Genomic DNA, 115343 nt, shown 5'->3' with positions numbered 1-115343 from the left:
TGCCGATGATGCTCGGCATGGGCGCCATGTCGTTCGTCTACATCGGTCGGTCCGGTGGGGCGATGACCTGGGTCTTCGGCGCGCTCTACCTCAGCGCCATGGTCGGCATGCTGGTGATGAGCCTGTCCCGGGGCGGCGCGTCGAAGAAGGCGCAGATCAACGACGAGCGGCGCGACTACCTGCGCTACCTCGGTGGCCTTCGCGGGCAGGTCCGCGAGGTGGCGGTCCGGCAGCGGGAGGCGGCCCTGGCGGCGCTGCCCGACCCGGCCGACCTGTGGTCGTTCGCCGGCACCGACCGGCTCTGGGAACGCGGCCGCAACGACCCGGACTTCGCTCGGGTCCGGGTCGGCACCGGGCCGCAGCGGCTGGCCACGGCGCTGCGGGCGCCGCAGACCGCACCGCTGGAGGATCTCGACCCGGTCTCGTCCACCTCACTGCGGCACTTCATCCGCACGTACGCGACGGTGGAGGGGCTGCCGGTCGCGGTGTCGCTGCGCTCGTTCCGGCGGGTCACCCTGGCCGGTGACCGCCCCGAGGTCCTGGACCTCGCCCGGGCCCTGCTGGCCCACCTGGTCACCTTCCACTCCCCGGACAATCTGCGCGTCGCCGCCTGCCTCGCACCGGACCGGCACGACGGCTGGGACTGGCTGAAGTGGCTGCCCCACGCGGTGCACCCGGGCCGGGCCGACGCCAGCGGGCCGACCCGGCTGGTCGCGCCCACCCTCACCGACCTGGCCGCGCTGCTCGCGGACGACCCGGCCGCGCCGGCGGCCCGGGGGCCGTTCAAGCCCGGGGCCCGGCCCGAGGCGCCGCACCTGCTCATCCTGCTCGACGGGGCCGGCACCCTGCCCGACGCGGGCCTGGACCCACCCGACGGCCTGTCCGGCACCACCATCCTGGAGATCGGCGGCGGCGCCGGTGCAGGCGCCGGCACCCTTGACCTGGTGATCGCCGACGGGCACCTCGGCATGCGCACCCCGGACGGGCTCGCGCTGGTCGGCGTACCCGACCGGCTCGGCGTGGCCGGTGCCGAGGTGGTCGCCCGGCAGCTCACCGCGCTGCACACCGGTACGCCGGTGGCCAGCGAGCAGCCGCTGGCGGGCACGGTCGGCCTGGCCGACCTGCTCGGCATCGGGGACCCCCGCCGGCTGGACCCGGCGGTCACCTGGCAGCCCCGGTCGGCCCGGGACCGGCTGCGGATCCCGATCGGGGTGGACACCGACGGACGCCCCGTCGACCTGGACCTCAAGGAGTCCGCGGAGGGCGGGATGGGCCCGCACGGGCTGGTCATCGGTGCCACCGGTTCCGGCAAGAGCGAGCTGCTGCGGACCCTGGTCACCGGGCTCGCCGCCACGCACTCCTCGGAGACGCTGAACCTCGCGCTGATCGACTTCAAGGGTGGCGCCACCTTCGCGGGCATGACCGACCTGCCCCACACCTGCGCGGTCATCACCAACCTCGCGGCCGACCTGACCCTGGTCGACCGGATGGCCGACGCGCTGCGCGGCGAGCTGGTGCGCCGGCAGGAGCTGCTGCGCGCCGCCGGCAACCACGCCTCGGTACGCGACTACGAGCGGGCCCGCGCCGGCGGTGCCCAGCTGCAACCGATGCCCTCGCTGCTGGTGATCATCGACGAGTTCAGCGAGCTGCTGTCGAGCCGACCCGACTTCATCGACCTGTTCGTGATGATCGGCCGGCTCGGGCGCAGCCTCGGCGTGCACCTGATGCTCGCCTCGCAACGGCTGGAGGAGGGACGGCTGCGCGGCCTGGACAGCCACCTCAGCTACCGGATCGGGCTGCGCACCTTCTCCGCGGCGGAGAGCCGGGCGGTGCTCGGGGTGTCCGACGCGTACGAGCTGCCGTCCGTGCCCGGCTCGGCGTACCTGCGGTTGGACACCAGCACGTTGCAACGCTTCAAGGCCGCGTACGTCTCGGGGGAGCTGCCGCCCGAGCAGCCGGCCGCCGCGGTCGAGGAGGTGCCGTACGGGCGGCGGATCCTGCCGTTCGGGCTCGCCCCGCTGGCGCCGGCCGACCCGGTGACCACCCCGGCGCCGGCGAGCGGTCCCGCCGTTCAGCAGTCCGGCGGCGAGACGGTGCTGAGCGCGATGGTCGGCCGGCTGCTCGGCCGCGGGCCGGCGGCACACCAGATCTGGCTTCCCCCGCTGGCCGACCCGCCCACCCTCGACCAGTTGCTGCCGCCCCTGGACGTCGACCCGGAGCGCGGCCTGTGCCCGGTCGGCTGGGCCGGCAACGGGCAGCTCACCGTGCCGCTGGGCATCGTGGACAAGCCTTTCGAGCAGCGCCGGGACCTGCTGTGGGCGCAACTGTCCGGGGCCGCCGGGCACGCGCTGGTGCTCGGCGCTCCGCAGAGCGGCAAGAGCACCCTGCTGCGTACCCTCGTGACCGCGCTGGCCCTCACCCACACCCCGGCCGAGGTGCAGTTCTTCCTGCTCGACCTCGGCGGCGGTCTGGCCACGCTGTCCGGCCTGCCGCACGTCAGCGGCTACGCCAACCGGATGGACGCCGAACGGGTCCGCCGGATGATCGCCGAGTTGACCGGCCTGCTGGCCGAGCGGGAGCAGTCGTTCGCCGCGCACGGCATCGACTCGGTCGCGGACTTCCGTCGGCGGCCCCCGCCCAGCCCGGACGGGCGGGCGTTCGGCGACGTGTTCCTGATCGTCGACGGTTGGCTGACCCTGCGCCAGGAGTTCGAGCCGCTGGATGAGGCGGTCACCACGCTGGCCGCCCGTGGTCTCGGCTTCGGCGTGCATGTCGTGCTGTCCGCCAACCGGTCGATGGAGATCCGGCCGGCGCTGCGTGACCTGATCGGCACCCACGTCGAGCTGCGGCTCGGCGACCCGGCCGACTCGGCGTACGACCGGCGGGCCGCGGCCGGCGTGCCGAAGGACGCACCGGGCCGCGGCCTCACCGCCGACAAGCTGCACTTCCTCGGCGGACTGCCGCGGATCGACGGCCGCACCTCGGTCGCCGATCTGCCGGACGGCGCGGCCGACCTGGTCCGGCAGGTGGCCGCGAGCTGGCGCGGCCCGCGAGCCCCCCAGGTGCGGCTGCTGCCCCGGTTGGTTCCGGCCACCGACCTGCCCGGCCCGACCGGCGACGACCGGCGGATCCCCATCGGGCTGGCGGAGGCGGACCTGGGACCGGCCTGTCTGGATTTCGACGCCGACCCGCACTTCATCGCCTTCGGCGACGTGGAGTCCGGCAAGACGGGGCTGCTGCGGGTGATCGCCGAGCAGATCGTGGCCCGCTATCCGGTCGCCGACGCCGCCGTCGTCGTCGCCGACTACCGGCGCGGGCTGCTCGACGCGGTCACCGGGCCCCACCTGCTCGGCTACGCCGGGAGCGAGCCGGTGCTCACCCAGCTCGTCGCCGAGGTGGCGGAGGGCCTGCGGCGGCGGCTTCCCGGCCCGGACCTGACCACCGCGCAGCTGCGGGACCGCAGCTGGTGGACCGGCCCCGAGTTGTTCGTCCTCGTCGACGACTACGACCTGGTGGTCTCGCCGAGCCACAACCCCCTCGCGCCGCTGCTGGAATTCCTGCCCCAGGCCAGGGAGGTCGGCCTGCACCTGGTGCTCACCCGCCGCTCCGGCGGCGCCAGCCGCAGCCTGTTCGAACCGGTCGTGCAGCGGCTGCGGGACCTGGGCACGCCCGGTCTGCTGCTGTCCGGCTCCCGCGACGAGGGTGCGCTGCTGGGCGACGTCAAGCCGAGCAAGCAGCCGCCCGGACGCGGGCAGCTGGTGGACCGGCGGACCGGGGTGTCGCTGGTACAGGTCGCCTGGGTCGGCGCCGACCCGGGCTGACCGCCGGCCGCCCGGCCACCGGGACTGCCGGCGCCTCCGCCCGGTGCCGGTGCCGTGTGGGTAATAGTGCCGATACGTGCCGGGTAGTTGTGCCGTACTGACACCGGGTCACGGCTGCATAGCATCCCCACCGTGTAGGGCGCCGCGAGTCGGCGCGCAACTCCGCCAAGAGGAGGTGACCCGACGTGGCCAGTCCCGGATACCAGAGTGATGCCGCCGCGATGACGCGAGCGGTCCGTGGGTTCGACGAAGCCGCGACCAACACGGCCCGGACCATGTCCGAGCTGGAGAGCGAACTTGTATCGGTGCTGAGCCGGTACGCCGGCAACCAGGCCACCGCGTTCTGGCAGCTGCAGAACCGGCTGCAGGAGAGCATGAAGGCCGCGTCGCGGGAGCTGCAGACCATGTCCGGCCTGGTCAACGAGAGCTTCCGCAACTACGACAGCGGCGACGCGGCCGCCGCCGATTCGCTGCGGGGCCTCACCGGCGCTGTCAGCGAGGGCAGCGGTGTCCTGCGCCGGATGGCCGGCGCCTAACCAGCCCAGAAAGGGGTGATGTGAGATGACCGCCGACGTGATCAACGTCGAGTTCGCCGCGCTGCGGGCCGCCGCCGACTCGCTGCAGGTCAAGGCGCAGGCGCTGAACAGCCACATGGACCAGTTGCACAGCAGCCTGGCCCCGATCAAGGAGACCTGGTACGCCTCCGGCAGCACCGCCGGTCAGTCCGCGGAGCAGTCCGAGACGCGGCTGCGGGCGGCGCTGGCCGACATCATCGCGGTGATCGGTCAGTTCTCCGGCAAGGTGCACGAGGCGCATGACACCCAGCTGGCGCTGGAGAACAGGAACACCAGCTTCTTCGCCTGAACCGGGCGGCGACGGCGGCGTGGGGTGGGGCGAGGTCGTCCCACCCCACGCCGCCCCGCTGGTCGGCGCGGCTCTCAGCCGAGCTCCGAGACAGGAGAGCGTGACGATGTCCTACGAGGAGTCGTTCCGGGTCCACCTCGAATCGCTGCTGGCGTTCGCCCGCGAGCTGGAGGACCAACTGGAGGCGATGCGCAGACCCACGGACAGCATGGGTCAGTTGCGCGTCCGGCCCGTACTGCTCGGCGAGTTCGGTGAGGCGTCCTCGCTGGCTGACCGGCATCGCGCGGCGGCCGAGCAGATGCACGACCTGCTGCACACCGTGCGGGCGGCGATCGCCTTCGCCAACGACGTCACCCGCATGATCGCGGACGGGTACGCCGACTACGACGTCGGCGTCGCCACGTCCTTCCGCGTACACGGAAAGGACTGACACGATGCCGGGTCACGGTCGGGCGCGGACCGACTTCAGCCAGTACAACCACCACCAGTTGGTCCAGATGCTGCACGCCGGCAAGCCGGAGTCGGTGGCCGCGGCAGCGGAGGACTGGGGGGCCGCCGGCACCGCACTGCACGAACGCGCGGGCGATATCGAACGCCAGCTCCGCGAGTTTCAGCAGTGGTGGGACGGCAGCGCGGCCCGGCAGTACCAGACGATGATCAACGACTTGACCTCGGGCATCCGGCGGGTGGCCGACACGGCGTTCGCGGTACGGGACCTGGCCCACTCGTCGGCCGAGGCGCTCACCGCCGCCATCGCGGCGATGCCCGCACCGGTCGACGTACCCGATCTCGCCCCCTCGGTCATCGCCGCCGCCACGACGCCGCTCATCGTGCCGGCGGACACTCCGCCCGCCACGGTCGACGCGCTGCGCCAGCAGCAGGCCGAGGCGGCCGTCGAGGTCCGCGCCCAGCAGCAGGCACAGGCCGCGTCGAACGCGGCGCACCAGCAGGCGGTGCAGGTGATGAACGTCCTCGCCGCCGAATACGTCATCGCCGAGGATTCGATGCCGGCCACCCCGCACGCGGTGTCGCCCCCGGCCGCCGGCACCCCGGTCGAGGAGGTGTCGCCGCCCACGCCGGCCGTGCCGGTGGCGCCGCAGCCCGGCGGCGACCCGTCGGCCCCACCGGCCGCCCCGGCGCCGCTCGCCCCGGGCGGGCAACTCCCGGCGGCCTCGCCTCCGCTGTTCGGCACGATGTTCACCGCCGGACTGGCCGCGGCGTCCGCCGCGCTCGGCGGCCGATTCGCCACCGTGCCACCCCGGCTCGGCGCCAAGCCGAGAGACGACAACAAGAAGGACGACAAGAAGAAGGACACCGCCCCGAAGCCGCCGACGACCGAGACTGCGGCCGGCGGTGCCCGGATCCCCACCGGCGGGGGCGGCGGCGGGGGCGGTGGTGTCGGGGGCGGCGGCGGCGACCTCTCGCCGGTGGCCAACCAGACGCTCGCCGGGCACGCCGGCGGGCCCGCGGTGAGCGGCCTCGCCGGAGCGGCGGGAACGGCCGCCGGGGCGGCCGCGGCGAAGGGCATGGCGGGCGGCTTCATGCCGGCCATGCCGTACGCCCCGATGGGCGGCGCCGACGGAGCCGGCGGCCGGCGGATCCCGCCCTGGCTGGTCGAGACCGAGGACGTCTGGGGCGAGCGGTCCGTGGTGGCACCGGCCGTGATCGGCGAGGAGCCCGAGCAGCCGGGAACCCCGTCATGGACCTGACCACTGCCGGATTCCGGGTCGTCCCGACCGCGCTGGACGACGCGGCGGCCGAGTTCACCAGCGGCGCCGACCGATTGACCGCCATCCGCGGCCAACTCTCCGCGCCAGCCGTCGACGGCAACGCGTTCGGGCTGGTGCCGCAGTCCCAACAGCTCATGCACGCACACGGCAGCAGCCTCCAGCTCAGCACCACCGAGCTGGAGGCCGCAGTCGTGGGCACCCGGCGGCTGGCCACCGGGATGACCGCGACGGTGGCCAACTACCGGCAGGGCGACGCCCAGGCGAGCCAGGGATTCCGGCAGCTGCTGGGACTGACCGGCGGCACCGCCCCGGCCGACGCCGGAGCCGGCGCACCGGGCGGCACGATCCCGTTCGCCACCCGGATCACGACCAACCGCGAGGCGGTCGCCACCGAGTTGGCCGCCGAGCGGCAACGCCTCGCCGGCTACCAGGCCCAACTGACCGGCGACCCGGCCACCGACCGCGAGCTGCGCGAGACCATCACCCGCTCACAGGCCCGCATCGACCTGTACGAGAACGTCCTCGCCGAACACCGCAAGATCCTCTCGTTCGACCCGTCCGGCGACGGCTCGATGGTCGAACTCGTCGGCGACCTCGGCGCCGGTACCCGCAACGTCGCCGTGTTCGTGCCGGGCACCTACTCCGAGCTGGCCACCTTCGAGCGGTACCGGGACGCCGCGGCCGGTTTCGTCGACGCCGCCCCCCGGCGGGACCTGTCCATGGTCGTCTGGATGGACGGCGACCTGCCGTCCAACCTGTTCCCGCAGGCGCCCTCGGCGAGCTACGCCGACGCGCTCGGGCCCCGGCTCGCCGACTTCTCCCGGGAGCTGCGTGCCGAGATCGCCGGCTCCGCGGCGGCCGGCAACGACGTGCAGGTCACCTTCGCCGGCCACTCCTACGGCGGCGCCATCGTCGGCACCGCCGAGCAGTACGGCCTGGACGCCAACCGGGTCCTGCACATCGAGTCGGCGGGCATGGGCCACGACGTGGACGGCCCGGAGGACCTGCATCCGGCCCGGCCCGACGTGCAGCGCTACTCGATGACCGCGCCGGGCGACCCGATCGCCTGGGTCCGGGACATCAACATCGGCAACTGGGGGCACGGCGCCGACCCGGACGAGTTCCCCGGCGTGGTCCGCTTGGAGACCGGCAACTATCCCGACGGACGGCCGTTGCGGGGTGTCGCCGCGCACTCCGACGTGCTGACCTACCACAGTGACGCGTGGTGGAACATCTATCAGGTGTTCACGGGTGGCGCGGTGGTGACGGTACCGTCGGCGCCATGACCAGACCGATCGACTTCGAGCCGCTGGCCGCGGTGGCGGGGCCGCTGCGGGACGTGCTGGACGGGATCGCCGCGCGGTTCGGCGCCGACGTCCGGATCAGCCGCGACGAGCAGCTCGACTGCGATCCGTTCCGGCCGGCCGGCGCGCCGAGTGAATCGGTGCGCTGGGAATACAACCTGCGGGTGCCCACACCGCCGGACGCCGCCGAGATCCTGCTCGCCGAGGTGGTGCCGGCGTTGACCGCGGACGGCTGGCGGGCCACCGACCGCAGCAGCGTGACCGAGCTGGCGTACCAGTTCCAGCGAGACGGGACGAACCTCGGCGTGCACGTCTCCCGGGACGGCACCGGCGACGTGGTGGTCGGCGGCTCCAGCCGCTGCGTCCCGACCGGCGCTTGACATCCTCCCCTGCCTAATGGCGGGAGATTCCCGCTTCCAGCGCTGGTTGTCTGCGCCGCTGGGCGGGTGGTCGACAGGGCGCCGGTCGACCCCTGTCCCGGGCTGCCCGCCCGGTGAGCTGGGGCGCCGCCTCGGCGGCGTCCCTGACGTTGATCGCCGCGTTCACGTCAGCGTTCGCCTGGTATCCGCAGGACCCGCACCGGAACACCGCTTGGCTTTCGCGATTGTTCCGGTTGGTGTTCCCGCAGCGGCTGCACTGCTGGGAGGTGAACGCGGCTGGCACCTTCACGATTCGCGTGCCGGTGATACGTGCACGGTTGGCCAAGGCCACCTGGAACAGACCCCAGCCCTTGTCGAGGATCGCCCGGTTCAGTCCGGCCTTCTGGCGCACGTTCGTGCCAGGCTCCTCGACGGTACCCTTTGCGGTGGCGGTCATGGCCTTGATGTTGAGGCCTTCGATGCTGATTGCCGCGTGCTGGGCACAGAGCCGGTTCGCCGCCCACATCACGAAGTCGCGACGTCGGTTGCGGGTCTTCGCCTCGGCCCGGGCAATCTCCGCACGAACCTTACGGGCACGGTTCGAGGTCTTCGCGCCGCGCTTGCGACGGGTGGTATCCTGCCGGCCGGCCTTCGACTTGAGTCTGGCCAGGTCGCGTTCCTGACCAGGTGAGGTGAAGGTACGGTTCCACATGCGGCCGTCGGACATCGCCAAGGCGACCTTCACGCCACGGTCGACGCCCACGACGGTGTCGGGCCGGGCGTGCATCTCGGGTGTGGTGACATCAATGTGGACGCCGAATCCGACGTACCAGGCAACGCCGTCGAAGGACACCACCGCGTTGCGGACCGCGCCGCCCAACGGACGAGACCAGCGGAACTTGACCACGCCAACCTTCGGGAGGCTGACGGCACCCCACCGGCGGTTGAGACGCCAGACTTGGATCGCCTGACCCGGGAACGGAACCGACAACCGCGCCGACCTGCGCCTGTGTGTCGGCGCCCCGGCAGGGTGCTGCGGATTCCACCAGTTGCGGTACGCCTGATCCAGTTGACGCAACACCTGCTGGCCGGACTGCGCCGGCAGATCCGCCACCCAGTCCAGTTCCTCACGCGCCTCAGTCAGGTAGGCGCACTGGGCGGTGACCCCGAGTGTTGTCTTGCGCTGCCGCCACGCGAACTGGCGCTGCTCCAACGCGGTGTTGTACAGCCAGCGGCACGTGTGCCCCCACGACGTCAGACGCTCAGCCTGCCCCTCGGTAGGGTACAGCCGGTATCGCCGGCCGGCGTGGACTTTCACACCCCTCATCCTACATTCGATTTCATCACCGCTGACCACCCGGTTCGCCCCGGCTGGCACTGCACTTTTCCTGGTTCACGCCGATTTGGTTTTCGCAGCGAAGTATTTGGCTCTTCAACGACGGAACACCTGCATCACCTCGAACGTGTGACGCGCCAGGTGTGCGAGCAGTTCGAGTGCGAATTGCTCGAGTTCGACGGCGACGTCAACCACGTCCACCTCCTGGTCGGCTTCCCACCCAATCTGGCACTGTCGAAAGTGGCCAACTCCCTCAAAGGCGTGTCCTCGCGCTATCTACGCCGCAGCTTCCCCGAGATTCGCCGCTACTACTGGCGGGCGCCCGACTGTGGTCCGGACCCTACTTCGCCGGCTCTGTCGGAGGCGCACCATTGACAGCGCCGCGCCAATACAATGAGCAACAGAACCACCCCGACCGGTAAAAACCCTCGCAGCCGTTCGTCGCTCAGAACTGGAAGCCGCTTCATCACCGCCCTGAGGGCGGCGCACTGCGGCTTGAAGGTGGTAGGCGGCCATCGCCGCACCGGTCGACCGGCCCGGCCGGGAATCCTGGCCCGCCCGCAGACTGGGCGGGCCAGGGTGATCCCGTACGGATCAGGCGTCAGGTATGGAACGGCCCGGTCACGCAGTAGGTGATGCCGCCGGACGAGGAGCCCGTCGTGCCGCGCTGGGACGAGAAGTAGAGCCGGTCACCGGCGGGGGTGAAGGCGGGGCCGGTGATTTCCGACGAGCTCTGTCCAGTGATCCGCAGGAACACCGAAATCGTGTCGTCCGGGGTGATCATGCAGATCTCCATGTTGCCGCCGTCCTCGGCGACGTAGAGGTCTCCGAACGTCGAGCCCGTGACGTTGTCCACCCCGGTGAGCGGCGCCGGGCCCGGGTTGACCAGGCTGTCGTCGTAGGCCAGCTCGTAGGTGTTGTTGGCGAGTTGACCTGCCAGACCCGGTTGTCGCCCTTGGTGGTGAACCAGACGGTGTCGTTGGCGTAGTGGCAACCTTCCCCGCCGTTGAAAACCTTCGCGCCAGGGACCTGCCTGCGGGTCACCGTGGGCGACCCGTCCGGGTCAGGAACGGTGGCCCAGGTGAACGTACCCGAGGTTGCGGTACCGGCCACCAGGACCTGCACGGTGCCGGCGGAGAGGTCACCCCAGGTGGTCGGGACGAACCGGTAGAACGGACCGTCGGTTTCGTCCTCGATCAGGTAGATGACCTTGCGGACCGGGTCGGCGGCGGCTTCGTGCTTGAACCGGGCCATGGCCGGTCGTGCGACGGCCGTACCGCCCAGGGGGTAGGTCTCCCAAACCCGACCGAGGCTGATCTCCTCGCAGGACAGCCAGGTGTGCCATGGGGTCTTGCCGCCGGCGCAGTTGTTGTTGGTGCCGGACAGGATGCGGGAGGCGCCGGTGATCTGACCGGTGGAGTTGAACAAAAAACATCGATGCGCCGCCGCCGGACGTGCGCTGGTCTCGGCGTTGGACACGTAGATCCAGCCGGTGCCGTTCGGAATCACGGCACCACCGTCCGGCGCGTTGTGCCAGACGTACGACGTGCCGGGCACCCTCCTCGAATTCGGGTACAGAGAACATAGTGGTGCTTTGCCGTACAGCGGCGAAGCGTGAGGTGAACGGCGCACGGCGACCACTTATCAATCGATAGACAGCGATCTGATAGCCAGCCGGGTCAAACCCGGAGACGTGCAGCCACGCCAATGTCGCCGAAAATTCCCAGCTCACTGCCAGCGAAGGCACCGAATCCAGCAACTACGGCTGGCGTACTACCCGGGGCGCCAGCCGCGGGCGCGGCCCCGACGCGCCACGGCCGTCCCGATCCCGATCAGCAGGGCCGCCGTGAGTCCCCCCAGTGCCAGCGGCGCCACCCGGCGGTCCGCTCCGGTGCCGGTGTCCGGCCGAGCCGCGGCGACCGGCTGCACGCTCGGTTGCCCGGCGCCCGGTGTGGTCTCGACGCCCTCGGCGGTCACCGCCCGGTACGGGTCGACCATCCCCCAGCCGAGCTGCGGGTGATGCCCCTCGACCGCGGTCCGGTTGGCGGTCGACTCGATCCGGCGCACCACCTCGGCGGCACTGAGCCCCGGCCGGTACGACCGCACCAGCGCCGCCGTGCCGGCCACGAACGCCGCCGCGTAGATCGGGTCGTCGACCACCGGGGTGTGCCCCAGTCGACCGCCCGCTCCGGCGGAGAGGCTCAGCAGCCCCTTTCCCGGTGCGGCCACCCCCAGGTAGGCGCCGGACTCGGTCGACGCGACCGCCCCGTCCCGTCCGAACGCGCCGACCGCCAGCACCTCAGGCAGCGCGGTCGGGTAGCTGGTCGCGCCGCGGGCCTGCGTACCGGGCGCGGCCGGCGACACCACCACGATGTCGGCGGCGACCGCCCGGGCGGTGGCGGCCCGCAGTTCGGCGGTGTTCGTGGTCACCGGTACCGCCACGAGAATCACCTGGGCGCGGGCGGAGACCGCGGCGTCGATGGCGGCGGCGAGCCGGCGCGGGTCGGCGGCGTCGCCCTGCCGGGTGCTCTGGGTGTAGCGCACCGGGAACACGGACACGCCGGGAGCCAGACCGGCGAAGGTCGTCCTCTCGTCGGGCTGGGCGGCGATCAGGCCGGCAGCGAACGTACCCCGGCCGTCGCAGTCGTCGATGGCCCCGCCCCGGTTGGCCAGCACATCCCGGCCAGCCTCGACCTGGCCCCGGCGGAACTGTGCGTTGCGGCGGTCGACACCGGTGCCGAGCACGGCGACCCGTACCCCGGTGCCGGTGGTCAGTGGCCAGACCCGGCCCGGGTCGAGCAGTTCCGTCGCCCACGGGGTGCCGGCGGTGTGCACGCCTGCCGGTCTGGCACAGCCGATCGGCGCCGCGAGGCCCGGGACCGCGAGGCGTGCCGGCGCCGGATGCCCCACGGCCGGGGCGGCACCGGCCGGCGGCGCACAGAGCAGCACGCCGGCGAGGCCAGCCAGGATGCCGAGGCCGGGCCGGACGCCGACCCGATCCGACCGGGTCGGGCCGAACGCACGCGGGTGCCGGGCCGGTCGGTTCACGCCGGCATCCGCAGGGTCACCCGGGTGCCCCGGCCCGGCCAGGATTCGACGCTCACGGTCCCGCCGACCTCGCGCGTCCGCGCCACGATCGACTCCCTGATGCCGAAGCCGGGCCGGCCCGCCAGATCGAAGCCGCAGCCGTGGTCGCGGACCACCACGACCAGAGTGTCGCCCGCCTCGTCAACGCGGACCACCGCGTCGCCGACCCCCGCGTGCTTGGCCACGTTGCTCAACGCCTCCCGGACCACGCCGAGCAGCGCGTCCCGCCACCGCCCAGGCAACTGGCTGCCAGCACCGGCGGCCACCGCCAACTCCACCCGCAGCCCGCGGACCGCGAACTCCCCGACCAGCTCGGCCAGCGCACCGGCGAGCGGGGTGTCCGGCGCGCCGCCGAACTCGTCGAGGACCCGGCGTAGTCGACCAGCCTGAGCCCGGGCGACGCCCCGCAACTCGGCGAGCTTGGCCGCCGGCGACGTCTCGTCGGCCGCGCTGTGCAGCGCGATGGCCTCCAGGGTCTGCAGCACCGTGTCATGCATCGACCGCAGCGACCGGGCCCGCTCGGCCTCCCGGCCGGCCCGGATCCCGTACAGCATCGCCATGTGGACGCTCAACCCGCAGATCACCAGCGCCACCATCGTGACGGCCACGGCCGATCCGAGCCAGCCGAAGCGGCCGGCCACCACCCCGGCGTCCGCGGCCGCGCCGAAGGCGGCCATCGACACCTGCACCGGCACCGACAACAGCACCGCCACCACACCGCCGAGCAGGCCGTACGCCCCGGTGGTCAGGACCACCGCCCCGGCCAGGTAGGACCAGAAGACCTCGACGTCCGGTGCCGCCGCACTGGCCACCACGTTCACGCCGTACGCCACAGCCAGGTCGACCAGCGCCGCTCCGCGCAGCCGCGCGAGGTCCGCCGTGGGCCGGCGCCAGGACGCGACGAACGCGACGACGTTGCCGGCCAGCAGCAGCATCCCGACCGGCAGCAGCGAGGCCAGCGCCACCGTCCCACCGCGTACCGCGAGCAGGGTCAGGGCGACGGGCAGGACGAACACCCGGTACGCCAGGGCACCGAGTAACACGCAGCGGGAGGCCTGGCGGTGAAGAGCGGCGCACGCGGCGGCTCCGGCCGGGCCACGGGCGTGCGAGCACAGCCGTGCCGTCCGCACCGGTTGGTGGGGAGACGGCGCGAATCCCGCCAACGCGCCCCGGGTCAGCAGCATGAGCATCGGGCCCGTCGCACCGGCACTATCGGCTGTCACGGATCCCACCGCGCCGCGCCGAGCCAGTGCCCACGGTCAATCCCTTCATTCACATCGCGAACCGCTCGTCACAGTCGGTCGAAGGATGGATCGCGGTCAGTTTTCCCGACAGATGACCTTCAAAGCAAGGCCCTGACTGTCCTCATTCGACAAGTCGCGCCCGATGGATCTGTTAGGAAGCTGAGGCAACTAATAACCTTCTGGCGCTGCCGTGGCTCCTACCACCGCTCCACGAGATGTTCTCGTCCTGGAGGCGGGTCGTACGGCTCGGGCCAGTAGTCGGTGATCCGGTTTATGCGGCCCTGCTCGTCCACCTCAATCCAGATGCAAGCATCCTGCCCGTCGGCGCCTACCCGAACGTCAAGCCACAACGCGGCAAGGCGGCCATCAGCGACCAGGCGGCGCACCCGCAGATGCCAGTCACCCGGATACTCCATATTGAACTGGAGGAACGCGGACCTGCCGAGGAGGCGCTCGCGGGTCTGTGGCATCTCGTAGACCACGTCCTCGGCGAGCAAGGTGGTGAGCCGGGGCCAGTCACGTTGTTCGAGGTGCTCGACGTACGCATTCGCGATCTGCCGGGTCTCGGCTGTGTCGTACACGTAGCGGACGCTATCTTCCGGCACCGACAACAACCGGGTCGCTGGGATTCCGCCACCTCGGCAAAGGGCGAGCCCCAGTGGAGGTGGGTGCGGCGGACTCCCCCGGCCGGGGCCAGGAGCCGGGAACGGGGCCGGGAACACCGCTCCAGGCGCTGTACCGTCTCGGCCATGGTCGACGTCGGGCCCCAGCGGCCTCTGCCGGCAACGTCGCCCGCGCCGGAGGAACCGCGCCCGAGGCTGTTCACTGTGGCGCTGGCGCTGGTCTGGATCGGCGTCGTGGTCGGCGCGCTCGACCTGGCCGCCAACACCGTGGGCCTGTTCACCGCGATCTGGGTGTGGCGCGGGCACATCGACAATTACCCGGTGGTGCTGCTCGTGCTCGCGGCACCGGCCGTCGTTGTCCTCGCCGCGATTGTCGGCACTCTCCGGCTGCTCCGGCGTGCCCGTGCCCGGAGTAGGCGGGGGCGGGTCGGGCTGGCGAGCCTGATGTTCTGCTTCGTGCCCGGCGCGGCCGTGAACTACAGCATCACCGAGCTGTTCTTCCTCTTCTGGGCAGTCAGTGACTGGGCCACCGGCGGCAACAGCCAGGTGCCGAACTGGGCAGCCGCACTGCTGGCCGGTTCGATGATCGCGGACGGCGTGCTGCTGCTGCTCGCGCTGGCCGCCGGGATCCTCCTGGTGCTGCCCATCTCTGCCCGGCACGCCAACCTGCCATGACGGCACCCGGCGACTCACGACCTCGGTAGCTCACCAAACTTGACCGGGAGTTGGCGCCCGGGCCACCACCACGCGAACCCGCCGGGCGGCCATCGTGGGGGGGGCGGCGCCCGCCCGGGAGTTCGGGCGGGCGCCGGGGCGCAGGTGGTCCGGGCCACGTTTTGCGCCCTGGCCTGCTACCCACCGACCCGGAGCTCAGTCGCCGCCGGTTCCGGCAGGTCTGGGGCGGTCCAGGAGGATCGGATCAGCTCCCGCTCGGTGGCGGCGAGGTGGGCGGTCGCGGCGAGCCAGGCCCAGGCGTACCGGTCCGGGCCGGGATCGGTGAGCCGGCCGAACGCGTCCCGGCCCCGCCGGTCGGCCTCGTCGGCGAGTGCGGCGGTCACCGCGGCGGCGGTGGTGAACCCGGCGCGACGCAGCGGACCAGCCAGCCCGGCGCCCTCGCCGCGGGCCGCCTCACCGACGGCGCGGCGACCGCCGGAGACGGCCAGCTCCACCAGCCGGCGGACCCGCCACAGTGGGGACTCCGCCACCGCGTCGGCGCTGACGGCGAGCACCGGTTCGGTCATCGTGGCCGAATCGCGCGGCGGTAGGTGGCTGCCCTGGATCTGGTCGTAGCCGAGGTCCGCTCGGCCGTGCCAGTCTGCCGGCAGCCGCAGGGTCTCGGCGGCACCGGGCACCGCGCCGACCGCGAGCGGGTGCAGCGTGCTGGCCCGGTCCGGGTCCAGCCGGCCGACTACCCGGATCCGCAGGCCCGGCCAGGAGGCGAGCCGCCGCAGGTTGGCCACGTGGGCCAGCGCTGGGTGGGAGTTGGCCGGCACCAGCCGGATCATCGGGCCATCCGGCACCGGCGGGGGGTCCGCTCCGGCGTCGGCGGCGGGGGCCAGTTCGCGGGCCAGCACCTGGTCGCCGGCGGCGCCGATCACCATCAGGTCACAGCCGACCAGCGCGGTGCCGGCCCGGGCCGGGTCCTCCGGGTCGTCGGCGGCGAGTTGGGCGGTGACCACCTCGGCGAGCGGGCGGGCGAACAGTTCTGCCCGCGGTCCGGTGGACCAGTCGGTCGTGGTGAGCGGGGTGGCCCGGACCCCCTTGCCGGCACCGAGCCGGCCGTCGGGGGAGACGGTGGTGCCGGTGATCCGCAGGCCGCCGCGGGCCAGCACCGCGTGGTTGACCGCGACCGCGCCCATCTCGGTGACCGCCCGGGCGCAGTCCCGTGCCCGGTCGGGGCCGCCCGGTTTCACGTCGCCGAAGGAGAGTTGGCGTCCGTCGGCGGCGATCAGGTGGGTGACGACCCCGGCGTACCCGGTCGCGCTGATCACCGGTTCCCGGCAGACGCCGTACACCTCCAGGGCGCCGTCCGGCTGGTAGGTCCGCCGGAGGGTGCCGACCAGCGCCGGGTCGGGATCGCCGGCGGCCAGCCGGCCGGCCACGTACAGCAGGTCGTGCAGCACCTCGACCAGCTCGGCCAGCCGGTGGCCGGTCTGTCGTTCGCGGTGGGCGCGCAGGCCACGTACCGTGCGCAGCGCGGCGCTTTCGGCCCTCGGCAGGCCGGCCAGTCGGGCGCTGTGTGCGGCGCGCAGCAGTTCGGCCTGGGGGACCGCGCCGGCGGCCGGCACGCCGGCCGCGAGGACCGCGGCGGCTGCCCGCCACAGCGCGCTGGCGGCGGCGCGTTGTGCCTTCGTCGGTGCCGTGTTCTGGCCGGTACGACCGGCGGCCGCGCCAGCCGGGGTCCGCCCGGTCCTTCCGGTACGCCCGGTGGCCGCGCCGGTGCCGTCCGAAGTGGGCGGTACGGCGGTGGTGGACGCCGGGTCGGGGTGGGTGGCCGGGTCGGCGATCGGGCAGGCGACGAGGACGGCGGTCCGGTGCAGGCAGCGGGGCGCCAGCAGGCAGCTGCACCGTGCCTGGTGCGGGTCGGTGACCGCGCCGGTCGGTCCGGGTGTCAGGGTGACCAGGGCCTCGGGGCCGCAGTCGATTGACACGCCGCCGTCGACCCGGCCGACGGGTGTCCCGGCCAGTCGTTCGACGGTGGCGTCCAGCCGCTTGTGCAGGCGGGGTGGCAGGGCCGCCACTGCCGCGGCGGTGACGCCCGGCAGTACCGGCGGCAGCCGGTCGGTGTCTGCGGCGGTGGGTGTGCGGTCCGTCAACGTGATCCTCCGCGTACGCGGTCGCCCACCCAGCGGGCGAGTTCGAGCGGGCTGAGAGCGGCGACCGGCATCCCGGCCGCGACGAGCTGCTCGGCGACCGGTACCGAGTAGCAGGGCACTCCCTTGTCGTTCAGCGCGGCGCAGCCGAGCAGATGCACGCCGGAGCTGGCCAGTGTGCGGACCTCGCCGAGCAGCCCGGCCAGCGGGTAGCCCTCCTCGAAGTCGCTGACCACGGCGACGATGGTGCGGCTCGGCACGGTCACCAGCGAGCGGGCGTGGGCCAGTCCGGCGGCGATGTGCGTGCCGCCGCCGACGCGGACTTCCAGCAGCAGCGACAGCGGGTCGTCGACCCGGTCGGTCAGGTCGACCACTTCGGTGGAGAAGGCGAGGAAGTGGGTGGACAGGGTGGGCACCCCGGCCAGTACGGCGGCGGTCAACGCCGACCACACCACTGACGCCTCCATCGAGCCGGACACGTCGACCACCAGTACCAGCCGCCAGTCGGCCTCCTGGCGGGTCCGGGTGTTGAAGACGGGGCGTTGCGGCACTACCACCGTCCGGCCGTCGCTGAGTCGCTGGGTGTGCGCCAGGTTCGCCCGCAGGGTACGGGCGAGGTTGATCCGGCCGCCGGGACGGCGGGACGGACGCGGGTTGGTCAGCCCGGTCAGCGCCGGGCGCACCTGGTTGGCCAGCTGTTTGGTCAGCTCCTCGACCAGCCGCCGGACCAGGGGCCGTAGTTTGGCCAGCTGTCCCTCGGGCAGGCCACCGGCCAGCGACAGCACCGAGGTCAGCAGTTCCATTGAGGGGCGTACCGCGGCCGGGTCGAGCTCGGTGAGCACGTCGGCGCGGCCGCTCTCGGCGGCCCGGGCGATGACCTCCTCGCGTACCGCGGTGCCGAACAGCGCTTCGAGTTCGTCGGCCCACTCGCGGGCGGTCGGGAAGGAGGCTTCCTGGCCGCCGCCGGCCGCCTGGCCGAAGTCGGTGACGCCCTCGCCCTGGCCCGCCCCGTACAGCTCGTCGAGGGCGCGGGCGTAGCGGCGGGCGTCGGTCGGCAACCGGTCGGGTTGGCGGCCGAGCAGCAGCCGCCACCGGTCCGTGGGAGTGAGCCGGGCGTCCGGCGTGTCCGGCCCGGGTGCGGTGCCGGCGGGGGGGTCGACGGAGCCGGTGGGCGTGCCCGGGATCGGGATGCCGCGGGCGAGCAGGGCGGCCCGGCCGGCCGCGTCGGCGGCGGCCCAGCGGGCCAGCAGCTCGGGCGGGGCGGACAGGGCCAGATCGAGCCGGTCGCCCAGCCGTTCGGCGACGGTGTGCAGCAGCCGCTCCCGGGCCGCCGGGGTGAGCACGTCGAACCCGCCGCGCAGCGCCGGCAGCCGGTCCAGGAACTCGGTGTCGGTGAGCCGCTCGATCCGCTCCAGCAGCGGGTCCAGTGCGGCCGGGGCGGACTGCAGCAGCGGGTGGGCCGCGGTGAGCAGACCACCGAGCAGCCGGTGCAGGTGCCGCCGGGTGTCCGGTCCGGTCGCCGCGTCGATCCAGCCGGCCACCCGGGTGCCCAGGGTCTGCAGATCGGTCAGGTCGAGCAACACCCGGGCGGCCAAGGCGGCGCCCTGGATCAGCGGCGAACCGGCCCGGGCCAGGTAGCCGAGGGCCTCGTCCAGGCGCAGGCCGATCCGGTCCTCGCCGGCCCGGACCGCGAGGTCGACCAGCGCGGCGCCGTCGGCGGCGGAGTCGCTGCCGGCCAGGCCGGGCAGCCCGCGGATCGCGGCGTCCAGTAGCACGACGGCCAGCTCGGCTGCCCGGGCCCGGCCGTCGGCGGTGGTGCCGGGCAGGTGTTCCCGGCGCAGTGCCTCCAGCAGGTCCAGTGCGGCCAGCAGTTCGGGCAGTGTGCCGGTGCCCGGCAGCACCGCGGCGGCCAGTTCGAGCCGGTCGGTGACCAGCTCGGGCAGGTCGCAGCGGGCGGCGTCGCGTAGCCCGGTGAGCAGCTGCGCGGCGGTGGGGCCGCCGTCGGCGGCCTCCCGGCGGAACCGCTCCCGCAGGGTGCCGGCGGCGGCCAGCGCCGCGGTCACCCCGCGTACGCCGACCAGGTCCAGCCGGGCCGCCACGGACGGCGTCCAGGCCAGTTGCCAGCGGGTGGTCAGGGCGGCACCGTCGCCGGTGCCGGACACCGCGATCGGCTCGCCGTAGCCGACGCCGCAGACCTGCAGGCGTTGCAGGAGGATCTCCCGCCGCCCGTCCAGTTCGGTGCGCAGCGGGTCCAGCCGGACCTCGCGGGGCTTCGGGTTGTCCGGGTTGGGCAGCCGCAGCGCGGTCAGTTCCGCCTCGACGGCGGGGCCGAGCCCGGACCGCGGCGTACCGGGGGCGACGCGGCCCCGCTCGGCGCCGACCAGTACGGTCTCCAGCGCCTTGGCCAGTGCACGGCCGCGGCCGAGCAGTTCACCCTGGCCGAGCACGGTGGTCACCGCCTCCAGCACCTCGCCTCGGCCGGGGGCGGGCAGGTCCCGCAGCCGGGCCAGGTCGCCGGCCAGCCGTACCGCCTCGGCGGCCTCGCCGGTGCCGGCGGTGTGACCGGCCGAGCGGAGTTCCCGGCACAGGTCGGTGACCGCCCGGGCGGCGGCGGCCCGGATCCGTTCCGGGTCGCCGGCGGCGGTGAAGACGGACTGCTGCCAGCGCGGGTCGCGGATCCCGGCCGGGTAGCCGGACCGGGAGTCGAGCAGGTCGAACGCGTACGGCACCAGCGAGGTGACCGCCGTGCCGCCCCCGTTGGTGGCCGGCCCGGGCCGGGTCGTCACGGACCGGACCGGAGCGTTCGATGCGGCGCCGGAACGGGTGGACGCGGCAGCGACGTCGGCGGTCGACGCCCGAGCGTCGCCGACCGGGGCGGGCGTCGGAGCCCTGCCGTTGTCCGTAGTGGACTCCGGGGTGGCACCGCCGGCCGTCCGGGCCGGGTCGTCGCCGGTGCCGGCCGGCGGGGCGGCGAGCAGGGCCGGGGCATGGAAGGCGCCGACGACGGCGGCGACCCGCCGGCCGTCCGCGCCGGCCTCGGCCAGCACCCGGCGCATGTGTCGCTCGCGGGCCAGGTCCCGGGCCGGTACGCCGTGCTCGCTGGCGCTGTCGGTGCGCATCGCCCAGCCGACGCCGAGGGCGGCCCGGCGGACCGCCTCGGGTGGGCAGCCCGGGGCGCGTACCTCGACGACCCGGTCCCACAGGTCGTCGCCGTCCCGGCCGGTGCCGCTGGCGCTGAGCGCGGCGGCGTAGCCGGAGCGGCGCAGGCCGGGCACCGGCGCACCGGCGTCCGGGTCGGGATCGGCGGTCGGGTCGGAGTCGGTGGTGCCGGCGGTCCAGCCGGGGTCGGCCAGCGGCAGGTCGCAGCAGACCACCTCGACGCCGCGCTGCCGGGCCCAGCGGATCGCGGCCAGTTCCGGGGAGAAGTCGGCGAACGGGTAGAAGCCCATCGGCCCGTCCGTGCCGTGGCTGCCGACCAGGGCCAGCGGGGCCCGGGCGGCCGGGTCGGACAGGTACGGCAGCCAGCTCTGGAAGTCGGCCGGCAGCTCGATGCAGACCACCTCGGCCCCGGCGGCGTCCAGCAGTGCCGGGATCACCGCCGCGAGGGCCGGGCTGTGATGCCGTACCCCGATCAGGTACGGCCGGACCGAACCGGCGAGCGCGTCGACCACGGCTCGGGGGTCGGCCATCGCCGAATCGGCCGTCGACGGGCCGGCCGGGTCGACGGTCGGCGGGGCCGCACCGGTCGACGTGCTGGAGAGGGTCGTCACCTCAGGTTCTCCCGCAGGTCCCACAGCCGGCGCCACATCGCCGAGCCGTCCTCAGCGCGGCGGCGGACCGGGCCGTCCCAGTAGCCGAGCAGCCGGGCGTGGTCGTTCGGGTCGTCCTTGCGGACCACGCCGAGCAGGTGCCCGGGCACCAGGTCGAGCGCGTCCCCGCCGGGCAGGTACGCGGCGGCCAGGCCGAGCGACACCGCCACCTGCACCGCCTCGGCCGTGGACATGACCGTGCCCGGCCGTTCCACGTCCCAGCCCTCGCCCGACCGGCCGGAACGCAGGTCGCGGAACACCGTGACCAGGGCGTCCAGCACCGCGTCGTCCACCCGGTAGGCCGCGCCGGCGCGCTGCACGGCGGCAGTGGCCTGCCGGCGGACCAGGTCGGTCTCGGTGTCCGCGTCCGAGATCGGGTGGATGGTCTCGAAGTTGAACCGACGCTTGAGCGCTGAGGACATCTCCGACACGCCGCGGTCCCGCAGGTTGGCGGTGGCGATCACGGTGAACCCGGGCACCGCGCGGATCAGGCCGTCCTCGGTGCCGCTCAGCTCCGGCACGTTCATCCGCCGGTCGGACAGGATGGACACCAGCGCGTCCTGCACCTCGGGCAGGCAGCGGGTGACCTCCTCGATCCGGGCCACCCGGCCGGTACGCATCGCGGTCAGCACCGGCGAGTCGACCAGCGCCTGCGGGGTCGGGCCCTGGGCGAGCAGCAGGGCGTAGTTCCAGCCGTACCGGAAGGCGTCCTCGGTGGTGCCGGCGGTGCCCTGCACGGTCAGCGCGCTGGTACCGCAGACCGCGGCGGCCAGCAGCTCGGACAGCATGGACTTGGCGGTACCGGGCTCGCCGACCAGCAGCAGGCCCCGCTCACCGGCGAGGGTGACCACGCACCGTTCGACCAGGCTCCGCTCACCGACGAACTTCGGCGGGATGGTCATGCTGGCCGGCAGTTCGGTGCCGTCCGGGCCGGTGCGCCGGTCGGCGGGCAGCTGCAACGCCTCGCCGTTGCTGCCCTGGATGAAGGTGACCACGGCGCGCGGGGTCAGCGCCCAGCCCGGCGGCCGGGCCCCGTCGTCGTACGCGGCCAGGAAGGCCAGTTCGTCGGCGTACCGCTGTTCGGCGGAGAGGACCTGGGCGGCGGTCTCCGGCGCCGCGGTGGGGCGGACGTGTTCCGTCACGGTCACTGATGTTCCTCGATTTCTGTCTGGTTCGGGTGGGTGTTCGGCACCGGGTTCGGCGACGGCCGGTGCCGCGACGACCGGGGCGGTCGCCGCGGACACCACAGTCGGGGTCAGCGGTGGGCGCCGCGGGTGGGCAGGTTGTCGAGCCGGGGCCGGTCGCCGTCGCGGAGGCGTTGCCAGGCCCGCCGGTAGAGGTCGGCGGCCGGTTCGAAGGGCACAGTCACGCCGAGCCCGGCCGTGCCGTCGGGTGCGAGGTCGAACAGGGCGACCTTCCAGCCCTCGATCGGCGCCTGCCCACTGCCGCGCTCCAGCCACGGGCCGGGCAGGAACAGCGACCGGCCGGCCCGGGACCGGCTGGCCTCGATGACCAGGTCGGTGCCGGCCAGTTCGGCGCGGGCCGCCTTCAGCCGGGCCGGTTTCCAGCCGGTCCACTTCGCCGTGTTGCGGTCGGTGGGGTCCGGCATGGCCAGCAGCATCAGGTACACCGCCGCCGCGTCGGCGCCCAAGCCATGTTCTTCGGCCGCCTCGGCGACCAGGTCGGGCACCGACCGGGTCGGATCCTGCGGCCACCAGGTGCCGTCCGCCGCCCGCGCGCCGCCGTCCGGCTCCCCCGGGTCGCCGAGCAGCGCCGCGAACCGCGGGTCGCGGACCAGGCGCAGCGCCACCTCCATCGGGTACGGCTTGGCCGCGTCCGCCCGCAGCGCCGGCAGGTACGGGTCCGTCCCGTCGGCGTCGAGCAGGTCCGGCCGCAGCGCGGGCGACGGTTGGCTGTCGTAGGTGGCCAGCACGATGGCGCCGTACCGTTCCCAGCCCGGGCCGGTCTCCGACGGGGTGCCCGCCACCTGCTGAAACGCGGGCAGGGAGACCCACCGGTCGAGGTCGAGCAGCAGGTCGGGGTTGGCCAGCCGGTCCCGGAGCACGGCCAGCGCGGCCGGCAACGCGGCCCGGCACGGATCGCCGGCCGGCGTGTGGTGGGCGACCCAGGCCGCCAGGGCCACCGTAGAGCGCAGCACCTCACCGGTGAAGCCCGTTGCCCGGCCGTCGACCTGCCGGGCCCGGTCACCGCTGATGTGGAAGGCCAGGTCGGTGCTCAGCTCGACCGAACGGGCCGGGTCGAGCAGCGCCGGCAACGCCTTCGCGGGGCCCCAGCCGGTTCGGATCGCCCGCACCGCTTCGGCGAGCAGTTGTTCGGGCACGACCACCCGGCGGCCCAGGGCGGCGTTCCAGACCGCCGCGGCGGCGGCCACGTCCGGACCGTCGGTCCACAGCCGGGCCGGGTCGTCGGGCAGCAGCGCCGAGACCACGGCCCGCCGGAGGGCAGGGCTGGCCTCGTTCAGTATCCCGAAGGCCAGCTTGACCTCGCCGACCTGCTTGACCCCGAGCGCCTGGCGCAGCTCGGTCGGCACGGTGTTCGCCGAGTCCGCGTACGGCAGGCCGGCCAGCACCAGCTTCGCGGCGGTGGGGGTGACGCCGGTCAGCTCGGCGAACTGCTCGGCCGCCTCCGGCCGCCAGGGCAGCGGACCGCGCGCGGCCCACTCGGTGAGGAAGCCGGCCAGCCAGCCGGCCGGCCGTTCGTCACCGACCGGCGCCGAGGACTGCACCGTGTACGGCTCGGGCACGGCGAACACGCCGGCCGGGTCGTGGTAGAGCGCGTCGAAGGAGTAGCCGGTGGCCGTGCCGCCGGAGTCCAGCACGGCGATGAACGCCCCGTCGGGCAGCGGCAGGATGCCCGGCCTGGCGTACCGGCGCGTGCCGTCGGGGTTGTCCAGGTCGCCGTCGAGCAGGTGCAGCGTGAACCGGCGCCACCGGGCCGGCTCGGCCGCCGCGCTCAGGTCGAGCCGGTCCAGCTCGGTGAGCAGGGCCCGCAGCGTCTCCCGGTGTTCGTCCGGCGTGACCGCCGCGACGGCGCGGTAGGCGACGGCCGCGACACCGCCGAGCACGCGCGACCAGTCCAGGGCGTTCGGCAGCGCCGGCCCGTCGAGGTGCAGCCGTACTGCGGGTTCGCTCCCGGTGGCGGCGGACCGCTGGGCGGCGAACGCCTGGAACTGGGTGAAGGCGTGGGTCGAGGTGCTCACCCGGTAGGCCGAGCCACGCAAACCGTCCAGCGCCAGGTTGAGCTGCTCGTCGGTGGGTCCGGTCGCGGTGGCCGCCGGCGCCGCCGCCTTCGGGGCGGCCAACGACCTGGTCAGCCGCTCGGTCACCGCGTCCAGGTCGGTGCGCACCCGGGCGGCCAGGCGCAGCACCCCGGCCACCCCGGCCAGCACCGCTTCGTGGCTGACCGCCGGCAACGTCGAGCGGACCAGCTCGACCAGCGCGTCCCCGTCGCCTTCATCGACCGCGGCGGCTGGTGCGGAGCCGGAGGCGCCGGCCGGTGCGCCGACCAGGGACGCCGGGACCGCGACGGGAAGGCCGGTGATGGCCTGCGTGGCCGCGACCAACCCCGATCGGGTCGCCGCCCGGGCGGCGGCCCGCGCGGCCTTCTCGGCCAGCGCGACGCGGCGTTCGTCGAGGGCCACCTTGAACAGCGCGGCGGCGGTGTCCCGGTCCATCCCGCGCAGGGCGGTGGAGCCGGCCGGGTCCCGGGGCAGCAGGTGGCCGAGGAACTGCTGTCCCGGCAGCGGGACCGCGCCGGTGGTGTAGTCCCGGCTAGACGGCGGTCCGGCGGCGGCCGACACCACCCCGTCCGGGTCGACCAGGACGAAACCCTTGAGGACGGCCCGCGGCCGGTCGTCGCCGGGCAGCACCAGCGCCGCGATCGGCTCCTGCCCCGCGGCCACGGTGACGGTACGGCCGGCCAGGTCCTCGCCGCGTACCGAGCCGTCCGGCAGGGTGACCACCCGCCAGCCGAGCAGGCCGTCCACCGCAACGGCGGCCGGGGTGGCCCGGTCGGACAGGGCTGGCCGCAGCCAGCTCGCCGACTCCTGGAGGTGGCTTCCGCCGACCGGGAGGTCGGCCAGGAACCGGGGCAGGCTGCGCCGGCCGTGGGTGTTGCTGGCCGGGTCGTACTCGCGCCAGCCGTAGTCGCGGTCATCCTCGCTGTAGCGGTAGGTCCAGTAGGAGGTGCCGTCGGTGATGACCGGCAGCTCGGAGGGGACAGCGGTGTCACCGACGTGCAGCACGCCGCCGCCGGTGGTCCGCCCGCCGCCGGCCAGCGGCAGGGTGATCTCGTTGCTGCGCCGCTGGAGGCCGCGGGTGTCGCCGAGGATGGGCTGCGGCTCGCCAGGCGACGAGTGCCAGTAACCGCGCAGGTTGTAGCCGAGCGCCCGGGACTCCCAGTAGACCAGCAGCTGACCGTCGACGTAGTGGTAGCCCGGCTCGCCCCACAGGTCACCGGCCGGGATGCGCAGGTCGTGGCGGAGCACGATGCCCGCGGCGCCGAGCACGCGCACCGTGGTCGGCGCGCCCAGGATCACGTACGGCCAGGCCTCCTGCCGGGTCACCTCGACCCGGTGGTCGCCGCCAGTCACCTCCTGCCAGGCCAGCTCCCAGTCCGGCCAGCCCAGCTCCTCGATGATCCCGCCGCGCAGGCTGCGGGTGACGTGCTCGGTGAGGTTAACGCCGAGGGCCTGCCCGAGGTCGCCGTCTTGACCGGGGTCACCGGAGCGGTCGAGGTCGTCGGACACCAGGCGCAGCGCCTCGACCGGGAGCCTGCCCAGCCAGTCCACCGACTCCGGCAGGTACGGAAGTCCGACGGCGAACCGGTCGCGAATCCGGGCCCGCAGCCAGTCGGTCAGCAACGGCCGGATGCCCGGCGTCCCGACCATCCGGCGCAGGGCGTGCTGCTGGTCGTCGAGTTGGTCGAGGCCCCGGCGCAGGGCAACGGTGAACCGGTCGTCGCCGGCCACGGCGAGCAGATCCCGCTCACCCCCGACGTTGACCCACTGCGCCAGGTCCAGGGTGTCGCGCTCGGTCGGCGGGGCCACCGGCAGGTTGAGGGCGAGCAGCAGATCGAGCAGGTCCAGGTCGCCGTCGGCGGTGAGCGTCTCGCCGCTGTCGGTCAGTTCGGCGCGTAGCCGGTCGGCCATCCGCTCGACGAGCGGGTACAGCTGCGGCAGCTGGCTGCGGCGGTAGCCGGAGTTGGCCCGGCTCACGAAGCGGCGCAGCCAGCCGACGGAGCCGTCCTGCGGGCGGGCCGGGTCCGGCACGTCCGGGTCGGACAGTCCGGCGAGCGCACCGGTGTCGGTCAACAGGGCCAGCCACGGGACCAGGTTGTCCCGGTCGGTGGGCATCAGGTCGAGCAGGCTGCCGCGGACCGCCGGGTCGCGGCCGGCCAGCGCCGTCACCGCCGGCAGGTGCGCCTGCCACCAGCCGGCCGGCGCTTCGGCGGCGACCGGCAGCCGGAGCAGCTCGGTCAGGTAGGCCGCCGCACGGTCAGCGACGGCGGCGGCGCCGGCCTTACCGGCGGCCTTGGTGGCGGCCCGGACCAGCCGGTTCACCGCGTTGGCCGACTGGGTGGACGGAACCACGCCGGCGGCCGCGGCCCGCAGCGCCAGCCGGCAGAACCGGTCCAGCGCCTCGTCGGCCGGCAACTGGGCGGACAGCTCTTTCGCGTAGCCGGCCAACGCGGTCGCGGACACCACCTTGGCCGACGCGAACTCCAGGTAGACCTCGTCCAGCCGGGTCAGGTCGACCGGCAGGCCGTGCTGCGCCTCCGCCTTGCGCGCCTTGTTGAACAGCTGCGTCGCGTAGGTGTCCTGCCCGGCGGCCAGGAACACCCGCGCCGCCTGCTCGAAGAACGTCGGCAGGAAGTATGGCAGCGTACGGGCGAACCGGTCGGCAATGGCCTGGTGCCCGTCCAGGGCTGCCTTCGGCCGCGACCGCACCTGCTTGGCCAGCTTCTGCAACTCCGGCACCACGGCCAACGCGTGCCGACCGTCCGCCGGGTGGTGTACCAGCACCCACTCCGGGAAGGCCAACGGGCGGCGCGGGCCCAGCCCGACGACGGCCGGCTCGGCACCCGGTGCCAGGCCGAGGAACCCGACGGCGATGTCCTCGCCCTCGCCGAGGGCGGCGTCGACCAGGCGGACCACCGGCCGGTCGTCGAGGACCGGGTGCCGGTAGGTGCGGGCGGTGAGGGGCACGGCCTTGTCGCCGGCCCCTGCTGCGTCGGCCGGCAGCACCGCGCCGGCGGCCAGCAGGCTCGCGGCCGAATCCCCGCCCGACATCGTCATCCCGGTCACGCCTTCTTCCCCGTTCCGGTCACAGCGCCGGACAGGGCCGTCGCCATCCGCATTCCTTCCGACCAGGCCACCGGCCCGACCTCGGTCAACCGCAGCGCCGGTCCGTCCGCTACGGACCAGGAGAGGGTGCCCAGGGTCGCCTCGGAGTCCCAGTAGTCCTCGTCGAACCACATGGCCGCCTCGATCGTGCGGCCGGCCTCCCAGACCCGGCACGTGACCTGCGAGCCGGAGACCCGGAAGCCGAGCGTGGCGGCCCGGGCGGCCAGCCGGTTGGGGACCGTGGCGCCGCGGAAGTCGGTGATCGTGGTGTCCCGGTCCTTCAGGTCGGCGGGTTTGCCCCAGGTGCCCCGGCGCAGTTGCTCGACCCGCTGGGTGAGGTCCAGTTCGTCAGCAAACTCGCGCAGGTCGGCCAGGTCGGGCAGACGCACCGGGTGGGGCAGCGTGGCGCTGGCCGGCGAGAGCCGGACGGTCTCCCCGTCGAGGTTGACCACGCGCAGGTCTCCGGTGTCGGTGACGTCCCGCAGGAAACCGGGCTCGGCCGGGTCGTCGCCGAGCACCACGAGGTCGCGCAGCGCGTCCTGCCAGGCCGGGTCCGGCCAGACCCGGGCCAGCAGCCCGGTGGGCACCGGCAGCGAGGAAACCACCCAGGCGTCGACCCGGGCCAGACATTCCGCGGCGTGCCGGTCCAGCCACTGGGCAAGCTGGCGCAACCGGTCCACCTCGGGGTCGTCCCGCAACACCTTCGGCAGCGTCTTCAGTGGACGGCCGGTGGCCCGCGGGCCGATGGACCGCGCCGCCACCTTCCCGTCCACAAGGGAGACCTCGTACGAGTCTCCCACCGGTAGCCAGCCCATGAGGAACACCCTCCGCAGTGGCAAATTAGCCAGATTTCATGAGGAATCGGCCGCGATCGACGACGCAGGGCACGCTAACAGTAGTGACCGACACGACAGGGACCCGCTGGCGGGCGTACCAGGAACCGGCCGGCGGGACGAGAAAGGCCGGACCTGCGGGAGTCGCAGGTCCGGCCGGTCGGGCTGCAGGTAAACGGGCCGGGCGGTGGTTCGATGCGAGCGCCGCAGTGACCCGGGTCACACCAACCGACGGCTCTGCGGCCCGGAGGCGATGATCACGATCACCGACGACGGTGCGGCCGTGCTGGGGCTGAGCCTCGACGCGGCTTCTATGCCGCGCCTCGGTGGCGTCCCGGTGACGCTTTCCTCCGCTGGACACAGCCACCGCTGTTATCGTCTGCAGCGTGATGTCCGGGTGGATCCCGGCGCTGCGCCAGTCGCACGAGACCAGGGAGAACCGCGACCCGCACCGCCGCCGCCCCGAATCACCCCGATGATCGAGAGGGGGTGAGGCTCATGACCACCCCGATGCGAGCCGGCGATGTCATCGCCGCAACCGTGACCAAGGTCCTGCCGTTCGGCGTGCTCGTCGAGACTCCGGCAGGCGTGCCCGGGCTCGTACGCGGCACCAAGGCCGAGGTCGGCACGGTCGTGACCGTTCGCGTTCGCGAGTTCGACGGCCAGCGGTTCGCCGCAAGCCAGGTGTGAGTGATGCGGCCGGGTGCCGCCTGGTAAGGCGCGCACCCGGCCGCGGCACTCGCCGCTGCACTGCTCCGGTCCACCGCGGTCCGGTCCCGGAACCGCCCCGGGACCGAACTGCACGAACGGCGGCCTATCGTCCTCGGCTACCGGCCTTGGCGGGGACGGTCAGCAGGACCAGGCCCAGGGCGAGGACAACCATCCCGCACCACGACGCGGCCGGCAGGCGTTCGTCGAGGACGGCGACACCCAGGACCGCCGCCACGGCGGGCTCGGCCAGGGTCAGCGACGTGGCCACGGAGGCAGGGGTGCGGCGCAGTCCGTGCCCGAAGAGCCGGTAGGCCAGATAGACGGTGAACAGGGCAAGGTACAGCGCCACCGCCGCGCCACGGGTGGTGGCGAGCCAGGCCGTGTTGGTGAACATGACGAGCGGCAGGACGAGCAGCCCGGCCGCGCCGAACAGCACGCCCATCACCGCGTCGGAGGCGTGTTCGCGGGTGATGAGCCTCCCGCCGATCAGCGAGTAGGCGGCGTACGACAGTCCGGCGCAACCGGCGAGCGCGACGCCCGTCAGGTCTGTGGGCGCGTTGTGTCCGGTGAGCCCGGGGCCGAGCACGAGAAGGGTGCAGCCGAGCACGGCGGCCGCGGTGGCGCCGCTCCAGCGTACGGTCGGCCGGGCCTGCGAGGTGATCCAGGACAGCAGGCCGGCGAAGACCGGCGCGCTGCCCAAGGCAACCACGGTGGCTACCGCCACGCCGGTCCGGGCCACGGCGGGGTAGAAGGTGATCGGATACCCGGCCACGGCCAGCGCACCCAGGACGAGCAGCCACCGCTCGAGGCGCGTGCAGCTGGCGGGCAACAAGCGGGCGCGGCGTGAGGTGAGGAACAGCAGGGTGCCGCCGAGGGTGAGGCCAGCGGCCCCGATCGCCGCCGCCGGTGCACCGGCGGGTGCCAGGGAGCTGGCGGTCCCGGTCGTACCCCAGAGAACGGCTGAGGTGAGGATGGGCGCGGGACCGCCCAGGAAACCGGTACGGGAGGGGCGCTGGCTGGCGGCCGGACAGGTGAGAGCTTCAGGTGCAGTGCGGTTTGGCACAGTTCGTGGTCTTCCGTCGTCGAATGCGTCTGGGGCTCGATCCGAAAACGGGCGCACCACGAGAACCTGACCCACCCGCGGTCGACGGGGGTCAGGGATTCAAACGATCAGCGGCTGCGCCCGATCAGGCGCAGAGCGGCGGCAGAACGACGTGCCAGTAGGAGTTCACCCCGCGATCGTAGCTGCCTGGGACGGGATGGCGGCGTTCGCGGCTGCTGGCCGGGCACCGCGTTCCGGCTACCCGGCCAGCAGCTCCTCTCGATTACAGGGATGGGCGGGTGATCAGCTCGATGGCGTGGCCCGCCGGGTCCTTGAAGTAGACCCCTCGGCCGCCGTGCTCGTTGTTGATCTCGCCGGGGCGTCGCATCTGTGGATCGGCCCAGTGCTCGATGCCCTGATCACAGAGCCTCTGATACGCCCGATCGAACAGATCATCGTCGATCAGGAACGCGTAGTGCTGCATCTGAATGTCCACCGGCGGCTCAGCGAACTGGAGCAGCACGCCATCGGTGAGCTGAATGTTGGTGAACACGCCCCAGGACGGTGCCTCCGGGAGTTCCAACAACTCTCGAAAGAACCGAGCCGACTCGTTGCGATCCTTGGCGGCGATGATGGTGTGGTTGAACGTGACTGTCATTCGACTGACCTCGCTGTGTTCGACACGAAATGGGGACCCGCGGTGCGCAAGCCGCTGGGAGGTCCACGTGCCGAACCGGGAGGGTGCCATCTCCGCACCCGCCGGGCGATCAGCTATCCACCGGGTCGCCAATCCGTGCGTGGCGTAGTGCCGGTCCGGTGTTCACGATCGGTGACGCTACTTGATCTGATTGGCTACCCGCAAACGTCGGCCTGGGCGGACTGCGCCTGATGTCGATGACGGCAGCATTACATCGGCCTCGCCTCGGCGGGGAACTGCTCATGCCCCAGCACGCCGAGCAGTTGCAGCTTCTCGTGGCCATCGCTGCGCGGTGGCGCGGTGAGCACCAGCAGCGCCTGGGACTGGTCCTCGGTGAACAGCACCTGGCAGTCGAGTTCGATCGCACCGAGCTGGGGGTGGACGAGCGTCTTGTGGTCCGCGAAGCGCTTGGCCACCTCATGCCGTTCCCACAGCTCGGCGAACTCGGCGCTCGCCTTCTGCAGCGCCCGCACCAGCGCGCCGGCCCGCGACTGCGGGCCCATCGACCCGTACGCGGCGCGCAGGTTGGCGACCTGGGCGCGGCTCTGCCGGTCGCGGTCCTCCTCGGGGTAGCGCAGCCGCTCCGCGGGATCGGTGAACCACCGGTAGATCTCGCTGCGGGCGAGGCCCGTGTAGCCCGATCTGTCCCCGAACAGGGCTTCGGCCATCCGATTCTGCACGAGGGTCTCGCCGAGGTTGGACAGGATGAGCGCCGGGGTGTCGTCGAGCCGGTCCAGCACGCGCAGCAGCGCCGGGGCGACGTGCGTCGCCGCGGACACGGCCGTCGGAGCGTTCTGCCCGGCCACCCGGAAGAGGTAGTCGCGTTCGTCGCCGGTCAGCCGCAGCGCCCGGGCGAGCGACGCGAGCATCTGCGGGCTCGGCTGCGGGCCGCGCTGCTGTTCGAGCCGGGTGTAGTAGTCGGTCGACATGGCGGCGAGGGCGGCGACCTCCTCCCGCCGCAGGCCGGGTGCGCGCCGGCGCGCGCCGGCAGCCAGCCCGACATCCCCGGGCTGCAGCGCCTCCCGGCGGCGGCGCAGGAAATCGGCCAGGGCTGCACGGTCCATGATCCCAGTATCCGCGCGCCGCACGGGCGAACCAGGGATTGCCGATCCCCCGACAACCGGTCTCTTCATCCGCCCCTGAGGACCCGCGAGGCTCAGCACATGAACATCTCCGGCAACACCATCTTCATCCCCGGCGCCACGAGCGGTATCGGCCTCGCCCTCGCGCTCGCGCTGCAGGCCAGGGGCAACACGCTCATCGTCGGCGGCCGGCGGACCGACCTGCTCGACAAGATCGCTGCCGAGCATCCCGGGATCGACACCGTGCAGATCGACACGACGGATCCGGCGAGCATCGACGCCGCCGCGAAGCAGGTGCTGGCGAAGCACCCGGAGCTCAACGTCCTGGTCACGATGGCCGGCATCATGCGGGTCGAGGACTGGCGCCAGCCCGAATCGTTCCTCGCCTCGGCCGAGGCGGTGGTGACGACCAACGTGCTCGGCCCGATCCGGCTCATCGCCGCGTTCATCGAGCATCTGCGGGCGCAGCCGGACGCCACCCTCGTCACCGTCTCCTCCGGCCTCGCGTTCGCGCCGTTGAGGCCACCCCGAGCTACAACGCGTCGAAGGCCGCGATCCACATGCTCAGCGAGTCGATCCGGTTGCAGCTCGCCGACACGACCGTGAAGGTCGTGGAGCTTGAACCGCCTGCGGTTCGTACCTCGTTGCTGCCCGGGCAGGAGGAGAGCGAGTTCGCGATGCCGCTGGAGGAGTTCGTGGCGGAGGTCGTCGCGCTGCTGGAGTCGCAGCCCGACGCCAGGGAGATCCAGGTCGAGCGGGTGAAGTTCCTCCGCTACGGCGAGGCGCGCGGCGATTACGACCAGGTCGTCGAGACGCTCAACGCGTCCGACCCGCACGGAAAGTAGGGTCCAGGCTCCCCGGGCGGCGCGGCGTCGACGCCGCGCCGCCGGCGCAGGCGAAAGGCCGGCCGGTCGGACGCCGATCAGGGTGGCCATCGACACGCCATCGGCTGGTCATGCCGGCTTCGGCAAGAGATCATCGACGGCGTCACCGGCGGCGTTTAGGGTCTGTACGCCCCCTACTGGGCGAACTGTGCGCCGCTCTCGTACCGGAGGAAACGCCTCAGCGGCACTGGCCTTTCCACCCCGTCTGATCCGGAGGACCCGTTGAGACTGAGCATTCATCGCCGTACCCTGCTCGGCGCCGCGCTCGCCGCCGCGCTGGGACCGCTGTCGCTGGCCGCGCCGGCCAGCGCGAGCGAGCCTGCGGGATCGGCCGCGCCGCCCGTGGCGCTGCGCGTGGCCACCTACAACATCCATGCCGGGGCCGGCGAGGACAACGTGTTCGACCTCGACCGGACCGCCGAGGCGATCCGGATGCTGGACGCCGACGTGGTCGGCCTGCAGGAGGTCGACGTCCACTGGGGCGACCGCAGCGACTTCGTCGACGAGGCCCAGGAACTCGCCGACCGGCTGGGCATGTCGGCCTTCTTCGCGCCGATCTACGACTTCGACCCGCTGACCGCCGGTGCGGCCCGCCGGCAGTACGGGGTCGCGGTGCTCAGCCGTTACCCGATCCTCGAGGCGGAGAACCACGAGATCACCCGGCTGTCCACCCAGGTGCCCAACCCGGTGCCGGCCCCGGCGCCGGGCTTCGCCGAGGTGACGATCAACGTGCGGGGTGCGCACGTGCACGTGTACTCCACGCACCTCGACTACCGGTCGGACCCGACCGTGCGGCGCATGCAGGTCGCGGACACGCTGAACATTCTGGCTGCCGACTCCGGGCCGAAGGTGCTGGTCGGCGACCTCAACGCGGAGCCGGGGGCGCCCGAGCTGGCTGCCCTGTGGGAGGACCTGCGGGATACCGCCCCGACGGGTGCCAGGACGTACCCGGCGATCAACCCGGTGAAGCGGATCGACGTCATCAGCGTCTCGCCGGACATCACGGTGGTGGGCAGCGACACGGTGGCGACGGCGGCGTCGGACCACCGGCCGGTGGTCGCCGACCTCCTGCTGCACCAGCGCGGCAACTGATCCGGGCGGCAGCCGACGCGGGGTGCTCCGGGACCGGCGCACCCCGGGACGGATCCCCACGCCCAATGGCGCACAACGGAGTGGAGCCACTACCGACGGCAGTGGCTCCACTCCTCCGTTGTCAATGCGTCTCGCACCCCGGCGGCCGCTGACCCCGAGTCGAGGGATCCTGCCTCCGCGTATGCCCTCTCGTGCGCGCGCTGAACTTGCGGTTCACATGCGTCACACGATGGAGATCGACCGCACCTGGGTGTTGCCCTTGGTGTCGACGAATACCTTGTAATCGCCGACGGTGTAGGTGCCCGCGGCGTTGTTGTCGATGGTGAACGTGGCCGTCACCGGAGACTCGCTGCCGTCGACATGGGTCTGCTTCACCGTGATGGTCAACTCGTTCGTGTTGCCCGTCAGCTTCTTCACCACCGCCGACGGCTTCGCATCGACGACCGCGTTGGCGACTGTCACGTAGACCGCGTCGGGTGAAGAGAACTCCGCGTTCTTCTGCCCGTCACCGAACACGAAGAAGCCCCGCTGTTCGATGGCCCCGCGCCCGGGGAACGGATCCGGGTTCGAGGCCAGGTACGTCGGATTGACCGTGTACAGGTCCGTCTTGGAATCCGCGAGCATGGCCTGCACCCCGGTGTACGGGGCATCGGTGATCGCGAGGTTGACCGACAGGTAGATGGCGTTGGGGTTGTTGGCCGAGATGCGCGAGGAGAAGTACTTGTCCGCGTTCTGCCCCGCAGGAACGGCCAGCGGCACAACCTTGTCGCCGACGAGAATGTTGAACTGGAAGTCGCCGTAGCCGCCGGCGACGAACTTCGCCCAAGCCGCGTCCGACATGTGGTCGGGGCGCTCCACCTTGAACTCCAGACGCATCGGCGCCACGTAGGTGGAGTTCAGGTACTCGGTGTCGGTCAGGGGCAGGTAGACCCCTCCCGGGGCGTGCCCCAGTTCGAAAGCCGACGCTGTCGGGGTCGAGTTGCCGCGCCCGTTCCACATCGGGATGTTGAACGAGGTGGCGCCGAGCAGGGCCTGGTTGCCCAACTGGCTCGTGCCGACAGCGGCCGACGCGTCCTTGTAGGTTCCGATCGTGACGTCGAGCAGGTCGAGGTCCGCCCGGTCGGCGTTCAGCCCCGGCATGTCTGCCCACATGAACTTGGCACCGGCGGGCCCGGAGTACCGGGCCATCTCCAGCATGCCATCGGCCATGATCTTGGTCATCTGCACTGCCGAGTCGACCTTCATCCGCTCGTTGGCCGTGTGCCACCAGCGCTCGTTACCCGGGATGACGGCGCCGAAGGCGGTCATCTTGTTGCGGAAGCTGCTGGCCAGGGTGCCGCCGGTCGTGCCCTGCGGATAGACCACGTCCCTGAGGGAATACGGATCCGGGAACGCCCCCGGGTTGCGGTTGATCGAGGCTTGGTAGCTCCCGAACTGAAGAGCCGTCAGCGGGTTGTCGTGAGTGACGTACAACCCGGCGCCGACGGGCGAGCCGAGGTTGCCGATGGTGAACCCCTTCGCCTGGAAGGCGGCCGTGACCGCCGTCGTTGCCTGGCTGGAGTCAGCCGCGGTGACGTGCATGCTGCGCACATACATCGGCATGCTGAGGACGCCGGAGGCGTCCGTGTAGAAGCTCGTCGGGGTCTCCGAATTGATGCCGCCCATGAGGGCAAAGGTCAGGTTCGGCGTGCCGTTGCTCGGGTTGCGCAACAGGTTCGCCGGGATGCCCATGTACTTGCCGATATAGGCTTCGCCTTCGACACCGTCGCGGAAGAACAGGTCGCTGATGCCGTCGGCGGCTTTCTTCAATTGCATGTCGGCGGCCGTGCCCAGTGCGCCGAGTCCCTGGGAGAGGAGGAACATTCCCCACACGACGGCATTCTTGCCGTACTGCGGGGTCGGCATCTCCATCGCCACATCGGTGTTGATCTCCAGCGTGAGCGAGTCGCCGGTGATCGTGGTCTGCACCTTGGGGGTGGTGCGGGGAGCAGCCGGGAGCCAACCCTTCGTGGTCGCGGCAGCGGTGATCGCCGACACGAATCGGTCACGCTCGGCGGAGCCGGCCCCCGCCACGTCGAGGGTGAAGATTGCCCGGGAGGCGATCTGCGTGGTGCTGCCGTAGGCGATGTCCTTGAGCGTCGGGTCGCCTTCGCGCAGGGTTACGCCGGCGGTGGCAGCCGTCAGCCGGAAGGCCTTGGTGCTGTCCGCGGCCAAGCTCATCGACACCGGCGGGGTCACCGATCCGGAGTTGCCGACGATGACCGGGAACCGCGAGTCGGAGGTGTAGGCCGCGATCGGGATCTCTTCCCGGTTGAGGTTCTTGTAGGCCCAGTTGTCGTAGAAGCTCGGGTTCGAGTTGTACGGGATGGACTGGAAGGTGGCGGTGTTCGTCGTCGAGGGCGTGCCGGGACCGCCGTCTTCGTAGATTCCCATGACGATGCGGATGCGTCGGTCGAGGGGCAACCCCGCCTCGAGCAGCGCCTTGGCCGCGAGCAGCGTCGCCAGCGTCGGGCCGCTGTCGTCCTGGATGCCCGCCCCGTAGACCCAGCCGTCCTTGACGTAGGGCGAGTGGTACGCACCAGGAGTGCCGAGGTTGCCATCGGCGTCCCGCCAGCGCGCCAGCTGGGCCGGCGAAACGGAAGCCGTCGGCGAGTCGAGGTGACTCAACGCCATGACCATCTCCGGGGCGTCCGGGTCACCGATCTCCGCGTAGACGTACTTGTCCGGCTGGCGTTGAACGACCACCGGGAAACCCAGGTCGGTGGCCAGCTTGACCACCCAGGCGAGCTTGGCGACCTTGCGGTCGTACTCGTGCTGGTTGGCTTCGGTGTTGCTGACCGGGAAGGGGTACGCCGTCGCGGCCGTGCCGCCTCGGGAGATGGAGTCGTAGCTCGACCCGTCCAGCATCGCCCCGACCAGAGTGAGCGGGTCGTAGGTGCCGTCCCCCGCCCGCGCGCTGTTGACGCGTCCAGCCAACGCCTCGACTTCCGCGTGGATCGCGTCGCGCTCGGCGTCGGTCACCGACAGATCGTAGGTGACACTCGGCTGGAAGCCCTCCTCGCCGACGCTGGCCGCGGACGCGTGGGGCGCGGGCGCAACGGTCGCCGCGAGGGACCCGGCGAGCAGGACGGAGAAGATGGTCGTCCGTCTGTTTCTCATAGACGCTCCAGAACAGGGGGATGGCACTTTGCCGACAGCACACGCCAGCCATGCCGCTAGTGGCTGACGGAGCGGGATTTCTTGAGGATGATCTGAGAATCGGCCGGTGCCGTCAGCTCGGCCGCAGCCGGTAGCCCACCCCGCGTACGGTCTCCACCAGGCCGGCGTCGTCGAGCTTGCGACACGGCCGAAAGTGACACGGCAGCGACCTGGCTTGACCTGCCTCGCGGCGCTGGCCGCCACGTCGAGGAGCTGCGCGAGTCCTGGTACGGCATTTCGCCTGGTCGGCGCGGTACCGACCAGAATGGTTGGGCCTGGAGTTACCCGGGCTTATGGCCCGGCCTACCGCTCGCCGGCGGCTGGCCGCAGGCGGCTCATCTGCGGGTCGAAGCAGACAAGACCACGGTCGGCGGCCATGCGTGCGGCGCCGGCCGACACCTCCTCACATCTGCTGAAGACCATGGCGAGGTACACGATCGGCCCGGAGGCGCTGTTCATCAACCCGCCCGTCGACCAGGGACTGTCGTCCTCCCAGTCGTCGTCGTCCACGTCCTCGTCGTCCGCTTCCTCGATGTGCCAGCGTTCCAGCAGAGCCTCGACGTAGGCCCGGATGCGTGGTGTCGGCGGGACGCGGTATTCCTTGTCGAGGTACTTCTCGTAAAGCTGCTCAAACAGCGCCGCCGCGGCAGCATCGTCCGACGGCCGGTCGCCTTCCCATACGGCGAGGTCGTAACTCACACCCGGCAGCCCGTCGCAACGGCTGCCACCGAGGCGAGGTGGGTGAGCATCGTGTGGTTGGCTTCCCAGCCGTCCGGGAACTTCACCGGCACGTCCAGGTGCACCCGCTCGGTCGACGGGTGCGCGTCGAGCAGCTCAACGATCCCAGCCCGCGCCACCACGAGGCACGCGTGCCGGTGCCGGGAGGCCAGCACGCACAGCCGCCCCGATTCCAGGTGGAACGCCGTCGCGTCCCGCCGCCCGGACAGCGGGTGCAGCACGACCGTCACGTCGTACTCCCGGCCCTGCAGCCGGTTGGCGGTGTCGACGGTGATGCCCGCGCCGGCCTCACCCAGCCGGGCTCGGATGGCCGCCACCTGGTCGCGGTGGGCGGCGCCGATGGCGATCCGGTCCGCGGTCACCGGCGCGCCGTCGGGCGCCTGCTCGGAGATCGCGACCGCACCCCGGGCCAGCACCCGCAGGGCCAGCGCCGCGCAGGCCGCCGCGGCCTCCCCATCGGTACGCAGCGTGTGCCGGGCCGGCAGCTCGTACAGCCCCCAGCCGGTGGCCGCCGCCAGGTCCACGGTCGCGTCGTAGGCGTCGCCGGGTCCGGGCTCGGTGAGCGTGAGGGCGCGGTCGGCGTGGCCGGTGCCGGCGCGGAAGCCGGTGAACGGGTAGAACGCCGCCGCCACGACCGGCGCGGCGGTGGCGGGCAGCCGCCAGGACACGGGCAACCGGTGTACGGGCAGGTCCGGGTTGTGCCGCAGCAGGGTGGCCACCGCCGACTGCATCGGATCCCAGGTGAGACCGGTCCAGCGGGCGGTCTCGACGGTGGAGAACGGGTCGAGCTGCCCGGGGTCACCCACGAACAGCGCCCGCTCGAACCTGCCGGCCACGCGCAGCAGGGCGTCCGAGCGCATCTGGTACGCCTCGTCGACGATCGCCCACGGCCAGCAGCCCTCGGCGACGGTGGCCCACTTCGCGGCCGTACCGATGATGACGGCCGAGGCGGCGAGGTCGGCGACCTTGGCGGCGACCCGGACCGTCTCGTGGCTCTCCACCCGGTCGGTCGGCTTGTAGTCGGTGGCGGAGAGCCGGCCGATGCGCAGCTCGGGGGCCTTGCGGGCGAGCCGGTCGATGAGGTCGTCGACCTGCTCGTTGGTCTGCGCGATGATGATCAGCGGCTCGCCGGCGGCGGCCAGTTCGACGGCGGCGCGGACCACGAGGGTGGACTTGCCGGCGCCGGGCGGCGAGTCGACCACGACCCCCCGATGCGCGCCGGATCGCAGGTCGGCGAGCACGGCGGTGATCACCCGCTCCGCCTCGACGGCGGGCGGCACCGACAATCCCGCGAGCATCCCTCCCCCCTCCCGGCCGCGCCCGAGCGGGCGGCGGTCCCGTCACCATACGAGCCGGGTGCGGGCCGCTGGCGGACGCCACCGGCCCGCACCGCCGGTCAGCGGCGGCGCTCCCCACCCGGCGCTACGGTGACCGTCGCATTCAGGTACGTGCAGCCGCGGCGACGTCGTTTCGGTTCATAGCGGACCCCAGCGTCTTCTCGTTCGGGGAAGGGGTGGAGCGTACGTGGACATGGACGTGGCGGAGGCTGGTCGCTGATTTGCCCACGGACCTGCTGGGACAGGCGCGTGTTCCTGGTGGCGCCCATGCTCTTGGCTTCCATCGACCGCAGGTCTTCCACATGACTAGTCAGCGACGTGGATAACGATCTTACCGCGGCGTTTGGCCGTCTCGAGCGCCTCGTAACCTGAGCGCGTCTCAGTGAGGGGCAGCACGCGGTCCAGCACCGGCCTCAACCGGCCGTCGTCGACGAGCTCGGCGATGGAACGCAACGCGTTCTGGTCGGGCTCGACGATGAAGTACACGCCGCGGACGCCGTGCCGGGCTGCTTCCTGCTGGTCGGGTGGGGTGACGAGGGTGACCAGGACACCGCCCGGTTTCAGGACCGACCAGGACCGCGACTGCGTGGCTCCTCCGACAAGATCAACGACCACGTCCACGTCGCGAACGTGATCCTCGAAGCGGTCGTGCGCATAGTCGATGACCTGCTCGGCACCCAAGCCCTTGACGAATTCCAGGTCGGCCGCCGCCGCCGTGGCGCTCACGCGAGCACCGAGACCGGCCGCGAGTTGCACCACGTAGCTCCCCACGCCGCCGGCGCCGCCCTGCACCAGCACGTGCTGGCCGGCCTGCAGGTCGGCGTGGTCCACCAGTGCCTGCCAGGCACTCAACGCGGCCAGTGGGAGCGCTGCGGCGTGGTCGTGGTCAACGGTGGCGGGTTTGGCCGCCAGGATGGCCGCGGGCAGGGCGACGTACTCGGCGGCCGCGCCATCGCGGGTGAAAGGGATCAACCCGTAGACGGCCTCCCCCTCGGCGGGGCTCTCCACCCCCACCCCGGACGCCGCGACCACACCGGAGAACTCGTGCGACGGGATGATCGGAGTGCGCTCAGGTCCTGACCCGTCCGAGCTGTGCGTCCAAGTCTGCGGCCAGGTGAGCTCGGTGGGTGTCATGGAAGCGGCCTTCACGGCCACCAACACCTCACCCGGCCCCGGCTCGGGTCGCGGCGCCTCCTCGTACACGAGTTGCTCCGGCCCACCCCTGGTGTGAGCTCTCACGGCGTGCATCGTGCTCATCCGACGGCTGCTCCTTCCGACCGCATTCGTTGTTGCACACCGGCTCCGACCTGCGCGTCTTCCTGATCTTGTGCGCCAGGACCGGTCGGTCGCCGCGTCAGCGACGGTCGCGCGGGTGCTGCGGCGGCTTTGGCTCGTCCGGTGACGGTGGCAACTCGTCGCCCACCTCGTTTGCCGGCGTCGATTGCTTCGGGCCGAGCCCGTAACGCACCACCCAGAACAGGATGAGCGCCACAATGACGACGATCACAAAGAAGCATGCTATCCCGCCCGTGATGCCCATATCGGGAAATTATCGTGTGGTGCACAGCCGGGGACTCGGTTTCGAGGATGCTCGATCAGGTGGGCGGCGGCCTCGGCCCGTTCGGCGGCCGGCCCACGATCCCATTCCGCCCCGGGAGCGAGGGCGATAGCACGAGGCCCACACCCCACCGGTCAGCCGTGGCGCTCCCCCACCCGGTACGTGACCAGGTTCGGGTCGGCCTTGAGCTGCCGTTCGGTGAACTTGATGGTGTCGAAGCCCTTGCCCGAGTACAGCCGGGTCTGGTCGGCGTACCAGGGCGAGTTGGGGTTGGCGGACTGGGAGTAGGTGAGGATCTGCCGGCCGGACGGCCCGTTCGGGCCCAGCTCGACGGCCATCAGGAACGACGTGCCGTGCAGCACCTTCGGGTAGCCGACGCCGGGCTGTACCACGTTGATGGTCATGTTGAAGACGCCGGCCTCGGGCCAGCCACCGTGGATAGGGATGCGGTCGGCGCCGCGCGGCTCGGTCTGGATGTCGCCGAGGCGGGCATTGAGCGGGATGCCGTCGAGCAACTGGACGGCGTCGGCCAGCGCCGTGCGGATCCAAGGGTCGTCGACGGCCAGCCGGCTCGGGGTGGTGAGCGGGTTGGCCGGGTCGAACCGGTCGGCAAAGCGCAGGCCGCCGGCGCGGGCGAACTCGGTGAACACGTGCGAGCCCCGGCTGTCGAGGTCGACCCGCAGGTCCCAGCCGCGCAGGGCGGCGCAGGCGGCAGTCAGGTCGACCCGGGTGCCGTCGGAGGCGGTGGCGGCCGGGTTGGCCGTACACGATTTGACCAGGTCGTCGCGGACCAGTTCGCCGCCGTAGGCGCGGTTGCCGAGGGTGACCGCCCACAGGTTGCCGGTGGTGAAGCGGGTGCCGGGGAGCCCGTCGGTGCTGGCGAGGCGCTGCCGCACCTGATGGACGCCGAGCCGGGTACGCAGGCTGCGCTCGGTCCGCTCGTTGCCGATGATGCGGGGGAAGCCTTCGAGGGGTTGCTGCGGGTTGGCGAGCCAGTAGCTGTCGTTGGAGTTGGTCACGTAGTCGTTGCGGACCAGCGTGGGCAGGTGCGCCGGGCCGAGGATGCCGGGCACGGCGGCGTCCGGGTCCCGGCCCAGCTCGCAGGCGGAGCGGGAGCCGTCGAGGACGGCCTGGCCGCTGCCGGCGTAGAGGTTGCGGTAGGCGGCGGGGATGCAGGTGGCGGCGAGGTCGTCGGTGACCCGGGGGATGACGGAGTGGTCGGCGTAGAGGGCGTTGCCGCCGCTGTCGGCGGCGATGACGTTGACCCAGGGCAGGAACTGCCGCCGGTCGAGCACCGCCCGCAGGTCGGCCACCGACCGGGCGCGTCCCATGGCCAGCCAGCCGTCCAGGGCGCGGTTGTTGGCCGCGTTGGGGTCGCTGATGGCGTACGCGGTGTCGGCGGTCCAGTCGAACCGGCCGGGCACCACGACGACGGGGCCGAAGTGGGTGTCGTAGAGGGTGCGGCTGACCGGCCCGTCGGGGGTTTGGACGGTGACCGTGCGGGCGGTCATCTTCCGAGGCTTGCCGTCGTGCAGATAGGTGGTCGGGTCGCCGGGGCCGAGGGTCAGCTTGTGCCAGGTGAAGCGGCGGGCGGTGGAGACGGTGTGGCTCCAGGCGACTCGGCCGTTGTGGCCGATCTCGATGAGCGGGTCGCCGACCAGGGCCGCGCCCTCGACGTCGTACGAGCCGGGGATCTTCAGGTGCATCCGGTAGAACCGGTCGGGGCCGTCCCACGGGAAGTGCGGGTTGGCCAGCAGCATGCCCGACCCGCTGGCGGTGGCGTCGCGCCCGAGTGCGTACGCGTTGCTGCCGACCCCGGCCGGCGCGCCGTCGCGGGCGGCGACGAGGGCCGCCGCCTCGGGGGCGGGGAGCTGGCCGGTGATCTCGCCGGGCTGCGTAGGAGCGCCCTTGCCGGGTGGGGCGGCGGCGATGATGCCGTCGGCGAGCCCGGCGGAGCCGGCGCGGGCCATGCTGGTCCAGTGGGCCCGCCACACGTCCAGCTCGGTGATCGGCTGCACCCACGGCTTGCCGGCGCAGGCCGGGTCGGTCAGGTTCGCCGCGCCGGTGCGGCGCAGGTACGCATTGTAGCCGGCGACGAAGCCGCGGATCTGGTCGCGTACCTCGTTGGAGGGCGTGTGCAGACCGTCGCGGGGGCCGATGAGCAGCCGCTCGACGACCCGGTCGTCGATGACCTTCTGCTGGAACAGGTCGCTGGTGACGTTGACCGCGGCGTCGCCGGACGTACCGAACCAGCGGGAGCGTTGGGCGCGGACGGTGACGACGGTTTCGGCGATGGTGCAGATGTTGTCCTCGGCCTGGACGTGGCCGACGCCGTAGCCGAGGCTGGCGAAGTCGCGGGCGGTGATGTGCGGTACGCCGTACGAGGCGCGCTGGATGAGGGCCGAGTAGCCGCTGCCGTGGGCGGCGGCCGCGCTGGTGGTGGCGGTGAGGCCGGCGGCGACGAGAACTACGGCGGTGGTCGCGGCGGCGATCCGGCGCGGCCTCATCGGGCGACTCGCTGAGGGTGTGGCTGGGTCACTCGGAAGTCCTCCCCGTATGTCGAGTGTCTACTCCCGACCCAGGCTAGGGGCGCCGGCCGGTCCGGCCATCGGGGAAGATCACCCAGGTCGCTCCGGGGTTACCCGGAGGGGAATGGCGGCTGGCGAGCTACGACCTGGCCGACGACGACCGGCGGTCACCGTCCGGGCGAGCCGCGGGCCGTGGATACGGCCACCGCGCCGAGCGCGACCGCGGTGGTCAGCAGGACACCGGCCACCCCCGCGCTGGCGGCCACCAGTCCCACCCCTGCCGGTACGACGAGCTGGCCCAGCCGATTGCCGCTGAGCCGGAGCGCGAGCGCGGTGGCCCGCGCCCCGGGTGGAGCGGCCAGGGTGATCCAGGACATGGTCAGCGGCTGCCCGATGCCCAGCCCGAGACCGGCGGCGACCACCGCGACGCCGAGCGCCCATAGCGGCAGCGGGACCGCCAGCACCGCCACCGCCACGGCGGACGCGGCGATGCTGCCGACCAGCAGCCGCATCCGGCTCATCCGCTCGACCAGGGCGCCCAGGAACAGCCGCGACACCATCGAGGCGCCGGCCCGCAGCGCCAGGAGTACGCCAATCACGCGCGCCGCGATGCCCTGCTCGGCGCCGAGGGCCGGCAGGTAGATGACAAGCAGGTCGACGGCGGCCAGCACGGTGAGGCTGGCCAGGATGGCCCGGCCGAGCCCGGGCATCCGCAGCACCGTACCCATCCGGTCGCCCCGACCCGGCCGGCCGGCCGCGGAGGGCTGCGGCCGGGGCCGCAGCAGCAGGCCGGTGGCGAGCAGCGCACCGGCACCGGCGAGCGCACCGGCGAAGACCCGTTCGGTGTCCGGGACCAGCCCGCCGCCGCCGAGCACGGTGATCAGGACGGGCCCGACCGCCTGGCCCAGCGACACGGCGAACGTGTAACGCCCGAAGGCGATGTCCAGCCCGGCGTCGACCGTGGATCGGGCCACCCACGCCTGTTGCCCGACGACGGAGAACAGGTGGCCGAGGCCGAGCACCGCGCTCCACAGCACCAGCCCGGTCAGCGCGTCGGCGAACGCGGTCAGGCCGGCGGCGGCGACCAGCACGAGCAGCGCGCCCGCCAGCAGGGCGGGGCGTTCCCCGTGCCGGTCCGTCGCCCGGCCGATCAGCACGGCGGCCAGCAGCGGCAGCACCGCGAAGCTGGCCGAGATGACCCCCAGCCACGCGGCCGGGACGCCAAGTTCCAGCGCCCGGTACGACGTGGTGGGCCGGAGCAGGAAGGTGACCGACTGCAGGAGCACGGTGTGCAGGAGCAGTGCCCACGGCCAACCGGCGGCCCGTACCGAGTCGCGTGGGCGCACGGTCAGGGCACGACGAGCAGATCGAGCAGGTCGTCGGCTGGCGTGTCGAGGAGGCCGTCCCGATCGGCGAGGCTATCGGCCACCAGTTCCGCGCGCTCGTCGGGCAGCGCCGCGCCGAGCCCACGGCGCAGCTTGTCCCGCACCAGCGGCTCGGCCTCGGGCCGGCGTCGCGGGTGGCCGATCGGGATGCGGATCTCCTGCCAACCGGTGTCGGTGCCGTCGGAGAAGGTGATCCGCAGCGCGTTGGCCACTGCCCGCTCGGCGGGGTCGAGGTAGGCGCGGCTGTACTCCGGGTCCTCGGTGACGATCATCCGCTCCCGTAGTGCGTCCACCCGGCGGTCGGTCGCCGCCTCGTCGGTGTAGTGCTCCTCGTCTAGCCGGCCGTGCAGCAGGGCGATGGCCACCATGTACTGCAGGCAGTGATCCCGATCGGCCGGGTTGGCCAGGGGGCCGGTCTTGTCGATGATCCGGACCGCCGCCTCGTGCGTTCGGATCTCGATCCGGTCGATCTCGGTGACCCGGTCGCCTACCGTCGGGGCGAGCCGGAAGGCGGCTTCCACCGCCGTCTGGCCGTGGTACTCGGCCGGGAACCACGGCTTGAGCAGCACGTTCTCCATCACGTAGCTGCCCAGCGGCTGCGGCAGGGTGACCTGGTGCCCGCCGAGCAGCGAGTCCTGGAAACCCCAGCCCTTCGCGGTCAGCGGGGTACGCGGGCTCTCCGCGCGGCGCAGCGCCAGGTAGGCCAGCCGGACCGCCCGGCTGGCCGCGTCACCGGCCGCCCAGGACTTACGCCAGGTCACGTTCGGCGTGTGCCGGTACGTGCGCAGCGCACCGCCGTCGACCCAGGCGTGCCCGAGCGCCCGCCGGATGTCCTCCTCGGAACCGCCGAGCAGCCGCGTGGCCACCGCGGTCGAGGCGATCCGGACGTACGCGACGTGGTCCAGCCCGTGCCGGTTGAGCGCGGTACCGAGAGCAAGCACACCCTGGATCTCGTGCGCCTGGATCATGGCGACCAGCACGTCGCGCACGGTCGGCGGGGTGCCGCCGGTGGCCCGGGCCCGTTGGGCGAGGTGGTCGGCCAGTGGCAGGATGGCGGCCAGGTTGTCCGACGGGTGGCCCCACTCCAGAGCCAGCCAGGTGTCGTTGAAGTCCAGCCAGCGGATCAGCGTGCCGGTGCTGAACGCCGCCTGCACCGGGTCGGTGGCGTAGCCGGTCGCCAGCACCCGGCTGGGGTGCGGCGCGGCGGTCGGGAACAGCGGCTCCGCGGTCCGCCGGCACTCGGCGTCGGCCAGCCCGAGGAAGGCGCAGGCGGTGGCGTCGAGGAAGGACAGGTGGGCGGTGCGCAGGGCCAGCTCGGATTCGATCCGCTCCGGGTGGGCGGCATACTCGGCTATCTGTACCACGACGTCGTCGTAGGCGGCGGACATCAGCTCTCCTATCGGATCGTGCTAGACGGTGGAGGATTCGCGGTCTGGGGTGGGGACGCCGGCGGCCTGCTGGGCTCGCCGGGTCCGCAGCCGCAGCAGCGCCGGGACGCACAGCACGAGCACTAGGAGGCTGTAGACCGCCACGGTGAACGGGGTGCTGACCAGGGTGGTCAGGTCGCCACCGGCGATGTCCAGCGCCCGGCGCAGTTGCAACTCGGCGAGCGGGCCCAGGATGGCGCCTACGATGAGCGGGGCGATCGGGAAGCCGAAGCGACGCATGAAGTAACCCAGGACACCGACGACCAGCAGCAGGTAGACGTCGAACGACGAGCCGTTGACCGCGTACGCGCCGACCAGGGCGAACAGGCCGATGCCGGCGTACAGGTAGGGCTTGGGGATGTGCAGCATCTTCACCCACAGCCCGACCAGCGGCAGGTTGAGCACGAGCAGGATCGCGTTGCCGATGAACAGGCTGGCGATCAGTCCCCAGACCAGCGCCGGCTCGGTGTCCAGGAGCTGCGGGCCGGGCTGGATGCCGTACTGCTGGAAGGCCACCAGGATCACCGCGGCGGTCGCGGAGGTGGGGATGCCCAGGGTGAGCAGCGGGACCAGCGCGCCGGCGGCGTTGGCGTTGTTCGCCGCCTCCGGCCCGGCGACGCCCTCGATCGCGCCGTTGCCGAACTCCTCCGGCCGCCTGGACAGCCGGCGCTCCAGTGAGTACGACAGGAACGTGGGGACCTCCGAGCCGCCGGCCGGGATGGTGCCGAGCGGGAAGCCGATCGCCGTGCCGCGCAGCCATGGCTTCCAGGACCGTCGCCAGTCCTCCCGGGTCATCCAGCGCTGTCCGGCGACCGAGGCGATGCCGAAGGTGCTGGCTTGCTGGTGCGCGGCGACGTAGAGCACCTCACCGATGGCGAATAGCCCGACGATGAGCAGCACAGTGTCGATGCCGTCGAGGAGCCGGACCAGGCCGAAGTCGAGCCGCGCTTGCCCGCTCTGGAAGTCGATGCCGACCAGGCCGATGGCCAGGCCGAGGCCGAGGCTGGCGAAGCCGCGCAGCATCGACCCGCCGAGCAGCGAACCCACGCACATGAAGGCCAGCACCATCAGCGCCAGGTAGTCGGGGGCGCCGAGGCGCACGGCCAGATCGACGATTCTCGGTGCGGCCACGGCCAGCAGGCCGGTGGCGATGGTGCCGGCGAGGAACGAGCCGATCGCGGCGGTGGCCAGGGCGGCGGCTCCCCGGCCGGCCCGGGCCATCTTGTTGCCGTCGATCGCGGTGATGATCGAGCCGGACTCGCCGGGGGTCTTGAGCAGGATGGACGTGGTGGAGCCGCCGTACATCGCGCCGTAGTAGATGCCGGCGAACATGATGAACGCGCCGGACGGTTCGAGGCCGTATGTCAGCGGCAGCAGCAGGGCGATGGTGAGTGCCGGCCCGATGCCGGGCAGCACCCCGATCATCGTGCCGACGATCGTGCCGATCAGCGCGTAGCCGAGGTTGGCCAGGGTGAGGGCGACCGCGAAGCCCGCGAGCAGCTCGCTGATTCCGTCCATCAGCCGATCCCTTCCAGCGGGCCCGCAGGCAGGTCGATGCCGAGGCCGTAGGTGAAGCCGAGGTAGACGACCGCCGCCACGGCGAGTGAGATCGCCGGGGTACGGACCGGGTGGCGCGCGCCCAGCGCGTACGCGATGCCCCAGAACGCGACGAACGCCGCGACGAGGTAGCCGGCCAGGTCGAGCAGCAGCCCGTGGGCGAGCACCGCGCCGACCACGAGCAGCGCCGGACGGACCTGGGTGTGGGATGGGTCTACGTCACCCTCGCCCTCGTCGGGGGTGCCCCGGTGGCCCCGGAGCACCGCGACGATCAGGGCGGCGGCGACGGTGAGCAGGGCGACCCCGACGATGGTTGGGAAGAACGCCGGGCCGACGCCGGAGGCCGACGTCGAGGCGGGCAGTCCGGCCGCGTCGACCAGCACGGTCACCGCGACCGCCGACAGGAGTACGCCGAACGCGAGTTCACCCCACGCGATCCGGCCCCGGGCCGCCCCGGTCGGCGGTACCCCGCCGACCGGGGTCGGACCCTCGACCGGGCCGGCGGTGCCGGGTTGGTCGGTCGGAGAGGTCACTTCACCAGTCCGAGTTCGGTCAGGACGCCGCTCACCCGGGTCTGCTCCTGGCCCAGCCAGGTGCCGAACTCGTCACCGGCCAGGAAGGTGTCCTCCCAGGCCCGCTCCTTCAGCGTGGTCTTCCACCCGTCCGAGGCGTGCATCGCGGTGACCGCGTCCACGTACGCCTTCTTCTGCTCGGCGGTCAGCCCGTTCGGCGCCATGATCGAGCGCCAGTTGTAGAACTCGACCCCCGGGTGACCGACGTCGGCGATGGTCGGCACGCCCGGCATGCTCTCCACCGGCTTCGCGGCGGAGACCACCAGCGCCCGCAGCTTGCCGGCCTTCACCTGCTCCTGGAACTCGCCGGTGCCCGCGACGCCCGCGGCGACCTTGTTGCCCAGCAGCGCGGTGGTGGCCTCGCCACCGCCTGAGAACGGCACGTAGTTCACCTTGGCCGGGTCGATTCCGGCCTCCTTTGCCAGCAGGCCGATGAAGATCTGGTCCGCGCTGCCGGCCGAGCCACCGGCGATCGGGACCTTCTTCGGGTCCGCCTTGATCGCGGCCAGCAGGTCGTCGAGCTTCTGGTAGGGCGAACTTGCCGGCACCACGATCGTCTCGTACTCGCCGATCAGCCGGGCTACCGGCGTGAGATCGTCCAGGGTCACGTCCGTGCCGTTCGTGAGGACGCCGCTCATCATGGCCAGCCCGGACATGATGAGCAGGTCCTTCTTGCCCTTCTGCGGCGCCACCTGGGCGAGCGCCACGGTGCCGGAGGCGCCGGGGACGTTGGTCACCTCGACTTGGCGGGCCAGGTCGGCCTTCTGAAGCGAGTCCTGCACCGCCCGGGCGGTCTGGTCCCAGCCGCTGCCCGGCGCGGCCGGGGCGATGATGTTGAGCCGGGCGAGTTGCTTCGCGCCCTGATCGCCGCCGCCCTTGGCGGACCCGCCGCCGCATGCGGAGACGGTCGCGACGAGCGCGGCCAACACGGCCGCGATGGTGCCGGTTCTGGTGATGCGCATGGTGCTTCTCCTTTGGGGGATGAAGGAGTGGCGTGGTTCGTCAGGCGTATCGAGATTCCAGTTCGCGGTAGCTGGGCAGGCCGATGATGTCGTCACGCTCGGTGAAGGTCGTCATCCTGCCGGCCAGCCGGTCGGTGGAGCCGTTCTCGCGCAACTCCCGGGCGGTGTCCTGCATCGCCCGAATGGCCGCGCGTTGCAGGTCAGACGGCGCGATCATCAGCTTGAAGCCGAGCCGCGCCAGGTCCTGCGCGTTCATCAGGGGGGTCTTCCCGCCGGCGAACATGTTGATCAGCAGGGGTACGGGCAGTTCGTCGGCCACCCGCTCGATCTGTGCCACCGAGGTGGGCGCCTCGATGAACAGCATCTCGGCGCCGGCCCCGACGTAGGCGTGCGCGCGGGCGATCGCGGCGTCGAAGCCCTCCGCCGCGATCGCGTCGGTGCGGACGATGAGCAGCGGGCCGTCGTCGCCGCGGGCGTCGACCGCGGCCCGGACCTTGCCGGTCATCTCGTCGACGGAGATGAGTTGCTTGTCCTCGTAGTGCCCACAGCGTTTCGGGGTGACCTGGTCCTCCAGGTGCAGCGCCGCCACGCCCAGCCGGGCGAACTCCCGTACGGTGCGGCGCACGTTGAGCGCGTTGCCGTACCCGGTGTCGGCGTCCGCGATGACCGGCACGTCGACCGCATCGACCACCTCGCGCAGCCGGCCCAGCACTTCGGTCATGGTCAGCAGTCCCAGGTCCGGCACGCCGCTGCTGCGGGCCACCGCGCCGCCGCTGACGTACACCGCCTCGAAGCCGGCGAGGGCGGCGATGCGCGCTGACAGCCCGTCGTAGACGCCGGGCGCGACGACGATCCCTGGGCCAGCCAACCGGGCACGCAATTGCTGGGCGGGACTCATGGACAACGGCGCTCTCCCTCGCTTGCGAGCCGGACCAGGAACTTCTCCGGCTGAGAACGAGACCGTAACGCCGTGGGTACTTGTATGCAATAGTGCAGCGGGCAACGAGTCATGGCAGGATGAGACGGTGACCAGAGGGCAGGCCAATCTGCGGCGGCAGTCCGGCGCGCAGGCGGTGTACGAGTTGATGCGCGCCAAGATCATCTTGGGCGAGTTCCGGCCGGGCGCCCGACTCACTGAGCCGGAGCTGGCCAGCACGCTGGGTGTCAGCCGGACCCCGGTACGCGAGGCGCTCCGGCTGCTGATCGCCGAGGGACTGGTCGACCAGTTGCCCACCGGCGGCTCCCGGGTGACCCCGCTCGACCCGGCCGACATTCGCCGGGTCTACGACATCCGGGCCCGCCTCGAGGGGCTGCTAGCCCGGGACGCCTGCACCCGAATGACCCAGCCGGACCTCGACGCGCTGGCCCGGCTGATCGACCTGATGCACCGGCTACGTGGCGACGAGACCGAGGTGCTGCGCATCGGCCGGGAGTTCCACGCCCGGATCGCCGAGATCGCCGAGAACCGCTGGTGTGACCAGTTGCTGCACCAGATCCGGGGGCACGTCGACCGCTACCGGTCGCTGTCCACTCGAGAGCCCGGCCGGCCGGACCTCGCGGTCACCGAACACCAGGCCATCTACGAGGCCCTGGCCAGCGGCGATCCCGAACGGGCCGAGCAAGCGATGCGAGTACACGTCGAGCAGAGCGCCAACTCCGCCGCCCAAGCCGCCGGCGCCGTACCCGGCTAGGCGCCGGGAACGGGAAGCGGGGCCGGCCCGATGGGACCGGCCCCGCTCCGGGGTGTTCCCCCGTTGAACCCGTCGATCAGCGCTTGTGCTCGACCACCGTCAGGGTGAAGTCGTCGTACGACGCCGCGTGGGTCTTGTCGCCGCCGTAGACCGCGCGTACCTGGTGGGTGCCGGGGTTGGGCAGCATCTGGACGGTGCAGGACGCGGTGCCCTTCTTGACCGGGGCCTCGCAGAGCACGTCCTCACCGATCATGAACTGCACCGGGCCGGTCGCCGTGGTGGGCGTGACGGTCGCGGTCAGTTTCAGGGTGCGGCCCCAGGTGGCCGTCACGTCGTTGGTGCGGACCGAGGTGGGGGTGAGCTCCACGGTCGGGGCCGCGGTGACGGTGACGACCCGGCTGGCGACCGCCTGGTTGCCGTTGGTGTCGGCGACCAGGTACGTCAGCGCGTAGCTGCCGGGGGTGGTGGTGTCGACGGTGCCGACGACCTGGATGCGGTCGGTGACGTTGCCGTCGGTGTTGTCCACCGCGGTGACGCCGGCCAGCGGGTCGAAGGCCTGTCCCTGCTTGACCGAGGTCGTGGCGGGGACGGTCAGCACCGGCGCGGTGACGTCGGTGCCGGCCGCGGTGGCGGTGAAGATGCCGCCGAACTGGTCGGCCGAGCCCACCTGGTCACCGTCGCCGGTGCGGCTGGTGGTGGTCCAGGCGTAGAGCTCGCCCTCGGTCAGGCCGCTCCACTGCACGGTGGCGGGCCAGCCCGACTTGGCCGTGGCCGCACCGATCACGGTGTCGGTCGGGGTGACCAGGACGAGACCGTCGGTGCTGAAGCTGGTCTTGCGGGACGACAGGTCGATCGGCAGCACCATGTTGTCCTCGGCGCCGTTGTAGCGCTTGCGGTCGTCGTACTCGGTGGCGCCGTAGTTGTTGAGCATCGGCGAGTAGGTGTCGATGCTCATCTCGGCGCGGTCGACGTCGATCTGCAGCAGCCGCAGGAAGCTGGCGCCGAACTGCAGCAGGTCGCCCTTCTTGTGATCGACGGTGCCGTCGCCGTTGAGGTCGAGGTTGCCGTTGGCGTCGACCTTCTCCGGCCACAGCTCGCCTGCGGTCATCTTGTAGAACTGGTAGTCGGCGAGCAGCTCGACCACGTTGTGCTCGACGGTGACGCCGACCCCGGTCTTGAGGTTCGTGCCGACGCCGTGCTCGTGACCGGCGAGGACCAGGAACACGTTCGGGTTGGCTGCCACGATGCTGGAGAAGGCCCGCGAACCGTCGGTGGAGAAGTTGGCGCCCCGGCCGTCCGCCGCGCCCGACGGGGCGATGTAGGCGTGGGTCAGCAGGATGCCGTTGCGGTCGTGGTAGCGCTGGAAGATGGAGCTGGCCCAGTCGGCCTCGGCCTGGGTGACGCCGTAGGAGAGGCCCACCGCGACGAAGTCCAGACCGCCCGCGGAGAACAGGACGTAGTTGTTCTGGTTGTCCTTACCGCGGGTGACCACGGCGCCGGAGGCGTCGGTGGTCTCGTCCCAGGCGTGGTACGACGCCTTGTACTCGGCCGGCCACTGCTTGGCGCCCTCGTAGTAGCGCTCGGGGCCGTAGTACTGGTTGAACCGGGAGGTCGGGCCGGTCTCGGCGCCGCCCTGGTTGTCGTGGTTGCCGGCGATGACCTGGTTGACCAGTCCGGCGGCGTCGAGGGTGCGCTGCGCCTCGGCGGTGAACTGGAACTCCTTGGTCACCTGCTCGTCCAGGCCGGGGCGGAGCAGGTTTCCGTTGGAATCGGTGGCCAGCGGGTTGCTGTAGTCGTTCTCGATGATGTCGCCGGTGTGCGCGGTGTAGGCGATCTTGCGTCGGGCGGCGTTGTCGGCCAGCCACTGGGCGGTGTCCTTGTAGGACTTCGCCCAGAGCGCCTGCTCCTCCATGGTCATCTTGTCGGTCGGCTCGTCGATGCCGTCGAAGTCGTCGTACGTGCCGCCGACCGCGCCCTCGGCGAGGTACTGCGTGTCGGTGAAGTGGGCCAGCGAGAAGTCGTACTTCGACGGGTCCTCGAAGTGGTCCCGGTTGGCCGGGGCGCCGGCGGTGGCGTCGCGCGCCGCCAGGTCGTCGGCGAACGGGTCCTGACCGGTGACCAGGACGTGGACCACGCCGTTGTCGACCAGCTCGGGCCGGACGGCGGCCTTCAGCGTGGTCTCCCCCTCGGCCTGGCCGCGGGCGGTGGCGACCTCGGTCCACGCCTGGGTGGTGGCGTTCCACGCGTGCAGCGAGACCGCGCGCTCGGGGTCGACCACACCGTTCCACAGGATCTGGCGGCGCTCGGTCGACGCCGGCACCTGGACGTCGTACCGCTGGAAGGGGATGTTGCCCGTGGACGGGCTGTTCGCCAGCTTGCCGTCGGGGCGCGGGCTCGCGCCGATCTGGCCGCCGTCGGTGTAGGAGAAGTCCAGCGCGGACGGCATCACCGGGACGACACCCTGGAAGCCGCCCACCGGCACGCTCGGGGTGGCCTGCTTGAAGGTGGTGGTCACCTCGCCGCCGTCGGGGTTGTGGGCGATCGCCGAGAGCGTCACCCGACCGCTGCCCTGGCCGACGTCGGTGCCGCCCGTCGTCGGGATGGCGTCGGAGGTGAACGTGACCGTCTTGCTGACGGGCTTGCCGAACACGTCGGTCGCCGAGATCGCCAGGGTGTGGTTGCCGGACTTCATGCCGGCGCCGATTTCCTGGCCGACCTGGACGGGCTCGCCGTCGAGCAGGTAGCGCCAGCCGGTCGCGTTGCCCTGGTTGGTGACGCTCACCTGGAGTTCGGTCGGGCGGCTCAGGTGGTCGCCCTCGGCGGGGAGCGTCGCGGTGATCGCGACACCCGCGTTGCGGACGTCGCCGAGGGCGGCGACGTTGAGCGCCTTCACCTCGTCGAGGGTGAGGACCCGGGAGTAGATGCGGGCGTTGCGGACCGTCGCCGGCGCCCAGAACTGGTTGACCGCGTCGGCGCCGACGTAGAAGGAGTTGCGGGCGGCGCCGCCGGGCAGGCCGAGCGGTGCCGGCGCGGCGACGGACGCGGCCAGCTCGCCGTCGACGTACAGGCGGGCGGTGGCGCCGTCCCACGTGCCGATGGTGTGGTACCAGCGGCCGGAGGAGATCTGGACCTGGGCGTTGCGGTAGGCGCCGTTGGCGTACACGGCGAAGGTCAGCTTGTCGCCGTAGACGACGATCGAGTAGCCGCCGGACTCCTTCTCGGAGCAGACGGAGTGCTCACCGGAGTTGGGCAGGGTGCCGTTGTCCTTGAAGGTGCACTCGATCGTGACCTGGTTGCGGATCTTCTCCCACTGCGGGTCGCCCATCGCGTAGGCGTAGGCGTCGTTGCCGCCGTCGAAGGTCGCGACCGGGGTCTTCACCGCGGTGTCCTGGGCGATTACCGGCTCGCCGACGGTGGTGACGGCGAGGTTCTGGGCGTCGTCCTTCGGCGTGCCGTCGTCGAAGTCGACGTCGAGGACGTCGGCGGTCGGGACCGGGGCCTTGAGGTCGAAGGTCGACGCCAGCTCGGCCGCCTGGGCGGCGGTCAGCCCGCGGCTCCAGACCTTGCTGGCCGCGAAGGAGGCCGGCGGGGCGACCTGCCCGATGCCGGAGGGCGCCGCGTCGGCGCCGATCACGAACCGGCGCGCGGTCGTGGCCGGCGGGGTGAGCGCGCCGGTGGCCGCGGTGGAGCCGGCCAGCTGGCCGTTGAGGTAGAGGCTCAGGGTCTGGCCGTCCCAGACCGATACGGCGTGGTACCAGCGGTTGCCGCTGATCGGGGTCAGCAGCGACTTGTAGCCGCCGCCGATGTGGGCCATCGTGCCGAGGTTGCCGGCGTTGACGTAGACGGAGAAGCCGCCGGCCTCCTTGTCGGAGCAGAGGTCCTTCTCGCCGCTCACCGGCATGGTGGTGTCGACCCGGAAGACGCACTCGATGGCGAAGCCGGTGGAGAGCCGGCTCCACTGATCGGTGAAGTCGAAGGAGACCGCGTCGTCGACCCCGTCGACCTTGAGCAGGTCGTGTCCGAACGCCGCGTCGGTGGCGTAGCTGGGAGCGCCCCAGATGGTGGGGGTGAGGCTCTGGGCCCGGTCGGTGGTGGCGCCGCCGGTGAAGGCGACGTCGAGCACGTCGGCGGCCGGCACCGTGACGGCCGAGGTCGGAGCGGCCTGGGCGGGCAACATCAGCGCGCCGCCGGCCATCGCGAGCCCGAGGGCGGTGGCGCTCAGTCGGCGCCACCTCCGGACGAACGGATGGAGTCGTGTCGTCACGACATCTCCTTTTTCTATGGGTTTTGTGTGGGTGGTGGGGTGGGGTAGGTGGCCGGAGATCCGGCGAGGGAGGATCAGGTGCCGGGTAGGCCGGCTACGGCGGAGGCGGAGATGCCGACGCCGATGAGGGTGATCCCGCAGGCGGCCAGCACCGGGGCCACCCGGGTGGCCAACTGCAGGAGGCCGTGGGAGCCGGCGGCGCGGGTCACGAGGGAGCGGCCGGTGAGGGCCATGAGGCCGACGGTGAAGAGCACCGCGGCGAGGCCGAGGCCGAAACAGACCACGAGGACGAGAGCGAACCCAGCCCGCCCGGCGAAGATGCCGGTCACCAGCACGAGGAAGGCCGCCGGCGACGGCGTCAGGCCCCCAGACATGCCGAGGAGGAGCAGACCCGGGCGGGACGGGCTGGGGTGGCCGTGTCCGTGGTCGTGGTCGTGGTCGTGGCTGTGGTCGTGGCTGTGGTCGTGGCTGTGGCTGTGGCGGTGAGCGTGACCGCGCCGGTGCAGGTGGCGGCGCAGCAGCCAGAGTCCGACGGCGACGACGGTCAGGCCGGCCGCCAGCTGCAGTCCGGTGGTCAGTCGCTCGAGGCTGACCAGGTCGGAGAGGGAGAAGAAGGTCCAGGCGACCGCGATGGCCAGCACCGAGACGGTGTGCATCGCGGCCACCGAGAAGCCCAGCCAGGCGGCGTCGCGGACCCGGCCGCGGGAGCCGATCAGGTACGCCGCCGCGAGGCTCTTGCCGTGGCCGGGGGCGAGCCCGTGCGCGGCCCCCGCCACGAAGGCGATCACCAGTGCCACCGGCACGAACCCCGGCGACTGCACCGTCTCGATCAGTCGATCGCCGAACCCGGCAGCGCCGAAGAGATCGACATCGAGGAGGGCCGTGGGACCGGAGCCGGGGGGTGCCGCTGCGGGGCCGAGGCTGGTGATCGCGTTCATGGTTCAGGCCTTTCGTCCGCGCCGGCGGTGCCAGAACGCTCCGGCGACGACGACGGCCAGCAGGACGCCCCCGACAACCGAGAGCTGCAGGGCGCTGCTGCGCGAGGAGACGGCGGCGACGGTCCGGGTGGACGCGGGGGAACAGTCGTCCGTGCCGTCGCCGACGGTCCAGTCCGCCGACTCGTGGTTGGCGTCGTACACCGCCTTCTGCCCCTCGGGGCCTCTGGCGAGCGTCCGGTAGGCCTCGTGCAGGTCGGTGAGCATCCGGGCGGTCACGGTCACGGTGCTCACCGGTTCGGGGCAGGTGAACCGCACCTCGGCGCCGTCGGCCGCCAGGTCGTCGGCGACGCTGGCCTTGCCCTCGCAGGGCCGCCCGTCCTGGGTCACGATGATGCGCTCGGTCAGGTACTTGGCGAACTTGGGAGCCCCGGCCAACGTCTCGGCGTCGGAGGCCTCGTAGCTCACCGCGCCGTCCAGCAGCACCCGGTCCTGCGGCAGCACGCCGAGGGAGATGCCGAGCAGGGTCAGGTCATCGGCTCCGCCCACGAGCCAGCGCACCCGCACACCGTGCTCACCCTCGCCCGCGACCTTGATCTGCTGTGGGGCACCGAAGGGATGCGCCGAGGCCGGGGCCGGCACCAGCACCCCGGCCAGCACCAGGGCGAGTACGCCCCAGGAGCAACGCCGAGCATGGCGGAGGGCACGGCGCAGGGCAGACACAACAGGGCTCTCATTCGCTCGGCGATCGGGCGCAAACGCCATGAGGGTTCCGGCCGCAGGTGACCAACAAGATCACGGAAACCGAGCGAACTCTTACGGAGAGATTGCCGGACCACGAAAACTGGCCGTCCATTCCCGACCGCGGCGGGTGACGCCAGCCGGCCCGGACGTGGTGAAGACCAGCAGCTCGCTCCGGGATTGCCCGAAAGAGGCCGCAAATGTCGCGGCCGTCGGTGACGGATCATGCGGTAAGACGATTGCCAAGGGCAACCATCAGGCAGTACGAACGTGAATGTCATCCCGGTGGATACGGCCCCGACCGGTCCACCGGATTCCCGACCCAAGGGGGGCCAATGGCACGCAGCCGCCTCGCCGGTGCAGCAGCCATCGCACTCGTCCTACCCATCCTCGGCGTCCTTCCCGCGTCAGCCGCGGCGGCCGCACCCGCCCAGCCCGCAGCGAACAAGGATCTGCCCAACGACACCCGGGAGCTCACCCGCAAGGACTTCACGCTGGACGGCCGCAAGGTCGAAACGCCGGCCCGCTACCAGCCGCGCGCCCAGGCGCGCGCGAAGACCCAGGCCGCGGCGGCCACGCCGCCGGTCGGCACGGTCCGGCAGTGGCTCGGCATGGACGATTTCCAGGGCCGGCTCTACCGCAAGGACTACACGCTGCGCGGCGTGGGCGACCACATCGAGGTGTGGGTGGCCAACGACATCGCGTTCCCGGCCGGTGACTGCCGCACCCAGATCCCCTCGTCGACGCAGATCACCGACGAGCAGGTGGCGAGCTTCGTCCACGAGTTCGACACCAACATGTACCCGAAGGAGACGGCCGCGTTCAGCACGCCGCCGGACCGCGACGGCAGCAACGCGCTGCTCGGGCCGGACGCCAACGGCAACGGCGGCGACTACACCGGAGACGGCAACAAGACGGTCACCCTGGTCGACAACGTCCGGGACGACAACTTCTACCAGTTCCCGGCGGCGCCGACCTACATCGCGGGCTTCTTCTCGGCGCAGTTCAACGAACTGTTCGACCGCAACGTGATGACCGTCGACGCGTTCGACTGGGCGCACCGCACCGGCGCGAACCCGCCGAACGAGCCGACCAGCGACCTGTGCACCAGCCGCCCGGCCCGGCCGTTCGCCTACGAGGGCACCTTCGCCCACGAGTGGCAGCACCTGGCGCACTACTACACCGACCCGTTCGAGACGAGCTGGGTCAACGAGGGCCTGTCCGACTTCGCGCAGACGCTGGTCGGCTACGTCGACACCACGGCGACGGTCTTCGACCGGGGCGCCGACAGCCACCTCTACTGTTTCCAGGGCTTCGGCACGGTGCAGACGCCGTACAACGCCAACCCGCGGGACTGCGGCGGCCCGGAGAACTCGCTGACCCTATGGGGTGAGAGCCCGAACCCGAACGCGGTGCTCGCCGACTACGGCAACGCGTACTCGTTCATGCAGTTCCTCTACGACCGGTACGGCCAGGACATCATCTCCCGGCTGCACAACGACGGTGACCGGCAGGGCCTGGCCAGCCTCGACGCGGCCGTGAAGGCCGAGGGCGCGAAGAACATGTACCAGGTCATCCACGACTTCCAGACGATGACGCTGGTCGACAAGATCGTCGGGGACTCGCGGCACGGGGTCATGCTCGGCGTACCGAAGAGCCGGGTGACCGCGCCGAGCCTGCGCTCCACGGTCAACCTGGCCAACCCGGCCGCCAACGCCACCCCGGGCGCGGCGCCGAACGGGGCCGACTACGTGCCGCTGCAGAAGGCCGACGGGCAGCTGCTGCGCGGCCGTGACCTGCGGTCGCTGTCGTTCCAGGGCGCCAAGACCCTGCCGCCGCTGCCGCTGGCCTGGACCGTCGTGTCCAACGACCCGGACCGCGCCGGCAACCCGGTGCTGTGGTCGGGCAACGCCAGCAACACCGACGCCGGGGCGGTCACCTCGGTGACGGTGCCGACGACCGACCCGACGCTGCGCTTCGCCGCCAAGTACGGCGCGGAGTTCGGCTTCGACTACGGCTACGTGACCGTCTCCACCGACGGTGGCGCCACCTACACGGCCATCCCGGGCGACAAGACGGTGGCCGGTCCGCTCGGCCCGGCGATCAACGGGACGACCAACGGGTTCGAGGCCCACTCGTACGACCTGTCCGCGTACGCCGGCAAGACGATCCTGCTCGGCTTCCGCTACGTCAGCGACGGCGGCGTCAACGAGGGCGGCTGGCTGATCGACGACATCACCGTCGGCGGCGCCACGGTCAGCGACGGCAGCAGCCTCACCCCGTTCGACTCGCCCACGGAGATCAAGCCGATCAGCGTGCACAACTGGAACCTGCGCCTGATCGGCCTCGACGAGAAGCACTCCCTCGCGTGGCAGTTCGAGTTCGACGGCAAGTCGAGTCTGACGCTGAATCGGGCGCAGTTGGCCGTGCTCAGCCTGTTCCCGAAGGTCGTCGCCGAGGTCGCCTACGACGAGCCGACCGAGCAGGTCAGCCAGTACGCGCCGTACACGCTGAAGGTCAACGGGGTCGTCCAGCCGGGCGGCGCCGCCTGACCTGAGCCAGAGTGATCGCCAGGGCACCTGCCACCGGACCGGTGGCAGGTGCCCTGGTTGATCTCCTACCATGGGCCGTCGTCTCATTCGCGAGGGTGGATGCCGTGAACGATCGGATCATGGAAGGCAAGACCGTCGTGATCACCGGGGCCAGCGCGGGCCTCGGCGCCGAGGCGGCCCGCCAGCTGGCCGGCCTGGGCGCGACCGTCGTAGTGGTCGGCCGGTCTCCGGAGAAGACCGCCGCCGTAGCCCGCCAGGTCGGCACCGAGCCGCTGGTCGCCGACTTCGCCCGGCTGACCGACGTACGCAAGCTCGCCGACACCCTCCTGGACCGCTACCCGCGCATCGACGTCCTGGCCAACAACGCCGGCGTCGTGCTGTCCAAGCGGAGCCGCACCGAGGACGGCCACGATCTGATGTTCCAGGTCAACTATCTGGCCCCGTTCCTGCTCACCAACCTGCTGCTGGAGCGGCTGACCACCGTCGGGCCGGCGCGGGTCCTCAGCACCTCCAGCAACGGCAACCGGTTCGCCGGCGTTGACCTCGACGACCTTGAAGGCGCCCGCAGGAGATCCGAGATGCTCCGCTACGGGATGACGAAGCTGCAGAACATCCTGTTCAGCCGTGAGCTGGCCCGCCGCACCCAGGGCACCGGGGTGACCGCGACCGCGTTCCACCCGGGCATCGTGGCCACCACCGAAATCAACCGGACCAATCCGCTGATCGCCGCGCTGGTCCGCTATCGCCTGCTGGGCAGCCTCGTCAGCCTCGAGGAAGGCGCCGCGCCGCTGGTGCACCTGGCCACGATGCCCGATCCGGAGGCGGCCAACGGCGACTACTACCACCGGCTCAAGCCCAACGGGCCGGCGCATCCGCAGGCCAAGGACGACCAGTTGGCGACCCGCCTGTGGGAGCGTACGGCCGATCTGCTGGGCGTCCCGGTGACGTGACGTCGAGAGACCGGTGCGGGCGGCCGCGTCAAGGGCGAGCGTGGGCGGCTCCCCCGCCCGGCCTGGTGACCTGGTGGTATCCGAGCGCCGCCACGCCGAGGGCGAGGCCCCACGCGAGGAAGACGATCTCGGTCCCCACCACCGCCCACTCGGACCGCAACTGCGGCCACGTCACCGTCCCCGCCAGCAGAGCCTCTGTCATCAGACAGATGCCGATCACGCCGTAGGAGATCAGCGCCACCGCGACCACACCGGCCGGGACCAGGGCGAGCAGGCGAGGCACCCGGCGGCCGCCCAACCACGGCATCCAGCGGGGAAAGACCTGCCCCCAGCGGGCGGCCAACCCCAGCGTGAGCAGGCCGCCGAGCGCCGGACCGACGGTGAGCGCCACACCGGCCGCCAGGCCGATGTCCTGCGTGGCCGCACGGATCGCGGCCGCGGAGATGCCGAACGGCACGCCCATGAGCCACAGCACGTGCGGAACGGTGAAGCCGAGCACGGGCAACAGACACCCCGCGTACGCCCAACCCCGCGCCCACCCGGGCACCGGACACGGCCCCGCCATCCCCGATCGGCCGGATCGGCGGGGTCCGAGCGAGGCCGCGGTTGCCCCCAACAGCAGCCCACCGCCCAACAGCAGCAGCCGGTGGACCAGATCCCGCCAGTCGGCGGGCCGGCCGAACGCCGCGGCCGGGATCTCGAACAGCAGATGCCCGGGGAACGACAGCGCGACCAACGCCACGCACGACCCCCACGCACCGAGCACCGCTGCCCTCCCGGCCCGCAGCACGGCCAGCACTGCCACCCCCACAAGCAGACCGCACAGGGCGACCGGGCCCCACCCCTGCCAGAACGTCAGGGTCGCCACCTACTCGGCGCCGCAACCGGTGGCGACCTCCGCCGCGCCCGGGGACCGGGTACGGTCGCATGCCGTGTAACCCCACCGGCCGCCCGTAGCCCAGTAGAGCCGGAGCAGCCCGTAGCTGACCGCGAAGGCAAGCGCCGCCAGGGCCCACCTCCGGGGCGCAGATATCCGCGTTGGCATGCCTCGACGGTCCGGGAGAGCGGCGGACGGGGCATCCCACCCGGTAGGGATTCCGCTCCCTCGTGCGGGGGCTGCGCGGTGTTTCCCGATGCTCGGCAACCAGGTGACGGGTCCTCGCGGTCCTCGGCCCACCGGCACCGCGACCACGGGTTACTGATCAGTCACCCATTGTTTAATCTGCCTATTTCCATGGATGATTGCGCTGATGGCCCGGTCGCCGGTGCTCCGTCGTCCAGGTCAGCTCGCCCACCGGATGAAGGAGAGTGCCTGGTGTGTGAAACCGATCATCTCGAGCCCTCGGGCATGAACCGTCGCGACCTGCTGGGACTTCTCGGCGCGGCCGGCGCCGGGTTGGCCGTCGCCCCCGTCCTGACAGCGGATCCCGCACTGGCTGCCGCGTCGGACCTCGCGCTCGACCCGAAGACACTGCCCGCCGATCCGATCAACTACGAGCCACCGACCGAACTCGCCATCGACTCGCAGGCCAAGGACTCGGCCATCTCCTGGATCGACAACAACGCGCACCGCATCGTGGGGCTGAACGACCGAATCTGGGAATACGCCGAGCCCTCCCTGGCCGAGTGGAACTCGTCCTGGGCCGAAGCGGACTTCCTGCGAGCCAACGGCTTCACCATCAAGTGGGGAGCCGGCGGCATGCCCACCGCGTTCGTCGCCACCTTCAGCAACGGCACCGGCAAGCCGGTGATCGGATTCAGCGGAGAGTACGACGCGCTACCCGGGCTGTCGCAGGAAAAGGGCAACCCGCAGCACTCACCCCTGGTCTACCACCACGACCCGTACGCCCCCAGCTACGGCTTCGGCCACGGGTGCGGCCACTGCGCGCTCGGCGCGGCCGCCGCGGGCGCGGCCGTCGCGACCGCCACGGCGATGCGCGCTCGCAACCTCGACGGCACGATCAAGTTCTTCGGCTCGACCGCCGAGGAGCAACTGGTCGGCAAGTCGGTGGCGGTCCGAGCCGGCGTCTACAAGGGACTCGACGCCTTCGTCGACTGGCATCCCAGCAGCGGCAACAGCACCAGCTGGTCGTCGAGCAACGCGATGTACAGCATCGCCTTCCATTTCCTCGGCACCGACGGCCACGGCGGTTCGCCGCTCGCGACCCGATCCACCCAGGACGCGGTCACTGCGATGGCGATGCTGACCGAGTATCTGCGGGAGAGCGACCTGGCGCACACCGGCCGGATGCATTACGCGATCCGGCAGACCGGTCAGGCGCCGAACGTCTTCCCCACGATGTCGAGCATCTGGTACTACGCCCGCGAGGGCAGCCCGGACCGTGCGAAGGTCCTGATGGACAAGATCATCAAGTGCGGTGAGGCGGCGGCGATGGCCACCGGCACCCGGATGCAGTACCGCATCATGGGTGGCGTCTGGAACCAGCTCGGCAACAAGCGTGGCGCCGAGCTGATGTACGCCAACATGACGCAGATCGGTGCGCCGAAGTTCTCCGCCGAGGACCAGGCGTTCGGCAAGGCCCTGCAGCGGTCCAACGGAACGGCGGAGACCGGCTTCAACGACGCGATCACCGAGCTGCGGCCACCGGCCACGGTCTTCATGGGCGGCGGCTCGACCGACGTCGCCGACATCAGCTGGCAGGTGCCGACGATCCAGATGGGGACCGCGCATCAGCCCAGCGGCACGAAGAACCACTCCTGGCACCACACCGCCACCGCGGCCTCCCACGCCGGGCACCTCACCACCCTGCAGGCCGCCAAGTACCTGGCGGCAACCACCGTCGATCTGCTGACCCAACCGACGGTGCTGGGTGAGATGAAGGACGAGTTCGACCGGCGTACCTCCAAGATCAAGTGGAAGAGCCTGCTGCCCGGCGACTACGAGTTGCCGCTGTACGAGCCGCCGGCGTGGTTCCTGGAGCGGACCGGGCAGGCGTGGCCGCCGCCCGGCGTCAAGTGGCCGCCCCGGCGGATCGTCTCGACCGAGACGGCCCCGGACCTCGGGCCCGCGCTGCCACCGTCGAACCTGCCCCCGCTCGACTGACCCGTACCGGCCGGCAGGCCCGGGGCGTCAGGCAAAGCCGCATCTGGCGGCGAGGATGGGGCTGCGTCGAAGCGCCCGGCCAGGCGGATCGCCTGGCCGGGCGCTCGCCCGAGTTGCATCGCAGTGGGTATGGGAGAACTACGGCAGGCCGGACGGGGCCAACCCTATCTACCTGTGCTGGGTGGGTTTGTTCACCGCTGCAAAGGGCCCGGTCGGCCTTCCGGCACCTCATGCTGAGGCCGCTGTGTCGTTGGCCGACCGGAGCGGAGGGGGTGGTCAGCCCACGTCCTTATGCGACGGTGGCGGATTCGGCAGGGCGGTCGTAGGTGAGGAAGGCGGCCCCGCTGTCGAGCACGGTGTGATCGGTGAGTTTCCAGGCGCGGGGGTCGAAGGTGGCGGTGCGGGAGAACAGCGGGATGCCGGTGCCGACGGTCAGCGTGCCCACTTTGAGGATCAGCTGGTCAATCTGGTGGTAGAGCGCGCCGGCCAGTTCGGCGCCGCCGAGCAGCCAGATGTCCTTGCCGTCCTGGCGTTTGAGGTGGCTTACCGTCTGGGCCGGGTCGGTGGCGACCAGTTCGACGGCGGGGTCGGGGCTCTCGGTGAGGGTCCGAGAGAAGACGAGGTGGCGAAGGTGAGGGAAGGCGTTCGTGACTCCGGCCTTCAGTCCGATCTCGTAGCTGCGGCGCCCTTCCAGCACGGTGTCGAAGTGGGTGCCTTCGGCGGTGACCGACAGGGCGGTGCGGGCCGGGGCGGGCAGGGTCTCGGGGTAGTGGGTCGCGATGTGCTGGATGTAGTCGGCGGGCAGGGGCCAAAAGCCGTTCGGGCCGGTGGGGTCGGCGCCGTCCGGACCGGCGATGAAACCGTCGAGGGTGGTGGCGATGTAGTACACCAACTTGCGCAACAGATGGCTCTCTTTCGTGTTGTTCGTGGCCGGGGCGACCGGCCTGGATGATCGCGGGGGAATGTCAGGCGGTGTCCGGGGCGGCCCACTCCACGAACTGGACGATCACTCCGCTGGGGTCGGTGACCTGGAACAGGCGCTCACCCCAGGGCTCCTGGCGCAGCGGCATCGTGATCTCGACACCGGCGTCGCGCAGCCGCTTCTCCTGTTCTTGCAGGCCGCTGGCGAGAGTGAAGGCCAGGATCACGCCGCTGGCGTGCTGGTCGCGCTGCTCGGGCGGCAGCACCTGGATGCCGCGGGCAAGCAGGACGACGTCGACCGCGTCGGGGCGGGCCAGGGACGCAAAACCGTCGGCGGCCTGCTGGAGGGTGTAGCCCAGGTGGGCGGTGAAGAACTCCTGGGAGGCGGTGACGTCGTCAACGGTCAGCGAAACGGTAGAGGCGGTGAACTGCACGAGTCTCCTTGGTGCGGTTGAGCGGGGTCAGTAGCTGTGGCGGCGGGGTAGGAAGTGCGGGCGCCGGGCCTGGTGCGGCGGGTGGATGGCGGGCGGGTGACGCAGTTCGGCGCCCCGCGGCGCGGACCACTGGGGCGGCGGGGGCGGCGGGTGGCACACAGGGGCGGACCCAACCGCGAGCGGGGCGAGGCTGTGGGTGAGCTTGCACATGGGCGTCCCTCCTCGCATACGCATTCGTCCGTCGCAAACTTACGACGGGCGTAATTATAATCCGAGGGCCTAAGAGTGTCAACGTAAGGATGCTACGGGGGTAAGATTGCGTCCATGGCCATCCCCACACCCGCCGCGACCACCGGGCTGCGCGAGACCAAGAAGCAGGAGACTCGGCAGCTGATCTCCGACCACGCGACCCGGCTGTTCATCGCCCAGGGTTTCGAACAGACGACCATCGCCGAGATCGCCGCAGCCGCCCGCGTGGCCAAGAAGACCGTCACCAACTACTTCCCCCGCAAGGAAGACCTGGCCCTGGACCACCAGGAACAGTTCGCCGCCTCTCTGGCCGGCGCCGTCACCGCCCGGCGCCCAGGAGAATCGGCGCTGGCCGCACTGCGCCGCGCGTTCGCCGACGCCGTGGCCGCCCAGGACCCCACCGCCGGGTTCTCCGGCCAGCAATTCGCCCGCATGATCGCCGACAGCCCGACCCTGAGCGCCTGCCTACGCGGCCTGCACGACCAGCGTGAGCACCACCTGGCCCAAGCCCTGGCCGAGGCCACCGGCGCCCAGCCCGACGACATCACCGTCCAGACCGCCGCCGGCCTACTGGGCGCCGTCCACCGCGTGCTGTTCCATCGCATCCAAACCCTCACCCTCGCCGGACACCCCAACGACCAGATCGCCCACACCATCGCCGCCGAAGCGGCCCGAGCCTTCGACCTGCTGGAACCCGCCCTGTCCGGCTACGGCATCGCCTGACAGGCGCATCCGCACCCGCCCAGACCGGCTCGGGGCTGCTGTGTGTCGTGGTTGTTGATGAAGACGTAGACGAGACCCCGGTCGTGCCGGGGGAAGCCTCCCGTTGCAGCGGAGGAGCCACCAACGCATTGGCCATCCCCGCGTGAGACGAACCATTGGGGAGCTTCGGCGCAGGTCACGGGCCATGACGTCCCGCTTCCTGTCGGGTCGAGTCTGACACGGCGCTGTCACCTCGTTAGCGCCCGCTGGGAAGGCGCCTGTCGTGGGCTGCGCTGGCCGGGCCCGGCCACCGACCCCGAACGGCGCCGACCTGCCCGGCGTCCCGATGGCCTGACCTGCCGCTAGGGCTAGGGTCAGGCGTGTGAGTGTGCACGCCCGCGTCGTCGCCGACGACTTCCCCGCCACCCTGCGCTTCTACACCGACCTGCTCGGCGACCCGGAGACGGTCGTCGCGGACTTCGAGTACGCCAGCTTCGACCAGGGCGGCGAAACCGTCCTTGCGATCCTCGGCCGCCGCGCGGCGGAAGCGGTGCTGCCCGTGGGACGGGGCGACGGCGGGGTCCTCGTCGTGGTCCCCGTACCCGACGTGGACGCCACCGTCGCCGCCCTCCCCGCCGAAGTGGTGGTCGCCGAGGCCGCCGACCGTCCTGGCTGGGGCGTGCGCTCGGCCTACCTGCGCGACCCCGAGGGCAACCTGGTCGAGCTGCAGACCTGGACGGCCCGCTGAGGGTGCGACCGGCACCGAAGCCGGCCGCACCCTCGGGGCGCTCCCGCCCGTGGCGGCGTCAGTTCCCGCTGCGGTACGGGCCGTCCACGTAGACCAGCGCGTCACCGACGGCCCGCTCGGTCGACCCGCTCGGCCGGTTGATCAGCGCGCCCTCGACGGACATGGCGGTGGAGCCGCCGCCGTCGAGGTTCACCGCGTCGGACATGCCGAGCGCCTGGGCGACGGCGGCCGTCTCGTCCATGGTGGTGCCGACGCTGGTGGTCTGGCGGCCGTCGATGGTGGCGAGCACGATCTTCCCGTCCCGCGTGGTGCCGGCGATGGTGCGCGGGTTGCGGTCGAAGAAGCTGCCGGAGCCGTCCGGTACGACGATCTGGCCGTCCGCCGTCAGCGGGTACCGGCCGGTCACCCCGAACAGGCCGGGCCGCACGGGAAGTTCCTCACCGTGCTGGTCGGTCAGGGTCGAGGTGGTGCTCACGCACCCCTGCGCGGTCACGTTGAGCAGGGCGGCGGTGTCCCGCCCGGTGGCCTGCAGCGAGGTCTGCCCGGCGGCGAGGGTGGTGCCCCGGGTGGTCGAGGTGCGCACCACGCAGCCGAGCCGGTCGAGCACGACCTCCACGCCGACGCCGGACGGGGTGGACGCGGCGAACTCGGGGGTGAACTCGACGACGTCGCCGGGCAGGGTGCACTGCGTCTGGTCGGCGAGGGCGGCGCAGCCGGCGGGCACGACCGGCGGGTGGTTGATGAACTCCAGCGGCAGGGTGGCGTCGGTCTGCCGGTTCCGCACGCTGCCCGACCAGGTCAGCTTCCCGGTAAGCGCCCGGTTGCTGTTGGCGTCGACAACGAAGTTGACCTCGGCCGGGCCACCGATGGGCTCGCTGAGCAGCTTCCCGCCGAACAGCCCCAGCCCGACCGGGTCACCGGGGTAGAGCTGGCTGGCGGTGAAGGTGAAGAAGGAGGCGTTGACCCCGGCCAGAGCGCCGGAGGCGCGGACCAGGTCGGTGGTCTTCTCGACCTTGGCGAGGTCCGGGCCGTAGGTCGCCTTCAGGTGCCCGCGGGCCTTGCTCGGGTCGATGGTGAGCACGTTGACCACCCACGGACCCCGCGTGGTGGTGTTGATCTGGTCCGCGGGCGCCGGCACGCTGCCCCGCTCGATGTGGGTGAGGGTGACGCCGTCGGCCAGGGCGCGGGTGGTGCGTACCTCGGTGAGGTCGGCGTCGCCGAGCGGAAGGGCGTCGGTGGCGGCCTCGGCGCGGGCCTGCGGTACGACGCCGAGCGCCACCGCGGCCAGGGTGGCCGCCGCGATCGCCCCGGCCCGGCGGAAGCGGGACAGGTCAGCAGTGGAAACAGTCATGCCCCTGACCTTGGTACCACCACCGAGCCACATGATCGAACTCCACTTGACACCGAGTCGAATTATGGTCGACGGACTTATCCGGAGGAGGCGGCGGTGAGCAGCAAGGACAAGCCGATCGGCTACTGGCTCAAACACCTGCACAACCTGATCGAGGAGCAGTTCGACGCGACGCTGGGCGACCTCGGCCTCGACCGCCGCCAATGGCAGATCCTGAACGTGCTCTCCAGCACGGCCCGAACCCGTGGCGAGGTAGAGCAGGCGCTCGCACCGTTCTGGCCGGACGGGGTGCCCGCCCTCGGTGCGGTGCTCGACGGGCCCGACGGCCTGGTCACGCGGGGGTGGGTGGGGCACGACGGCGACGCGCTCACCCTGACGCAGCCGGGCCGCTCGGCACACCGCACGGCGGCGGAGCGCGTCGGTGAGACCCGGCGGTTGCTGCTGCGCGGGCTCACCCCCGAGCAGTACGCCGAGACCGTCCGGATCCTGTCGGCCATGGCCAGCAACGTCGAAGCGGCGTTGGCCAGCCGGGGCAAGCAGGGCTGAAGGGCTGGCGGGCGGTTCAGCGCGGCCGAGGGCTCATCTACATGGCGACGACCCAACCACCGTCCACGGTGAGGGTGTGGCCCGTGACATACGCGGAGGCCTCCGAGGCGAGGAAAACGACGGCGCCCGCGAGGTCCGCCGGTTCGCCGACCCGTCCGAGGGGTATGTGCCTGGTCACCAGCTCATCCTCGACAGCCTTCGTGGGCAGGAGATCGGCGGTCATCTCGGTTCGCATGTAGCCCGGCGCGATGGAGTTCACGCGGATCCCATACCTGCCCCACTCGTAGGCGAGGTTCTTCGTCAACTGCACAACGGCCGCCTTCGACGCGTCGTACACCGAAGACTTCTCACCGTCGACGACGAGGCCTCCGATGGAGGAGAGGTTGATGATCCGGCCCCCGCCGCGTGGACGCATGGCCCGAGCGGCACGCTGGGCCACGAAGTACGTGCCGCGTAGGTTCACCGCCAGGGTCAAATCGAACTGATCCGTGGTCGCCTCCAGCGCGGTGTTGCGCAGCGATACGCCGGCATTGTTCACGACCACGTCCGGGACGCTGCGCCGCCGCTCAAGGTCGTCGAACGCGGCCTCGATGCTGTCGACCGAGGTGACGTCCAGCGACAGCGGAGTCGCCTGGAGGCCCTGATGTTCGAGGTAGGCGCACGCCTGCTCCGCGCGGTCGGTGGTCAGGTCCGTCGCGATGATCTCGGCGCCGGCCTGCCCGAGTGCTAGGGCCTGCGCGCGGCCGAGACCGCCGTGGGCGCCGGTGACCAGAGCTCGTGCGCCGTCCAGGGTGAATAGAGAGCTCAGGGGGGCCGATGTCACTGGCAAGGTCCTTTCTGGCGGCCTGTGAACGGCTGGCGCGGCGGCTACAGGCCGTAGTTGGTGAGGATTTCGAAGACCTGCTGGGAGTCGTGGCGCACGTGCTCACGCATCTGCTCGGTCGCGGTGGCGGCGTCCTCGGCGGCCACGGCTGCCGCCATGGAGCGGTGGTCCACTCCGGTCCAGTCGGGGGTGGTGACCACCTTGGAGCAGAAGTACCACTGCCGTAGTGCCAGGTTGAAGTACACCCGGGCGGTCGCGACGAGGTATTCGTTGCGGCTCATCCGGTAGATGCTCTCGTGGAACGCGGCGTCCAGGTCGATGCATCGCTGCAGGTCGGTGGTCTGCGCCTGTTCCTCGGCGAGCGCGACGAGTTGTTCCTTTTCGGCTTTGGAGCCGCGGCTGCAGGCCAGCGTCGTGGCGAGGGATTCCAGTTCCAGTCTCAGTTCCATGACTGAGCGGGAGTCCTTGAGGGCGATCTCGGTGGCGTAGGTGCCGCTGCGCGGGTAGATGACGACCAGCTTTTCGAACTCCAGCCGGCGGATCGCCTCCCGTACCGGGGAGAGGCCGAGGCCGAGATCTGCCCGCAGTGCACTCTCGACGAGTTTGTCTCCGGGCATGATCTCGGCGCGGACGAGTCGGGAGCACAGTTGGGCGTAGGCCGATTCGCTCAGCAGGGCGTTACCCGTCTGGTCGACGCCGACGAGCGCGCCCTTTCCGACATACTCCGACAACATGTTGCTCCTCCCCCACATTCTCCGCCGCGTGTGCGGAGCGGCCCCGTTTTCTGGCAAGCTACCGGAGGTCTATGGCCGCTCGGCTTCGTCGACACCGGGCGGGTTGCCGAGGAGGTCGTCGATCACCGTCGAGATCCCGTTCGTCACGGTGCAGGCGTAGTCCCCGACGGAGAATTCGCCGCCGAGAACCTCCACCACCTTTAGTTCGACGCCGTTGACCGAGAGCGTGTCGGTGAGTTCGACGTTCGCGGGGCCGAAGCTCTTCCGATTCAGGACGAAGTCGCTGGATGTATCCCGGGAGATGATCTCGAAGACTCGGAAGCCTGGTCCGTTGGCCTCGGGCAGGGCGTGGACCTGAAGGTGCGGGTACGTGGACATGTCTGCCCAGGCGGCGTTGTCGCACCCCTGCTGGGGTGTCATCGAGATGCCGAAGATCAGCTTGCCGGAGCGGTGGACGGTGCCGGAGACGGATTCGGCGGTGTCGGTCAGGGTGATGTCGGCGTACTGCTTGGGGTAGCCCCAGACCTCCCGACCGAAGGCGACGCTCCAGGGCTGGTCCTCGTACTCGAAGAAGTAGTTCACCCCGCGGTGGTTGCGGTAGCGGACCGGGATGACGACACCCGAATCGTAGAAGGCCCCGGGGGTGGCGTTGCCGAAGTCCGCGATCTGCACGACGAATCGGTCGTCAGCGAGTTCGAACGGAGTGGGCTCGAGAAGGGCCTCGAGGTTCGCCCGGTCGCCCCGGCAGTAGACGGAGAGGCTGCGCAGATCCTTGCACCAGTAGGGCTGGTCGCCGCTCGGGTACCCGAGGTAGGTGAAGAACTGCTTGGTGTCGTACGTCTTGCTCATCAGGTGATGTCCTTGATCCGTTCTCAGGGAGGGGTGGCGCTAGTCCCGGCCGGCTTCGTGGATCTTCCGGAGGAACGACCGGAGCTCGGGAGTGGAGGGTGAGTCGAAGATCTGCTCGGGCGGGCCTTGCTCGAGGATCGTGCCCTGGTGCAGGAAGCAGACCTTCGACGAGATCTCGCGGGCGAAGGGCATCTCGTGGGTCGTCATCATCATGGTGATGCCGTCGGAGGCGAGTTCCCGGACCAGGTTCAGGACCTCGATCACGAGCTCGGGATCGAGGGCCGAGGTGATCTCGTCCAGCAGCAGGGCCTGCGGACGCATGAGCATTGCCCGGGCGATGGCGACGCGTTGCTGCTGCCCGCCGGAGAGTTGGTCGGGGTAGGCGTCGGCCTTGTCCTTGAGGCCGACGCGTTCGAGCATGGCCCGGGCGTTGCTTTCGGCCTCGGCCCTGGTCGCCACGCCGGCGCGGACCGGGGTGAGGGTGCAGTTGCGCAGCACGGTCATGTGCGGGAACAGGTTGTAGCTCTGGAAGACGATCCCGACGCGGCGGCGAAGGGCGACGAGGTCGACGCCCTCGCCGGATACGACGTCGCCGTTGAGGAGGATCTGCCCGCCCTGGATGTTCTCCAGTCCGTTGACGCAGCGCAGCAGTGTCGACTTTCCGGAGCCGGAGGCGCCGATCAGGGTCACCACTTCGTGTCGGTCGACGGTGAGGTCGACCTTGTCGAGCACGGTGAGGTCGCCGTACCGCTTGGTCACCGTGTCGAACTCGATGAACACTCTCGACATGGCTCACACCCCTGTCTTCCTGGCGCCGTTGCGGGCGAGCAGGTAGTCGACGAACCGGGTCTGCGGGATGGTGATGAGGACGAAGACGATGCAGACGGCGGTCACCGCGGAGAGGTTGAAGTCGTTCGCCGAGTAGATCTTGGCCTGGCTGAACGCGTCGATGATGCCGACGACGATCACCAGCGCGGTGTCCTTCTGCAGGCCGATGAAGGTGCTGAGCATCGGTGCGGCGATGTTGCGGGCCATCTGCGGCAGGATGACGAATCGCATGACGTCTGTTTGGGTGAGGCCCATGGACAGGGCGGCTGAGCTCTGGCCCGGGTTGATCGACTCGATCCCGGCCCGGTACAGCTCCGCGTTGTAGGCGCTGTATGTCATGGCCAGCGCCACGATCGCGTAGACGATCAGGGAGCCGCCGCTGAGGAACGGCACCTCGGTGAGCGGGAGCCCGTAGCAGACGAGGTAGATCAGGACGACGGACGGAATGCCGCGGAACACGTCGATGTAGGCGATGGACAGGGCCCTGACCGGGCGGAAGCCCCGGCCGGGGAGCTGCCTGCCGATGGCGAGCACGAGCCCGAAGACCATGGCGAGGACCTGGGCGCCGAGCGCGATCTGCACGTTGATCCAGAGTGCGCGCAGGATGTCGAAGAAGCTCCGCGTCATGTACTCGCCGTTGAAGAAGGTCTTCTGCACCGCCCCGTCGTTGGTGAAGACCATCAGGGCGAGTACGGCCACGATGGCCACGCAGCCGCTGAGTCCGAGCGAGGTGATGGCGGCGTTGCGGGAGTTGGCTGCCGCCGTGCGGGCCTCGACGTACCGGCGGGCGGCCCAGTCCTGCTGGGACTGGCGGGTACGTCGGTAGGCCAGCGACAGTGGCCAGCCGAGCGCGGCGATCGGAAGCACGGCACCGAGCAGGAGCCGGGTGGCGGATCCGGTGACGAGGAGGGCGGTGAGCTGGTAGCAGAGCGTCGCGGCCAGTAGGGCGAGGATGGCTGCTGCGGTGAGGTAGGCGGTCGTCGGCAGTGGCCGGGCCGGGGCGAAGCTGATGTCGGACGGTGCCGGCGGGGCCTCACGTCCTTCGGGTGCCTGGACTTTCATGGTCAGGCACTCCAGTCGGCCAGCTTGTTAGGGTCGCCGCCGAGGATCGGGTTCAGCCACTTGTTCATGATGGCGGCGAGGGTGCCGTCCTTCTCCATGTCGGCGAGGATCTCGTTGACCACGGTGACGTTCTGCGAGCCCTTGGGGAACAGCGCCGCGACGTCGCCGCCGGCCGGGTACTGTCCGATGACTTCGAGCTTCCCGCCGGAGCTGGCCGCCCGGGGCATGACGGTGGCGGTGTCGTTGAGTGCGGCGTCGATCTGCCCGGCCAGGACTGCGTTGAAGAGGTCGTCGTTCGAGGAGAAGACCCGCACCTCCTTGGGCTTGAGGGTCTCGTTGACGTACTTGAGCTGGACAGAACCGGCCAGCACGCCGACGGTGGCGGTCTTGATGCTCTCCTTGGTCAGGTTCGAGCCGGTCTTGACGAGGACGCCGGTGCGGTAGGTGTTGTAGGGCGTGGAGAAGTCAACTGCCTTGCGCCGCTCAGGGGTGTCGTAGATGTCCCAGACCGCGAAGTCGAAGTTCGAGGTCTTGGCGGTGACGAGGGCCTCGAAGGAGGCGTTCACGAGCTTGATCTTGCGCAGTCCGGCGCGGTTGGCGATCTCGGCGTCGAGGCAGTACATGTAGCCCCCGTCCACCGACTCGAGGGTGTTGCCCCGGTAGCCCGCCGGGTAGGGCAGGGAGGCGGCGACGGTGAGAGTTCCCTCGGTCATGGTCTTCATCGCGTGGACAGTGGGGTTCTTCGTCACCTCGCAGTCGCCGAATGGGGATGCCCCCGCGTTGGCGGACGAGGTGTCCGTGCCACATGCGGCGAGGGCGAGCATCCCGGTGATGGCTGCGGCGACGCCGAGGGATCGGAGGGACCTGGTCATCTGACACCTCCGTGTCGATGGTCGTTGGCTCAATCAGAAGCGATGAATATGTCAGTGAAATGTTAGTAAAGTGTGAGTGAGGCTACACCCGGGGAGCAGGCTCGTACAGAGGGCCGAGGGTGGAATTTTGGCTGGTCGCAGGCGGTCGTGGCGGGCCCAGGATCAGCGGGGCCGCATGTGGGGGTAGCGGTGATCGCGGGGCGGGTCGAAGGTTTCCTTGATCGACCGGGGCGAGACCCAGCGGGTGAGGTTGGACGCGGCGCCCGCCTTGTCGTTGGTGCCGGAGGCGCGGGACCCGCCGAACGGCTGCTGCCCGACGACCGCACCGGTCGGTTTGTCGTTGACGTAGAAGTTTCCCGCAGCGAACCGCAGCCGCTGGCTCGCCCACGCGATCGCCGTACGGTCACGGGCGACGACCGCTCCGGTCAGGCCGTACGGCGCGAAGGACTCCAACTGGCCGACAGCGTTCTCGAAGTTCCCGTCGTCGAAGACGTGCACGGCGAGGATCGGTCCGAAGTACTCGGTGCGGAACATCTCGTCGGTCGGATCGCTGCTCTCCACAACGGTCGGACGAACGAAATAGCCGACCGAGTCGTCGACCTGACCGCCAGCGAGCACCGTCAGGTGGTTCGTCCGGGTGGCCCGGTTGATCGCGTCCCGGTGCCGGGCGAATGCCCGAGCGTCGATCACCGCGCCCATGAAATGGGAGAAGTCGGTGACGTCGCCCATCGTGATCGCTTCCACGTCGGCGAGGAACTCCTCTCGCACCTTGTCCCAGACCGACCGGGCCACGTAGGCGCGGGAGGCGGCGGAGCACTTCTGCCCTTGGTACTCGAACGCCCCCCGCAGCAGTGCCACCCGCAGCACGTCGGGGTCGGCCGAGCCGTGTGCGACGACGAACCCCTTCCCGCCGGTCTCGCCGACGATCCGTGGGTAGGAACGGTAGTTCCTGAGATTCGCTCCCACCGTCGACCACAGGTGTTGGAACGTCGCGGTGGAGCCGGTGAAGTGGATGCCGGCCAGGTCGGGACTGGTGAGTGCCGACGCAGAGACATCGACTCCGTCGCCGGGCAGCATGTTGATCACCCCGGGTGGCAGCCCGGCCTCTTCCAGCAGCTCCATGATCAGGTGGGCGGCGTACTGCTGGGTTGGAGCCGGTTTCCAGATCACCGTGTTGCCCATCAACGCCGGGGCGGTCGGCAGGTTACCCGCGATCGCGGTGAAGTTGAACGGGGTGATCGCGTAGACGAACCCTTCCAGGGGGCGGTGGTCGGTGCGGTTCCACACCCCACGGGCGTTCGCCACCGGCTGCTCGGCCACGATCTGCTTGGCGTAGTGGACGTTGAACCGCCAGAAGTCGACCAGCTCGCACGCGGAGTCGATCTCAGCCTGGACGGCGGTCTTCGACTGGCCCAACATCGTGGCGGCGTTGAGGCGTTGACGCCATGGCCCGGCCAGCAGGTCAGCCGCCTTGAGCAGGATTGCCGCACGATCATCGAGAGACAGCTCCCGCCAGCCGGGCGCCGCTTCCCGCGCCGCCATGATCGCGGCCTCGGCGTCGTCGCGCGTGGAGTTGTGCAGCACCCCGAGCACGTGACGATGGTCGTGCGGCTGCACCACCGCGACCTCCGCTCCCCCGCCCATTCGCTTGCGGCCGCCGATCGTGGCGGTCAGGTCCACCACTCGGCTCTCCTGCCGCTCCAACTCCCGCTCCAGCGCGTCCCGTTCGGGGCTACCGGGGGCATAGCTCAGGGTCGGCTCGTTGACCGGAGACGGCGCACTCGTGACGGCATCCACACTGTTGTCCTTCGCATCGACGGAAACCGCGGTGCCGGCTGGGCCAGCCCGCCCGGAAGGCGCGATTGGTGACGCGCTACGAGGCGTACCTGGATCAGGGCCACCCCGGGTGACGGCTGACATTACACTAAAATTTCAGAGGCGCCAGCCCCCGAAATCGCCTGGTGGAAACGCCAATGACCGGACCCCCGGGACGCCACGACCCCGGATCTTGGCAGCCCACGGCGCTGATTCCGGCATTCGGGACAACCATGTACGCAGTGGCCCTTGTCCGTGGCATCTCAGGCAATGGGCGGTGCGATGAGGAGGACAGGGACATCCTCCTCATCGCACCACCCGGACGCGGCGTCCTCGTCGCCCACCGCGCCACCATGTGGTGACTCCGCGATCCTCCGGTTTGTGCTCGACGCCGCGGGATGGGAACACAGCGAATGGTCCTGGGAGACGGAGCGGTTCGGTAACGGACGTATAGTTCGCGCCATGGCCGACCCCAGTCGCCCCTCCCCGCTGAGCTCACTCATCGGGGTCGATGTCGACGCGACGGCCGAGCGGGTCTATCGGGCGTTGGTCTCCGGCGGACCGGCGCTCGGGCCGGATCTCGCCGGCCTGCTGAGGATCTCGGTCGAGGACATCGAAACGGCGATCGGTGCGTTGCGGCAGGTGGGCCTGGTCGACCTGGCCGACGGCGGAGAAATCTCGGCGGTGCCGCCGTCGCTGGCGCTCGAGGGGATGGTCGCGCAGCGCGAGCAGCAGGTCAGGGCCGCCCGAACGGCACTCGACGAGCTCGCGGAGGAGTACCGCAGGGCGCGCGAGGCGCGGCTGTCGAACGGCATTGAGATCGTTCGGGGTCGCAGCGAGATCGGCAGCTGGCTCAATGGCCTGTTGCTGTCCGCCAAGGAGCAGATGCGGATGTTCGCGAAACCACCGTTCGCGGTTTTCGGGATCTCCGAAACTGACACCGAACGCGAGGTCGCCGGCCGTGGCCTGCGGGAGCGGGTCATCATCGAGCGGACCGTGCTGGATGAGCCCGCCGCGGAGAAGGACCTGTTCGCCTCCCTGGATCGGGGACAGGAGATCCGCATGGTGCAGTCGTTACCGGCGAAGCTGCTGATTGTCGACGATTCGATTGCGATCGTGCAGCTCGACGAGGGTGGGCATGCGCACTCGGAGGTCGCGGTGGTGCGCGCCGGGGGGCTGCTGGATTGTCTGGTGTTCAGCTTCGAGAGTCTGTGGCGGTCGGCCATGCAACTGCGGGAGGCCCTCGACCGTAGGGTCGATCCGAACTTGGCATCGCCTAGGGATCTCGCCGACCCGGCGGACCGGGAGGTCCTGATGCTGTTGCTGGCTGGGTACACCGATGCCGCGGTCGCTGCCCGGCTGGGGATCGGCCTGCGGACTATGCAGCGTAGGGTCCGCCGGCTGATGGATCTGGCCGGCGCCGATTCCCGGGTGTTGCTTGGCTGGCACGCGCGGGACCGGGGCTGGCTTTGAACGCCTTCGTCCCGTCGAGCCACCGACTGCGGTGGCTCGACGGGACGAGGTGGCGCCGGGGTCTAGTTGCGCAGACCTGCCGGGATGCTCAGCATCACCGAGCTGGACCAGGCGGCGTTCGGGCCGCCCTCGCCGTAGACCATCAGCTGGTGGTGATCGTTGATGTCGAAGCTGTAGGTCGGGGTGAATCGGTCACCGGCAGAGAGTGGCACCATGCCGGACAGATCCCAGAGCCGTCCCTGCGGGTCCCACATCGCCGACACCGCGACGTCCGGGAAGAGTTCGACAGTTCCGAGGATCCACCCGTCGTCGGTGACTTTCTCGCCGGTCGCGTTGTATCCGTAGTCGGCAAGGCGCCGTATTCCGCCGGCCTTGGTCCACACGAACGCGTCGTCACCGCTGGTCCCCACGATGGTCCCGGAGGCGTTCACATCGTTCGCCTGGGCCGAGTACTGCCCCGGAAGCGTGCCGAGATCCTGAATAGCACCTGACGTCGCATCCCAGGCGACCGCGTGCGGCAGGTGGTCATCGGTGCGCGAGGCGCCGACGATCACTCCGGCATCGTTGATGGCGCGCGGCTGGGTTCCCGTCGGATCCGAGGACAGGTGGGCCAGCTTGCTGAAGGTCCCATCCGGCGTCCGCACGAACCCGTCGCTGTAGCTGTGGTTCTTGCCGTCAGACTCCTTGACGATTGCTTCGGAGAATCCGGTGACCAGCCCCTTGTTATTCACGGCGGTCGCGTAGCCGCTGGAATAGGGCCGCCAATCCGGGACGCCGAGCACGGTGAGCGATCCGTCCTTGGCCCATTGGGCGGGAAGATAATGCAATGCACTGTCTGTCGCGACACCGACGGCGGTCTGGCCGTCATTCAGGTCCAGAGCCGATCCGTACTTGCCCCCGGCGAGATCCAGGTTGGTGAACCCGTCGGCGGCCGTCCAGATGGTCGGCGTCATCCTGGCGTTGTACTGGCGATCTCCCGCGACTACGCCGCTTTCATTGAGAGCCGCGCCGACGAATGGCGGGGCCCAGGCGACCAGATCGAGTTTGGGGACATCGACAGTGGCGATCGTGACGTCTGCCGCCCCGATGATCGTGCCGTACTCGTTGGCCACCCGGACCCGGCCGACCATGGGATCCTTGGTCAACTGTCGAGCGCTGACGATCACTGCCCCGTCGACCGGCATCGACTGGCCCGTGGCAACCGTGTACTTCGCGTCGGATTTCGGCGTGATCGTGCCGAGGCCCTTCGAGTACATCTCTTGGTGGTAGTCGAACGTGACGTTGTCTCCGGCCACGGTGACTCCCGCGACCACGATGAAGTACGTACCTGGTTGTGGATCATCGATGACGATGTGCTCGGGCGAGTCCCCGGTCGTGGTGCTCTGGCCTACCGGCCTGCCGTTGAAATACACATAGAAGTCCAGATCGGCAGCGGCTCTGGGCGTCAGCGTCACGTCGAGCCGGGTCGTCTGACGCGGAACATAGAGCATGTTGGCCGTGATTTCGCCTTGCGAGACCGTCGAGAACAAATTGCGGACATCGCCGATCTCGCCAGTTGCGACGTGGGCGATCGCGGGGCCAAAGGTGTTCGTCCCCGTCGAGCCGACACTCGTCGGCGAGTTCATCGTCACCTTGTCGACTGTGACGGTCCCCGGATCGAACGACATGCCCTGCAGCGAAACCGTTGCGGTGTACGGGTTCTGTTCGACCGGAGACGTCCTGCGAGACTCGATCACGAACTCCCAGATGCCGGGCTTGGGTCGGTACACCGGCCGTGCGGTGGCGTTGCAGTTCGCCGGGTCGGCGTAGTTGGTGTAGCAGTGGTAACTGGCGTTGGAGTCCGCGGGCATGCCGTCGGGGTCGATGGGCAACGCGCGGACCTGGCTGCCGTCGGCGAGCCCGCCCAAGGTCAGCTGCAGTGCTTCGACGCCCTCGGGGACGGGCACCAGCAGCGAGGTGGATCCGGTTCGGCCGAGCGTGCCGGAACTGGTGACCGCGTAGTCGGGTTTGGCCAGCGGCTTGGTCGCCAGCACGGTGACGGCGACGAACTGGTCGATGCCGCCCGTCGCCGGGTCGTCAATGGTCAGGATCGCGCTATGCACGCCGGAGGTCGTCGCGGTCGCGGTGACCGTGACATCGGCTGCCTTTCCGAGCTGCAGGGGCATTGCCGCGCGGGCGCTGAACGTGCCGTCGTTGCCGATCCAACCGATCCGGTGCACGACGTTTCCGGCGGCACCGCTGGTCCGGGTGACGCTGACCTTGTAGGTCTTCTGCCCACCGGTCACCTGGCCGCCTTCGGTTGGCAGGCAACGGTTGTAGATGCCGACGCCGGTGTTCGGAGTTGCGAGCAGGCCGGACAGCGAACTACAAACGGGAGCCGACACAGTGAGCTCATTGGTGTTGATGCCAGCGCTGAGCTGCTTCCAGGCCGCGACGGTGTCGATGATGCCGGCGCCCTGCGCGGCGGCCGGGACGTCGGGGATCGGGTCGGCGGTGCCGGTCAGGGCGGTCTTCAGCGCCGCCGAGCTGACCGTCAGCGAACGGGCCTTGGCGGCCGACAGCAGCAGTGCCGCCGCTCCGGCGACCTGCGGGGCCGCCATGGAGGTGCCGTTGGCCATGCCGTACCCGGCCGGCAGCGAATACCCGGCCTCGGGGACGGCTTCACCGGACAGCCACATCGGGATCGAGGAGATGGCGGCGCCGGGCGCGGACACCTGCGGCGCCAGCGCGCCGTTCTCAGCGGGGCCGCGGGAGGAGAAGCCGAAGATGCCCTGCTTGGTGGCGACCTTCGACCCGTAGTCGGCCCACCAGGTGTCGGAGCTGACGGACGCGGCGACCGAGATGGCCTTGCCGGCCACGGACGGCGAGCTGACGGTGTTGGTGCCGAGGCCGTCGTTGCCGGCGGCGATGATGATCTGCACGCCGTAGCTGTCGATCAGCTCGTCGTAGAGCGCGGCGATCACGTCGGAGCCGTCGTTCAACGCGGGAAGCCCACCGATGGACAGGTTGACGACGTCGACATGCCGATTGGTGACCAGGTCGATCATGCCCTCGGTCAGTGCCGCCTGGGTGCAGCCACCGCCCCACGTGCAGGCCCGGGCGGACACGATCTGCGCGCCCGGTGCGGCGCCGTGCATCTGGCCGCCGAACATCGACGTGCCCGCGATGATCCCCGCCACATGGGTGGCGTGCGAGGCGACCGGCAACCCGATAGACACGTAGTTCGCGGTCTTGCCGACGTTGCTGCCGCCGAGCGGGGAGAGATCGACGTTGTCGCGGTACTCGACGACGAACGGGATGCGCTCGTTCTGCGGTGTTGCGGGGTCGTCACTCCCGAAGTGGCCGACGTGGCGATCGACCGCGAACGGGGCCATCGCCGCCTCGTCGGTGAGGTCCTGGTTGTTGTTGCCGTCGACCCAGATCCTGTGTGTGGCCGGGTCGTACAGAACCCCGTAGTAGTCCAGGGTGTCGCCGTCCCGGTTGAGGTCGCCCTCGAAGTCGCTCCCGGCCGTCGCACCCTCGTAGAACACGCCGAATTGGAACGTGCCCTCCGGGATCGTCCAGGTCTTGCCCAGGTAGCTGAACTTCGGACCCGTCTTGGTGGTGGACATCCGCACCCAGCTGCCGTCGCGGTCGGTGACCGGATCGGTCGCGGTTACCCAATCGACAATCTTGGGCTTGCCGTCGCTGGTCGTCTGTAGCGCGGGATGCTCGACGTCGACGCCGGTGTCCAGCACGCCGACGACCGTGCCGCGTCCGTCCCAGGCCGGGTTGTCCTTGACGAAGGCCTCGGCGCCGGTCTCGTTGATCGGCAGGTACGGGTTGTCGGCGGGCGTGTTCGCGCCGGGCGCGGTCGGCCCCGCGGCCTTCGTTGCCGCCGTCCTCGCACCCGCGGCGCCCAGATCCGGGCTCGGGATCTTGTACGTCCGGTCCAGGTCGATCGCCGCGACCGACCGAAGGCCGGCCAAGCTGGTCACGCGGTCGGTCGGGACGGTCGCCCGGACGTAGCCGACCTTTCCGGTCACCGACCCGACGGTCCCGCCGGCCTTCTTCACCGCGGCGACGACGTCCTCGGTCGCGCCCTTCCGGGCCAGCATCAACACCGTGACAGACTTCTTCTTCGACGCCTGCGCCTGCTGCAGCAGCCTGGTGTCGGCGTTGCCCAGCTTCTCGGCCGCAGAATCCGACAGCGAATCGTCGGTCAGCGGCTGGAACCCGTCAGTCTTCCCCGCCCTGTAGATCGAATCCGGGTTGTCGCGCCCGGCCCGGTCGTCGAGCCCAGCAACGGGCGACCGACCCGGACCCTGTGGCCCGTCGGGATCGACCTTGCTCGCGCCAGCACTCTCGGAGCCAGTCGGGCTGGTCGGGGCGGCGGCCGCGGCCGCAGGCGCAATCAGCGCCGCGGCGGTCAACACGGCCGACGCCGCGGCAATCACACCTGTTCGTCGTTTCATCGTGCTCCTAACCAAGGGGTGAAACATCACCGTGCGGCCAAGCCCGCAGACACGAGAACACCTGAGCCGCCCGGCCAATCTCGCAGTTGGGTCCGGGCAGGATCAACGGACTGAGTGAGGCGGATGTCTGCCATGGCTGAATACCGCCACACTCGGCGCAGACCCACCGCTCCCAGCCGGTCGACCAGGCCGGCGAGGCCCCTCAGCACCCGCCATCGGTGCGGATTGCTCGCCCAGAACCGAGCAGTTCATCCACGCATTCCGCGCTACGCCCCCGGGCCCCGGCAGTGAATCAATTACCGACAGCGACTACCACTACCCAGCGCGCCGCTGATCGCTGCTCCTCCGGCAGGCCCAGGTGGGCCGGCCGGAGGAGCAGACCCTCGCGGACTTGGGGCGCGGTGGTGCGCTCGGAGGACGGGAACGTCCAAGCGGCTGCCGCGTCCTCCCGGCGCCGATGACTTGACCTTTTGAGCGGGTTGAGCGTCGATCGTGTCCGCCCTGCCACCGCCTGCCATCGGCGGATGGTGTGACCATCGACAAACATCGGAGATTCCGCCCCGCCATGAGTATTGAAGCTGTCTCGTGGGCGCTCAGCCACGCCCCCGACGTCCCACCACAGTGCCTCGCCGTGCTCATCGGCCTGGCCAACCACGCCGACGCCGCCGGGCGCGCCGCCTTCCCCTCCCAGGAACGCCTCGCCCACTACGCCCGCAAGACCGTGCGATCCGTGCGCCGCGACCTGGACGAGCTGGAACGCCTCGGCCTCATCCGCCGCGGCGACCAACGCCACACGGCGTTCCTGCCCGCTGACCGCCGGCCCGTCGTCTGGGACCTCGCGACGCACCGCCGCCGCCCGCTTCCCGCAAGCCTCGACCCGTACGCCGAACCGCAACCCGGCCACCCCACCAACGTCCACGAACCTGTGGATAACCGGCACGGACCTGTGGATAACCGGGAGGACGTCCACGTCCCCCCGGTTATCCACCGGCCGGACGCACACGTCCAGACGGCCGGACGTACACGTCCGAACGACCGGACGCACACGTCCGACGAACCGTCCTTAACCATCCATAACCAAAACCGCGCGCGCCCGCGAAGCGACATCCTCTCACCGGCCAAAGTCCGGGCTCGGCAATGTCCCCAGCACCGCGGATCGCCGGCGCACAACTGCGGGCCCTGTCGGGCGGAGCGCCTCGGGCGTGAGCCCGACAACGAGCCGTCGCCTGACCAACGCCCCGCAGTTGACAGCCTGCGGCCAACCTCCGCTCCGAGCACCGCCCGGTATGACCGCCCACGCCCAGCAGCCCCGCCCACCAAGGTGGTGGATCGGCCCGCTGCCTCGCCGGCCCTACATCGCAGGCGCCGTCATCAAGCCGCTGGCGACGGCCTCACCCGCCGTGGTGCGAAGAAGGTCGGCACACTCCGCCCTGCCGCCGCCCACGCTGCGAAAGAGCCCCTGTTCCTCGTCGAGACTGTGCTGGGTTTCCACCAGAAGGCCGCCTCAGCGGTGGAGGAGTGGACAGCTGAAGATGGTCACCGCGATGCGCGCTGCAGGCCGTTGTAGAGATAAGCCGCCAAGCGATAGATATGAGTCTCAGCGAACGGGCTCCAGGCGGCTTCCGCTGCGGATGCCGGTCCACGTCGGTCCCTCGATGACGCTCCGGCCGCCGACGTAGACGAATTCGATACCGGTGGGCGGTCGAAGTGGCTCGTCGTAGTTGGCGTTGTCGCGGACCGTCTCCGGATCGAAGACGACCAGGTCGGCGACCTTGCCGGCAGCGATGGTGCCACGGTCGGGCAGCCCGAAGAACTCAGCGGGCAGGGCGCTCATCCGCCGTACGGCTTCCTCGAGGGTGAGCACCCGCTTCTCCCGGACGAACTCGCCGAGGACCTTGACGAAGGTGCCGGCGACCCGTGGGTGGGGAGCCTTGCCGAATCCGGGAGGTGCCCCGTCTGTGCCGATCATCGTCTGGTCGTGGCGCAGGATCGCTTCGAGGTCGCGGTCGTCGATGAGCGAGGCGATCATGTTGGCGACGTTGCCCTCCTCGACGACGACCCTGGCCAGGGCGTCGAACGGCTCGAGGTCGAGCCGCTGGGCGAGTTGGGTGATGGTGCTGTGGTCGTACCGGCCGGTGGCGGTGGACGCGACCCGGATGCCCGTGTAGCCGGCTGTGGCGATGTACGAGTCCCATCCCGCGTTGTGCGGATTGCTGGTCGGGTCGAGGACCTCGCTGGCGATACGCTGCCGCGTCTGCCGGTCTCTCAGCCGCTCCAGCATCGCGTCGACGCCGCCGTCCAGCACCCACGGCGGCAGGCACGACGAGAGCATCATGGACGACGTCGTGTACGGGTAGGCGTCCTGGCCGATCCGGGTGCCGGCGCGCCGTTCGTTGTCGAGGTGGGCGAGGATTTCTCCCGCCGCGCCCCAGTTGCTCCGATCGGCGATCTTCAGGTGGGAGATCTGCACGGGGTGGCCGGAATCGCGGGAGACGCGCACAGCTTCGGCGATGCCGTCCGTGATGCGGCTGCCTTCGTTACGCATGTGCGTGGCGTACACCCGTCCGGCCGGCATCGCCGCCACGAGTTGGCTGATCTGCTCGGCCGTTCCGAACATGCCGGGCACGTAGGCGAGGCCGGTCGACAGGCCGAACGCTCCGGCGTCGCACGCCTCCCGGATGTGGCGGATCATCGTGGCCAGTCCGTCGGGCGACGTGCTCCCACTGGCGGGACCGTGCGCGAGTAAACGGAGGTTGCCCTCTCCCACCAGGGCCGCCAGGTTGGTGAGGTACCCACCCTGGTCCGCCGCGTCGACATAGTCGGCGAAGCTCCGGAAGACGGGGCCGCCGCGCGGGAAGCACTGGGCCAGGAACGCCGTCACCTCCGGTGGCCCGTCCGACGGGGCCAGGGAGAAACCACAGTTGCCGACGATCTCGGTGGTGACTCCCTGCCGGATCTTCGGCAGATCACCCGGCGCGTACAGCGGTGCGTTGTCGCTGTGGGAGTGGACGTCGACGAAGCCCGGGGCGATGACCTTTCCGTCGATCGCGACGACGCGTTTGCCGTCGTGGGATATCTGTCCGTGGGGGCGGATGTCCACGATGCGGTCCGCACTGACCAGGACGTCACCCGGAGACGACTTGGCTCCCGTCCCGTCAACGACGGTGCCGCCAGCGAAGAGTATGTAGTCGGACACGGATGAGCCTTCCGGCATTCGGGGTGAGGTGTGGTGTCAGCTGCGCTTGCCGCGGGCGCCCCGGATCCGCGAGGTGACCATCACCAGGAATCCGACGAACAGCATCGCGAACGTCATGAGAACGCCGACCGCGGCGACCTTCGGGCTGACCTCGAACTGGATGTTCTGGTACATGCGAACCTGCAGCGTGACCGTCTGGGCGCTGCCCAGGAACACGCCGAGGACCAGGTCGTCGAAGGCCATCACGAACGCGAACAGCAGCGAGGAGATGGCCGCCGGGAGGATGAGGGGCAGCAGGATGTCCCGGGCGCGGCGTGCCGCGTTGGCGCCGAGGCTGGCGGCGGCGTGTTCGTAGAGCGGGTCGATGTTCCTGATGACCGCCTGCGAGGTGATCATGACGTACGGGAGTCCGAGGATGGTGTACGCCAGGACGAGAGCGGTCGGGGTGCCGAGCAGCCCGCCCCGCGCGAAGAGGAAGAACAGTGCCACCGCGTAGATGATCGGCGGCATGACCAGGGGGGCCATGGACAGCAGGTAGAACAGGACGCCGGCCTTGCGGAGCCGGGTTCTGGCCACGGCGAACGCGCAGAGCACGCCCAGCACCGTGGCGAGCGCCGCGGCGGCTATCGCCACCGTGAGGCTCAGATACGTCGAGGAAAGCCAGAACTCGTCGGTGAAGTACTCCTCGAACCAGCGCGTCGAGTAGCCGGTGGGCGGGAAGACGAGGAAGTTGGAGCTGTTGAAGGCGAGCATCAGCACGACGAGCTGGGGTCCGACCAGGATGACGATGCCGACGACGGTGACCACTGCGAGAAGCACGTGGCGCACGTACGAGATGCCTTCGCCGACCAGGCGGCCGGCCCGTCCGAGGAGGCCGCCGGCCAGGCGGTTGGCGATCAGATCCGTCATGGCTGCGACGGCGTTGGACACGCGCCCGGACACTGCCCGGGAGGTGCCACCTGCGAGGGTCTGCGGAGAGGTCAGGCCCAGGGGCCTGCGCAGCAGGACCATGAGGATCACGACCCCGATCAGCAGGATCGTGGCCTGGGCTGCGGTGGGACCGTACTGGTTCTGGGTGTTGATCTGCACGTCGATGCGTTGGGCGATCATCGGCACCGCGGGGCCCCCGAGGAGCGCGGGGGTGGTGTAGAAGCCCAGCGACGAGATGAACACCAGGCTGGCCCCGGCCATGAGGCCGTTCACGGACTGCGGGAGGAAGACGGTGCGCCAGGCTGAAAAGGGCGAGGCCCCCATTGATCGGGCCGCATCGGTCAACTTGCGGTCGATGCCACTCATGGCCGCGTAGAGCGGCAGCGTCATCATCGGTAGAAGCACCTGGCTCATACCGACGACGATGCCGATGTCGTTGAAGACGAGCTGGTGCGGTTCGGAGAAGATGCCCAGTTTCGTGAGCCAGTTGTTGACGACACCGTTGTCCGCCATCAGCGCCCGCCAGGCGTACGACCGCACCAGGGTGGAGGTGAAGAAGGGCAGGGAGACGCTGGCCAGCACGGCAGCGGCCAGGTATCGCGGCAGCCGGGTCGCTGCATAGGCCAGTGGATAGCCAATCAGGGCGGCCACGACGGTCACCACGAGCGCGATTTTGATCGTGCGCTCCATGACCGGGATGAAGAGTCCGTCGTGCAGCAGGTCGGTGTACCGCGACAACGACATTCCGCTGTCGGTGACCAGTGAATCCACGACCAGTCGGCTCAGCGGCAGGACGAACAGGGCGAGGAGGACGATCACCGCCGGCAGTGCGAGCCAGACCACGGCGTCCGGCATCCACGTCGGGCGGCGGATCGTCGAACGTCTGGCCCGCACCGTCGGCGTTGACATCAGCCGGCCAGCCACTTCTGCCAACGGTCGATGGCGATCTCCTCATTGGTCTTGCCGCCCGCCCCGATGGAGCTCCAGTAGTCGGTGTTCTGCAGGACCGTCTTCTCCACGATGCCCGGCGCGGTCACCAGGAGCTTCTTGCGCTCGTCAGGGATGTGGTCGAAGGCCGCCGGGATCGTCGGCGCGTAGGTGATGAGCTGCGCAAACTCGGCCTGACGCTCCGGCCGGGAGGCGAACTCGATGAACCGGGTCGCGCCTTCCACGTTCGAGCAGCCCTTGGGGATTGCCCAGTAGTCGATCTGCACCACGGCCTGCTCGAAGGTGCTGGAGATGTTCTTCGCGCCGTCGGCGATCGCGGACTGGATCCGGCCGTTCCACGCAGCCACCGCGGAGATCTGGTGGTCGACCAGCATCTGGATGGACTCCGCGCCGTTGTCCCAGAACTTCAGGACCTGGGGCTTGACCTCGGACAGCTTGCGCAGCGCCCGGTCCATGTCCAGCGGGTAGAGGTTCTCGGGCTTCACGCCGTCGGCGAGCAGGGCGATCTCCAGGGTGCAGCCGCCGGGGCCGTCACCGGTACGGAAGGAGCGCTTGCCCTTGACCGCCGCGTCCCACATGTCCGCCCAGTTCGTCAGCTCCCGGCCGGTCAGGTTCTTGTCGTACGCGAGCTGCACGGCGAAGACGATCGCGGGTACCGCGGTCTCCAGCGCGGGGTACGGGGAGAAGGCGTCCTTGAGGCTGGAGTCCTTCCACGCGCTGTAGTCGATCTTCTGCAGCAGGCCGTCCCGCGTCCAGGATCCGATGCGCGCCCCGTTGAGGTCCACGACGTCCATGCCGGGCTTACCGGAGGCGATGGCCGTGCGCAGCTGCGCGGCCGGGGGCGCCGGCGCGGGAATGACCTTGATGCCGGTCTCCTTCTGGAAGGGCTCGAAGAAGGCCTTCCGCTGGGCGGCGCCCCAGGCACCGCCGCCGTCGAAGACCACGAGCTGCTTCGAGTTCCCGGATCCCCCGTCGCCCTGCCCGTTCGACTTGAGGGCGTCCGGGTTCCCGCCACACGCGGAGAGCCCCAGGCCAAGCAGACCGGCCCCGGCACCCGCCAGCAGGCTGCGCCGCGAAAGTGTTCTCGTCACACCCGGATTCGTCACGGATGAATCCCTTCCATTACTGGCTGCGAATTGTTTGCGGTGGCGGCGGTGCGGGTTCCGGCCGGACCGGGGGAGGTGAAGGCACGCAACGCGGCCGGGTCCCATTCGAGATGCACGGTCGCCCCCTCCCGCACCCGCATCGCGGGGTCGGAGGAAAGCCCTTGGACCATGAATTCCTGGTCACCCACCCGCGCCCGGACCGTCGTGGTTGGACCGGAGAAGACAACCTCGACGACCTGCCCGGACAAGCTCGCGGGAAGGTCGTCCCGGCACAGCCGGATCGCCTCGGGCCGCAGGGCAACCCGACATTTCTGGCCTGCCTCTGGTCGGACGCCGGCCGGGAACAGCGCGGGAAACCGCCGGTCGCCGAGAGCGACCTGCGTCTCTGCACCGGCGACGGAGGTCACGGTCGAATCGAGAATGTTGGTACGGCCGAGGAATCCGGCCACGAATTCGGTTGCCGGAGCGTCGTACAGCTCGTGCCCGGGGCCGAACTGCTCGATCCGTCCGTCCCGCAGCAACGCCACCCGGTCGGACATCACGAGCGCCTCTTCCTGATCATGAGTTACAAAGATCATGGTGAGGCCGAGTTCCTGATGCAGGCGGCGGATCTCCAGTTGCACCTGTTCGCGAAGCTTCCGGTCCAGGGCACCCAGGGGCTCGTCGAACAGCACGATCGGGGGCCGGTACACCAGCGCCCGGGCCAGGGCGACCCGCTGCTGTTGCCCGCCGGACAGTGCGGCCGGTCGGCGGTGCGCCAGCCCGGTGAGATCGACCAGATCCATCGCGTCGGCGATTGCCTTCGCGCGTTCCGATCTGGACACGCCGCGCACCTTCAGCGGGTAACCGATGTTGTCGGCGACGGTCATGTTAGGGAAAAGCGCGTACCGCTGGAACACGACCCCGAGGTTCCGTTTGTGCGTCGGCAGGCCGGTGATCCGCTTGTCCCCGACGTACACCTCGCCGGAGTCCGGCTTTTCGAAGCCGGCGATGGCCATGAGCAGGGTGGTCTTCCCTGACCCGGACGGGCCGAGCAGCGACACGAACTCGCCGGGTTCGACGGTGAGGCTCACGTTGTCGACGGCGTGGATGTCACCGTAATTCTTGGAGAGCCCCTCCACCCGCACGGACGCTCCGGAGAAATTCGAGGCGGCTTTCCGGCCGGTGATTTGCTCAGTTCCCACGACCGCAGACTTTCTCGATGGCCAGCATGTGCATCCGGATCATGTCGTAGTAGTCGACGAGTTCGACGCGCTCGTCCGGCATGGTGTTGTACTTGCCGCCCGGGCCGCACACGATTCCCTCCATGCCGGCCTTGCTCAGGTGAGCCGCGTCGGACCCGAAGAAACAGCACGGCTTGATGGCCCCCGTCGGTTGGGCGGCACCCCGGACGAGCTCGTACGCCGCATTCACCGTCCGGACAATGGACGAATCGGCGGGCACCTCGAACGGCGGCATGTCGGGGCGGTCGGTCACTTTCTCCTGCGGGAACACCTCCGCCCGCAGTCCGGGAAACTCCGACTCCAGCCGATCAAGCTGCCGCCGCAGGTCGGCGAGCACGGACTCGACGCTCTGGCTGGGCGCGTACCGGCCGGTGCCGACGAGGCGTACGAAGTCGGCGATCTGTGGGGGGCGCCATTCCTCCAGGCTCCGGCCCAACGCACCGTGGATCACCCCGACGTTGCAGCGGTTGACCTCTCGGTGCCGCTCGTCCGCCGCGCCGGAGAAGGTCATCGCGTTCAGGCGCGGCACCAGCGCACACGCGGCGGCGATCGCGTCGACGGACTCCTCGCGCTTCGACAGGTGGCGGGTCACCCCCGTCAGCTCGACGGTGAAGTTGAACGCGCCGGCGTGCAGCGTCAGCGCCTGGATGTCGGTCGGCTCACAGTTGATGAAATAGTCGGCGCGTACCCCGTGCTCGATCATCTTCACGGTGCCGATGCCGCCCTGCAGCTCGCCGACGACGAAGGTGAGGGTCACGTCGGCGGCCGGGCGGAAGCCACTGCGGATCAGGGCCTCGACGGCGCTGAGGTACGAGGCGCACCCGGCCTTCATGTTCGAGACACCCAGGCCGTAGATGACCTCGTCGGTGGTGTGCGCCCCCCACGGGTCGACCGTCCATCCCTCGGTGGCCGGGTTGGTGTCGATGTGGCCGTTGAACAGCAGCGACGCCGCGCCCGGGACGTCCTGGCCCACTCCCCTGAGCACCCCGATTGCGTTGTAGCGGCCGGGTGACACCTCGTCGAGCCACGCCTGCAGCCCGAGCTCGGACATGTAGTCGACCAGCCACTTCGCGAGCTCCACCTCACCGGGGGTCTCGGTCCGGGAGTCGAAGCGAACCATGCGCTGCAGCAGCGTCAGCGGCCTCGCCACGTCGAGACCGGCCGCCAGGGCATGGACGGACGGCTCCGCGGAGCGGACGGGTTGCGCGTCGGTCATGAGTCGTACCTGCCTGTCGCCACCGGGACGGTGCCAGCCGACCCTCGGGCGGCCTGGCAAGATTGTTGAACGATAGCAAGGCAGGTCAGGTGAGGGAAGAGTTGATTTTCGGGGCTCTGACGTGGGAATCTGGCCCGACCTGGCGGAGGTGTTCCGCGTTTTATGGCGCTGCTGTGTTGAGCAAAAGCTGTGCTTACCTTCAGCGCCACGGGCTCGCTCCCGGTCCGCTGCCCGTTGGCCGGGAGTCCGACACGAAACCGCCCACACTCGACACACGCAAGGCTGTGCCACATGATTGTTGAACGACTCGTTGGCGATGGGGTGCCATGAGAATGGGTCGCGCGGTCCCGACAGAGCCGTTAAGGAAACCCGGTGGCGACAGCTATTGCGCGTGAAGGTTCAACGGAACAGGCATCCGGAGCAAGCCGGGTCGCGGCGGTGCTGCGCCGCCGGATCATGGAAGGCCAGTTGAAGTCCGGCGAGTTTCTGCGCGAGGCGCGGCTCGTCGAGGACCTGTCCGTGTCCCGGAACACGCTGCGCGAGGGCTTCCGGCTGCTGACCCAGGAGCGGCTGGTCGTCTACGAGGCCAACCGGGGCGTACGGGTGCGCAGCCTCGGCCCGGGCGATGTCAACGACATCTACCAGATGCGGCGGGTGCTGGAGCTGGGCGCCATCGAGAACGCCGGCCCCGCACTCACGGAGCCCGGGATGTTGGCGCAGGTGGATGCCGCCGTGCGCGACGGATACGCGTACGCCTACCGCGGCATGTGGTCCGCGGTCGGCACCGCGAACATGGAATTCCACGTCGCGATCGTCCGCCTCGCCGGCAGCGAACGGCTGACGGTGGCGGCCGAAAGCCTCCTGGCGGAGCTGCGCCTCGCCTTCGGAGCCGTCGAGGATCTCCAGCCGTTCCACGAGCCCTACCTGGAAACCAACGAACGGATCTCCGATCTGCTGCGCGCCGGCAAAACAGGTCAGGCATCCCGAGAAATGGCAGCCTATCTTGAGCGAGCACAGCGCCAACTACTGGCGGCGATCACGCCGTGACAGCGGCGCATCGCACCAGGGTCCCCCACCCCGGCCCCCGGTCACGGCAACCACGACCGGCGGGCCCCGGCGCATGACCGGCACGACCCCAGCCGTGGACCTCAACGCGGACCTGGGCGAGGCGTTCGGCATCTGGCCGATGGGCGACGACGCCTCGCTGATCGACATCGTCACCAGCGCCAACGTCGCCTGCGGCTACCACGCGGGCGACGCCTCGAGCATGCGCCGGGTCTGCGCCATGGCCGCCCGGCGCGGCGTCTCCGTGGGCGCCCAGGTCGGCTACCGGGACCTGGCCGGCTTCGGGCGGCGCTTCATCGACGTCGCCCCCGAGGAACTGACCAACGACGTCCTTTACCAGATCGCCGCCCTGGACGGCATCGCCCGCGCCGAGGGCACCCGGGTCCGCTATGTGAAGCCGCACGGCGCCCTGTACAACGCCATCGTCACCCACGAAGAGCAGGCCGCCGCCGTCGTCGCGGCGGTACGGGCCGTCGAGCCCGCGCTCTCGGTCTACGGGCTGCCGGGATCCGCCTGGTTGCGCCAGGCAGCCGACGCCGGTCTCCAACCGGTGGCCGAGGCGTTCGCCGACCGCGCCTACACCAGCAACGGCACCCTGGTCTCCCGCCGGCTGCCGCACGCCGTCCTCCACGACCCCGACGTCATCGCCGCCCGCGTCGTGCGGATGGTGGTCGAGGGCACCATCGAAGCCGACGACAACACCGTCATCGAGGTCGCCCCCCAGTCGATCTGCGTACACGGCGACACGCCGGAGGCCGTCGCCATCGCCCGTGCCGTACGCCAGGCCCTGGTGGCCGCCGGCGTGACCATCGAGGCCCGCGCATGAGTCTGCGGGTCCTGCCGTACGGCGAACGCGCCCTGCTCATCGAGGTCGCCGACCACCACGAAGCGCTGGCGCTGTACGACGACATCCGGCGCGAGCCCCCCGCGGGCATGGTGGATCTGGTGTCCGCGGCGGCCAGCGTGCTCGTCGTCTTGGATGACGAGGAGTCCGCCGCCGCGGCCGCACCGACGCTGCGGAGCAGGAGCATTCCTCCGGTGGACCGGGGGGTCGGCGCCCTGGTCGAGGTGCCCGCCCGCTACGACGGCGCGGACCTGGACGAGGTCGCGGCCACCCTCGGCATGTCCGTGGAGGAGGTCGTTCGGCGCCACGAAACCACGGAGTACGTCGTCGCCTTCGTGGGCTTCGCCCCCGGATTCGCCTACCTGACCGGCCTGGATCCCGCCCTGCACATGCCCCGACGCGACGTGCCCCGTACCAGAGTCCCCACCGGGTCGATCGCGATCGCCGGCGAGTACACCGCCGTCTACCCACGGGAGTCCCCCGGTGGCTGGCGCCTCCTCGGGCACACCACCCTCGAGATGTGGGACCTGGACCGGGAGCCGCCCGCCCTGCTCCAGCCCGGCATGCGCGTACGCTTCCGGCGCGTGACGCCATGACGGGCGGCACTCTGGAGATCGTCCGGCCCGGCCCGTTGACCACCGTCCAGGACAACGGGCGGCCCGGCCTCGCCCGGCTCGGGGTGAGCCCGTCCGGCGCCTGCGACCGGCCCGCCTACCAGCTCGCGAACCGGCTGGTCGGCAACACGCCGAACGTGGCCGCCCTGGAAGTGACCCTAGGTGGCCTGGTCGCACGGTTCAGCCGTTCCTGCTGGGTGGCCGTCACCGGCGCCCCTGCCCCGGTCGTCTCGGCGGGTCGGGCCTGCGCACCGTACGGTCCGGTCTTCGTCCCCGCAGGCGGCGAGCTGAAGATCGGCGTCCCGGCCGCAGGCCTACGCAGTTACCTGGCGGTCCGGGGCGGGATAGCCGTGCCCCCCGTGCTGGGCTCCCGCTCGACCGACACGCTCACCGGAATCGGACCAGCGCCGCTCCAGGCCGGCCAAATCTTGCCGATCGGCGACGCGACCGCAGGCCCGGTAGCCCCGATCGATCTGGTACCGCTGGCTCCCCTTCCGCAGGAGCCAGTGATCGAGATCCAACCCCTCCGCCGGCCTGGGTGGTTCGCCGACAACGCCCTCGACGCGTTGAGGGACAGCTATCGGGTCAGCCCCGACACAAACCGGATCGGGATGCGGCTGCAGGGAAACGTGATCGAACGAGCGCGCGAGGACGAACTCCCCAGCGAAGGGCACGTCGCCGGGACCGTCCAGGTCCCGCCGTCCGGGCAGCCGGTCATCTTCCTCGCCGACCATCCCGTAACTGGGGGCTACCCCGTTCTCGGAATCGTGCGCGCGAGATCCCTGCCTCTGCTGGCGCAGGCCAGGCCTGGGCAGAGGTTGCGGCTGCGTGTCACCTGAACGTGCGCCGCCGCCGTGCACAACCGCGCCGGTCTGGCAGCCCAGACCTGGCCCCGGGTTGATCCCCGCACCTCACAGCTCGCGGTAGTGGTACCTCCGCGTCAGCCGGGTACGGCCACCCGCTGCTCCGGGGTCGGCTTGCCGGCGCCCGGGAAGTGCACCTCGGTGTCTGAGGCGAGCACTCCGTAGTGTCCGCCCGAGGTGTATCCGGTGAATCGGATCGTGTAGGCGTCGCTGCCCGTCGTCGGGGTGACCGCGTGCGGCACCAGCCGGCCGCAGGACGCGGTGTGCCCGGGCCCGTTCCCGCTCGGTGAGGTGGCGGTGAGGGAGTAGTCCTGTTCGCCGGCGTGGCTGACGCGACAGGTGATGGTCAGGCTGAGCGGCTCACGCGAGTCCTGGAGCCATGGGCCGCCGTCGAGGAAGAAGGGCTCGACGAAGACGTACGGGTTGAGGTAGTAGCCACCGCTGTCGTTCTTGCGCAGCCGTTGTGTGCAGAAGCGGAAGTTTCCCTTCGTCTTGCCGCTGCGCGAGACGTACACCTGCTGGCCGGCTTGGAGGGTGCAGGTCTGCGACAGCAGGGTGTAGCCGCGGGGGAATTCTGGGGCGGGGGTGGCCCTGGCGGCCGGGGCCGGCGGCGGAGCGGCGGCCGAGCCGGCCCACGCTGTCGCCGTGGTGCGCGGTTTGGGTGTCGGGGAGGCGCTCGTGGCCAGGTTGCTCGGCGTGGGGATCGCCACAGCGGCGGCACTCGTCGTCGGCGCCCCGGTGGGCGCCGTCACCGCGACGGTGGGTGCCGGGGTGGCCCAGACGGTGCCGGCAGCACCGGGTCGGGCGCAGGCGGCAACACCGGTGGCGATCAGCAGCAGCGCCAGTACGCCGCACCGGACGAGCGGACGGCGCCGCCGGGACGGAGTGCTCATCGCTGCAGCGTCGCGGTTGCGTAGCCGTCCGGGTAGAACTGGTAGTAGTCGCGGTACCGGACGGTGAAGGTGGTGGTGCCGCGAGGCAGCGCGTAGGTGAGGGTGTATCTGCCGCTGGCGTCCAGCTTGCCGCGCCAGAACTCCCGCTCGGCCCCGCCGTTGGTCGACGCGGTGATCCACCAGTAGTGGTCGTCGCCGATGGGCGAGCTCCAGGTCACGGTGAGCTGCGCGGTGCTCTTGTCTTTGCCGGTCCCGACCTGGGCGGTGACGGCCAGGTCGGTGACTGGTGGTGTCGGTGGGTGCGCCGGCCCGAAAGAGTGCAGCAGCTGAGTTTCCTGGTAGGGGTCGGTTGAGGTGACCGCCCAGACTCGGGTGCCGGCCTGGTTGACCAGCAGCGTGCCCTCCCAGAGGTTGTCCCCGCTGCGGAAGTCGACGGCGTACGTCGGGATGGTGCTGCCCTTGCCGTAGAGGTAGACATCGGCGTCACCGGTGGCGGTCGAGGAGCGGCCGATGGCGACGGTGGAGCCGTCCCCGGACCAGGCGGCGTCCTGCGGATAGACCCCGCTGGGATACACGGTGGCGTCGGCGAGGTCCGGCAGCCGGTACGAGTGGTGCTCGTACGGGTGGCCGACCGTTTCCACCACCTCGGTGCCGTCCGGGCTGACGGCGTAGTCGATGAGGTTGCTGCCAGTGTTGTCCCGCCGGGCGACGATGGTCGGGCTGGCACCGGACACGTCGATGAGGTACGTGGTGACCGGCGAATACCCGGTGTCACCGGCGACGAGGAGCCCGGGCGCGCCGGGGCTGGCGTCGATGATCGGGTGGTAGTTGGGGCCGCCGGTGTAGACCACCGGCGGGGTGCCGGGCGCGGACCAGACCAGCAGGCCGCCGGAGCCGATGCCGGCATTGATGAACCCGCCGACGATCTTGCCGCCGGTCGGTTCGACGGTGTACACGCGGGCGCCGGTGGGTGCCGGGTAGCTGGCGATCATAGTAAGCGTGGCGGCGTCCAACGCGATGATTCGGTTGAAGCCCTGGGCCGCGTACAGGATGCGCCCGTCGTCGCTGAGGACGAGGTCGGAGATGTCGGCGACGGCCGTGACCTTATTCAGTAGTCGGCCGTCGAGGTCGGTCACCACCAGCGGCAGGCCGGCACCGATTCCCTGGGCGATGTAGAGACGCCCGCGCGGCTCGTCAAGCTCGATGGCCCGCAGGTCGTTCACCGGCAGCTGCACGCCGACACTCTTCACCGGGGCCGTCTGGGCGGCAGCCGGCCCTGCGGACAGCAGTTCCCCGGCACTGAGCCCGATCGTCGCGAACATCCCGGACGCCAGTAGTTGACGACGCCGCATGGCCCCTCCCCTGGTCGGCCAGCCGCCGTACCGACGGCAGGCGAAACCCGGGCTCGCCGCTGGCAGTGTTGCCTCGCGAACGCCCGCGGCCCGCCAGGCGGTGGGCCAAACGGGCACTCGAGCGGGACCTCGTACGCCACGAGGCCGCCTCCTCAGAGACAGAGCTGCCCGCGACCTGTCGGGTCGCGGGCAGCTCATCGATGGAATGGGGACGAGCGTGCGCAGCGGCGGTCGTCCCCGGAGTGGGCTTCCGTGGCCGCCGCTCACGGGATCTGTCACGTCGAATGGTTAGGCGAGTGCACGGGCGGCGTTCTGTCATAGAGGGCCGCCGCTGACAGTTTGTGAAGGCCGTCGAGGTTTGCTGCCTGCCCTGATGGCAGGACCTCTCCGCGCTGTCCTCTACGGGATGGGTCGTGCGGCGGCGACGGTCGCTGCCCGGATGGCTGGGCGGGTGGGCATTCGGTGGCGTGTGGCCACAGGTTGCGCAGCGGGCCACCTGCTCGTACGGCCCATCATGCCGCCCGCCCATCCGGATCCGGCACGGCGAGTGTGGGGAACTCGTTGTCGTGGTCGGTGTCGGTGTAAGGAAGAGCGATTAGCCGGTGGCGACCGGCCGTGCGGCCGGCTATTTGCCACAGCTGCTCGGCCGGGCTGGCGCCGGTCGCCGTGCGCAGCTCCACCGTGGTGGTGGCGATGATCGCCTCCAAATCGACGGCAGCGAGGCGGTGGTGCAGGTTCAGCTCCCGGCGGGCGGAGGGTAGGTGGAACAGGACCGGCCATGCCCAGGTGCTCATGCTGTACAGGCGCTCGTACTTGGCGATCTTCTCGGTGAGGATGTCGAGGCGTTCGCGGCCGGTGTCGTACTCGAGGAAGAACGGCACGGACCGTCCGTGCTCTGTCCACACCCCGGCGCCGTCGGGGCGGGGCAGTCCTGCCGGTCGGACGATCATCTGCGGGTTGTCGCCCTCCCGGTAGAACACCCCCGGGGTGTGGAAGGCGGAGGCGGGCTGCCACCGGTCCAGACTCGTGTTGGGGTGGATACGGGCATGGGTCGCAAGGTCGATGAAGACCTGGTTGCCGCCGAGTAGGTGCGGCAGGTCCGGCCGGGCGGTCAAGGACTGTTTGCGGCGGCGGGCCTGGTCCCGGCGTGGTGGTCCGAGTCCGCGTTGGGCGTGGACGTGGTGGTAGCCGAGTTGGTCCAGGACGTAGTGGTACGGGTAGGAGCCGCCGTCGGGCTTGTTGGGTCGGAAGCGGTCTACCGCCCGCACGGTGGTGAGGCGGCGTAGCCGGCGTTGGGCGAAATCGAGGGATGGGAACAGGGCGGTGGCGATCTGGTCGGTGGTGAGGACGCCGTGGTCGTAGAGCCAGCCGAGGAGGCGGTCGTCGCGGGCGGTGATGCTGGCCTGCAGCCGCAGCAGGGGGTCCGCAGCGGGCAGCGGTTTACGCATGGGCGGCCCCTCGGGGGGACACCCAACACATGGGGTGTGTCTGGAACCGATCCGGGCCGGTAAAAGCGGGCCTGACCTGGGCTGTCAGGGGGGTCAGGGGGTCGGTTCGGGGGTCAGCATCAAGACGGACAGTGAAACGGAGATCTACACCGACGCCCACACGGCCAGCCACACCGTAACCGTGGTGTGAAAGGACGTGTGATGCGGGCCGGTGACAACGCGGGCGGGACAGGTTGGGCTCGATGAACTGGATCAGCATGCTTGTTGCTCCTTGATCAGGTGGATGGTCGGGTGGTGCGTGCACTGGCCGCCCCGTCATGGCGGGCGGGCCGCGTGTGCGTTCTGACAGGTCGGGCCAGGTTCTGACAGACGGCCGGCTTCCTGACAGACGGCGGGCTTCCTGACAGACACGCGCTGCCCGGGGACGGCGTGGTCTGACAGGAGTCGCAGGTGATGGTTCGTCAGGCGGCCTCATGTGACGAATCCGGCGTGGGTGGGGTGGTCTCAGCGCGCAGGACGCGCACGAGCGCTGAGGCGGGGGCGTTGGACAACTGGTGCCCGTCGGCGCGTAGCTGTCCGCGAGTTCCTTGCGGGACAGCAGCGTCCCCTCGGCGGAGAGGGCACGGGCGGCGGTCCGCGCGGCCGGGACCAGCGCGGCAATCTCCGGACCGCGGTCCCGGACCGGCGTAGCGCTGTCGGGCCGGTCCGGGACCGCCGGTTCCTGGTCCGCCAGAGCGGGGACCGCGGTGGTGCGGTCCCGGACCGCGGTGGTGCGGTCCCGGACCGCGGTGGTGCGGTCCCGGACCGCGGTGGTGTTGGCGGGGACCGGCGGCCGCGGTCCGGGGACCGGCTCGCGGCGGTCCGGGACCGCGGCGTCAACGATCAGCGCCGGTCCTGGCTCGGCCCGCATGCGGGCAGTGCGGTCGGGTGGGGCGGGATCGGCGCGGCCGAGAGCGATCTTCACCATCGTCAGGAAGCCGAGCGCCGGCAGCGCGGCGGCAACCCAGCCGATGACGGACGCTTCCGCCTCCACGACCTGGGCGGCGAGGGACAGGAACACCGCGACTGTCAGTACGATCGCGGGGAAGGCGACGCTTTTGCCGAGTCGCCGGTTTCGGCGCAGTTCCAGACCGGCGGCGATCGAGGTCAACTCCAGGACTACCGCGTCGGCCCAGGCGAGCGGGCCCGGCTGGCCGTGTGCCGCCGCGACGTCATGGACGTGACGGAACGAGGCCGCGCCGGCAGCGCTGCCGATCAACAGCATGATCAGCACCTGTATCCAGTTTTCCAGCCGCTCCCGCCTTGTCGGCCCCCCGGCGGGCGGGTCAGGGGATCGCTGCTCAGGTGTCGCCAAGGGCCCACCACCTGTCGACACGTGCCTCGCGTGAGGCCTTGGATTGCGTCGTCGTGCGCAGGCGGACCGGGAAAGCATCCGCCGTTTTGGTTGGGTTGATGTGGGTTGAGGTCATGTTCGTGCTCCAGCTTCGTTGGTAGGGATTTGAGATACGGCGATGTGGGTGCCGCCCAGGTCGCGCCCGCCGCTCAGGGGCAGGTCTCAGGCAGGCGCGACCCGGCCGGGTGACACCGGCCGGGCGGACCCTCGTACGCACAGGGGTTGATATGCGTCACTGTGGTCGAGTCAACGAACACGCCAGACCCCGCGCAGGGGCAGGCACCAGGGCAGCAGACGTCGCCACAACCCGCACAGCAGGCTGCGGTCAACAGACGGACACAGGGCAGACGGACAAGCCGAGCCACGACGGTCAGGACTCTCGCCACTGGCAGCGCTCGACAAGCGCCACAGTGGTGCGGCGGCTCAACTCGCCGACGGACGATCCTTCACATTGGCCTCCCATCTCTCGGCGTTCCCGGCGTCGTCGGCGCATCAAGAGCAGGCACCCCGTGCTGGGAGTGCCTGCCCCGCGCTTTTGTGGCCGACCACGCCAGCTGGCGGTGCGGGGACGTCTATCCAGTACGCCCCGGGACCACTCGTCGAGTCAACCCAAATCCCGCGCGGATCGGCCATCCAGTCTTGACGCCACTGTGGTGGAGTATTGATCAGGCCCCGTTCATTGTCCGTTCGTTCCCACCTGATCGCCGACGAGAAACCGAGAAACGGTCACGGCGCGGGACAGTCATTTCAGCAGGTGGACGGGTGCTCAGGTGGCTGGTGCCGCCCGTAGGCAGGACAGCTCCCAGTAATCGCGTTCGGTGGCAGGACGGCTCGGGTACCGCAGCCGTCAGGTACACCCGATTGGCCGCCATTATCTGGTCAAGTCATGGGCTGTCGGCCAACGCCGCGAACCTCGCCCGCTTCTCCGGATCGGCGCCGGCGCCGCGGGAAGCTGCTCTCATCCATATGTGCGCAGTTCATCAAACCGGCACAGTGGACCGTCAAGGTCGCGGCAGTAGATCTGCTACCGACCGATGGCTGGACTGTCTGCCGCACCGCTTCGCCGACCGCTGTCCGTGATCGGCCCGGAGTCGGTCAGGGCTGGCGAATCGCCTCGCCGGCAATTTCGATCCGTACGTTCTTGCCAACGAGGACGCCCCCGCTGTCGAGAAGTACGTTCCACACCAGCCCGTAATCCTCGCGGTCGATCTCCGCTGTCGCGCTGAACCCGAAGATGTCCTGCCCGTAAGGGTCGCGGCGTGCGCCGCCGAACTCCACTTGGAGGTCGACCGGTCGGGTGATCCCCTTGACTGTCAGTTCCCCGGTGAGCACGAACCGTCCTGTTGTGGACTGTGGTGGGATGTGGCTGGCTTCGCTCCGGCGGCCCAGTCGGCTACTCCGCAGGCGAGCCCAGTAGAAGATCGAGTCGTTGTTTCCGTGCCATTTGATCCCTGTGCTGCGGTACTCCAGCGTGGGATACCTCTCCACATCGAGGAAGTCGGGGCTGCTCAGGTGCGCGTCGCGGTCGGGGTTGCCCGTGTTGACGGTCGCCGCGTGGATGGTCGCGCTCACCGAGGATGCCAACGGGTCCTCGGTGACGTCGATCCGGGCGGTCGCCGCGCCGAACTCACCGCGTACGGGACTCACCATCATGTGGCGGGCCAGGAAGCCGATCCGCTTGTGCGCCTGATCGAGAAGATAGGTGCCGGCGGCCGGGATGGTGATGCCATCCCAGGACCGTGTGGCAGGACCGGTCATGGTTGTGTCATCCCCCGAATTGCTCTTGGGTACTACCAGCGTTCTGCTGCGGTTCGCGGAGTCCGCCGGAATAGTCGGACGCATACCCCTTGGCCAGCATAGGAGGTAGCTCTGCCCGCCTCCTGAACCCAGCTAATGACGACCATGACTGGCTACCTGGGATGTGTCCCGGTCGTCAGCAGTGCCGCCTTCCGGCCAATCCCCTTTCAGCGAAAGGCTTTTCGCCGCCGGTGGATCCAGCCCAATCGTCGATGGGGATCGAATCGAGGCGACGTCGGAGCCTCATTGGCGCAGGCCGCGAGCGTGAAGATTCTCACCGCCGAGGAGGGGGCGGGCAGCGTGACTGCCGGCATGGGGATTGCTTGGCGTGCCCGGCTCGTCGCGTTGCGCGTACTCACTGCGGTCGCCACCGCAGCGGCTCAGGATCGCCCGGCGAGGTCGTTCTCGATCCGCGTCGCGGCGGCCGTCATGGCGGCGATCCAGGTCGGTAGCTGGTGACGGTCGAACCGCGCGGTCGGGATGGCGAGGGAGATCGCCGCCTCGGGCGCTCCAGAGGGCCCACGAACCGCCACGCCGAGTGCCGTCAACCCGGCCTCGGTCAGTTGGTCGTTGATCGCGAAGCCACGCTTGCGGACCAAGGTCAACTCCCGCCGTAGCTTGGGTATGTCGATCCCGTCCACGTCCTCGTACAGCGCTCGCACCTGGTCCGGCGGGAGCCCTGCGAGGATCGCCTTGCCGCCGGAGGCGAGGTGCGCGGGGAGGACCCGGCCGGCCCGCTCGCCGACCCGGAGGATCCGCGCGCACTCGACGGTGGCGATGAAGCGCACCTCCGTTCCGGCCAGGATCACGAGGTTCGCCGACTCCTGCACCAGGTCGACGAGGGCGTTCAGGTGAGGGGTGGAGACGCGGCGTAGCAGCGCGACCGGGGCCTCGGATCGCTGCGCGGGGCGGAGCACGGGCCCGGCCGTGTAGGTGCGGTCCGGCCGCTGGGCGGCGAAGTCTCGGTAGACCAGCATCGCGAGCAGCCGGTGGGCGGTCGACACGGAGACGCCGAGCCGTTCCGCGGCGTCGGTGACCCGAAGCATCCCCTCCTGCTGCAGGATCTGGGCCAGGTGCAGCGCATGATCGACCGAGTCGATGGCGTAGACCGGCTTATTCTTCACAGCAGAAAACAGTATCCCGCCTCACAGAAGACGCCGACGATCGGTGGGTATGACCCCCACCACCACGCACCCCCAAACCCGCAGGTCGGCGGCGCTTGTGACCGCCCTCTGCTGGGTCATCGTCGTCTTCGACGGATACGACCTCATCGTCTACGGCACGGTTCTCCCCCGCCTGTTGCAGGAGCCGGGCTGGCATCTCACCAAGGCGGGGGCGGGCCTGCTGGGCAGCCTCGCCTTCGCCGGGATGCTCGTCGGCGCCGTCTTCGCCGGGGCCCTGGCCGACCGACTCGGCCGCCGCACAACGATCATCGCGTGCACCGCCTGGTTCTCCGTCTTCACCGCACTGTGCGCCGTGGCCCCCAACCCGGAGGTCTTCGGTCTACTCCGGCTCGTCGCCGGGCTCGGCCTGGGCGGGCTCGTGCCCAGCGCCAACGCGCTCACCGCGGAGTACGTGCGCGTCCGTAACCGGTCGATGGTGTCGACCCTGATGATGTCCGGCATTCCGATCGGCGGGGTCGCGGCGTCGCTGGTCGGTATGCAGGTCCTGCCGTCGTTCGGCTGGCGGGCAATGTTCGTGATCGCGCTGCTGGGCGGGCTGGTCGTCGTCGCCCTGGCCGTCCGGTTCCTACCGGAGTCGCCGATCTGGCTGCGCACCCGCGGCCGCACCGACGAGGCGGCGGCACTTGAGGCCCAGTTCGGGATCGATCCCCAGCACGAGGCGACTCCCACCGGTGAGACGCGGCAGCCGCTACGCTCACTGCTGCGCCCACCGTTCACCGTCAGCACCGTGCTGTTCTCGCTGGCCACCGTGGCGACCCTCTTCGCCTGGTACGGACTGGCCACCTGGCTGCCCCAGCTCATGCGGGAGAGCGGATTCGATCTCGGGTCGGCGCTGACCTTCCTGCTCGCCCTCAACCTCGGTGCGGTGCTCGGCTCGCTCGTCACCGCGTACGCCGGGGCCCGGTTCGGCCCGGTGAAAGCCGCGGCGTTCGCGGCGGCGGTGGCGGCGCTCGGTCTCGGGGTGCTGCTCAGCCACCCATCGTCCGGCGTCGGCTACCTGGCGTTGGTGCTCGCGGGCGTCGGCACGCACGGCACGCAGTGCCTGATCATCGCCGCGGTCGCCAACCACTACCCGGCGCGGCTGCGCGGCTCGGCCCTCGGCTTCTCGCTCGGCTTCGGCCGGATCGGCGCCGTGGCGGCACCCCAGGTCGGCGGCTGGCTGCTCGCGGCCGGGCTGGGCGTCGACTCGAACTTCCTAGCCTTCGCGCTGGCCGCCGCCGTCGCGGGTTTGCTGCTGTTCGCCTTCCCGCGCCGGATGCACCAGGCGCACACCCCCGCAACCGACCTTGAGCCGGAAGGAGCCACGGCATGACCGAATCACCGGTCACCATCACCGCCACCGACGACCCGGGCCAGCCGGTCCGCACGCCGGAACTCGAGGAGCTGTACCGCGGGTTCGAGAAGGAACTCCTCGTCCCGCTCTGGACCGAGATCGGCGACCTGATGCCGGCCCACCCGCATTCCCACGCGCAGCCGTACTGCTGGCGGTGGAACAGTCTGCTCCCCCTGGCGGCTCAGGCCGGTGAGCTGGTCCCGGTCGGCCGGGGCGGCGAGCGGCGGGCCATCGCCCTGGCCAACCCGGGCCTGGGTGGCCGGCCGTTCGCCACCCCGACCCTGTGGGCGGCCATCCAGTACCTCAACCCGGGTGAGGACGCGCCCGTGCACCGGCACACCCAGAACGCGTTCCGGTTCGTGGTCGAGGGCGAGGGCGTGTGGACCGTCGTCAACGGCGACCCGGTCGCGATGCGCCGCGGTGACTTCCTCCCGCAGGCGGGGTGGCACTGGCACGGCCACCACAACCGCACCGACCGGCCCATGGCCTGGATCGACGGCCTGGACATCCCGTTGCAGTACTACGCGGACTCGACCTTCTTCGAGTTCGGCCCGGACGAGGTCGAAACCCGGGACGCGCCGGAGCGCTCGTATTCGGAACGGCTGTGGGCGCACCCGGGACTGCGTCCGCTCACCCAGCTGCAGCCGACCCCGGCCACCCCGCTGCTGGCCTACCGGTGGGAGCACACCGACCGGGCCCTCACCGAGCAGCTCGCGCTGGAGGCCGAGGGCTACTCCGCCACCGTCGAGCCCGGGCACGCCGCGGTCCGATACACCAACCCGACCACCGGCGGCGACATCATGCCGACCATCCGTACCGAGTTCCACCGCCTCGCCCCCGACACCGGGACCGCGACTCGCCGCGAGGTCGGCTCCTCGGTCTACCAGGTCTTCCAGGGCAGCGGCCAGGTGACCGTCGGGGCGGCCTCCTGGACGGTCGAGCGCGGTGACCTGTTCGTGGTGCCGTCCTGGCAGCCGCTGACTATCACCACCGACGGCGGACTGGACCTGTTCCGGTTCAGCGACACGCCTGTCTTCGAGCGGCTCCACCAGGACCGCGTCCAGATCGACAACCGGGAAGGGATCATCCAGTGAAGCTCGCCACTATCCGCGCCGCCGAGGGCACCCGCGCCGTCCGCCTTACTGAGGACGGGTACGTCGACCTCGGGTTCACCGACGTCGGAGCGCTGCTGGCCCAGCCGGACTGGCCGGCGCTGGCGGCGGCGAGCGGCGGTGCGACGTACCCGGCCGGCGGGGTCGAGTTCGCGCCGGTCGTACCGCGTCCCGGGAAGGTGCTGTGCGTCGGCCTCAACTACCGCAACCACATCCTCGAGATGGGCCGGGAGCTGCCCGAGTACCCGACGCTGTTCGCCAAGTTCGCCGAGGCGCTCATCGGCGCCAACGACGACATCCAGCTCGCGCCCGAGTCCACCGCCGTGGACTGGGAGGCCGAGCTCGCCGTGGTGATCGGCCGGCCCGTACGCCGCGCCGACGAGCAGGCGGCGGCCGACGCGATCGCCGGGTTCACCGTCTGCAACGACGTGACCATGCGGGACTGGCAGTTCCGCACCAAGGAGTGGCTGCAGGGCAAGACGTTCGAGGCCACCACGCCGCTCGGACCGGTCCTGGTCACGCCCGACGAACTGCCCGGCGGCGTCCGGCCGGCGCTGACCCTGACCGCCGCCGTCGACGGCGAGACGGTGCAGAAGGCGGACACCTCCGATCTGGTGTTCGACCCGGTCGCGCTGGTCCGGTACGCCTCGACGATCATGACGCTGCGGCCCGGCGACGTCATCGCCACCGGCACCCCCGGCGGCGTCGGCCACGCCCGCAAACCCCCGCGCTACCTCGCCGACGGCACCACCCTCGTCACCGAGATCCAGGGCATCGGCCGGCTGACCAACGTGGCCCGGGCATCATGACCGCCCGGGACTGGATGGAGCAGGGCACCAAGCTGTTCCTCACCGCTGTCGACCTGCTCAGCGACCAGGAGCTCGACAAGGCGACCGACCTGCCCGGCTGGAGCCGCCGCCACGTGATCGCCCACGTGCACCACAACGCCGAAGCGCTGCGGAGGCTGGTGCACTGGGCGGCCACCGGCGAGGAACGGCGGATGTACGCGAGCCCGCAGCAGCGCACCGCGGAGATCGAGGCCGGCACCCGGCTGCCCGCCGGCGAACTCCGCACCCTGGTACGACGGTCGTCGCGGGCCCTGGCCGAGGAGTTCGACGCGCTCTCCGCACAGGCCCTCACCCACGAGGTGGTGACCGCCCAAGGCCGCACCGTGCCGGCCAGCGAGATCCCGTGGATGCGCGCCCGCGAAGTCGCCATCCACGCCGTCGACCTGAACGCCGGGATCGGCTTCGACGACCTGCCGGCCGGCTTCACCGCCGCCCTCGCGGTCGACGCCGTCCGCAAGCGGGCCGCCGGCGGCGAGGCCACACCGCTCGCCGCGTGGCTGACCGGCCGAACGCCCCAGGCACCGACCCTCGGCCCCTGGCTGTGACGAGGAGGAGACGACCATGAGCTCAACCATCACCATCGTCGGCGGCGGAATCGGCGGCCTGGCCAACGCGTACGCCCTCGCCAGCGCCGGTCACACCGTCCGCGTGCTGGAACGGGCGGCGGAGTTCGCCGAGGTCGGGGCCGGGCTGCAGATGGCCCCGAACGCCACCCGCATCCTGCGCCAATGGGGGCTGCTCGACGCCGTACTCGAGCGGGGCGTCGTGCCGCGTCGGTTGGTCTTCCGGGACGCCGTCGACGGCGCGGAGCTGACCCACCTCGACCTGGGCGCGGACTTCGTCGAGCGCTACGGCGCGCCGTACGTGGTGATCCACCGCAGCGACCTGCTGGACATCCTCGTGCAGGCCTGCCGACGGGTGGGCGTCGAACTGCTGCCCAACACCCGGGTCGACGACGTGGTCACCTCCGCGGACGCGGCGGTCGTGGTCAGCGAAGCCGGTGAGTTCACCAGCGACCTCGCGCTGGCGGCCGACGGCCTCCGCTCCACCCTGCGCGGCAAACTCAGCGACGACCAGCCGATCGCGTCCGGGTACGTCGCCTACCGAGGAGCGTTCCCCCTCGCCGAGATCGACGTCGAGCTGAACCAGGACGCCCTGCAAGACGTCGTCGTGTACCTGGGCCCCGGCTGCCACCTGGTCCAGTACGCGCTGCGCAGCGGCGACATGTTCAACACGGTCGCCGTGTTCAAGTCCGCCGCCTACGACCGAGGCGAGGAAGACTGGGGCAACCCCGACGAGCTGGAATCGGCGTTCTCGGGCATGTGCCCGGATGTGCGCCGAGGGCTGCGATCGCTGTGGCGCACCCGAAAATGGCCGATGTACGACCGTTCCCCTATCCCGACGTGGGTGGACGGGCGGCTGGCGCTGACCGGGGATGCCGCCCATCCGATGCTGCAGTACCTGGCGCAGGGCGCCTGCCAGGCCATCGAGGACGCGTACGCGCTCGCGGTCGAGGCTGGGAAGACGGTGGCGTCAGGTGGGTTGGACTGGGATGTCGCGCTGCGTTCCTACGAGGCGGTGCGGTCGGAGCGGACGGCCCGGGTGCAGACGTCGGCCCGGGTGTGGGGGGACATCTGGCACGTGGATGGGGTGGCCCGGCTGCTACGCAACGAGCTGTTCCGTGACCGGGCGGCCGACGACTACAAGCACATCGACTGGCTCTACGGCGGGTGAAGCCGCTCGCGCCATGGGACAGCTGCGGAGCCTGCCCCTCCGGATCGTTCCGCATTGCGGGCATAACCATCCGAAACGAACGGGGGCTTGACATTTCCGGGTGTGCGAATCCCGCTCGATCTCCCTCCAGGATGTCCGGATGCAGAAGTCGCGGATGTGGGGCCGCATCAGTATGGGCGGCCTGGCAGCTCACCAAGGCCCGGTAGCACCTTGCGCAGCCGCCTCCCCGGCCTGACGCGGTAGGGCAACGTTCACCGGCTCGGTCAACGTCCGCCAGAGGAACTCCAGCGCCAGCGCCGAGATGAAGGCGCGCTGCTCGTTGTTGGCGGCGGCACCGTGCCCGCCTTCGACGTTCTCGTAGTAGGACACGTCGTGGCCGTGCTCGCGCAGCCGGGCCGTCATCTTGCGGGCGTGCCCCGGATGCACCCGGTCGTCCCGCGTCGAGGTGATGAACAGGACCGGCGGGTACACCGCCCCACTGCGGATGTTGTGGTACGGCGAGTACTCCCGCAGGTAGGCCCAGTCCTCCGCCCGGTCCGGGTCGCCGTACTCGGCCATCCACGAGGCACCGGCCAGCAGGCGGTGGTAGCGCCGCATGTCCAGCACCGGCACATGCGCGACGACGGCGCCAAGGAGCGACGGGTAGCGGGTCAGCATCACCCCCATCAACAGCCCGCCGTTGCTGCCACCCTCGATGCCGAGCTGCGCCGGCGCGGTGATCCCCCGTGCGACCAGGTCGGCCGCCACCGCGGCGAAGTCCTCGTACCCCCTGGGCCGGTTCTCCCGCATCGCGGCGCGGTGCCACTGCGGGCCGTACTCCCCGCCGCCCCGGATGTTCGCCACCACGTACCTGCCGCCCCGGGCCAGCCAGCCCCGGCCGATCACCCCGTCGTAGTGCGGAAGCTGGGGTACCTCATACCCGCCGTACCCGGTGAGCAGCGCCGGCCCGGCGGGCGCGTCCGGCTCCCCCACCACGAAGTACGGCACCCGCGTGCCGTCGGCCGAGATGGCGAAGAACTGCCGTACCGCCAGACCCTCGGCGTCGAAGAACGCCGGCTCCCGCTTGAGGGTCTCGACCGCGCCGCCCACCTGCCCGAGCCGGAGCGTCGCCGGCTGGAGGAACCCCGCCGAGGCGAGCAGGTAGTCATCGCCGAGGTCCGGGTCCGTCTTCACGATCCAGCTGTGCTCGTCCTGCGGCACCCCCGCGAGCGGCTCCCGCCGCCACTGTGTCTCGCCCGGTGTCAGCACCTCAAGCCGGCTCCGCACGTCGGCGAGGGTGGCCAGGATCAGATGGTGCCGCGTCCACACGTAACCGGTGAGCGCCGTGCGGGCGCCGGGTTGGAAGAGCACCGCCATCTCCCGCGCACCGGTGAGGAACGCGTCGAAGCGGGCCGCCAGCAGGGCGCCGGCAGGATAGGTCACCTCGCCCACCGTCCATGGCGAGCGCAGGCGGACGACCAGCCATTCCCGATGTACGTCCAGATGGGCGTCCTCCGGCATGGGAATCCGGATCCGTTCGCCCGCCTCCGACAGCAGGTAGGTCTCCTGGCGGTAGAAGTCCAGGCCGCGACCCACGAAGTCGCGCTCGAACCCCGGTGTCGGGTCGTGCCAGGCGACCACGCCCACGTCCTCGGCGCGACCCTCGTAGACGACCTCAGCCGCCGCCAGCGGCGTGCCCCGCCGCCACCGCTTGACGATCCGCGGATACCCGGACCTGGTCAGCGAACCCGGCCCGAAGTCGGTGCCCACGTAGACGTGATCGGCGTCGATCCAACAGACGCGGCTCTTGGCCTCGGGAAGCGTGAAGCCGTCCGCGACGAAGGCCCGCCGGACGACGTCGAACTCGCGGACCACCACCGCGTCCGCGCCGCCCCGGGACAGACTGATCAGGCAGCGCCGGTAACCGGCGCGCAGCACCGTCACGCCGCGCCAGACCCAGTTCTCACCCTCCTCGGCGGCCAACGCGTCGACGTCGAGCAGCACGTCCCACTCGGGCTCCGGCCGCCGGTACTGTTCCGGGCTGGTCCGGCGCCAGAGCCCACGGGGATGGGCGGCGTCCTGCCAGAAGTTGTAGTAATAGCGATCCCCACGCCAGCCCGGATAGGGAATGCGGTCCTCGGCGTCGAGCACCTGCCGGATCTCGTCCCGCAGGGCAACGAACCGCTCGCCCCTGGCCAGCGCGGCCACGGTTTCCGCGTTGCGGTCCCGCACCCACCCGGCGGCGTCCGCACCATCAAGATCTTCCAGCCAGAGATACGGGTCATCGCCCTCATCGCGCACGGTCGCCACCTTCGCCACTATCCCCGACGAGTGCCCCGCATCCCTGCGTACCTGTCGGCATGGCGACTCAGGCTGCCCGGCTCCAGGCAATGCCGGTGCCTCGTGCGCGGCTCGCTCGTGGACGCGTAGGGAAATCCCCGATTCCGCGACGGCCGGGAGCCCATACGGTTCGGCTGTGGTCCGGTCTCAAGACCGCAGCGATCCCCCTGGAAGGAACCTCCAGTGCGCCGACTGATCCTGCCCGCGGCCTGCGCGGCCGTGCTCCTGCTCGCCGGCTGCGGCGGCTCAGACGACGGCGCCCCACCGGCGAGCGGCGACCGCGCGGCCCCGGCGACCGACACGCCCACGGCGGATGGTTCCGCGACGGGCACCCCGCCGAGCGACGCACCGGCCGCCCCGACCGTTGACGCCTGCTCGCTGGTGACCAAGAAGGAAGCCGAGCAGTTGGCCGGGACGAAGCTGCAGGATGCGGTGCCGGTCCGCGAGACGTGCACCTACACCGGGCCGGTCACCGGGCCCACCGCCCAGGTGGAGGTGTTCGTCGGCGACGGCGCCAAGAAGTTCCTCGACATCGAACGCGAACTCGGCCACGACCTGAAGCCGCTGCCCGGCGTGGGTGACGAGGCGTACGCCGAGGACGGAGCGGTGTTCGTCCAGGCGTCGGGGGTCTGGTTCTCGATCCGGCTGGTCCGGCTCGACGACCCGGCGAAATTCCGGCAGCCCCTGGCCGACCTGGCCAGGACGGCGGCCGGGCGCATCTGACCCCGACCGGCGCCGCCCGGTCCCCGCACGCAGCCGACCGGGGAGGAATCCGATGCCTCAGCCCGCCCGCCGTACCGTCGCGGCGCTCGCCCGCCGCGCCGCCGCCGCTCTCGTTGTCGTCCTGGTGGCCGGCTGCGCGGCGGGCGGCAGCCGGCGTGCGAGGGACTGGTCGCGGCCCACGGACGCGGCCTCGGCGGTGGCCGCGCGCAGCTACGGGTACGGTCCGGTCCGGAACGGTTCCGTCACCTACCAGCCCGACGTGGTCCTGATCGACGGCGGGCCCGGGGTGATCCGGTCCGCCAGCGCGGACGGCGTCGTCTGGACCCTCGCGGGCGACGCGCCGGGCGTGGCCGACCTCGCCGTCGGAAAGGTCATGTACGCGACGAGCCGGGCGGTGGGCCGGGTCGCGGATCTCCGGCAGACGGGCGGGGACGTGGCCGTCACCCTCGCCCCGGTCGGGCTCACCGACGTGTTCCGTGACGCCCATTTCGTCGACGACCGGGAGATCGGGGACGCGGAGGCGTTCCTGCAGGAGGTGCCGGAACTCCCGGCGGCGTCGGGCGTGCCCGCCGACCCGAAGCGAACCCTGAAAGGGGCTACGGTGCCGATCGGCTACCGCCTCGGCTCCGATGGCCAACTTCCCCCGGCGAAGACCGCCCGGACCGCCACGGTCACGGTGGGTGACTGGGAGGTGCAGCCGTACCGGGGCGGGGGCGTGCTCGGCCTGAAGGTCGGCCGCAAGCAGAACGACAATCTCAAGTTCTTCGCGGACTTCTCGCTCAAATACCGGAGCCTGCGGGTGCGCTCGGACGTCCGGGTCGCCGGCGGGAAGGTCGACAGCAACTCGACCTTCGCCCTGGAGGGGATCGAGAGCGTCGCCATGGACATCGCCGCCGGGGCGGCGAACGGGTCGGCCGACAACAGGAAGATCCGGGTGGAGGTGCCGATCGAGATCCCGCTGCCCATCCCGGGCGAACCGCTCGTCTACGTCACGAGCTGGAAGTTCGTCGCCAGCACGGCGATCAGCGGGAAGAACAGCACCGTGAAGGCCGGCGGTGAATGGCGGTTGGACGGCCCGATCGGTGTCATCGACGGAGTGCTCAAGGGACCGAGCCTGAGCGTCAAGCGGAGCATCATCGACTCGATCACCGGGCTCTCCGTCGGGGCCAGCGGGGCGGTGTTCGCCGCCGAAACGAAGGTCCAGTTCGGCATCGGCATCCCCGCCGCCTTCGCCGGCCCGTACGCCAAGGTGGTCTTCTCGGTCGGCATCACCAACGGCTCGGCCCTCGGCGCCCCGCTGGCCCGCTGCATCGGAGCGACCCTCGACGGCAAGGTGGGCGGTGGGTTCGGCGTGTCGGCGTCCTCGGAGGCCCTGGACGCGCTCCAGAAACTGTTGCCGAAAAAGATCAAGTTCAAGCTCGAAGGCGAGAAGCTGAAGCCCTTCTACCATCGGGACCAGACGCTGCCGCCCGTCTACTTGTGCGGCGCCTGACCCGCCTGCACGCTCCCGACGCCCCGGCGGCCTCGATCCAGCCGTCGACCGGCCAGAGCGACCGGCTGGCCGGTGCGGCCAACGGGAGCTGCGACCCGTCCAGCATCGCCGCCTCGGGACGGCCGGCCACGGTCAGGAGCCGAGCCTCCGTGCCGCCTCGGCCGACTGCCACCTCCGCAGGGCGTCCTTGATCCGTTGGTTCTCGGCACGCGCCTCGTCCCGCTCGCCCGTGCGCCGGTGCAGCTCGTAGGCGAGCCGGTGCAGCAGCGCGTCGACCTCGTCGACGCGGTAGCCCCGCCTGGCTGTCGGAAGCCGCAGCGTGGCGATCCGGTCAGGGGTGAACGGGCCGCGCAGGGCGTGGCGGCTGCGGTAGACGGTCATCGCCACGGGATCCGTTCCGGCAGGTGGATCCGCTCGCCGGGCACCCCGGCGGCGAGCAGCCGCAGCCGCGACCCGGCCAGCATCGCCGGCGGCCCGCACACATACACCGCCTGGTCGGGGCGTAGATGGTCGAGGGCGACGGTGAGCGCGTCGCCCCGCTCTCCCGGCTCGGCGAGCGGGTCGTGGGAGAACGCCGGCACGATCGTCAGCCAGTCGTGGCGCAGCTTGTCGAGGGTGACCGCGTCGTACAGGCTCTCCACCGAGCGGGCCCCGACGACCAGGGTCACCCGCCGGCCGCCCGGGTCGGCGGCGACCTGCTCGACCAGGGCGCGCAGCGGCGCCAGCCCGGTGCCTCCGGCCACCAGCAGCAGGTCACCGTCGACCAGGCTCAGCCCGGTGTCGACGGGCGGGCCGAGGTGCAGCAGCTCGCCGGGGCGTACCTCGTGCACCAGGCTGGTGGAGACGGCGCCGCCGGGCACCGCGCGGACGTGCAGCTCGACGGTGCCGTCCGGGCGTGGCGCGTTCGCCGGGCAGAGCCAGCGCCACTGCCCGGGCCGGCGCGGCGTACACACCGGCACCGCCTGGCCGGGCCGGAACGGCAGCCGCCGCCACGGCCGTACCGTCAGGATGGCGACGCCATCGCAGGCCCGGTCGTGGCCGATGACCTCGGCCGGCCACCAGGCCAGGCCGTCGCCCATCCGCGCCGCGGCCCGCTCGACCTTCTGCCACGGCACCGCGGCCGGTAGCGCGCCGTCGATGACGGCGGCGTGCGCCGGGCGCAGGCCATAGCGACGGTACGCGCGGCCGAGCACCGCCAGCAGCGCCAACCTGTTGGGGCGGTCGCCGGCTCCGCTCGCAAGCTGGTGCAGCGCGGCGTGGAGCAGCGGCGCCTCCCGCTCCGGCAGCAGGCCCGGGCAGCGGTCCTCCACCGCCTCCCAGAAGCGCGCGACGCTCCGCTCGTGGTGCCGTTCCAGGACCCCGAGCAGGTAGTCGACCGCGCGCCGGTGCTGCGCCTCCGACCAGCCCAGGCGCGGGACCTCGCGCTCGCCGCCGGTCGCGCTGGTCAGCGACCGCGCCAGGTGCGCCTTCAGGCGGTCCCAGTCCACCGCGATCAGGTACGGGGACAGCTCCGCGTCCGCCGCCACCAGGCTCAGCCAGCGGGCCACCGCCTCGCGTGCCTCCGGCTCCGTCATCGTGTCTGGTCCTTGGCCTGGCCCTGCTCCTCGGCCTCGCGCTGGTCCCCGACGAGGCCCGCGGTCAGCTGCTCGGCGGTGAGGCCGGCAGAGTCGAGGGCGGCGTGGCCCCCGCGGGCCAGGCGACACGGGTACGGGAAGCATTCGCTGCGGCAGAGCAGGCCGTGCGGCCAAGGCTCCGGCGCGTGGACGCGGACCGCCCGCGCGGCGAGAGCCAGGTCCTCATCGGTGACCGGGTTGAGGACGGAAAAGTCGGCGAGTACGGCGGACATCGTTGGGCGCCTCCGGCGTCGTGGTGCGTGGAGCGGCACCAGGGCGGGCGGGGACGGCGGATCCGCGACGGGGGACGCGGAATCACCGGAGCCCAGCACCCGCCCCGGGCCATGCACCCAGCCTCGGCGAGGAGCTGACCAGGAACTACAGCGTCGAAGGGGCCTGTGTGACGCAGAAATGAGGCGTCTGCGTGCCCACGCGATCAACGGGGTGTTACTACAGTTGCGGCAGAACGGAGGGAGATCGGGCGTGGCCCTGAAGCGACACCGGCTCTGTCAGCGGCGCAAGGCTCTCGGGTACAGCCAGGAGCGGCTGGCCGACATCCTCGGCGTGGAGCGGTCAACCGTCGTGCGCTGGGAGAACGCCGAGACTGATCCGCAGCCATGGCACCGAACCCGAATCGCCGCTGCCCTGGGAGTTACGCTCGAACAGTTCGATGACATGCTCGTCGACGTGTCAGTGGCAACGCATCGAGGGCAAGCCATGGGAGATGAGAGCCATCCTGCTTCCAGCGCTGCCCGGACGGAGCTGCTGAAAGGCCTCCGGATCTTCCTCACCAGCTACCTGGCGACCCCCGCTCGGCCGCCTCAGTCCCTTGTCGAGGTGCGGCGCTCTGTGGGCCGGGTGCACAACCTCTATCAGCGGGCGAGCTACACGTTGGCTGCTCGACTGCTGCCCGACGTGCTCAGCCAGGCGACGGAGCTGTCCAGGCGGTCGACCGGGCTGCATCGCGGGAGCGCTTTTCGGCTGCTCGCCGCCGCGTACATCGCGGCGTCGAAGCTTGCCGCCAAGGTCGGGGACCGCGATACCGCTCTGCTCACCGCCGACCGAGGTTCCACCGCCGCCAGGCTCGCCGACGACCAGGCGTTGGCGGCCGTCGCGGCGTACCAGGCAGCCTGCGCTCTCATGCGGCTGCCCGGGAGGGCGACCGAAGCCGAACAGGTCCTGTGGAGCAGCATCGACCGCTTGGCATCTACTGGGCCTACGACGGATCCTGATCTGCTCTCCGCTCACGGAGCCCTGCTGCTTCGGGCCGCAATAATGACGGCTGGACAGGGCAAGCCGAAGGATGCAGCTCGGTTCCTGGCGCAGGCCGAGGGGCTGGCAACGACGCTCGGCGCCGACCACAACCGGCTGTGGACCGGCTTCGGTCCGACGAACGTTGTCATTCACGCGGTCTCCGCTGCGGTCCGAGCGGGGAATGCGGATCAAGCGCTGGAGATCGGAACGCGCCTCGACACCTCGCGACTGCCGACGGTGCTGGTCGGCCGAAGGGCACAGGTTCATGTCGACCTGGCGGCAGCGGCGTTGATGTCGGCTGGCGACAGGTCGATATCGGTGCTGCATCTGCTCGAAGCCGAGCGGGTCGCCGCCGAGGTGGTCCACACCAACGTGCAGGCCCGCACCCTTTTACTCGACCTGCTTGCAAAGGAGCGACGAGTGACGACGCCGGGGCTACGGCCGCTCGCAGAGCGGGCGGGGCTGCTCGCATGACTCAACGAGGCTTGCTGGCTCTGGTCGTCTGCGCCGCGCCTCCCGTGCTGCGCATCGGCGAACTAATTGAGCTGTTGCAGGAGGACGGCTGGGCCGTCTGCCTTACCGCTACGCCGACCGCGGCAACATGGATCGACCGAGAGGCATTGGCCCGGCAGACCGGCTATCCGGTCCGGTTCGAGTGGCGCATGCCCGGGGATCCGGAGCTGCATCCTTCGGCGACCGCCGTAGCCGTCGTGCCGGCCACGTTCAACGTCATCAACAAGTGGGCGCAGGGGATCAACGATAGCCTCGCGCTCGGCATCATCAACGAGGCGCTCGGCGCAGACGTGCCGGTCTACGCGTTCCCGAACGTTAAGCCACAGCTTGCCGCCCACCCGAGCTATGACCGTCATCTGCGACTGCTTTGGAAGGCGCACGTCATCACGGCACCGCTGTCGCCCGATGTGGACTGGCGGGCGGTGGTGTCCCTGCTCCAAGGCCACACGCAAGGCCCTCCTGGCAGTTAGAGATCGTTTCAGGCGGAGACCGAGCTTTCAGTCGTGGACGGCGCGGAGAGGCAGACCGGGCCTGACGGTCGCGGACGGCGACCGGGGCCGCGGGACATGGTTGTAGACCGATGTGGCGTGCGTGCGAGGCAAATCGTTGACGGGCTGTGGGAGCGGGCTCGGGCCGCTGATCCCGGCTCGTCCAAGCCGGTTTCCGGTACCCGGGACGGTTGGCTCGTGATGTCCGAGCAGCCCTGGTGGGGTCTTGTTCATGCTGCGCACCGCGGTCCCGTGGCAGCAGCTGCCGACCTCGGCATTTGGGGTATCCGAATCCACGTGTTGGCGGCGGCTTGCGCGCTGGCAGAGCCGGGGTGCAACGGCTTCTGCACGAGGTGCTTCGGGCCGAGCTCCGCGCCATCGGCGCCCTGGACCTGGCGTACGCGATGGTCGACGCCACGCACGTACGGGCGCCCAAAGAGGGACTACGTCGGGCCGAGCGCGGTGATTGGGGTCAGCCCGGCAGCGAGCACCTCCTGAATCGACAGGAACGGCACGCCCCGGGCGGTGACCCTGGCCTGCGGGAACTGCTACGAGCTCGCCCAGCTCGTCCCTCTGGTCGACGCTATCCCACCAATCCGCGGGATCACCCCGGCCGTCGTCCCCCGCGGCACTGCCCACCGCTCCGGCCGCGGCAACGACGATGGGTCGTTGAACCTAGCTTCGCCTGGCTACATGCCTTCAAACAACTCCAAACCCCCTACGAACGCCGTCGACATCCACCAGGCCCTCCTGAGCCTGGCCTACGCAGCCATCTGCCTGCGAAGACTCCACAACTCAAACTGAAACGATCTCTAACTGGGCGTTTC

The 115343-nt window shown here is 70.8% G+C and carries 88 protein-coding genes and 3 pseudogenes (1 of these 91 running past the window's edge); 36 read left to right on the top strand and 55 right to left on the bottom strand.

The features are described 5' to 3' along the window. The 7 genes from eccCa to FXF52_RS10510 form a co-directional block, all read left to right on the top strand. Positions 1-3821, top strand: partial view of a type VII secretion protein EccCa gene (gene eccCa, locus FXF52_RS10540; protein WP_187413432.1) — the 3' portion only. Its footprint begins 127 nt before the window's first position; only the last 3821 of its 3948 coding nucleotides appear in the window; its start codon lies off the left edge, out of view; its stop codon occupies positions 3819-3821. Positions 3822-4006: 185 nt separating this feature from the next. Then, the gene (locus FXF52_RS10535) at positions 4007-4357 is read left to right on the top strand and encodes a WXG100 family type VII secretion target (protein WP_222870482.1); all 351 of its coding nucleotides are present in this window, start codon (positions 4007-4009) and stop codon (positions 4355-4357) included. Positions 4358-4382: 25 nt separating this feature from the next. Next, positions 4383-4685, top strand: a complete 303-nt coding sequence (locus tag FXF52_RS10530; protein WP_148795904.1) for a WXG100 family type VII secretion target — start codon at positions 4383-4385, stop codon at positions 4683-4685. Between the two features lie 100 nt (positions 4686-4785). Beyond that, positions 4786-5115, top strand: a complete 330-nt coding sequence (locus FXF52_RS10525) for a hypothetical protein (RefSeq protein WP_148795902.1) — start codon at positions 4786-4788, stop codon at positions 5113-5115. A gap of 4 nt (positions 5116-5119) precedes the next feature. Next, positions 5120-6394, top strand: a complete 1275-nt coding sequence (locus tag FXF52_RS10520; RefSeq protein WP_148795900.1) for a WXG100 family type VII secretion target — start codon at positions 5120-5122, stop codon at positions 6392-6394. Continuing rightward, positions 6385-7701 carry an alpha/beta hydrolase gene (locus tag FXF52_RS10515; RefSeq protein WP_148795898.1) on the top strand — a complete coding sequence of 439 codons (1317 nt, stop codon included), beginning with the start codon at positions 6385-6387 and terminating at the stop codon, positions 7699-7701. Before FXF52_RS10520 ends, FXF52_RS10515 begins: the two co-directional genes overlap by 10 nt. Then, entirely contained in the window at positions 7698-8099 is a 402-nt protein-coding gene (locus tag FXF52_RS10510) for a hypothetical protein (RefSeq protein ID WP_148795896.1), read from the top strand. The genes FXF52_RS10515 and FXF52_RS10510 overlap by 4 nt, the downstream gene beginning before the upstream one ends. 13 nt (positions 8100-8112) lie before the next feature. Here FXF52_RS10510 and FXF52_RS10505 read toward each other — a convergent pair whose 3' ends face one another. Then, positions 8113-9396, bottom strand: coding sequence for an RNA-guided endonuclease TnpB family protein (locus FXF52_RS10505; RefSeq protein ID WP_187413431.1), 1284 nt, complete (start codon positions 9394-9396; stop codon positions 8113-8115). Here FXF52_RS10505 and tnpA point away from each other — a divergent pair. Then, positions 9385-9789 (top strand): IS200/IS605 family transposase, encoded by a 405-nt coding sequence (gene tnpA, locus FXF52_RS10500; RefSeq protein ID WP_222870481.1) that lies wholly within the window; start codon positions 9385-9387, stop codon positions 9787-9789. The genes FXF52_RS10505 and tnpA overlap by 12 nt on opposite strands. Positions 9790-10015: 226 nt before the next feature. On the opposite strand, the pseudogene FXF52_RS10495 reads toward tnpA, so the two are convergent. From FXF52_RS10495 to FXF52_RS10480, 4 genes and pseudogenes are all read right to left on the bottom strand, one after another. Continuing rightward, positions 10016-10971 (bottom strand): annotated as a pseudogene (locus tag FXF52_RS10495) (alkaline phosphatase PhoX); the annotation flags it as partial. A 216-nt stretch (positions 10972-11187) separates the two neighbouring features. Beyond that, positions 11188-12462 carry a S8 family serine peptidase gene (locus tag FXF52_RS10490; RefSeq protein ID WP_222870480.1) on the bottom strand — a complete coding sequence of 425 codons (1275 nt, stop codon included), beginning with the start codon at positions 12460-12462 and terminating at the stop codon, positions 11188-11190. Continuing rightward, positions 12459-13544 carry a sensor histidine kinase gene (locus FXF52_RS10485; RefSeq protein WP_148795892.1) on the bottom strand — a complete coding sequence of 362 codons (1086 nt, stop codon included), beginning with the start codon at positions 13542-13544 and terminating at the stop codon, positions 12459-12461. Before FXF52_RS10485 ends, FXF52_RS10490 begins: the two co-directional genes overlap by 4 nt. Positions 13545-13942: 398 nt before the next feature. Next, the gene (locus tag FXF52_RS10480; RefSeq protein ID WP_255471836.1) at positions 13943-14326 is read right to left on the bottom strand and encodes a nuclear transport factor 2 family protein; all 384 of its coding nucleotides are present in this window, start codon (positions 14324-14326) and stop codon (positions 13943-13945) included. 168 nt (positions 14327-14494) lie between these two features. Here FXF52_RS10480 and FXF52_RS10475 point away from each other — a divergent pair, with 168 nt between their 5' ends. Beyond that, a complete protein-coding gene (locus FXF52_RS10475; RefSeq protein WP_148795888.1) occupies positions 14495-15043 on the top strand; it encodes a hypothetical protein in 549 nt (182 codons plus the stop codon). Between the two features lie 176 nt (positions 15044-15219). Here FXF52_RS10475 and FXF52_RS10470 read toward each other — a convergent pair whose 3' ends face one another. From FXF52_RS10470 to FXF52_RS10450, 5 genes are all read right to left on the bottom strand, one after another. Further along, positions 15220-17184, bottom strand: a complete 1965-nt coding sequence (locus FXF52_RS10470; RefSeq protein ID WP_187413430.1) for a hypothetical protein — start codon at positions 17182-17184, stop codon at positions 15220-15222. Next, positions 17181-20951, bottom strand: a complete 3771-nt coding sequence (locus tag FXF52_RS42955) for a DUF5682 family protein (protein ID WP_255471835.1) — start codon at positions 20949-20951, stop codon at positions 17181-17183. The genes FXF52_RS10470 and FXF52_RS42955 overlap by 4 nt, the downstream gene beginning before the upstream one ends. Then, on the bottom strand, positions 20948-22138 hold the full coding sequence (locus FXF52_RS10460; RefSeq protein ID WP_187413429.1) for an AAA family ATPase: 1191 nt from the start codon (positions 22136-22138) through the stop codon (positions 20948-20950). Before FXF52_RS10460 ends, FXF52_RS42955 begins: the two co-directional genes overlap by 4 nt. A gap of 107 nt (positions 22139-22245) precedes the next feature. After that, positions 22246-27315, bottom strand: a complete 5070-nt coding sequence (locus tag FXF52_RS10455) for a hypothetical protein (RefSeq protein ID WP_222870479.1) — start codon at positions 27313-27315, stop codon at positions 22246-22248. Continuing rightward, complete coding sequence (locus tag FXF52_RS10450; RefSeq protein WP_148795886.1) at positions 27312-28169, bottom strand: DUF4132 domain-containing protein; 858 nt, start codon at positions 28167-28169, stop codon at positions 27312-27314. The genes FXF52_RS10455 and FXF52_RS10450 overlap by 4 nt, the downstream gene beginning before the upstream one ends. Positions 28170-28685: 516 nt before the next feature. Here FXF52_RS10450 and FXF52_RS10445 point away from each other — a divergent pair. After that, the gene (locus tag FXF52_RS10445) at positions 28686-28877 is read left to right on the top strand and encodes a hypothetical protein (RefSeq protein ID WP_148795884.1); all 192 of its coding nucleotides are present in this window, start codon (positions 28686-28688) and stop codon (positions 28875-28877) included. Positions 28878-29001: 124 nt separating this feature from the next. Here the strand turns inward: FXF52_RS10445 and FXF52_RS10440 are convergent, their stop codons facing one another. The 3 genes from FXF52_RS10440 to FXF52_RS10430 form a co-directional block, all read right to left on the bottom strand. Next, entirely contained in the window at positions 29002-29961 is a 960-nt protein-coding gene (locus FXF52_RS10440; protein ID WP_222870478.1) for a DMT family transporter, read from the bottom strand. Positions 29962-30223: 262 nt separating this feature from the next. Then, the gene (locus tag FXF52_RS10435) at positions 30224-30598 is read right to left on the bottom strand and encodes a VOC family protein (RefSeq protein WP_148795882.1); all 375 of its coding nucleotides are present in this window, start codon (positions 30596-30598) and stop codon (positions 30224-30226) included. A 248-nt stretch (positions 30599-30846) separates the two neighbouring features. Continuing rightward, a complete protein-coding gene (locus tag FXF52_RS10430; protein ID WP_148795880.1) occupies positions 30847-31701 on the bottom strand; it encodes a helix-turn-helix transcriptional regulator in 855 nt (284 codons plus the stop codon). A 99-nt stretch (positions 31702-31800) separates the two neighbouring features. On the opposite strand from FXF52_RS10430, the pseudogene FXF52_RS10425 reads away from it, so the two are divergent. The 3 genes and pseudogenes from FXF52_RS10425 to FXF52_RS10420 form a co-directional block, all read left to right on the top strand. Next, positions 31801-32312 (top strand): annotated as a pseudogene (locus FXF52_RS10425) (SDR family oxidoreductase); the annotation flags it as partial. A gap of 18 nt (positions 32313-32330) precedes the next feature. Then, a complete protein-coding gene (locus FXF52_RS42450; RefSeq protein WP_222870476.1) occupies positions 32331-32564 on the top strand; it encodes a hypothetical protein in 234 nt (77 codons plus the stop codon). Between the two features lie 261 nt (positions 32565-32825). Then, the gene (locus FXF52_RS10420; RefSeq protein ID WP_148795878.1) at positions 32826-33695 is read left to right on the top strand and encodes an endonuclease/exonuclease/phosphatase family protein; all 870 of its coding nucleotides are present in this window, start codon (positions 32826-32828) and stop codon (positions 33693-33695) included. A gap of 222 nt (positions 33696-33917) precedes the next feature. Here FXF52_RS10420 and FXF52_RS10415 read toward each other — a convergent pair whose 3' ends face one another. From FXF52_RS10415 to FXF52_RS10365, 12 genes are all read right to left on the bottom strand, one after another. Then, the gene (locus tag FXF52_RS10415; protein WP_148795876.1) at positions 33918-37097 is read right to left on the bottom strand and encodes a M20/M25/M40 family metallo-hydrolase; all 3180 of its coding nucleotides are present in this window, start codon (positions 37095-37097) and stop codon (positions 33918-33920) included. Between the two features lie 99 nt (positions 37098-37196). Then, a complete protein-coding gene (locus FXF52_RS10410; RefSeq protein WP_148795874.1) occupies positions 37197-37592 on the bottom strand; it encodes a hypothetical protein in 396 nt (131 codons plus the stop codon). After that, entirely contained in the window at positions 37589-38929 is a 1341-nt protein-coding gene (locus FXF52_RS10405; protein WP_148795872.1) for an AAA domain-containing protein, read from the bottom strand. The genes FXF52_RS10410 and FXF52_RS10405 overlap by 4 nt, the downstream gene beginning before the upstream one ends. Positions 38930-39274: 345 nt before the next feature. Beyond that, a complete protein-coding gene (locus FXF52_RS10400) occupies positions 39275-40225 on the bottom strand; it encodes an NADP-dependent oxidoreductase (RefSeq protein ID WP_222870475.1) in 951 nt (316 codons plus the stop codon). Between the two features lie 97 nt (positions 40226-40322). Next, positions 40323-40475 carry a hypothetical protein gene (locus tag FXF52_RS41565; RefSeq protein WP_187413428.1) on the bottom strand — a complete coding sequence of 51 codons (153 nt, stop codon included), beginning with the start codon at positions 40473-40475 and terminating at the stop codon, positions 40323-40325. Between the two features lie 185 nt (positions 40476-40660). Next, the gene (locus FXF52_RS10395; protein WP_148795870.1) at positions 40661-43033 is read right to left on the bottom strand and encodes an acylase; all 2373 of its coding nucleotides are present in this window, start codon (positions 43031-43033) and stop codon (positions 40661-40663) included. A 188-nt stretch (positions 43034-43221) separates the two neighbouring features. Further along, on the bottom strand, positions 43222-44400 hold the full coding sequence (locus tag FXF52_RS10390) for an MFS transporter (protein ID WP_148795868.1): 1179 nt from the start codon (positions 44398-44400) through the stop codon (positions 43222-43224). A gap of 2 nt (positions 44401-44402) precedes the next feature. Beyond that, positions 44403-45827 (bottom strand): bifunctional 2-methylcitrate dehydratase/aconitate hydratase, encoded by a 1425-nt coding sequence (locus tag FXF52_RS10385; RefSeq protein WP_148795866.1) that lies wholly within the window; start codon positions 45825-45827, stop codon positions 44403-44405. Between the two features lie 21 nt (positions 45828-45848). Next, positions 45849-47384: a tripartite tricarboxylate transporter permease gene (locus FXF52_RS10380; protein ID WP_148795864.1), complete on the bottom strand. Its 1536-nt coding sequence runs from the start codon at positions 47382-47384 to the stop codon at positions 45849-45851. Continuing rightward, positions 47384-47956 carry a tripartite tricarboxylate transporter TctB family protein gene (locus tag FXF52_RS10375; RefSeq protein ID WP_222870474.1) on the bottom strand — a complete coding sequence of 191 codons (573 nt, stop codon included), beginning with the start codon at positions 47954-47956 and terminating at the stop codon, positions 47384-47386. Before FXF52_RS10375 ends, FXF52_RS10380 begins: the two co-directional genes overlap by 1 nt. After that, positions 47953-48957 (bottom strand): tripartite tricarboxylate transporter substrate binding protein, encoded by a 1005-nt coding sequence (locus FXF52_RS10370; protein WP_148795862.1) that lies wholly within the window; start codon positions 48955-48957, stop codon positions 47953-47955. The genes FXF52_RS10375 and FXF52_RS10370 overlap by 4 nt, the downstream gene beginning before the upstream one ends. Positions 48958-48997: 40 nt before the next feature. After that, positions 48998-49855 carry an oxaloacetate decarboxylase gene (locus FXF52_RS10365; RefSeq protein WP_148795972.1) on the bottom strand — a complete coding sequence of 286 codons (858 nt, stop codon included), beginning with the start codon at positions 49853-49855 and terminating at the stop codon, positions 48998-49000. A gap of 127 nt (positions 49856-49982) precedes the next feature. Between FXF52_RS10365 and FXF52_RS10360 the strand changes: the two genes are divergently transcribed. Continuing rightward, positions 49983-50648, top strand: a complete 666-nt coding sequence (locus FXF52_RS10360) for a GntR family transcriptional regulator (RefSeq protein ID WP_187413427.1) — start codon at positions 49983-49985, stop codon at positions 50646-50648. 76 nt (positions 50649-50724) lie between these two features. On the opposite strand, the gene FXF52_RS10355 is transcribed toward FXF52_RS10360, so the two are convergent. From FXF52_RS10355 to FXF52_RS10345, 3 genes are all read right to left on the bottom strand, one after another. Continuing rightward, positions 50725-54912: a LamG-like jellyroll fold domain-containing protein gene (locus FXF52_RS10355; protein ID WP_148795857.1), complete on the bottom strand. Its 4188-nt coding sequence runs from the start codon at positions 54910-54912 to the stop codon at positions 50725-50727. 74 nt (positions 54913-54986) lie between these two features. Beyond that, positions 54987-55850 (bottom strand): cobalt transporter, encoded by an 864-nt coding sequence (locus FXF52_RS10350; RefSeq protein WP_148795855.1) that lies wholly within the window; start codon positions 55848-55850, stop codon positions 54987-54989. A 3-nt stretch (positions 55851-55853) separates the two neighbouring features. Next, on the bottom strand, positions 55854-56570 hold the full coding sequence (locus FXF52_RS10345) for a hypothetical protein (protein WP_148795853.1): 717 nt from the start codon (positions 56568-56570) through the stop codon (positions 55854-55856). A 353-nt stretch (positions 56571-56923) separates the two neighbouring features. On the opposite strand from FXF52_RS10345, the gene FXF52_RS10340 reads away from it, so the two are divergent. Next, entirely contained in the window at positions 56924-59140 is a 2217-nt protein-coding gene (locus FXF52_RS10340; RefSeq protein WP_148795851.1) for a choice-of-anchor J domain-containing protein, read from the top strand. 104 nt (positions 59141-59244) lie between these two features. Beyond that, positions 59245-60090 carry an SDR family NAD(P)-dependent oxidoreductase gene (locus FXF52_RS10335; RefSeq protein ID WP_222870472.1) on the top strand — a complete coding sequence of 282 codons (846 nt, stop codon included), beginning with the start codon at positions 59245-59247 and terminating at the stop codon, positions 60088-60090. A 28-nt stretch (positions 60091-60118) separates the two neighbouring features. On the opposite strand, the gene FXF52_RS10330 is transcribed toward FXF52_RS10335, so the two are convergent. After that, positions 60119-60958, bottom strand: coding sequence for a hypothetical protein (locus FXF52_RS10330; protein ID WP_148795849.1), 840 nt, complete (start codon positions 60956-60958; stop codon positions 60119-60121). A 480-nt stretch (positions 60959-61438) separates the two neighbouring features. On the opposite strand from FXF52_RS10330, the gene FXF52_RS10325 reads away from it, so the two are divergent. Further along, positions 61439-63154, top strand: a complete 1716-nt coding sequence (locus FXF52_RS10325) for an amidohydrolase (RefSeq protein WP_222870471.1) — start codon at positions 61439-61441, stop codon at positions 63152-63154. A gap of 289 nt (positions 63155-63443) precedes the next feature. On the opposite strand, the gene FXF52_RS10320 is transcribed toward FXF52_RS10325, so the two are convergent. Together FXF52_RS10320 and FXF52_RS10315 are read right to left on the bottom strand one after the other, a co-directional pair. Then, complete coding sequence (locus FXF52_RS10320; protein WP_148795847.1) at positions 63444-64055, bottom strand: dihydrofolate reductase family protein; 612 nt, start codon at positions 64053-64055, stop codon at positions 63444-63446. A 64-nt stretch (positions 64056-64119) separates the two neighbouring features. Then, positions 64120-64509, bottom strand: coding sequence for a VOC family protein (locus tag FXF52_RS10315; protein WP_148795845.1), 390 nt, complete (start codon positions 64507-64509; stop codon positions 64120-64122). Positions 64510-64833: 324 nt separating this feature from the next. Between FXF52_RS10315 and FXF52_RS10310 the strand changes: the two genes are divergently transcribed. Together FXF52_RS10310 and FXF52_RS10305 are read left to right on the top strand one after the other, a co-directional pair. Further along, entirely contained in the window at positions 64834-65481 is a 648-nt protein-coding gene (locus FXF52_RS10310; protein WP_148795843.1) for a TetR/AcrR family transcriptional regulator, read from the top strand. Positions 65482-65842: 361 nt separating this feature from the next. Next, positions 65843-66208, top strand: coding sequence for a VOC family protein (locus tag FXF52_RS10305; protein ID WP_148795841.1), 366 nt, complete (start codon positions 65843-65845; stop codon positions 66206-66208). A gap of 58 nt (positions 66209-66266) precedes the next feature. Here FXF52_RS10305 and FXF52_RS10300 read toward each other — a convergent pair whose 3' ends face one another. Next, entirely contained in the window at positions 66267-67511 is a 1245-nt protein-coding gene (locus FXF52_RS10300; protein ID WP_370517928.1) for a phosphodiester glycosidase family protein, read from the bottom strand. Positions 67512-67655: 144 nt separating this feature from the next. On the opposite strand from FXF52_RS10300, the gene FXF52_RS10295 reads away from it, so the two are divergent. After that, a complete protein-coding gene (locus FXF52_RS10295; protein WP_148795837.1) occupies positions 67656-68105 on the top strand; it encodes a MarR family winged helix-turn-helix transcriptional regulator in 450 nt (149 codons plus the stop codon). A gap of 37 nt (positions 68106-68142) precedes the next feature. Here the strand turns inward: FXF52_RS10295 and FXF52_RS10290 are convergent, their stop codons facing one another. From FXF52_RS10290 to pruA, 7 genes are all read right to left on the bottom strand, one after another. After that, the gene (locus FXF52_RS10290) at positions 68143-68928 is read right to left on the bottom strand and encodes an SDR family NAD(P)-dependent oxidoreductase (RefSeq protein ID WP_187413425.1); all 786 of its coding nucleotides are present in this window, start codon (positions 68926-68928) and stop codon (positions 68143-68145) included. A 44-nt stretch (positions 68929-68972) separates the two neighbouring features. After that, entirely contained in the window at positions 68973-69662 is a 690-nt protein-coding gene (locus FXF52_RS10285; RefSeq protein WP_187413424.1) for a GntR family transcriptional regulator, read from the bottom strand. A 69-nt stretch (positions 69663-69731) separates the two neighbouring features. Beyond that, positions 69732-70511 (bottom strand): acetoacetate decarboxylase family protein, encoded by a 780-nt coding sequence (locus FXF52_RS10280; RefSeq protein ID WP_148795831.1) that lies wholly within the window; start codon positions 70509-70511, stop codon positions 69732-69734. Positions 70512-70550: 39 nt separating this feature from the next. After that, positions 70551-71300 (bottom strand): amino acid ABC transporter ATP-binding protein, encoded by a 750-nt coding sequence (locus tag FXF52_RS10275; RefSeq protein WP_148795829.1) that lies wholly within the window; start codon positions 71298-71300, stop codon positions 70551-70553. Positions 71301-71303: 3 nt separating this feature from the next. Continuing rightward, complete coding sequence (locus FXF52_RS10270; RefSeq protein ID WP_148795827.1) at positions 71304-72401, bottom strand: amino acid ABC transporter permease; 1098 nt, start codon at positions 72399-72401, stop codon at positions 71304-71306. A gap of 2 nt (positions 72402-72403) precedes the next feature. Further along, positions 72404-73273 (bottom strand): ABC transporter substrate-binding protein, encoded by an 870-nt coding sequence (locus tag FXF52_RS10265; protein WP_148795825.1) that lies wholly within the window; start codon positions 73271-73273, stop codon positions 72404-72406. A gap of 162 nt (positions 73274-73435) precedes the next feature. Next, positions 73436-75070 carry an L-glutamate gamma-semialdehyde dehydrogenase gene (pruA, locus tag FXF52_RS10260; protein WP_148795823.1) on the bottom strand — a complete coding sequence of 545 codons (1635 nt, stop codon included), beginning with the start codon at positions 75068-75070 and terminating at the stop codon, positions 73436-73438. Between the two features lie 480 nt (positions 75071-75550). Here pruA and FXF52_RS10255 point away from each other — a divergent pair, with 480 nt between their 5' ends. Further along, the gene (locus FXF52_RS10255) at positions 75551-76561 is read left to right on the top strand and encodes a helix-turn-helix transcriptional regulator (protein WP_148795821.1); all 1011 of its coding nucleotides are present in this window, start codon (positions 75551-75553) and stop codon (positions 76559-76561) included. A gap of 62 nt (positions 76562-76623) precedes the next feature. Here FXF52_RS10255 and FXF52_RS10250 read toward each other — a convergent pair whose 3' ends face one another. Then, on the bottom strand, positions 76624-81015 hold the full coding sequence (locus FXF52_RS10250; protein WP_187413423.1) for a S8 family serine peptidase: 4392 nt from the start codon (positions 81013-81015) through the stop codon (positions 76624-76626). A gap of 565 nt (positions 81016-81580) precedes the next feature. Between FXF52_RS10250 and FXF52_RS44010 the strand changes: the two genes are divergently transcribed. Then, positions 81581-82582 (top strand): helix-turn-helix domain-containing protein, encoded by a 1002-nt coding sequence (locus FXF52_RS44010; protein ID WP_370517922.1) that lies wholly within the window; start codon positions 81581-81583, stop codon positions 82580-82582. Between the two features lie 30 nt (positions 82583-82612). Here FXF52_RS44010 and FXF52_RS10240 read toward each other — a convergent pair whose 3' ends face one another. Genes FXF52_RS10240 through FXF52_RS10220 form a run of 5 tightly spaced genes read right to left on the bottom strand, consistent with a single transcriptional unit; the run spans position 82613 to position 89634 of the window. Next, the gene (locus FXF52_RS10240) at positions 82613-84211 is read right to left on the bottom strand and encodes an amidohydrolase family protein (protein WP_187413421.1); all 1599 of its coding nucleotides are present in this window, start codon (positions 84209-84211) and stop codon (positions 82613-82615) included. Between the two features lie 36 nt (positions 84212-84247). Continuing rightward, positions 84248-86035, bottom strand: a complete 1788-nt coding sequence (locus FXF52_RS10235) for an ABC transporter permease subunit (protein ID WP_187413420.1) — start codon at positions 86033-86035, stop codon at positions 84248-84250. Positions 86036-86049: 14 nt separating this feature from the next. Then, positions 86050-87195 (bottom strand): ABC transporter substrate-binding protein, encoded by a 1146-nt coding sequence (locus FXF52_RS10230; protein WP_222870470.1) that lies wholly within the window; start codon positions 87193-87195, stop codon positions 86050-86052. Continuing rightward, positions 87192-88322, bottom strand: a complete 1131-nt coding sequence (locus tag FXF52_RS10225; RefSeq protein WP_187413418.1) for an ABC transporter ATP-binding protein — start codon at positions 88320-88322, stop codon at positions 87192-87194. The genes FXF52_RS10230 and FXF52_RS10225 overlap by 4 nt, the downstream gene beginning before the upstream one ends. 46 nt (positions 88323-88368) lie before the next feature. Beyond that, complete coding sequence (locus tag FXF52_RS10220) at positions 88369-89634, bottom strand: M20 family metallopeptidase (protein ID WP_148795807.1); 1266 nt, start codon at positions 89632-89634, stop codon at positions 88369-88371. Between the two features lie 372 nt (positions 89635-90006). On the opposite strand from FXF52_RS10220, the gene FXF52_RS10215 reads away from it, so the two are divergent. From FXF52_RS10215 to FXF52_RS10200, 4 genes are all read left to right on the top strand, one after another. Further along, positions 90007-90681, top strand: coding sequence for a GntR family transcriptional regulator (locus FXF52_RS10215; protein ID WP_255471833.1), 675 nt, complete (start codon positions 90007-90009; stop codon positions 90679-90681). Between the two features lie 94 nt (positions 90682-90775). Beyond that, on the top strand, positions 90776-91525 hold the full coding sequence (locus FXF52_RS10210; RefSeq protein ID WP_222870469.1) for a LamB/YcsF family protein: 750 nt from the start codon (positions 90776-90778) through the stop codon (positions 91523-91525). After that, positions 91522-92139 carry an allophanate hydrolase subunit 1 gene (locus tag FXF52_RS10205; RefSeq protein ID WP_148795801.1) on the top strand — a complete coding sequence of 206 codons (618 nt, stop codon included), beginning with the start codon at positions 91522-91524 and terminating at the stop codon, positions 92137-92139. Before FXF52_RS10210 ends, FXF52_RS10205 begins: the two co-directional genes overlap by 4 nt. Further along, positions 92136-92996, top strand: a complete 861-nt coding sequence (locus FXF52_RS10200) for a biotin-dependent carboxyltransferase family protein (protein ID WP_148795799.1) — start codon at positions 92136-92138, stop codon at positions 92994-92996. Before FXF52_RS10205 ends, FXF52_RS10200 begins: the two co-directional genes overlap by 4 nt. 101 nt (positions 92997-93097) lie before the next feature. Here the strand turns inward: FXF52_RS10200 and FXF52_RS10195 are convergent, their stop codons facing one another. The 6 genes from FXF52_RS10195 to FXF52_RS10170 all read right to left on the bottom strand — a co-directional run bounded on the left by FXF52_RS10195 (position 93098) and on the right by FXF52_RS10170 (position 101027). Then, the gene (locus FXF52_RS10195) at positions 93098-93913 is read right to left on the bottom strand and encodes a hypothetical protein (RefSeq protein ID WP_148795797.1); all 816 of its coding nucleotides are present in this window, start codon (positions 93911-93913) and stop codon (positions 93098-93100) included. Further along, a complete protein-coding gene (locus FXF52_RS10190) occupies positions 93910-95265 on the bottom strand; it encodes a hypothetical protein (RefSeq protein ID WP_148795795.1) in 1356 nt (451 codons plus the stop codon). The genes FXF52_RS10195 and FXF52_RS10190 overlap by 4 nt, the downstream gene beginning before the upstream one ends. 512 nt (positions 95266-95777) lie before the next feature. Beyond that, positions 95778-96713: a replication-relaxation family protein gene (locus FXF52_RS10185; RefSeq protein ID WP_148795794.1), complete on the bottom strand. Its 936-nt coding sequence runs from the start codon at positions 96711-96713 to the stop codon at positions 95778-95780. Then, complete coding sequence (locus FXF52_RS42945) at positions 96706-97977, bottom strand: DUF2637 domain-containing protein (protein WP_255471841.1); 1272 nt, start codon at positions 97975-97977, stop codon at positions 96706-96708. Before FXF52_RS42945 ends, FXF52_RS10185 begins: the two co-directional genes overlap by 8 nt. A 1224-nt stretch (positions 97978-99201) precedes the next feature. Next, positions 99202-99864: a YceI family protein gene (locus FXF52_RS10175; protein ID WP_148795966.1), complete on the bottom strand. Its 663-nt coding sequence runs from the start codon at positions 99862-99864 to the stop codon at positions 99202-99204. Between the two features lie 419 nt (positions 99865-100283). Beyond that, positions 100284-101027 carry an IclR family transcriptional regulator gene (locus FXF52_RS10170; protein ID WP_148795793.1) on the bottom strand — a complete coding sequence of 248 codons (744 nt, stop codon included), beginning with the start codon at positions 101025-101027 and terminating at the stop codon, positions 100284-100286. Between the two features lie 49 nt (positions 101028-101076). Between FXF52_RS10170 and FXF52_RS10165 the strand changes: the two genes are divergently transcribed. From FXF52_RS10165 to FXF52_RS10145, 5 genes are read left to right on the top strand one after another with little or no spacing between them, the layout of a single operon-like run. After that, positions 101077-102399, top strand: a complete 1323-nt coding sequence (locus FXF52_RS10165; protein WP_148795792.1) for an aromatic acid/H+ symport family MFS transporter — start codon at positions 101077-101079, stop codon at positions 102397-102399. Beyond that, positions 102396-103514, top strand: a complete 1119-nt coding sequence (locus FXF52_RS10160) for a cupin domain-containing protein (RefSeq protein ID WP_148795791.1) — start codon at positions 102396-102398, stop codon at positions 103512-103514. Before FXF52_RS10165 ends, FXF52_RS10160 begins: the two co-directional genes overlap by 4 nt. Then, complete coding sequence (locus FXF52_RS10155; RefSeq protein ID WP_148795790.1) at positions 103511-104341, top strand: fumarylacetoacetate hydrolase family protein; 831 nt, start codon at positions 103511-103513, stop codon at positions 104339-104341. Before FXF52_RS10160 ends, FXF52_RS10155 begins: the two co-directional genes overlap by 4 nt. Beyond that, the gene (locus FXF52_RS10150; protein WP_222870468.1) at positions 104338-104925 is read left to right on the top strand and encodes a maleylpyruvate isomerase N-terminal domain-containing protein; all 588 of its coding nucleotides are present in this window, start codon (positions 104338-104340) and stop codon (positions 104923-104925) included. The genes FXF52_RS10155 and FXF52_RS10150 overlap by 4 nt, the downstream gene beginning before the upstream one ends. 16 nt (positions 104926-104941) lie before the next feature. Next, positions 104942-106114 carry an FAD-dependent monooxygenase gene (locus tag FXF52_RS10145; RefSeq protein ID WP_148795788.1) on the top strand — a complete coding sequence of 391 codons (1173 nt, stop codon included), beginning with the start codon at positions 104942-104944 and terminating at the stop codon, positions 106112-106114. Between the two features lie 189 nt (positions 106115-106303). Here FXF52_RS10145 and FXF52_RS10140 read toward each other — a convergent pair whose 3' ends face one another. Continuing rightward, a complete protein-coding gene (locus tag FXF52_RS10140) occupies positions 106304-108394 on the bottom strand; it encodes a prolyl oligopeptidase family protein (RefSeq protein WP_187413417.1) in 2091 nt (696 codons plus the stop codon). A 222-nt stretch (positions 108395-108616) separates the two neighbouring features. Between FXF52_RS10140 and FXF52_RS10135 the strand changes: the two genes are divergently transcribed. Further along, positions 108617-109156: a DUF3558 family protein gene (locus FXF52_RS10135; protein WP_148795784.1), complete on the top strand. Its 540-nt coding sequence runs from the start codon at positions 108617-108619 to the stop codon at positions 109154-109156. Between the two features lie 52 nt (positions 109157-109208). Beyond that, entirely contained in the window at positions 109209-110648 is a 1440-nt protein-coding gene (locus FXF52_RS10130; RefSeq protein WP_148795782.1) for a hypothetical protein, read from the top strand. Between the two features lie 132 nt (positions 110649-110780). Here FXF52_RS10130 and FXF52_RS10125 read toward each other — a convergent pair whose 3' ends face one another. The 3 genes from FXF52_RS10125 to FXF52_RS10115 are packed head-to-tail and all read right to left on the bottom strand — an operon-like array spanning position 110781 to position 112494. Then, the gene (locus FXF52_RS10125; protein WP_148795780.1) at positions 110781-111029 is read right to left on the bottom strand and encodes a DivIVA domain-containing protein; all 249 of its coding nucleotides are present in this window, start codon (positions 111027-111029) and stop codon (positions 110781-110783) included. After that, the gene (locus FXF52_RS10120) at positions 111026-112222 is read right to left on the bottom strand and encodes an FAD-binding oxidoreductase (RefSeq protein ID WP_148795778.1); all 1197 of its coding nucleotides are present in this window, start codon (positions 112220-112222) and stop codon (positions 111026-111028) included. The genes FXF52_RS10125 and FXF52_RS10120 overlap by 4 nt, the downstream gene beginning before the upstream one ends. Further along, positions 112219-112494, bottom strand: coding sequence for a hypothetical protein (locus FXF52_RS10115; RefSeq protein WP_148795777.1), 276 nt, complete (start codon positions 112492-112494; stop codon positions 112219-112221). Before FXF52_RS10115 ends, FXF52_RS10120 begins: the two co-directional genes overlap by 4 nt. 250 nt (positions 112495-112744) lie before the next feature. On the opposite strand from FXF52_RS10115, the gene FXF52_RS10110 reads away from it, so the two are divergent. The 3 genes and pseudogenes from FXF52_RS10110 to FXF52_RS10100 all read left to right on the top strand — a co-directional run bounded on the left by FXF52_RS10110 (position 112745) and on the right by FXF52_RS10100 (position 115320). Further along, positions 112745-113989, top strand: a complete 1245-nt coding sequence (locus tag FXF52_RS10110; RefSeq protein WP_187413416.1) for a helix-turn-helix transcriptional regulator — start codon at positions 112745-112747, stop codon at positions 113987-113989. An 11-nt stretch (positions 113990-114000) separates the two neighbouring features. Then, positions 114001-114498 (top strand): flavoprotein, encoded by a 498-nt coding sequence (locus FXF52_RS10105; protein ID WP_255471832.1) that lies wholly within the window; start codon positions 114001-114003, stop codon positions 114496-114498. Between the two features lie 96 nt (positions 114499-114594). Further along, positions 114595-115320, top strand: a pseudogene (locus FXF52_RS10100) (transposase). Positions 115321-115343 lie beyond the last annotated feature (23 nt).

Source organism: Micromonospora sp. MP36 (assembly GCF_008119785.1).
Lineage (GTDB): Bacteria > Actinomycetota > Actinomycetes > Mycobacteriales > Micromonosporaceae > Micromonospora.
The sequence above is the reverse complement of the archived record's forward strand: the minus strand, read 5'-3'. Positions and strand labels throughout refer to the sequence as shown.

Bases quoted from the DNA above. Each gene is read 5' to 3' on its own strand.
- FXF52_RS10195 (WP_148795797.1), bottom strand. From the start codon at position 93,913: ATGAGCACTCCGTCCCGGCGGCGCCGTCCGCTCGTCCGGTGCGGCGTA.
- FXF52_RS44010 (WP_370517922.1), top strand. From the start codon at position 81,581: ATGAGTATTGAAGCTGTCTCGTGGGCGCTCAGCCACGCCCCCGACGTC.
- FXF52_RS10475 (WP_148795888.1), top strand. From the start codon at position 14,495: ATGGTCGACGTCGGGCCCCAGCGGCCTCTGCCGGCAACGTCGCCCGCG.
- FXF52_RS10445 (WP_148795884.1), top strand. From the start codon at position 28,686: ATGACCACCCCGATGCGAGCCGGCGATGTCATCGCCGCAACCGTGACC.
- FXF52_RS10275 (WP_148795829.1), bottom strand. From the start codon at position 71,300: ATGTCGAGAGTGTTCATCGAGTTCGACACGGTGACCAAGCGGTACGGC.
- FXF52_RS10530 (WP_148795904.1), top strand. From the start codon at position 4,383: ATGACCGCCGACGTGATCAACGTCGAGTTCGCCGCGCTGCGGGCCGCC.
- FXF52_RS10270 (WP_148795827.1), bottom strand. From the start codon at position 72,401: ATGAAAGTCCAGGCACCCGAAGGACGTGAGGCCCCGCCGGCACCGTCC.
- FXF52_RS10120 (WP_148795778.1), bottom strand. From the start codon at position 112,222: ATGACGGAGCCGGAGGCACGCGAGGCGGTGGCCCGCTGGCTGAGCCTG.
- FXF52_RS10160 (WP_148795791.1), top strand. From the start codon at position 102,396: ATGACCGAATCACCGGTCACCATCACCGCCACCGACGACCCGGGCCAG.
- FXF52_RS10220 (WP_148795807.1), bottom strand. From the start codon at position 89,634: ATGACCGACGCGCAACCCGTCCGCTCCGCGGAGCCGTCCGTCCATGCC.
- FXF52_RS10150 (WP_222870468.1), top strand. From the start codon at position 104,338: ATGACCGCCCGGGACTGGATGGAGCAGGGCACCAAGCTGTTCCTCACC.
- FXF52_RS10165 (WP_148795792.1), top strand. From the start codon at position 101,077: ATGACCCCCACCACCACGCACCCCCAAACCCGCAGGTCGGCGGCGCTT.
- FXF52_RS10280 (WP_148795831.1), bottom strand. From the start codon at position 70,511: ATGAGCAAGACGTACGACACCAAGCAGTTCTTCACCTACCTCGGGTAC.
- FXF52_RS10265 (WP_148795825.1), bottom strand. From the start codon at position 73,273: ATGACCAGGTCCCTCCGATCCCTCGGCGTCGCCGCAGCCATCACCGGG.
- FXF52_RS10145 (WP_148795788.1), top strand. From the start codon at position 104,942: ATGAGCTCAACCATCACCATCGTCGGCGGCGGAATCGGCGGCCTGGCC.
- FXF52_RS10250 (WP_187413423.1), bottom strand. From the start codon at position 81,015: ATGAAACGACGAACAGGTGTGATTGCCGCGGCGTCGGCCGTGTTGACC.
- FXF52_RS10370 (WP_148795862.1), bottom strand. From the start codon at position 48,957: ATGCGCATCACCAGAACCGGCACCATCGCGGCCGTGTTGGCCGCGCTC.
- FXF52_RS10450 (WP_148795886.1), bottom strand. From the start codon at position 28,169: ATGGGCTGGCTACCGGTGGGAGACTCGTACGAGGTCTCCCTTGTGGAC.
- FXF52_RS10185 (WP_148795794.1), bottom strand. From the start codon at position 96,713: ATGCGTAAACCGCTGCCCGCTGCGGACCCCCTGCTGCGGCTGCAGGCC.
- FXF52_RS10435 (WP_148795882.1), bottom strand. From the start codon at position 30,598: ATGACAGTCACGTTCAACCACACCATCATCGCCGCCAAGGATCGCAAC.
- FXF52_RS10400 (WP_222870475.1), bottom strand. From the start codon at position 40,225: ATGAGCACGATGCACGCCGTGAGAGCTCACACCAGGGGTGGGCCGGAG.
- FXF52_RS10365 (WP_148795972.1), bottom strand. From the start codon at position 49,855: ATGAGTCCCGCCCAGCAATTGCGTGCCCGGTTGGCTGGCCCAGGGATC.
- FXF52_RS10405 (WP_148795872.1), bottom strand. From the start codon at position 38,929: ATGCTCGCGGGATTGTCGGTGCCGCCCGCCGTCGAGGCGGAGCGGGTG.
- FXF52_RS10115 (WP_148795777.1), bottom strand. From the start codon at position 112,494: ATGTCCGCCGTACTCGCCGACTTTTCCGTCCTCAACCCGGTCACCGAT.
- FXF52_RS10325 (WP_222870471.1), top strand. From the start codon at position 61,439: ATGAACCGTCGCGACCTGCTGGGACTTCTCGGCGCGGCCGGCGCCGGG.
- FXF52_RS10380 (WP_148795864.1), bottom strand. From the start codon at position 47,384: ATGGACGGAATCAGCGAGCTGCTCGCGGGCTTCGCGGTCGCCCTCACC.
- FXF52_RS42945 (WP_255471841.1), bottom strand. From the start codon at position 97,977: ATGCTGTTGATCGGCAGCGCTGCCGGCGCGGCCTCGTTCCGTCACGTC.
- FXF52_RS10285 (WP_187413424.1), bottom strand. From the start codon at position 69,662: ATGTTGTCGGAGTATGTCGGAAAGGGCGCGCTCGTCGGCGTCGACCAG.
- FXF52_RS10310 (WP_148795843.1), top strand. From the start codon at position 64,834: ATGGCCATCCCCACACCCGCCGCGACCACCGGGCTGCGCGAGACCAAG.
- FXF52_RS10255 (WP_148795821.1), top strand. From the start codon at position 75,551: ATGGCCGACCCCAGTCGCCCCTCCCCGCTGAGCTCACTCATCGGGGTC.
- FXF52_RS10515 (WP_148795898.1), top strand. From the start codon at position 6,385: ATGGACCTGACCACTGCCGGATTCCGGGTCGTCCCGACCGCGCTGGAC.
- FXF52_RS10510 (WP_148795896.1), top strand. From the start codon at position 7,698: ATGACCAGACCGATCGACTTCGAGCCGCTGGCCGCGGTGGCGGGGCCG.
- FXF52_RS10520 (WP_148795900.1), top strand. From the start codon at position 5,120: ATGCCGGGTCACGGTCGGGCGCGGACCGACTTCAGCCAGTACAACCAC.
- FXF52_RS10125 (WP_148795780.1), bottom strand. From the start codon at position 111,029: ATGACCGTCTACCGCAGCCGCCACGCCCTGCGCGGCCCGTTCACCCCT.
- FXF52_RS10340 (WP_148795851.1), top strand. From the start codon at position 56,924: ATGGCACGCAGCCGCCTCGCCGGTGCAGCAGCCATCGCACTCGTCCTA.
- FXF52_RS10350 (WP_148795855.1), bottom strand. From the start codon at position 55,850: ATGAACGCGATCACCAGCCTCGGCCCCGCAGCGGCACCCCCCGGCTCC.
- FXF52_RS10200 (WP_148795799.1), top strand. From the start codon at position 92,136: ATGACGGGCGGCACTCTGGAGATCGTCCGGCCCGGCCCGTTGACCACC.
- FXF52_RS10385 (WP_148795866.1), bottom strand. From the start codon at position 45,827: ATGTCCGCCGCCTACGACGACGTCGTGGTACAGATAGCCGAGTATGCC.
- FXF52_RS10205 (WP_148795801.1), top strand. From the start codon at position 91,522: ATGAGTCTGCGGGTCCTGCCGTACGGCGAACGCGCCCTGCTCATCGAG.
- FXF52_RS10430 (WP_148795880.1), bottom strand. From the start codon at position 31,701: ATGGACCGTGCAGCCCTGGCCGATTTCCTGCGCCGCCGCCGGGAGGCG.
- FXF52_RS10395 (WP_148795870.1), bottom strand. From the start codon at position 43,033: ATGAGGCCGCGCCGGATCGCCGCCGCGACCACCGCCGTAGTTCTCGTC.
- FXF52_RS10130 (WP_148795782.1), top strand. From the start codon at position 109,209: ATGCCTCAGCCCGCCCGCCGTACCGTCGCGGCGCTCGCCCGCCGCGCC.
- FXF52_RS10175 (WP_148795966.1), bottom strand. From the start codon at position 99,864: ATGACCGGTCCTGCCACACGGTCCTGGGATGGCATCACCATCCCGGCC.
- FXF52_RS10190 (WP_148795795.1), bottom strand. From the start codon at position 95,265: ATGCGGCGTCGTCAACTACTGGCGTCCGGGATGTTCGCGACGATCGGG.